Genomic DNA, 95,596 nt, shown 5'->3' with positions numbered 1-95,596 from the left:
CCTCCGGGGGCGCGGGGGTTTCCCGGTGTGGGCCGCCCCGCGCGCGGGGGCGGGGGGGGCGCCCCCCCCCCGGCCCCCCGCCCGGGACAGCACCAGCAGCGGGAGCCCGGTGGCCACCGCGGCTCCGACGTTGGACACGACGAACAGCAGGGATCCGGCGACCAGCGCGCGGCGCCGCCCGAACCGGTCGCTCAGCACGCCGAGGAACGGCGCGCACACGGCGTACACCAGCACGTACGCCGTGACGCTGGAGGCCGCGGCCGCCTCGCTGACGTCGATGTCCTTGGCGATCGTCGGCAGCAGGGGCGAGACGAGGAACGTCTCGGTGCCGAAGAGGAACAGCAGCGCGAACACACCGGCGTAGCGCAGCCGGTCGAGCCGGTCGGGGTCGGCGACGTCCGCCGTGTGGGACGGCGCGTCGGGGAGGCTGCTCAAGCGGATCACAACCGTTCGGTGGGGCGGGAGAGGTGACCGGGCCATCGTCGAACCGTGCGCGGGGAGCAACCAGACAGGCGATCGTGCTGTGACCACAGGTCACAGGCTGACGGGGCGGACATGGCAGTCGTGTTTCAACTCCCCACGCCACGCTGGTTCTCCGGCATCGGCTGTGGTTCTCTCACTGCATGACCGTGCTCGTGACCCGCCGCCACGTCGACTACTTGCGTGTCACCAGCATGGGTTGTTCGGCCGTGAGCTGACGCTCCGCTCCGGCATCCGATCCCCCTCTCTCACCACCGCGCCGCGCCGTACTCCGCCCTGCCCGCTTCCGGTTGGGGCCCCGGCCCCGCGGTCGACGCCCGCACCCCGCACGCCCCGCACAAGGGAGAACCATGAGCCAGCCCATCGACTCCGTCACCGGGGGTCACACACCCGAGGACGAGCCCGCAGGTCCGGACACCTCGGCCTGGTCGTTCGAGACCAAGCAGATCCACGCCGGCGCCGTACCGGACCCCACGACCGGGGCGCGGGCGACGCCGATCTACCAGACCACCTCGTTCGTGTTCCGGGACACCCAGCACGCGGCCGGCCTGTTCGCGCTGGCCGAGCCCGGCAACATCTACACCCGCATCCACAACCCCACCCAGGACGTCTTCGAGCAGCGCGTCGCCGCCCTGGAGGGCGGGGTCGCCGCGGTGGCCCTGGCCTCCGGGCAGGCCGCGGAGACCCTCGCGATCCTGACGCTGGCGTCCGCGGGCGACCATCTGGTCTCCAGCACGTCCCTGTACGGCGGCACGTACAACCTCTTCCGCCACACACTGCCGAAGTTCGGCATCGAGGTGTCCTTCGTCGACGACCCGGACGACCTGGACGCCTGGCGGGCGGCGATCCGCCCGAACACGAAGGCCCTGTTCGCCGAGACCCTCGGCAACCCGCGCGGCAACGTCCTCGACGTGCGCGGGGTCGCCGATGTCGCGCACGAGGCGGGCGTCCCGCTGATCGTGGACAACACCGTGCCGACCCCGTATCTGCTGCGGCCCATCGAGCACGGCGCCGACATCGTCGTCCACTCGGCGACGAAGTTCCTCGGCGGGCACGGGACCACCATCGGCGGTGTCGTGGTCGACGGCGGCACCTTCGACTTCGGCGCGCACGCCGAGCGCTTCCCGGACTTCAGCGAGCCGGACCCCAGCTACCACGGCCTCCAGTACTGGCCGGCGCTCGGTCCGGGCGCCTTCGCCATCAAGCTGCGCGTGCAACTGCTGCGCGACCTCGGTCCGGCGATCTCGCCGCACTCCGCGTTCCTGCTCCTCCAGGGCGTGGAGACACTCAGCCTGCGCATCGAACGCCACTCGTCCAACGCCCAGGCCCTGGCCGAGTGGCTGGAGCAGCGCGACGAGGTGGCGGCCGTCCACTACCCGGGACTCGAGTCCAACAGGTGGTACGAGGCAGGACAGCGCTACCTTCCGCGCGGTGCCGGGGCGGTGCTGGCCTTCGAGCTGCGGGACGGGGTCGAGGCCGGAAAACGGTTCGTGGACGCCGTGGAACTCTTCAGTCATCTCGCCAACATCGGGGACGTACGCAGCCTCATCATCCACCCCGCGTCGACGACCCACAGTCAGTTGGACGAGGCGCAGTTGGCGGCGACCGGCACCTCGCCGGGTCTGGTGCGCCTGTCCGTCGGCATCGAGAACCTCGCCGATCTGAAGGCCGATCTGGAGGCCGGGTTCCGCGCGGCCAAGGGCGCGTCCTGAACGCCGTACCGACTCCGTCCGCGGTCCCCCTTCCGCCGGCCTCCGGGGCCTGGCGGGAGGGGGACCCGCCCGGGCGCCGTCAGTGGCACGTCCGGGAGAAGCCCCTCGCGCTGGAGGCGGGCGGTGAACTGCCCGGCGTACGGCTGGCGTTCGAGACCTGGGGGCACCTGGCACCGGACCGCTCGAACGCCGTACTCGTCCTGCACGCGCTCACCGGCGACAGCCATGTCGCCGGCCCCGCAGGACCCGGTCATCCCACCCCCGGCTGGTGGGACGCGCTGATCGGACCGGGGCGAGCCCTGGACACGGACCGCTGGTTCGTCGTCGCGCCGAATGTGCTCGGGGGCTGCCAGGGCAGTACCGGCCCGTCGTCGCTCCGCCCGGACGGACGGCATTGGGGCGGGGACTTCCCGTTCCTGACGCAGCGCGACCAGGTGGCAGTGGAGGCGGACCTGGCGGACGAACTGGGCGTCCAGCGTTGGGCGTTGGTGCTCGGCGGGTCCATGGGCGGGATGCGCGCGCTGGAGTGGGCCGTCACGTATCCGGAGCGCACGGACGCACTCCTGCTGCTCGCCACCACCGCCTCGGCGAGCGCCGAGCAGATCGCCTGGACCAACATCCAGCTCCACGCCATCCGTTCGGACCCGCACTGGCAGGGCGGCGACTACCACGCCACCGGCCGGGGTCCCCGTGCCGGACTCGGCCTCGCCCGTCGCCTGGCCCATGTCACCTACCGCAGCGAGCCGGAGCTCGCGGTCCGCTTCGGCCGCGCGGCGCAGGGTGCGGAGGATCCGTGGAACGGCGGCCGGTATCAGGTCGAGTCGTATCTCGACCATCACGCGGCCAAGTTGGTGCGCCGGTTCGACGCGGGCAGTTACGTCACGCTGGCGGAGGCGATGAACAGTCACGACATCGGCCGCGACCGGGGTGGCACACGAGCGGCCCTGCGCCGGGTGACCGCGCGGACACTTGTCGCCGGAGTCGACTCCGACCGGCTCTATCCACCGTCCCAGCAGGCGGAGTTGGCGACCGGCATCCCCGGCGCGGACCGTCTCCGCGTGATCGAGTCGCCCTACGGCCACGACGGATTCCTGATCGAGACGGAGCAGGTCGCGGCGCTGGTCCGCGAACTCGTGGGCTAGGTCGTGTCCGTGTCCGCGAGTTGCTGGACGATGCCGAGGCGATCCGCCAGCACGTTGTAGCGGACGATCCGGCCCTCGCGGACGGTCAGCCAGCTGATGCTCTGTCCGGTGAAGGGCTTGCCGGTGGCCGGCACGCCGAAGATGGTGCCGGTGTGCAGCCCCTCGATCGTCCAGAACACGATCACGCGGTCGCCCTCGGCGAGCAGGTCGGAGACGGAGACGTGGACGTCTTCGACGTTCCCCCAGAGCCATTCGGCGTGTTCGCGGAAGTGTTCGCGGGTGCCGGTGCCGCCGGCGCCGACCCGGGTCTCGTCGGTGGCGTCCGCGGCAACGATCTCGTCCAGGACATCCAGCCTGCGTCCGTCGACGAACTCCTCGAAGTAGCGCCGGGCGACCGCCTTGTTGCGTTCGGTCTCGTTCTCGACGGCGTGGTTGTTGTGGGTGCCGGTCACTTGACGCCTGCCTTCTCTCGGCGGATCGGCGGATCGATAGATCGCTGGGTCAGTGGGCTGCGGGTCCGGGCGGCGGGGGCAGGATCCCCCCGTTGGCGCTGAGTCCGCCGTCGACCGGGACGGTCACCCCGGTGATGTACGAGGCGCCGGGTGAGGTCAGGAACCAGATGACCTCGGCCTGCTCCCGGGGCTCGGACCAGCGGTGCGCCGGGATGCGGCCGGTGATGGCGGCGGAGAGGTCGGGGTCGGCGATCTGGCCGGCGGTCAGCGCGGTGGCCGTGCCGCCGGGGGCGATCGCGTTGACCCGGATGTTCTGGGCCGCGTAGTCGATGGCGGTGGCCCGCACCAGGTTGATGACGGCGGCCTTGGTGGCGTTGTAGCCCCAGGTGCCGGCGTCGCCGCGCAGCCCGGAGACGGACGAGGTCGCCACGATCGAGCCGCCGCCCGATGCGCGCAGCGCGGGCGCGGCGGCCCGGATGCCGAGCGCGACGGAGCGCACGTTGACGGCGAAGAGTCGGTCGAACCGCTCGATCGCGCCGGGCGACTCCAGCGGTCCTGCCCCGCCGATGCCCGCGTTCAGCACGGTCGCGTCGAGCCGCCCGAAACGCTCCACCGCCAGCTCCACGGCTGCGGTGTTGGTGGATTCCTCGGAGACGTCACCGACGAGGGTGGCCACGCCGTCCAGGGTTCGGAGCTTGGCGAGTCCCTCCTCCTGTACGTCCACGGCGACCACCCGGTGACCGCGTTCGGCGAAGAGCCGCGCGGTGGCCTCCCCGATTCCGGAGGCGGCACCGGTCACCAGCGTGACGGGCGCGGAACCTGTCGTCATCAGCAACTCCTTTGTCGTGCGGATGAGTTGGCGCTATCGCTCCTGCGGGCTCCGGTCGTCCCGGGGACTCCGCACGGTCGGGAACTCGGGTCGCGGCGAACGGGGTGAGACGGCCACCCGGCGCAGCCGCGCCAGCACCAGCGCGGCGGCGAGCAGGCCCGCGCAGACGCAGGAGGCGAGCGCGTACGCGGTGCGCGGGCCGCTGCCGGACGCCGAGTGCAGATAGACCGCCGACACGGCGCTGAGGCAGACGGCCGCAGCGATGCGCTGGGCCATCTGGAGGATGCCGCCGCCCACTCCGGCGGCCTCGGCCGGGGCGTGTTGCAGGACCTGGGTCTGGTTGGGCGATACGGCGAGGCCGCCTGCCGCGCCGGACAGCAGTTGTGTCGCCGCCAAGACGATCGGCAGTGCGGCGGACGGTACGAAGAGCGCGGCCACCGCCCCGGCCAGGGCGGCGCAGACTCCCAGCGCCAGACCGACGCTCACTGTGCGCAGCCCGATCCGTCGCACCAGCCGCCAGGCGAGGGCCGAGGAGACGCCCATCGCGACGGCCGAGGGGAGCGAGATCGCCGCCGTGAGCAGGGCCGACAGCCCGAGCCCGTCCTGGAGGAAGACGGTGAGCACGAGGGACGCGGCGATCGAGGAGCCGAACTGGGCCATGGCGACGGCCGTGCCCAGCATGTACGGCCTGGACGACGCGAGCGCCGGATGGACCAACGGCACCCGGCCCCTCCGTACCCGTATCCGCTGATGCACGGTAAACGCACAGGCCAGGGCGCACACCCCGGCCGCCCACAGCAGTGCCGCTCCCCCGCTGTCCGGGGTGCGGATGAAGGGCACCATCAGCGTCAGCGTGCAGGCGCAGGCCAGGCCGAGGCCGAGGATGTCCAGCCGGGAGTCATGGGCGGTGCGCCGGGGCGGCGGCAGCCAGCGGGCCGCGATGGTCAGGGTGACCACCGCGCACGGCGTGCTCAGCAGGAGGCAGTAGCGCCAGCCGGTCCCGGGCCCGAGTCCGGCGACGAGGGCGCCGCCGAGCGGCGGTCCGAGTGCGGCGGCCACGCCGGCCGTCACCGCGTACAGACCGAGCGCCCGGCCCCGGTCTCCCCCGTGGAACACGTCCTGAATGGTGCCGATCACCTGGGAGTTGACGAGTCCGGCCGCGGCGCCCTGCACCAGCCGGGCACCGATCACGGTTCCCGGTCCGCTGCCGGTCGCTGCCACCACCCCGGCCAGGAGGAAGACGGCCATGCCTGCGAGGAAGAGCCGCTTGCGTCCGTGCAGATCGCCGAGGCTGCCCCCGGGTACGAGGGCCAGTCCGAAGGCCAGCGAGTAACCGGCCACGATCCACTGGACGTCCGCAGCGCCGGCCCCGAGCGAGTGCCGCATGCTCGGGACGGCGATGTTCAGAACTGCCTGGTCCAGCAAGGTGGTTGCCCGTGCGGCCAGACACACCAGCAGTACGCGGCGAGCGGCGCGGTCTTCTCCCGGGAGCATTCAGGCGTGCCGCTCCGTGACGCCCGCGTCCGGCTCCACACCGAGGACCTTGCGGTAGACGCGCTCGCCGTCGCCGTAGTCGTCGACGGCGTAGTGCCAGGTCGCCCGGTTGTCCCAGAGGACGAAGTCACCGGGCTTCCAGCCGAAGCGGATGGTGTAGTCCGGCGAGGAGGCGTGTCGCAGCAGATGGTCGAGGAGCACCTTGCTCTCCGCCGGTGTGACGCCGGTGAGCTGCTTCGCCGAGCTGCTGATGAAGAGGCCCTTGCGGCCGGTGGTGGGGTGGGTGAGGACGACCGGGTGCTCGACGGGTTCGCCGGGAGCGTCCTTCCTGCTGCCCTGCGCGTAGTTCTCGGCGTTGCCGTTGTAGAGGGCTCCGACCGACTCCAGCAGCACCTTGAACGGCTCCGACAGATCGTCGTACGCGGCCTGGAGGTCCGCCCACAGTGTGTGGCCGCCCAGCTCCGGCACCACCTCGTAGGTCAGGGACTCGATCGCGAACACGGGTTCGCGCCACAGCCCACCGATGTGCCACGTGCTGGCTTTCCCGGTCTGCTTGACGTTGTACGGGTAGACCAGCGGGTTGGCCGGGTGCTTCACGGCGGTCGGATGGTCGAAGGGCCGCGCGAACAGGCTGACGGCGGCGACCTGCTGATCGGGCGTCAGATGCTGGCCGCGGAACACGAGGACCTTGTGCTCCCGGAAGGCGCGGCGCAGTTCCTCGGCGATGCTCTCGTCGACGGACGCGGTCAGGTCGACTCCGGCGACTTCGGCGCCGAAGCGGGGCCCTGCCCTGAGGATGTCGAGACGTGCGACGGTGGTCATGACGTTCTCCTTCTTCTACGGCGGATGCGGGGGTGCGGGTCAGGAGCGCCGGGGTGGCCGGGGCAGCCCGAGGTGGTCGCGGAGCGTGGTGCCGGTGTAGTGGGTTCGGAAGAGACCTCGGCGCCGCAGTTCGGGGATCACCAGGTCGGCGAAGTCGTCCAACGTGCCCGGCAGATAGGGGAAGACGACGTTGAAGCCGTCGGCGGCGCGGCCGTGGAACCACTCCTCGATGTGGTCGGCGATCTGGTCCGGGGTGCCGGTGATGGTCCGGTCGTCGTTGGCGACACGGCGGACGAGGTCGCGGATAGTGAGGTGGTCGCGGCGTGCGTCCTCGTAGATCTGCTGCTGTGCGGTCTGCGACTGGTTGGAGACGGGGAGCTCGGGCAGCGGGCCGTCCAGTGGGTAGGAGCTGAGGTCGAAGCCGCCGAGCCAGTACGAGAGGTCGGCCAACGCGACCTGCGGGGGCAGGAGTTCGGTGAGCCGGGCCAGTTTGTCCCGGGCTTCGGACTCGGTCGGCGCGGTGATCACGGACAGGGCCGGGAGCACTTTGAGGTGGTCGGGGTCGCGGCCGTGGGCGGCGGCGCGTTCCTTGATCTCGGCGTAGAACTCCTGTGCGCGGGCCAGGTCCTTGATGCCGGAGAAGATCAAGTCGGCGATTCGGGAGGCGAGTTGCTTGCCCGCTTCCGAAGCCCCGGCCTGGACGATGACCGGGTGTCCCTGCGGAGGCCGGGCGATGTTGAGCGGTCCGGCGACCTTGAGGTGCTTGCCCTCGTGGTCGAGCGCGTGCAGTTTGGCGGGGTCGAAGTAGACACCGCTCGCCTGGTCGTGGTGGAAGGCGTCGTCCTCGAAGGAGTCCCAGAGGCCCGTCACCACGTCGTGGAACTCTTCGGCGCGGTCGTAGCGGGTGGCGTGGTCGAGGTGGGCGTCGAGGCCGAAGTTCTGGGCCTCGCCGTCGTTGAGGGAGGTCACCACGTTCCAGCCGGCCCTGCCGCCGGAGATGTGGTCGATCGAGGCGAACGTACGGGCCACGTGGTAGGGCTCGTTGTAGCTGGTCGACGCGGTGGCGATCAGGCCGATCCGGGAGGTGCCGGCGGCGAGAGCGGCCAGCAGGGTCGTCGGTTCGAAGGAGTCGTTGACGACGCTGACCCGGCTCAGGACGTCCTCGCTCGCGAACGGCACGCCCACGAGATCGGCGAGGAACACCGCGTCGAAGGCGGCCCGTTCGGCGGTCCGCGCGAAGGAGAGCACCTCGCGGATGTTCACGCCCGCGTCCGCCGCGGTGTCGGGGTGCCGCCAGGCGGCGAGGTACTCACCCGGCGGCTTCAGAAAGGCGTTGAGGTGGAGCTGGTCGGTGCGGCGGCTCATCGGCCGGTCTCCTGGAGGTCTCGGGCGCGGGCGGCCGGGCGCGTCAGGCCGAGGTTCTCGCGCAGGGTGGCGCCCTCGTACTCGGTGCGCAGCAGACCGCGGCGCTGGAGAAGCGGGACCACGTGGTCCACGAAGTCGTCGGCGGGGCCGGGCAGATAGGGGAAGGAGATGTTGAATCCGTCGGCCGCCCGCGCGTGGAACCAGGTCTCGATGTGATCGGCGATCTGCTCGGGGGTACCGGCGACGGCGGAACCCGCGGCGAACCGGTGCGCAAGCTGACGGATCGTCAACTTCTCGTCGTGGGCGAGCTTGAGCAGCAGCTCCCGGCGCGACTTGCTGCGGTTCGTGTCGGGGATGTCCGGCAGCGGACCGTCTACCGGACGGTCCGTCAGATCGAGGTCGCCGATGTTGTCCTGGACCAGGCGGCGGGCCACGTCGTCGTGAATGAGGTCCTGGAGTTCGGCGAGCCGTCGCCGCGCCTCCGTCTCGGTGGCTGCCACGAGCGGGGTGAGGCCCGGCCACACCAGGAGGTCGTCGGGATCGCGGCCGAACCGGGCCGCTCGCGCCTTGACGTCCGTGTAGAAGTCCTGGGCGGCCCCCAGTTCGTGCTGGGTGGTGAACAGGACCTCGCCGTGCCGGGCCACGAACTCCCGTCCCGTGGCGGACGATCCGGCCTGGAAGAGCACCGGATGCCCCTGCGGCGGCCGGGAGATGTTCAGCGGTCCTCGGACGGTGAAGTGCTCGCCCCGGTGGTGCGGGGTGTGCAGGCCGGCCGGGTCGTAGTAGCGGCCGCCCTCCTTGTCCCGTACGACGGCCGTGTCGTCGAAGCTGTCCCAGAGCCCCTTCACGACCTGTACGAACTCGTCGGCACGGCGGTAGCGCAGCTCGTGTTCGAGGTGGCTGTCGCGGCCGAAGTTCGCCGCCTCCAGCGGGACGACCGAGGTGACGACGTTCCAGCCGGCGCGACCGCCGGAGATGTGGTCGAGGGAGGCGAACTTGCGGGCGATGTGGAAGGGATGGTTGTAGGTGGTGGTCGCCTTCGCGGCCAGGCCGATGTGCTCGGTCACCAGGGACAGGGCGGCGAGCAGCGTCAGCGGTTCGAAGTGCTCGGCGCGGCCGGTGCGGGAGAGCGAGTCGAGCTGGTGTCCCCAGATCGCCGCGACGTCGGCGACGAACAGGGCGTCGAAGCGCCCGCGTTCGAGGGTGCGGGCGAGGTCTGCGTGGAAGGCGAAGTCGAGTTGTCCGTCGGGCCGTGCGTCCGGGTGGCGCCAGCCGGCGATGTGTCCGCCGGAGCCGTGGACGAGGGCTCCGAGGGTGAGCCGACGTGGGGTCTGCGTGGTCATGGTGTGCCTCCGGTCATGCGGGCAGCCGGGGTACGGCGGCCAACAAGCGGCGTGTGTACGAGTGTTGGGGATCGGCCAGGACCTGAGCGGCCAGGCCTTGTTCGACGGCGCGGCCGTCCTTCATCACCAGCACGTCGGTACACAGATGCCGTACGACACCGATGTCGTGGGACACGAGCAGCAGCGTCAGTCCGTAGGCCTCGGCGAGGTCGTCCAGGAGGGCGAGGATCTGGGCGCGCACCGACACGTCGAGCGCGCTGAGCGGTTCGTCGCCGACGAGGACCTTCGGGCCGGGTGCGAGGGCGCGGGCGATGGCGATGCGCTGCCGCTGCCCGCCGGAGAACTCGTGCGGGTACCGGCCGCGCACGGAGGGCTCCAGGCCTACGGCACGCAGCAGTTCGTCCACCCGGTCGTCGTGGTCGCCGGGCAGCCGCAGGCATTCCAGCGGCTCGGCGACGATGTCACGGACGGTGGCGCGCGGATCGAGGGAGCCCATCGGGTCCTGGAGCACGACCTGGACCTCACGCCGGAACCAGGTCAACTTCCTTGGTGCGCCCGGCCGTACCTCACGGTCCCGGTAGCGCACCGTCCCCGCGTCGGGCCGGTCCAGGGCCAGCAGGAGCCGGGCGAGGGTGGACTTCCCGGAGCCCGACTCCCCCACGACACCGAGGCTGTTGCCTTCGTTGAGCTCCAACGACACATCCTGAACGGCGAGTCGGTGAGCGGCGGGTGCACGCAATGAGGTGCGGGGCAGCCGGAAAGTGCGGCTGAGACCGTCGGCCTTGAGCAGTGTCGTCATCGGGCGACCTCCGGGGTGTCCCAGCCGGTCGCCCGAGCGGCTGCCACCAGCCTCTGTGTGTACGGGTGTTGGGGCGAACGTATGACGGTTTCGGTGGCGCCTTCCTCGACCAGCCGGCCGTCCTTGAGCACGGCGACCCTGGGGCACAGCCGGGCGACCACCGCGAGGTCGTGGCTGATGAACAGCAGCGCGGTGCCGTGCTGTTGGACCAGGTCGTCCAGGAGCCTGAGCATGTCGGCCTGGACGGTGACGTCGAGGGCGGTGGTGGGTTCGTCGGCGATGAGCAGTGCCGGCCGGGTGGCGAGGGCCATAGCCAGCCCGACGCGCTGGCGTTGGCCGCCGGAGAGCTGGTGCGGCCAGGAACGGACGGAGAGTTCGGGGTCCGGCAGTCCTACCTGGGCGGCGAGTTCGACGGCGGCGGCAGCGGCCTGCCGCCGGTTCAGTCCGCGGTGCAGCCGCAGCGGCTCGGCGAGTTGCCTGCCGATGCGCATGAGCGGGTTGAGGGCGCTCATGGGCTCCTGGAAGACCATGGCCATGCGTTCGCCGCGCAGCCGGGACAGCTCCCGGTCGCCGAGGCCGAGCAGCTGTTCGCCGCCGAGGCGGATGCTGCCGGTGGCCTCGGCGCCGTCGGGCAGCAGTCCCATGACGGCGAGCGCGGTGAGGGACTTGCCCGAGCCGGACTCGCCGATCAGCGCGAGCCGTTCACCGGGGGCCAGCTCCAGGCCGACCTCCTCGACCACGGTCGTACCGCCGATGCGTACGCTCAGGTCGCCGATCTCCAGCAGGCTCATACGGGGGTCACCTCCCGTACCCGCAGGCGCGCGTCCGTGGCCTCGCGCAGACCGTCGCCGAGCAGGTTGAAGCCCAGCACGGAGGCGGCGACGGCGATCCCGGGCCAGATGACGAGCAGGGGGCGGGCGGCGATGTACGCCTGCTGTTCGTACAGCATGCGGCCCCAGGAGACCGCGGGTGCCGGGGTGCCGAATCCGAGGAAGGACAGGGCGGCCTCGGCGAGCACCGCGACGGACAAGACCAGCGAGAGCTGCACGATGAGGGTGGGCGCGATGTTCGGCAGCAGGTGCTTGCGTACGGTGCGCCAGGTGCCGGACCCGGCGGCGTGTGCCGCGAGCACGTAGTCCGTGCCCAGGACCCGCGCCGCCTCGGCGCGGGCGACCCGGGCGAGGTTGACGCCCGCTCCGACGCCGATCGCCGTAATCACGGTCCAGGTGGAGCCGCCGTGGACGGCGGTGAGGATCATCGCGATCAGCAGGACGGGGAACGCGATGAGCACGTCGGTGAGTTGGACGACGGCGGCTCCCGGCCAGCGCGGCAGGAGGACCGCGGCGAGTGCCAGGGCCAGCCCGACCACGGCCGCGACGGCCGCCGCGAGCAGGGCCGTGCTCAGGGTGCTGCGGGCGCCGGTGAGCAGCTGGCTCAGCTCGTCCCGGCCCAGCCGGTCCGTGCCGAGGAGATGCCCGCCGGAGAACGGCAGCAGCCAGCCGTCCTGCGGACGCACGAGCGTCGGGTCGTACGGCGTCCAGACGAGGGAGACCAGGGCGGACAGCACGAGGACACCGACGAGGACGCAGCCGACGAGGCCGCTGCGGCTTCTGAGGAGCGCCCGCAGGGCGAGGGGCACGCTCATACCGCGCTCCGCAGCCTCGGGTCGATCAGCCGATGCACGAGGTCCACGAGGAACCCGATCACCAGTACCGCCCCGGTGAGCAGCAGGATCTCGCTCTGCACCTTGTCCAGGTCGCGGTTGCCGACGTCGGTGATCAGCATCTGGCCGACACCGGGCAGCACGAACACCTGCTCCACGACGACCGCGCCCGCGATCAGCGCGGCGATCTGCAGGCCGAGCACCGACACCACCGGCACGGCCGCGTTGCGCAGTCCGTGCCGCAGCAGCGCGCCGGTGCGGGTACGGCCCTTGGCACGTGCGGTGCGCAGCCAGTCCTGGTGCAGGACGTCGAGCACGGCGGACCGCACGTACCGCAGCAGGACCGCGCCCTCGGACAGCGCCAGCGTCAGCCAGGGCAGCACCAGACTGCGCAGCGCCTGCCCGGGCTCGGCCCAGCTGTCGACGGGAAAGCCCTGCGCGGGCAGCCAGCGGACCTGGACCGCGAACACGAGGACGAGCAGCAGTCCCACCCACAGGGCGGGCAGGGCGATACCGAACTGTCCGAGCGTGTTCACCGCGCCGCCGAGCCAGGAGTCGCGCCGTACGGCGGCGAAGACTCCGAGCGGCACGGCGAAGGCGAGCGCGAGGACCACGGCGCCGAGGGTCAGCGGCCCGGTCACGGCGAACTTCTCGGCGAGCTGCCCGGAGACCGACGTGCCGTCGAGGACCGACCGTCCGAAGTCGCCGGTCACCACTCCCCCGATCCAGCTGCCGTACTGCGCGACGAGCGGCCGGTCGAGCCCCAAGTCCTTGCGTACCGCGGCGACTTGGGCGGGGGTGGCCTTGATGCCGCCGATCGTCTGGGCGACGTCGCCGGGCAGCAGCCGTAGGACGAGGAAGATCAGCACGCTGGCTGCGAACAGGGACACCACCAACAGGGCGGCCCGGCGCAGCAGATAGAGGGTCACGCGGAACTCACCCCTTCCCTCACCTCTTCCCTCACTTCTTCGCCACGGTGAGGTCCGCGAGGTCGTAGCGGCTGCTGGTGAAGTTGCGCGGTACTCCGGTGACTCCGCTGCGGACGACGGTGAGTGTCTGGTTGACGAACAGCCAGTCGGCGGCGGCGTCCTGGGAGACCTGGCGGGCCGCCTTCTTCAGGTACGCGTCGCGCTGCGCGTCGCTGGTGGCGGTGCCCGCGGCGGCGTACCACTTCTGGACGTTCGCGTTGTCGTAGCCGAAGTAGTAGGCGGGGTTGGCGAAGTTGTACAGATCGCGGGCCTCGGCGTGGTCGACGAGGCTGAGCTGGTAGTCGTGCTTGGTGAAGACGGTGTTGAGCCAGGTCTGGAACTCGACCTGCCTGACGGTGAGTTGGATGCCGACCTGCTTCAGGTCGGAGATCAGGTAGTCACCGATCGTGGGCGGGTAGATGTTGGGGACCTGCAAGGTGAGCTTCAGCCCGCTGCCGTAACCGGCCTGCTTGAGCAGCTTCTTGGCGCTCGCCGGGTCGTACGCGTCGATCGGGGTGAGGTCCTCGTACCCGGGGTCGGTGGCCGGGACCGGGCCGCCGACGGCCTTCGCGGCTCCGCCCAGCGTCTTGATGAGGCCGGCGTTGTCGATGGCCTGGCGGATCGCGCGCCGGACACGTACGTCCTTGGTGGGGCCGGAGGCGTTGTTGAAGGCGAGGGTGAACTTGTCGGTGGTGTCGCCGCGCAGCACCGTGTACTTGCCGGTGTCCGAGAACGGCTGGAGCAGATCGGCCTGCGCCGCCGTCTCGATGTCCGTCTGGCCGGTCTGCTGCGCGTTGTTGGCGGCGTTGTCGTCCTTGATGTAGTGGAAGACGACCTTCGCGACCTTGGCCTTCTTGCCCCAGTAGGAGTCGTCGCGGACGAAGGTGATGGACGAACCGCGCTTCCAGCCGGCCAGTTTGAAGGGCCCGGTGCCGTTCTCCTTGCCCGCGAGCGTGGAGAAGTCGGTGCCCTTCTTGAAGACGATCCCGGCCCGTTCGGTCAGGCCCCAGATGAAGTTGGTGTCACGGTGCTTGAGCTTGACGACGACGGTGTGGTCGCCGGACGCCGACACGCTCTTGACGGAGGCGAGCGCCGCCGCGTCGGGGTTCTTCGAACCGGCCGCCGTGACCTGCTGCAACGACCAGACGGCGTCGGCAGCGGTGACCTGGGAGCCGTCGTGGAAGGTGGCGTCCTTCGCAAGGTGGAAGGTGTAGGTGAGCCCGTCCGGGGAGGCCTCGTACGAACTGGCCAGGCTGGGCCGGATCTTGTTGTTCTCGTCGCGGGTCAGCAGGCCCTGGTAGATGTTGTCGAGCAGGATCTGGTCGAGGGCCGCACCCGCCGTGGAGGCGATGTCGAGGCTGGTGGGTTCCAGCACGAGCCGGACGTCGACGGTGGCGTTCTTGTCGATGTCGGCGGACTGGGTCGCCTGCTTGGTCCCTCCAGCGTTCGCGGGGTCGCCGGACGAGCCGGTGCCGCACGCGGTCACGGTCAGGCCGACGAGAGCTGTGGTGGCGGCGAGCCGGAGGGCGGTTCTGCGGCGCATGGCTGATCTGACTCCTTGGCTGTGAGCGGTGGTTCGTGGAGCGCGGGGGCTGTCGGCGCCCGTACGGCGATTACTCATCCGGCGGCTGCTCTCAGTCCGGTCTCCAGGTCGGCGAGGAGATCGTCGACGCCTTCGAGACCTACGGAGAGCCGAACCAGACCCGGGGTGACACCGGCCGCGGCCTGCTGGCCGGCGTCGAGTTGGGCGTGGGTGGTGGAGGCGGGGTGGATGACAAGGCTGCGTATGTCGCCGATGTTCGCGAGGTGGCTGAACAGCCGTACTCCTTCGACGAATCGGCGCCCGGCGTCCAGCCCGTCCGCGAGTTCGAAGGCGAGCACCGCTCCGGCCCCGCGCGGCAGGTACCGCTTGGCCTGGGTCGACCAGAGACTGGATGCGAGGCCCGCGTAGTGGACTCGGCCGACCTGCGGCTGCGACTCCAGCCAGGCGGCCAGTGTCCGGGCGTTCGCGACATGACGCTCGATGCGCAGACTGAGCGTCTCCAGCCCCTGAAGGAGCAGAAAGCTGTTGAAGGGTGAGACGGCCGGTCCCAGATCCCGGACGAGCCGGGTGCGCAGGCGCAGCGCGTAGGCGAGGCCGAGGTCGGAGAAGGAGTCCCAGAACGACAGCCCGTTGTACGTCGGATCGGGTTGGGTCAGGCCCGGCCACCGGTCGGGGTCGGCACCGAAGTCGAAACGGCCGCTGTCGACGACGACTCCGCCGATACCGGTGCCGTGTCCCGACAGGAACTTGGTGGTGGAGTGCACGACGATGTCGGCGCCGTGCTCGAAGGGCCGTAGCAGGTAGGGCGTGAGCACGGTGTTGTCCACGACGAGCGGGACACCGACCTCGTGGGCGATACGGGCGACCGCCTCGATGTCGAGGACGTTCCCGCGCGGGTTGCCGATGGTCTCGCCGAAGAACGCCTTGGTGCCGGGGCGTACGGCCGCGTACCAGGCGCCGATGTCGTCCGGGTCGTCGATGAAGGTGACCGCGATGCCGAAGTCGGCGAAGGTGTGTTCCAGGAGGGTGCGGGTGCCGCCGTAGAGGGAGGACGAGGCGACGATGTGGTCGCCGACGCGGGCCAGGTTCAGCAGGGCGAGGGCAGTGGCGGCCTGGCCGCTCGCCACGGCGACGGCCGCCGATCCGCCTTCCAGGGCCGCGATGCGCTCCTCGGCCACGGCGGTGGTCGGGTTCGACAGCCGGGTATAGGCGTGGGTGGTGAGGTCGGACAGCTCGAACGCCGCGGCGGCGTGCGCGGTGTCGCGGTAGACGTAGCTGGTGGTCTGGTGGATCGGCACGGCACGTGCGCCGGTGGCCGGGTCCGGTACAGCACCGGCGTGCACCTGCCGGGTCTCGAACTCCCAGCCTTCGTACGGTCGTTGAGTGCTGCTCATCGCTCGCTCCCCCGCTTCGCCAGGATGTCGGACCACCAGCGTTCGGCGACCCTCGGGTGCGAGCGGAGCCAGCCGACCACGGCGTTCTCACCGAAGGCGGCGAGCAGGGGGTTGTCGGGGTCGTCGGTGACACCTCGGGTGCGGGCCGCGAGTTCCGCCGGGAGCTGGAGCGGCTTCACGACCGCGTCGAGGCGCGGGCCGAGGAAGAAAGGGATGGAGTACCGGTCCAAGCCCGAGGGACTGATCACCCGGTGCCGGGTGGCCTTCAGATAGCCCTGCGTGGCGATCTCCAGCATCTCGCCGATGTTGAACACGAAGGCGTCCGCCACGGGTACGGCGTCGATCCAGCCGCCGTCCTCGCGCTGGACCTGGAGTCCGCCCACCTCGTCCTGCTGCAACAGCGCGAGATAGCCGTAGTCCTTGTGCGCGCCAACCCCCTGGTCGACGTCCTCCGCGGGGCGCGGCGGATAGTGCACGATCTTCACGTGCACGGCCGCCTCGTCGTCGAACCACTGGTCGAAGTAACCCTCGTCCTGTCCGAGTGCGGCGGCCAGTGCCCGCAGCACCTCCCGGCTCACGCGCAGCGCCTCCGCCTGCCAGCGCAGCACGATGTCACGCAACTCTGGTAGCGCGGAGGGCCATTGGTTCGGCCCGACGAGGCGGAGGTAGTCGGGGTCGTCCGGTCCCACGGCGACGGCCGTGCGCTCGGGGCCGATGTCGATCTGTTCGCGCCAGTCGGCGCTGCCCGCCGTGTACTCGGTTCCGGTGCGTGTGTACCCGCGGAACTGGGGCGAGTTGAGATTCTCGATCTCCAGTCGGTCTTCCTCCGGAAGCGCGAAGAAGGCGCGGGCCGCTTGCAGGACCTCGTCCCGTACGGACGTGGGAACGCCGTGTCCGGTGACGTAGAAGAACCCCACTTCGTGGGCTGCGGACCGGAGTTCGGCCAGGAAGGCGTCACGGTCGGTGCCGGGATCCCGCAGGCGGGAGATGTCGATGACGGGGAGGACGGTGGGCTGTGCCATGGGATTCCTTCGCGGCGGCAGCAGACCCGGACACGGCGGAGCGCGCGGCAACGGCCGTGGAGGAACGGTCAGTTGCCGACAGGGCAGAGGTATCCGCCGGGAGCGGGTCGGGGAAGGGAGGTCGAGAGCGCGGGCCGTGGGCCGACGGTCAACGACAGATCTCGTCGAACTGGTCGGCGCGGCGGCTCACCCAGAACGGGTCGAGCAGCACCGTGTGTGCCTGGCCAGTTGTCTCCATGAGCGGATCAAAGCACACGCTTGCGGGTGCGTCCACCAAGCATCCCGACGGGTGAGACGGCGACCGGGACGGTCACCGGGACGACGGCCTGACGAGACGCCGGCAGCGGGCCTGGTGCGCCGCTGTCCGTCACACCACGCTCACCAGGTGGCGCACCACCGCGTCGAACAGGTAGCCCAGGGTGTTGGGCACGGCGATGTCCGGCTGGGTACGGCCGGCCGTGTCCATGGCGCGGGCCAGCAGGTGGGTGGCGCCAGGCGCGTCCGGCCGCCAGTCCAGGGACCAGCGGGTCCAGGTGTCGGCGCGGGGCCGGTCGTGCAGGCGGGCGGGCCGCCAGTTCGCGCCGTCGTCGGTGCTGACGTCGACCCGGGCGACGGCGCCCTCGCCCGACCACGACCGCCCGTGCAGTACGTGCGTGCCACCAGCCGTGAACGTGGCGCCGCCGGCCAGTTCGAAGGCGCTCTTGGTGACCTGCCGGGTGAGCGGCGCGCTGCCGTCGTCCGGGTGGGCGGAGCCGAACAGCCGGTAGAAGGTGGTGTTCCAGGGCGAGTAGAGCGGCTGCGCGGACACCTCGATGTCGCCGACCCACTTGATCGACGCGATCCCCACCCAGGAGGGCACCAGCACCCGCACCGGATGCCCGTGGTCGTACGGCAGCGGCTCGCCGTTCATCTCGTACGCGAGCAGGACGTCGTCCAGCGCCTTCGCCAGCGGCAGGGGGCGGCGTACCCGGCCCACGTTCTCGCCACCGCTGACGTACTCGGCGTCCAGGCCGCGCGGCTGCACGTCGACGGCGTTCCGGGACAGTCCGGCTCTGCGCAGCACGTCGGCGAGGCGCACACCGCGCCAGCGTGCGACGCCGATCGCGCCCAGGGTCCACGCGGTGCCGGTGACGGTGTCGCCCTGCTGGGTCGTGTAGAAGGAGCGCCCGTTTCCGGCGCACTCGACGAAGGCGGTACGGGTGACGGCGGGCAGGGCGCGCAGATCGTCGTAGCCGAACTCCACCGGCCGGTCCTCGCCGGGGGTGCCGCGCAGCCCGCTCCCCCACAGCCGCAGCCGCCAGTCGTCGGCGTCCAGAACGGGGGTGGCGGTGTGGTTGCGTACGAAGAACAGCTCGTTGGGGGTGTGGTGGCCGGTTCCGCGCAGCGCCTCCCAGCGGGTCTCGGCGTTGGTGCCCCGCTCGATGAACCACTCGGGCGGCAGGGGTTTGACGATTCCGGGGACGGCGGCGCGGGCGGTCCGCGTGCCGCCGAGTGCGGTCCCGGCGGCGGTGGCGGCGAGCAGGGTGAACAGCCGCCGGCGGGTGACCCCGTCCGCCCTGGCCTCACCGGCCAGCCACTGGCGCAGCCTGCGGCGGTCGTAGTCCGTTTCGTCGTGGCGACCGGGAGGGGCAGCGGGTACAGGCATGGCGTGTCCTCGTCATCTCGGAGCGAAAAGTGCGGAGGGGCACGGAAGTTCGCGGGAAGTGCCGACGCGTGCACAACCGGCCTTGCCGGCACGGCTGTTGGCACAAGGGCGAGGAGGTGCGTGATCAGCCGGTCGCCCGACACAGCGCGGCGGCCACCCGGACGAGGTCCACGGCGCGGCGGCGGGTCAGCGGCTGCGACAACGGCATGCCGAGATGCAAGCAGCCGGAAGGAAAGGTGTCAACGAGGCGTCCGCGTCTGCGTGGCAGGACACCTCGGCGGGCGAACGTGCGCCGCGTGTCGGGGAGTTGCTCCCGAGCCGAGTCCGCCGCTCCGCCCGGGTGCACGAGCGGATGCGGGCGGGATCTCCGTGATGGTCGAAGCTCAATTCCGCTCAGTCGCGAGGTCGGGCAGGTCGATGACGATGCGGCCCGGTCGGTCGCTGTCGACCGTTGCCGGACCGGGGTGTCGGCCGGTGCGGCGCAGGGCGACGTTCTCCGGGTAGAGGCGACCGAGCAGCGCCAGCGCCACCAGGTCGTCCTGAGCGGTGGCGTCCACGGTGACCTCGCCGGTCTCCGTCCACACCAGGCCGGGTGCGCGCAGGACGTCCCACAGACCGGCGGTCCGGGCTTCACCGGCCGGAGCGGCCTCCGGGGTGGGGGCCAGGCTGGCGAAGCGGTGACCGCGCAGGGCCTGGCCGAGATCGACGCGGGCAGTGGTGCCGTCGCGGGTCACCTCGATGTGGGCGGTGCGCGTCCCGTCGGCCGCGGGACCGGCGACGACACGGCTTGAGGCCGGCCCCGGCGTTCCGGTGGCAGGCAGCAGTTCCTCGACGAGTGTGCGGGGTGCGGCGTAGTAGTCCTCCGCTTCGGCGACATACGTGGTGGTGTCATCGGCTACTTGACCGGGAGCGGGACGCCAGGTCAGCAGATGCCTGGGCGCGGTGAGGGGCGATCCGTCGACCACGGCGGGCAGGACGGTGCCGCCGCCGTGGTCGAACCCGTAGCCGCTCGGACCCGAGGTGCCGGTGACGACGTGCCGGGCGAAGTCCACGATGCCGCTGTGCCGGATCTGACGGACCAGGAGTTCGGTGAGGAAGGCGTCGCGGGCCGGCTCGGTGTGGCGCAGCCCGGTCTGGGTGACCAGCAGCGGGACGTCTCGCCAGTTGGTGAAGGGCAGCAGGGCGTCGCGCAGCAGGACCATCTGGTGCAGCCACTCGTTGTAGAGCTGTATGGCGACGGGCCCGCCGCGACGGCCCATGAGGAGGTCGGTCGCGGGGTGGGTGAGCAGGTGGCCGTAGCAGTGGCTGCGGACGACCAGTGGGCCGGCGGGCAGCGGTATCCGGTGGGTGAGTACCCCGTCCAATGCCTCAGTCGCCCATGAGGCGATCTCCCGGCCCAGAGCCTCGGCCTGCGAGCCCAGTTCACGGCTTGCCGAACCGCGGTCCGGACCGATGGTCAGGGGCAGGGAGGTCTCGCGGGTGCCGAGGCCGAGCGTCGCGTGGATCTGGTCCTTCAACACCTCGCTGTCGACGCTCTGGAGGGAGTCGACGACCCCTTGCAGCAACGGCACGGTGCCGTTGAAGAACTGACGGGCAGTCATGGTGCCGGTCTCGGGGAAGGTGTTCCATCGGGCGCCGCCGAGAGCGGGCGCGGGCGAGGTCTGTGCGGGGGTCATGGGTCCTCCGGCGCGGTCGAGGAAGTGGTGTGTGGTGGTGCCGACGTCTGGGACGGGAGGAAGAGCGGAGCAGCGGCTTTCTGGATCGATCGATACGGATTACGGACATGGAAAAATCAGTCGAGGACCGCCAGGGCGACCTCCACGAGGGATTCGAGGGCGCGGACGTCCGGGGTGATCTTCGCGGAGACGAGCAGTCCGTTGAGGAAGGTGACGAGGAAGGCGGCGAGGGTCAGCGGGTCGCGGTCCGTCGTGATCTCGCCCCGTTCCACAGCCGTGCTCAGCACCTCCGCGAGCGCCTCCCGGCTTGCCTCCTGCATGTCGCGCACCGTGCGCCGGGTCGCCGCGTCCTTGGGCAGGCGCTCACAGACGCCGTTGACCGCGAGGCAGCCCCGGCCGCCGTGCTCGACCGCGATGCGGATCCGTTCGACGAGCATCGTACGGATCGCGGAGCGGGCGTCCGCGCCCTCGTCGAGGCTCCGCAGGGCGTCCGCCGCGAGAGTGCTGCGGTAGTGCTCCAACGCGGCCCGGTACAGGCCGTCCTTGTCGCCAAACGCCGCGTACAGCGACCCCTGGCCGATCCCGAGATGCCCGGTCAGGTCGCGCACCGAGGTGGCCTCGTAGCCCCGCGTCCAGAACAGGTCCATCGCGCGGCTCACAGCCGCCTCGGTGTCGAATTCCCGGGTCCTTGCCATGCCTCGACAGTAACCTATCTGGAACGCACGCTCAAGAAAGGGTCGTGAAACGGGATCCGAATCCGCTCTCGAGTTAGGACGGGACGGTCGAGCTGTCGCGGGCGGGCAGTTCGAGGCCGAGGTTCTCGCGCAGGGTGAGGCCCGTGTAATCGGGGGCGACGATCTTCCGCCTGCGCAGTTCGTGCAGCAGACCGTTGACGACGAAGTCGTGCTGTCGCGCGTCGGCGAGACCGTGCAGGGAGATCACGTCCAGCACGCCCGCGTTGAACCGTTCCTCGACAGCGTCGGCGAGTTGCTCGGGGGTGCCCGCGGCGGCCCAGTGCCCGGTGTCCTGGGCCGCGACGATCAACTCCCGCAGTGTGTAGCCCTGTCGGGCGTAGCCGGTGAAGATGTCCACCCGGCCGCGACGGCGGTGCACCGAGGTGACGTCGGGCAGCAGGCTCTCCGGCAGCGTCGAGTCGAGCGGCACCTCCGACAGGTCGACTCCGCCGCCGAGCATGTCGGCCACCTGGGCCCGGCCGCGTTCGAAGTCGATCGACTCACGCCTCTCGCGGACAAGTCGCCGCGCCTCCTCCTCCGTGGCGCCGTAGGTGGCGTGGAACGAGCTGAAGATCAGCGGCAGTCCCTCGGCCCGTCCGAACCGCTCGGCCCGACCGCGGATCTTCCGAGTGAATTCCAGCGCGTGGTCGAGGGTCGGGAGCGAGGTGAAGACGATCTCGGCGTAGCGGGCGCCCAGTTCCGTACCCGCCTCCGACTGCCCGGCCTGGATCTGCACCGGGCGGCGCTGCGGCAGCGGCGGAATGTTCAGTGGACCGGTCACTTCGAAGAACTTCCCGGAGTGGTGGATCGGGTGCACCCGGTCCCGGTGCAGGACCGCCTTGCCGTCCGCGCCGACGGTCAGCGCACCGGGCTCCCAGCTGTCCCACAGCGCGTTGACCACCTCCAGCGTCTCGGCGGCGCGCGCATACCGCTCTTCGGGACTGGGCAGGTCGCCGGGGCCGAAGTTCTCCTCGCCGATCGAGGAGGTCACCAGGTTCCAGGCCGCCCGCCCGTTGCTGACGTGGTCGAGGGTGCCGAACAGCCGGGCCAGGTTGAACGGATGGTGGAAGGTCGTGGAGACCGTGGCGATCAGGCCGATCCGCGAGGTCACCTGACTCAGGGCGGACACGAAGACCAGCGGCTCCTGCGAACCGATCGCGCCCTGGGCGTCGAAGCTGAGCAGATCGGCCGTGAACAGTGCGTCGATCCTCGCCTCCTCGGCGAGCCTCGCGACCCGGACGGCCGTGTCCAGCGTGGACCGCGTGGGATCGACAGCCAGGTCATAGGTCTCCGACGTACCGCCGGCTCCGGTGACGGTCTTCAGCGTGCGGGGCTGCTTCGTGCTCATGACTCGTCCAATCTCGTCGCACCGATGCCGGTGTCGTCGCGGCCGGTGTCGTTCGGGGGTGGCGGAGTTCCCCGGGCCTGCCAGGAGAGAGCCGGAGGGACCGGCCAACGACAGAGCGCGGTGTGGGTCCGGCACAGGTCGACGTGCCGGCGCTGACGCGAACACTGGACGGTGCCGCGGCGCGCAGGCGCTTCGGGCTCGTGTCCGGCGCCTGTCGGGCAACGGCATGATTTCCAGCCGCCGTTCGTCCGGCAGCGCGAAGAACGAGCGGGCCGTGGGGAGGAAAGGGCGAGATCGCGATCGTTGCGCGTGGGTCAGCGACAGATCTGGTCGAACTGGTCGGCGCGGCGGCTCACCCAGAACGGGTCGAGCAGCACCGTGTGTGCCTGGCCAGTGGTCTCCATGGTCGGATCAAAGCACACCCGGGAAAGGTGAGTCCACCATGCGTCCCGAGCCGTGAGACACACGGGGACGCCGACCTCTTGTGCGGCCCGAGCCGCCGCTCAGACCCTGCCATCGAGTCGGGCGACGGTGTCCGCGATCAACGCCACTCGGTCGGCCACGTCACCGGCCGGCACCTCCACGAGGTCGTAACCGAAGCCCCGATAGCTCTCTTCGTGGATCCGCTCGAACACCAGCGACTCCTGGAAACTGATCCGGCGGGCGTCCGTGGGTTCGCAGAATCCGATGTTGCGGACGAAGAAGACCTGCGGTTCGTAGATCCGGTCGCGGGTGATCCGGTCGATCTCGGCGAGCAGCGCCGCCGGAGCGGGCCGGCCCAAGTACGTGGTGAGGGCGTGGGTGCAGACCGGGGATCTGTCGTAGATCTGGTGGGTCACGTCTCGCGTCGCGGACCGCAGCTGTCGTCTGCGCTGCAGGTCGACCACCTTCTCGACGAAGGCCTGCCGGGTCCAGGGCTCGGCGTCCCCCGCAGCCTGCTCGCGCGCGATGACCGCGGTGGCCGCCTCATCGACGACGTCGAACCCGTCCGCCCTCAGCCGGCCGAGGATCGTGGTCTTTCCGGCTCCGGGCGCGCCGGTGAGGATGTACCGCTTCATGGTGGGTCCTTGGGTCGTCGTGATGGGGGTGGCGACCGCGAACGGCTCGGCCTGAACCGGCAGACGGCAGGCGGCAGTTCGGTGAGGGATGTGACAGGAACCCCGGTTCGGGCCGGAGTGGCGAAGGCCGCCGCGGAAAACAATGAGCGCATCGCGGCCCGGGGGAGGGCCGACGGTGATTCCGGGCCGGTGCAGCAGCCTAGCCGACACACCGAACACCTACTCTGTGAGGGACGGTGCCGGTGTGGCTGTTGTGACGGCGTCGCCGACTCCGCACCTCTGCCCCGGCATTGACGCACGACGACACCGCTCCATACGATCAACAGCGGCATTGAGTGTCAGCGTCAAATCCTGGCCGAACGACCGGCAACCCCCCGACGCAGTGGGGCGCTCAGGGCAAACGCCCTGCGGGGACGCTGATGGCTCTGCGAACGCGCGACCCCGTGACCGGGGTCCCGGATATGGAGGACGGCGTGCTCAACAGCTACGACCAGAGTGCCTCCTGTCACGACGCCGTCGTTTTCTCCCGGCTCTCGCGTCGGCGCCACATCGACCTGCAGCGCTTCACCAGCTGTCTGTGTAACAGCTGACCTTGTCCGGCCTTCCGGGCCGACGTCTGTCCGGCCTTCGAAGCTGACATCTGTGGTCGCCCGTCTCGTACGGGCCTCTTCCCCCCTTCTCCCACGGGTCGACATGTGCGCGGGTGTGTTCCGCGGCGGTCGGCGCGTTTCCACGCTTCAGGAGTCCCGCCCCCGCCGGGGTCGGCACCGTCCGCGTCCAGCCACGGTCCGCGCAGGTCCGTGTGCACGCGGTGACACGAGTAGGAGCACCTCTCCGTGACAGCACATCCGGTCTCCCGAACCACTCGACGGGCAGCCACGGCCGCCCTTCTGACCACCAGTTTCCTGCTCACCGCCTGCGGATCGGGAGGCGGCAGCTCCGACAGCGGCGGCGGCAAGGCACAGTCCGGTGGCACCCTGACCTTCGCGGTGGGCTCCGACGCCGGCTGCGTGGACCCGCAGCAGGTGGGCAGCAACGACACCATCTACTCGGTACGCCAGCTCGTGGACTCCCTCACCGACCAGGACCCCGCGACCGGCAAGATCGCGCCGTGGCTCGCGAAGAGCTGGGACATCAGCTCCGACGCGACGACGTTCACCTTCCATCTCAGATCGGGCGTCACCTTCAGCGACGGGTCCAAGCTCACCGCGCAGGTGGTCAAGGACAACTTCGACGCGGTGCCGAAGCTCGGCGCGCTGGGCACCCTCGCCGAGGGCTATCTGAGCGGCGTGAAGAGTACGACCGTGGTCGATCCGCTCACCGTCAAGGTGACCTTCCAGCAGCCCAACGCCCAGTTCCTGCAGGCGACTTCGACGCACTCGCTGGGCATCGAGTCGTCGGCGAGCGCGAAGCTGACCCCGCAGGAGAAGTGCAGCAAGGGAGTGGTCGGCTCCGGTCCCTTCGTGCTGAAGCAGTACGTGCAGAACCAGTCGATCACGCTCGCCAAGCGCACCGGGTACGCCTGGGGTTCCTCACGCTGGACCAAGAGCGGCGAGGCCTATCTCGACAAGGTGGTCTTCAAGGTCGTGCCCGAGGCGGGAGTTCGGGCCGGCAGTCTCCAGTCGGGTCAGGTGGACGCGATCAGCAGCGTCGGCAAGGCCAACGAGGCGGCGCTCAAGGGCGGTCAGGTCACTCTTCAGCGGCGGGCCAATCCGGGCGTGGTGTTCGGTCTGGCCTTCAACAACTCGCGGCCTGTGCTGAAGGACGCGCGGGTCCGCCAGGCCATCGGGTTCGCCATCGACCGCAAGCAGATCGCCGACACGGTGTTCCCGACCGGAACCCAGCCCGCGACCAGCGTCCTGGCGCACACCACACCCGACTACGCCGACCTGTCCTCGGAGCTGACGACCGACACGGCCAAGGCGAAGTCCTTGCTGGACGCGGCCGGCTGGAAGGCCGGCGGAGACGGCATCCGCACGAAGGACGGCAAGAAGCTGAGCCTGACGGTCGACTGGATCCCCAACTCGGCGACGAACCAGCCCGCGTTGGAGCTGATCCAGCAGCAGCTCAAGGCCGTCGGCGTCGGTCTGACGCTCAAGCAGCTCCAGGTCACCCAGCTCGCCCCGACCCTTCAGTCGGGTGACTACGACACGGCCTGGGGGAACGTGACCCGTGCCGACCCGGACATCCTGCGCAGCTCCTTCTCCACCAAGCTGGCCAACTTCTACCGTGTCCCGGTGGGTCCGCTGGACACCGCGCTGACCGGCCAGGCGGCGACCACCGGCGCCACGCAGCGCGAACAACTGGTCAAGCAGGCACAGCAGTTGATCGTGCAGAACGCCTACTACGCACCGGTGGTGGAGCTCCAGACCCAGATCGGCGTGGCGAAGAAGGTGCACAATCTGAACTTCGACGCCTCCAGCCGGATCCAGCTGCACGACACCTGGATCGGCTGACACATGCGCCGCTACGCGATCAAACGGCTCGCGCAGGCGGTCGGGGTGCTGTGGGCCGCCTACACGGTGTCCTTCCTGGTCCTCGACTTCCTGCCGGGCGATCCGGTCACGGCGATGGCCAGTGCCGGAATGGACTCCGGGACGGTCGACCCGGCCCAACTCGCCGCACTGCGCCACGAGTACGGCTTCGACAAGCCGGTTCTGGTGCAGTACGCCGACTACCTCGGCCGGGCGGTGCGCGGGGACTTCGGCGACTCGGTGTCCACCGGCCGTCCGGTGTCCTCGACACTGGCCGACGCCCTGCCGCAAACCCTCCAGCTGACCGGTGCCGCGCTACTCCTCGCCGTGCTGCTCGGCGGTGGACTGGCTGTGGTGGCGACCTACACCTCGCGCCGGTGGCTGCGTCAACTGCTGCTGTCCCTGCCGCCGTTGGGGGTGTCGGTCCCGACGTTCTGGGTGGGGCTGCTGCTCGTCGAGTCGTTCTCCTTCCGTCTGCACTGGTTCCCCGCGTTCGGCAACGACGGACTGCGGGGGCTGATCCTGCCGGCCCTGACCCTGGCGATCCCGACCGGCGCGCAGGTGGCACAGGTGCTGGCCAAGAGCCTGCTCACCGCGCTGGACCAGGCCTATGTGGAGACCGCGCGTGCCAAGGGCGCCGGCCGGTGGCGGGTCCATCTGCGGCACGCCCTGCGCAACGCGTCCCTGCCCGCGTTGACCGTGGTCGGCCTGCTGGTGGGGCAGTTGATCGCCGGTTCGGTGGTCGTCGAGACGGTGTTCTCTCGTGACGGCCTCGGCCGGGTCACGGCCGCCGCGGTCACGGCCCAGGACATCCCGCTGGTGCAGGGCGTGGTGGTGTTCGGGGCGCTGATCTTCGTCCTGACGAACCTGCTCGTCGATCTCGTCTATCCGCTGCTCGACCCGCGGATCGTGGTGGCCTCGGGCCGTAAGGCGGTGGCCGCATGAGTCAGGGTCTTGTCGACGACACCGCCGCCGATGCCGCGCCCGGCCTCGCGCGACCGGTCGAACCGGGGGCCGTCCCCGGGCCGGGACACCGTGTCGACACGCGGCGGGTCCTGCGCTTCCTGGTGCGCCGCCCGGGTCTGCTGCTGTCGGTCCTCGTCCTGGTCCTGGTGGTGCTGGGCTCGTTCTGGCCAGGGCTCTTCACCTCCCAGGACCCGCTGACAGGAGTACCGTCGCAGAACTTCCGGGGCCCGAGCGGCGCGCACTGGTTCGGCACGGACGAACTCGGCCGCGACGTGTTCTCCCGAGTGGTCCACGGTGCCCAACTCTCCCTGAAGGCAACCCTCATCGCGGTGGCGGTGGCCTTCGTGGTCGGCAGCCTGATCGGCCTGGTCGCCGGTTTCGTGGGTCGCTGGATCGACGACGTGCTGATGCGCTTCGTCGACGTACTCCTCTCCATCCCGGCGCTGTTCCTCTCCCTGGCCCTGGTCACCGCGCTCGGCTACGGCACGGTCAAGGTGGCGGTCGCGGTCGGCATCGCCAGCGTGGCGAGCTTCGCGCGGGTCACTCGGGCCGAGGTGCTGCGGGTGCGGCAGGCGGTCTTCGTCGAGGCCTCGCGGTCGTGCGGGGCCCGCTGGTACTCGGTGCTGGGCCGGCACGTGCTGCCCAACGCGGCGGGCCCGGTGATCGTCCTGGCCACCCTCGACTTCGGCTCCTCGATCCTCGCCGTGTCGGCCCTGAGCTTCCTCGGCTACGGCGCCCCGCCACCGGCCCCGGAGTGGGGCACGTTGATCTCCGACGGCCGCAACTACCTCGCCAACGCCTGGTGGTTGACGGCGCTGCCCGGGCTTGCGATCGCGGCGACCGTGCTGGCCACCAACCGCATCGCACGCGCGCTGGACGGCGAATGGTCCCGGCAGTCATGAGCGATCGCCCGACGAACGCACCTGGAACGGATGAGGACTTGAGCACGACACCGAGCACCGCCCCGGACCCCGGCCAGGACACCACGCTGGAGATACGTGGCCTGTCCGTGTCGTACCGCACCCGCGGCGGCACCGTAGCGGCCGTGCGGGACGTCGATCTCGACGTACGCCCGGGCGAAGTGACCGCGGTGGTCGGCGAGTCCGGGTCCGGCAAGAGCACCACCGCGCATGCGATCACCCGGCTGCTGGCAGCCAACGCCACGATCGACGCGGGCACGATCCGCTTCGGCCGGCACGACCTCACCACACTGAGCGAGGCGGAACTGCGGACCGTGCGCGGCGCGCAGATCGGCCTGGTGCCCCAGGACCCGTCGGTCTCTCTCAATCCGGTCAAACGCGTCGGTGAACAGGTCGCCGAGGTGCTGCGCATCCACGGTCTCGCGACCCGCCGGTCCGCGCCGGCGGAGGCGATCGACATCCTGCACCGGGCCGGACTGCCCGAGGCGGCCACCCGTGCCCGGCAGTACCCGCACGAACTCTCCGGCGGCATGCGGCAGCGCGCCCTGATCGCCATCGCCATCGCCGCGCGGCCCAGGCTGATCGTCGCCGACGAGCCGACCAGCGCGCTCGACGTCACCGTGCAACGCGTCATCCTCGACCATCTCCAGGGCCTCACCGAGGAGTTGGGCACCGCGATCCTGCTGGTGACCCACGATCTCGGCGTGGCCGCCGACCGGGCACAGCGCCTCGTCGTCATGTCCCAGGGGCGGGTGGTCGAGGCAGGGGCCACCCGTGAGGTCCTGGCCGATCCCCAACACGAGTACACGCGAAGGCTGTTGGCCAGTGCGCCGAGCCTGACGACCGCGATCCCCCGCACCGAGGTCACCGCACCCCCGGCCACCGGCACGACACCGCTGGTCGAACTCCGCAACGCGGTAAAGGAGTTCAGGCTGCCCCGAGCGGACGGCGAATCCCGCACGCTGCGCGCGGTCGACGACGTCAGCCTCTCCCTCCACCGCGGCCGGACCCTCGCCCTGGTGGGTGAGTCCGGCTCGGGCAAGTCCACCACCGCCCGGCTGGTGCTGCGCCTCACCGACGCGAGCGCCGGACACATCCTGTTCGACGGCACCGACGTCACCACCGCCCGGGGCGCACAGGCCAGGCAACTGCGCCGACGCGCCCAACTCGTCTACCAGAACCCGTACGCCTCGCTAGACCCCCGCTTCTCCATCGGCGAGGTGATCACCGAACCGCTGCGCGCCTTCAAGGTGGGCGACCACACGTCCCGGCTCGACCGGGCCCGGGAACTCCTCGACCGGGTCGCCCTGCCCGCCACCACCCTGGACCGCCGCCCGGCGGAACTCTCCGGCGGACAGCGGCAGCGCGTCGCGATCGCGCGGGCCCTCGCCCTCTCCCCCGACCTGGTGGTGTGCGACGAGCCGGTGTCAGCGCTCGACGTCTCCGTGCAGGCCCAAGTCCTCGACCTGCTGGCCGAGTTGCAGGCCGAAACCGGGGTGGCGTACCTGTTCATCTCGCACGACCTGGCCGTCGTCCGTCAGATAGCGCACGAGGTCGCGGTCATGCGGGCGGGCCGCATCGTCGAGACAGGCGCGCCCGACGACCTGTTCACACACCCCCGCCACGAGTACACCCGCGAGCTGCTCGCGGCGATCCCCGGCCGCCGCGATGACCACGACCTGAGGACGCAGACCGCATGACCATCACCTCCCTCGCCTTCCTCACCCCGGGCAACTTCGCCGACGACGACCCCTACACCGGCCTGGAGGAAAGCCTCCAACTCTTCGAGTACGGCGAGCGGTTGGGCTACGACGGTGCCTGGATCCGGCAGCGGCACCTCGAACACGGCGTCGGTTCGGCCGCCGTGTTCCTCGCCGCGGCCGGACAGCGCACGCGGCGCGTCGAGTTGGGGACCGCGGTCATCCCGATCGGCTACGAGAGCCCGTTCCGGCTGGCCGAGGATCTGGCGCTGGCCGACGTGCTGTCCCGCGGCCGGCTCCAGGTCGGCTTCAGCACCGGCATGCCGCACGCCGAACTCCTCGGCGACCTGGTGTACGACGGCGACTGGCGCGCCTTCGACCTGTCGTACGGCAGGGTCGCCCGAGTCGTCGACAACCTGCGCGGCGACTATCTCGGCGGCCCGGACACGGTGATCGAGTCACCGGGCAACACCCAGCGACCGCGTCTGCAACCGCACAACCCCGGTCTGGTGGACCGCATTTGGTACGGCGGCGGGAGCCTGCGCTCGGCCCGGTGGGCCGGTGAGAGCGGCCTCAACCTGCTGTCCGGGAACATCGTCACCGGCGAGCACACCGACGACTTCACAACGGCCCAGTCGAACCTGCTCGCCGAGTACCGGCGCATCCAGCCCACCGCCCGGGTGGCGGTGGGCCGCGTCGTCGTACCGTTCGACAGCGCCGACCGCGCCACCCGCGCCCGCTACCGTACGTACGCCGAGAGCCGTCACGCCCGCACCCTCGCCCCGCAGGGTCCGAGGCGCACCCTGTTCGCACCCGATGTGGTCGGGACGGCGGAACTGATCCTGGAGCAACTGGCCGCGGACCCGGTGGTGTCGGCTGTCTCGGAGCTGCGTCTGGAGCTGCCGTACGAGTTCCGGCGGGAGGAGTACGAACAGATCCTGCACGACGTACTGCACCTGGTCGCACCCGAACTGGGCTGGCACCCCGCGCAGTTGGAGGCGGCGCGATGAGTCCCGTACGGCTGGAGGTCCATGCCCGGGAGCCGTTCGCGGACGGTCATCGCTTCGCCGAGGGCGGGGCGTACGAGGTTCTCACCGCCACGGCCCACTACACCGTGGACCCCGAGGCGCCCGCCCTGCACTCGATCACCGACCTGGACCTCGCACCGCGCGACAGCGACGGCGCGGTGCGCTTCAGCGGGGACGTCGAGATCCTGCGGCCGGTCGACGGCGGACGCCGACGGCTGTTCTTCGACTGGGGAAACCGGGGCAACAAGCGGGCCGTCCAGTACTTCTGCGACGCCCCGCACACGAACCGCCCCCGGACCCTCGCCGACGCGGGCAACGGCTATCTGCTGCGGCGCGGCTACACGGTCGTCTTCGGCGCCTGGCAGGGTGATCTGCTGCCCGGCGACGGACGGCTGCTGCTCGACCTGCCCGTCGCGACGCGCGGCACCGAACCCGTACGCGGCCTGACCACAGCCGAGTTCATCGTCGAGGAACCCACCGCTTCCCTGCCCCTGTCGCGCTGGACGAGTACGAGATCCTCCCCCGTGAGCGCGGCGGGCGAACACACCGCGCGGCTCACCCGGCGGCGGTACCCGCACAGTTCGCCGGAGGAAGTGCCACGGACGGCCTGGCGATTCGCCCGACTGCAAGGCGGGGGCTGTGACTTGAGGTCGCAGGCTGTCGCTGTCGTGGCGAGCCGGAGTGACCTGTACGTCGAGGGCGGACTGCGGCCGGGCTGGATCTACGAACTGACCTACCAGGCCGAGGCACCGCTCGTCCTGGGTCTCGGCCTCATCGCGGTGCGCGACCTGGTCAGTCACCTTCGCCACGACCCGACCCAACCGGTCGGTGAGCTCAACTACGCCTACGGCTGGGGCCGTTCACAGACCGGCCGTGCCATCCGCGACTTCATCCACCGGGGCTTCAACGAGGACGCCGAAGGCCGCAGGGTGTTCGACGGACTGCTGCCGCACGTCTCCGGCGCAGGCCGGCTGGACACCGGGCGGTTCGCCAACCTGACGGTGCCGGGCGGCCAGCAGTTCGAGGACCACCTCAACGCGGCCGACGCGTTCCCGTTCGCGTACGCCGAGACGGTGGACCATCTGACCGGCGCCCACGACGCGATCATGAAGCGCGCGAGTGACCCGAAGGTGCTGCACACGCAGACGTCCACGGAGTACTGGCAGCGCCGGGGCTCGCTGGTCCACACCACAACTGACGGGCGGGACCTGGGATTTCCGCCCAACGTGCGGGGTTACCTGTGGTCGTCGAGCCAGCACGTCGCGAGCCCCGTGCCACAGGCTCCCGGCAGGGGTATCTGCAACTACGTCGAGAACGTCGTCGCCACGTCCGCACTGTTCCGGGGTGTCCTCGACGCGCTCGACGCGTGGGTGAGCGAGGGCGTGGAACCGCCCCCGAGCACGGTGCCCACCGTCGCCGACGGAAGTCTGGTGACGATGGAGGAGTGGTCACGGCAGTTCCCGGCGGTGCCCTCGGCGCTGCGGCCGTACGGCCCCAACGAGCTGTACGCGGTGGACCGTTCGACCGTGCCGCCGGTCGCGGACCGGGCGCGCCGGTACACCGTGCTGGTCCCGGCTGTCGACGCCGACGGCAACGAGACGGCGGGTGTGCGCGCCCCGATGGTGTCCGTGCCGCTCGGCACCTACACCGGCTGGAACACCCGTGCCCCGGGTCAAGGGCACGGCGCGCTCCACGAGTTCAGCGGCTCCACGTTCCCGTTCGCCGCCACCGAGGACGAACGGCTGATCACCGGCGATCCCCGCCCGAGCGTCGAGAAACGGTACGGCGACGCGGCCGGGTACGCCGCCAGGATCAGGGCGGCGGCCGAGGAGCTCGCGGCGCGGCGGCTGCTGCCCGACGAGGACGTGGAGCGCGCGGTGAGCGCCGCCGCCGACTGGTCGGCGCCCCGCCACGACATCGACCTGCCCTGACCTCTGAGTCAGGGCACCTCCCGCACGACGTCTTGGCCGTGGTGGGCGAGCGCGCCGAGGCGGGCCGCCACGGCGCGCTCGTCCTCACCTGGACGTCGAGGATCCGCAGAAGAGCGACGACGGTGCTGGCGCCGGCGGACCGCCGGACCCTGTTCAGACCTTCTGGTCGAGCGCGGACCACAACTCCCGCTCCACGTCCGTCGGCGGGATGTGCGCGGCGAGACACTCCGGGTGCCCGGACGGAGGTCCGTCGTTCGGGCCCGGCGTCCACGCGGGGACCACGGGCAACGGAAGTCCCCCCAGGCAGCAGCCGACCGCGAGCAGCCCCGGCACCCACCGGGCGAACGCGTCGGCCCATCGGCGTTGGCGGCTCACCGCAGCGGAGCCGTCGGCCACAGCGGTTCGGTCGCGCGGTGCTCGGCCTCGCGCAGGACGCGCAGCACGTTGCGGCCGGTCAGGGCCTCCAGGTCGGACCGGGACCAGCCGCGGTCGGCGAGTTCGCGCAGCAACCTCGGGTAGCCGGAGACGTCGGCGAGGCCGGTGGGCTGGTGGTCGACGCCGTCGTAGTCGCCGCCGAGGCCGATGTGGTCCCGGCCGGCCACCTCGCGGGCGTGCTCGACGTGATCGGCGACCTGGGCCACCGTCACCTCGGGCCGGGGGTGTTCCTCTGTCCAGCGCCGCAACCGGTCGTCGGCGGACGCCGCAAAGCCGACCGCGAACTCCTTGGCGACCTGCGCCGGATCCTCGCCCGGCCGCGGTGCGCGCGGCCAGCTCCAGGTCTGCGAAGGCAGCCCGAGATGTTCACGCTCGGCCGCCAACTCCTGTGCCCACTCGGCGACTTCGGCCGAGATGAAGTAGGGGACGAAGGTGAGCTGGATGACTCCGCCGTTGTCCCTCAGCAGCTCCAGGACCGGGTCGGCGACATTGCGCGGGTGGTCGTTGAGGGCGCGTACGGAGGAGTGGCTGAACAGCACCGGGGAGGTCGAGGCGGCGAGTGCCGCCCGCTGGGTGGAGTCGGCGACGTGGGAGAGGTCCACGAGGACACCGGTGCGGTTGAGTTCGGCGACGATCGCGCGGCCGGTGTCGTTCAGGCCGCCGACGCCGGGCTCGTCGGTGGCCGAGTCCGCCCAGGTGGTGTTGTCGTTGTGGGTGAGGGTCACATAGCGGACGCCGAGCCGGGCGTACGACCGCAGGACGCCCGGTGACTCGGCGAGACTGTGGCCGCCCTCGATGCCGAGCAGGGAGGCGATCCGTCCGTCGGCGATCGCCCGCTCGACGTCGCCGGCGGTGTAGGCGATGCGCAAGGTGTCCGGGTAGCGGGCGACGAGCCGGTACACGGCGTCGATCTGCTCGAACGTGGCCACCACGGCCTCGGGTTCCGGGAGTCGGGACGAGACGTACACCGACCAGAACTGTGCGCCGACCCCGCCGGCGCGCAGCCGGGGCAGGTCGGTGTGGAGGTCGGCACGGCCCTCGTCGAGCCCCTCGACGCTGTAGCCGGAGCGGGCGCGCAGCGCCACGGGCAGGTCGTTGTGGCCGTCGAAGACGGGGGTGCTGCTCAGTACCTGTTCGACGAGGTCCAGCGCGCTGTCGGTCATGTGCTTGCCACTCCTTCGTCGAGGGCGTGCCGGCGGCGGCCCTGGCGTACCGGGTCGGCGACGGGCAGGGAGGCGACCAGCCGTCGCGTGTAGTCGTCCTGCGGGTTGCCGAGCACGTCGGCGGTGGATCCGGACGCGGCGATCCGGCCGCGGTGCAGTACGACGACGCGGTCGGCGACCTGCTCGACCACCGCGAGGTCATGGCTGATGAACAGCGCCGCGAAGCCCAACTCCCTCTGCAGTTCGGTGAAGAGGTCGAGCACCTTGGCCTGGACCGATACGTCGAGGGCCGAGGTCGGCTCGTCCGCGATGATCAGCGGGGGCCGCAGGGCGAGCGCCCGGGCCAGGGCCGCGCGCTGACGCTGTCCGCCGCTGAGTTCGTGCGGATAGCGGTCGGCGTAACTCCGGGGCAGATGAACGGAGTTCAGCAGCGCCTCGGCCTCGGCGCGGATCGCCGTGGCCCCGAGTTCGCGCCGGTGGACGGTCAATGGCTCCGCGATGCTGTCGGCGATGGTGAGCAGCGGATTGAAACTGGCCGCCGGGTCCTGGAAGACGTAGCCGATGTGGCCGGCCCTGCCGCGCGTGCGCCGTCTCGCCGTCAACGGATCGCCGAACACGGTGAGTTCTCCGCCGGTGGCGGCCGTCAGACCGGCGACCACCCGGCCGATGGTGGTCTTGCCGCTGCCGCTCTCCCCCACCAGCCCGAGCACCTCGCCCGGCCGGATCTCGAAGCTCACGCCGTCGATCGCGCGGAAGCCCTTCCTGCCAAGTCGCCCGGGGTAGTCCACGACCAGCCCGGCGGCCCGTACGACGGGCTGCTCGTCGCCCGTAGTGGAGGACTGTGTCCGGCTCTGCTCCCCGAAGACCGGTACGGCGGCCAGGAGTCCGCGGGTGTACGGGTGGGCGGGCGCAGCGAACAGCTCGCGGACCGGGGCCTGTTCGACCACTTCGCCCTCGCTCATCACCGCCACCCGGTCCGCGAGGTCGGCGACGACGCCCATGTTGTGGGTGATGAGGAGCACGGCGGTGCCGAAGTCGGTGCGGCAGCGGTGCAGGAGTTCGAGGATCTCCGCCTGGACGGTGACGTCGAGCGCCGTGGTGGGCTCGTCGGCCACGATGAGCCGGGTGCCGAGGGCGAGGGCCATGGCGATGACGGCGCGCTGCTTCTGCCCGCCGGAGAGTTGGTGGGGGTAGTGGTTGACGCGCGTGGCGGGGTCAGGGATGCCGACCTTGTCGAGCCATTCGACGGCCAGTGCCCGGCGTTCGGCCTTGCTGCCGACGTGGCCGTGGGCGCGCAGGCCTTCGGTGAGCTGCCAGCCGATGGTGAAGACGGGGTTCAGCGCGGTGGAGGGCTCCTGGAAGACCATCGCGGCGTGGGTGCCGCGCAGGGCGCGCAGCCGGGCGGGGGACGCGGTGAGGACGTCCTCGTCCGGGTCGGCGGTGCCGTCGCCGAGCAGGACCCGGCCGCGGGCGGCGGCGGTGGCGGGCAGCAGCCCCAGGACCGACTTGGCGGTGACGGTCTTGCCGCTGCCGCTCTCGCCGACCAGGGCCAGTACCTCGCCGGGGGCGACGGACAGGCTCACCCCTTTCACTGCGGGGGCGGTGCCGGCGTCGGTGGCGAAGGTGACGTGCAGGTCCTCGATGCGCAGGAGGTCAGTCATCGTCCGCGCCTCCGTCCGTTCCGGTGGCGGTCGCCTTCGTGGTCGTGCCGCCGCGTCGGCGCAGTCGCGGGTCGGCGAGGTCGGTGAGGCTCTCGCCGAGCAGGGTCGTGCCGAGCACGGTGAGGACGATGGCCAGGCCTGGCGGGATCGCGGTCCACCACAGGCCCGAAGTGACGTCCGCGACCGAGCGGTTGAGGTCGTAGCCCCATTCGGCGGCCGAGTTGGGTTCGATGCCGAAGCCGAGGAAGCCGAGTCCGGCGAGGGTGAGGATGGCCTCGGAGGCGTTGATGGTGAAGATCAGCGGGAGGGTGCGGACCGAGTTGCGCAGCACGTGCCGGAACATGATCCGCCAGGTGCCGGTGCCGATCACCCGGGCCGCGTCGACGAAGGGCTCGGCCTTCACCCGGGTCACCTCGGCCCGTACGACACGGAAGTACTGCGGTACGAACGCGACGGCGACCGAGCAGGCCGCGGCGCCGAGGCCGCCGACGAGGCTGGACTGTCCGCCGCTGATCACGATCGACATGACGATGGCGAGCAGCAGCGGCGGGAACGCGTAGAGCGCGTCGGCAAGCCCCACCAGCAGCCGGTCGAGGCGCCCGCCGAGATAGCCGGAGGCCAGCCCGAGCACGGTACCGGGGACAACCGAGAGCAGCAGCGCGGCGAGGATGATCTCCAGCGCGGTCCTGGCGCCCCACACCGTGCGGGACAGCACGTCGTATCCGGCGATGGTGGTGCCCAGCGGGTGGGCGCCGCTGGGATGCTGCTGCGAGCCGAACAGCCGCCCTCCGTCCTGGAGTTGGGCGTATCCGTACGGTGCGAGGAACGGTCCGAGGAGGGCGGTGAGGACGAACAGCACAGTGAGGACGGCGCCGGTGAGGAGCATGGCGCGCTGCACCGGGCCGCCGGTGCGCAGGCGCGCGCGGAGGCGGTCCGGCAGCAAGGTGGGCCGTCGCACGAGGAGTTGGGCCACGGCTCAGTACCTCACTCGGGGATCGATGAGGGCCGCGACGACGTCGACGAGGAAGTTCGTCACCGCCACGACGACGGCGAACAGGGCCACGATCCCCTGCACCGCCGGGAAGTCACGGACCGTCAGATAGTGGGCGAGTTCGTAGCCGAGGCCCTTCCACTCGAAGGTGGTCTCCGTCAGCACCGCGCCTCCGAGCAGCCCGGCGACCTGGAGTCCCAGGACGGTGACGACGGGGATCAGGGCAGGTCGGGTCGCGTGTCGTGTCACCAGGCGGACGGGCGCCACGCCGCGGGAGCGGGCCGCCTCGACGTAGTCGGCGCCGAGGGTGCCGATCAGGTTCGTGCGCACCAGCCGCAGGAGGATGCCGGCGACGAGCAGGCCCAGCGCCACCCCGGGCAGTACGGCGTGCTTCAGCACGTCGGTGACGGCGGCCCCGTCGCCGCTGCGCAGGGCGTCCACGAGGTAGAAGCCGGTCGTGCTGGTCTGGTTCTGGAGGAAGAGCTGGACGTCGGTGCTCGCCCGGCCGGACGCGGGCAGCCAGCCGAGCTGGATCGCGAAGACGAGCTTCAGCAAGAGGCCCACGAAGAACACGGGGGTGGCGTAGGTCAGGACGGCGAACAGCCGCAGTACCGCGTCGGGCGCCCGGTCCCGGTACGAGGCCGCCACCATGCCCAGCGGCACGCCGACGGCGAGGGCCACGAGGAGGGCGTAGCCGGCGAGTTCGACGGTGGCGGCGCCGTAGGTGCCCAGGACGTGGGTGACCGGTTCGTTGTCGGTGACGGTGCGGCCGAAGTCGCCGGTCGCCAGGGAGTTCAGGTAGTCCAGGTACTGGGTGAGCAAGGGCCGGTCGTAGCCCGCCTGGTGGAGTTTCGCGTGGAGCTGGTCGGGGGTGAGCCGGTCGCCGAAGGCGGCGCTGATCGGGTCGCCGGTGGCGCGCATCAGGAAGAAGACCAGGCTGACCAGGATGAACACGGTGGGGATGATGAGGAGGAAGCGGACCATCAGATAGCGGGCGAGTCCGTACCCGGCGGCGCCGTCGGCCGGGGTGGCGACGGCGCCGGGGGTGTCCTGCGTCAGGGCACTCACTTCTTCGCGAGTCCTGCCCAGCGGAAGGTGTACGCGCTGGTCAGCGCGTCCGGCACACCGCTGACGTCGGTACGGGTGACGATCGCGGTCGACCCCTGGAGCAGCGGCAGCACCGGGACCTGCGCGGCGGCCTTGTCCTGTACCTCCTTGAGGAGTTCGGTGCGCTTGGCCGCGTCGGTCTCCGTCTCCTCCTTCAGGATCAGCGAGCGTACGGCGGGGTCGTCGTAGCCGTTGGCGACCCAGCTGTTGGCCGAGTAGAAGGGCGAGAGGTAGTTGTCGGCGTCCAAGTAGTCGGCGTACCAGCCGAGTTGGTAGAGCGGGTAGAGGTGCTTGACCCGGTCCTTGCCGTACTGGGTCCACTCGGTGGACTGGAGGTTCACCTTGAACAGGCCGGTGGCTTCGAGCTGGGTCTTGACGAGGGCGTACTCGTCGGCCGAGGACGAGCCGTAGTGGTCGCTGTTGTACTGGAGGTTGAGAGTGACGGGAGTGGTCACCTTCGCCGCCTTGAGCCGTGCGGCGGCGGCCGCCTTGTCGGGGCCGCCCTTCTTGTCGCCGTAGAGGGACTTGAAGGAGTCGGTGGCGCCGGTGAGTCCGTCGGGGACCGAGCTGTACAGCGGCTGGTAGCTGTTCTTGTAGACCTGCTGGGCGAGTTGGGCCCGGTCGACGGAGTCGGCGACGGCCTGGCGGACGGCGAGCGCCTTGGCGTTGTCGGCGTTCTTTGTCTTGGTGCCGTAGGGCTGGGTGGCGAAGTCGAAGACGATGTAGCGGATGCCGTTGCCCGAGCCGGTGTGGACCTTGATGTCCTTCTTCTTGGCCAGGTCGTCGAGGTCGACTGTGGTGAGGGTGCGGTAGACGGCGTCGACCGTGCCCTGCTGGACGTCGAGCTTCAGGTTGCTGGCGTCGGTGTAGTACTTGAGCTGGATGTTCTTGGTCTTCGGTGTGCCCAACTGGCCGCCGTAGTCGCCGTTTTCGGTGAAGGAGACCAGCGAGTTCTTGTCGTAGCTCGTGACGCCGTACGGGCCGTTCCACGGTTTGGCCGCGACGATGGCCTTGTCGTCGAGGATCTTGTCGGCGGGGAAGGTCTGTTCGTCGACGATGTAGCCGGCCGCGGTCGACAACACCTGGGGGAACAGGGTGTCGTTGGCGGACTTGAGGGTGAAGACGACCGTGGTCGGTGTCGGGGCGGTGACCGAGGCGAGGTTGTACAGGAGCGACGAGGGGCCGTTCTCGTCGGCGATCTTCAGAGTGCGGTCGAAGCTGAACTTGACGTCGGAGGAGGTGAGTTGGTGGCCGTTCGCGAACTTCAGGCCCTTCCTCAGCGTCACCGTGTACTCCTTGGGCCCCGTCAGCTTGATGCCGGTGGCCAGGTCCGGGGAGACCTCGGTGGCGCCGTTCTTCACGCTGAGGAGGGTCGCGTAGACCTCGCTCTCGATGGTGCCGGAGCCCGCGTCCCAGGCGCCCGCCGGGTCGAGGCTGGTCACCTGGTCGGTGGTGCCGACGGTGATCGTCGTACCGCCGGAGCCGGTGGACGTCTTGCTGCTGGTGCAGCCGGTGAGGGCGACCAGGAACGCCGTGCCGAGGGAAATGGCGCCGAGGGATCGAAAGGGTCTGACGGTGCTGGTGTGTGCCATGGCCGGTCTCTGTCTCCGCATGGGTGGGTGCGCGAAAGGGGTGCGGCAGGCAGGACATGCCGAGCGCGCGCTGTCGCGTGAAAGGTGGGAGTGGAGGTGCTGCGTGTGGAGCGGGTCAGCCGTGACAGAGACAGCTGGAGACCAGCAGCAGATCCACATGACGCCGGGAGCACAGCACGAGGCCGGTTGCCACGTCGTCCTCCTAGGGGTGTCGCCGGCAACCAAGGCCGGTGGGAACGCACTTGCAGAACAGGAACATCCGCCGAGCCGTCACCTGGAGCACCCCACTGCGTCGGGGGTTGCCGTCCGGCCAGCCAGGGCTTGATCACCGGAACTCGTAGCTCGCGCTCACCGTAGATCGACTGTTCTCTCGGCGTCAAGAGTTTCCTGGTCGAAGTGAATCGAGTTGCTGGAGAAGGTAGTTGAGCGACTCCTGCGGCACGGCTCCAGCGGTGTCGAGGGTGATGTGATCACGGTTCCAGGGCTCGTACTCGCGTCGGCGGACCTGCTCCCAGTCCGGAAGCGGCAGACCGGGGACGTCGACCGAGCGGGAGGTCAGTCGGTGCCGGTGCTCGGCCGCATCCGAGCAGACGACCTCCACCTCTGCGGTCGGCACGCCCGCCCGTACGCCCACGTCTCGCCAGCTGTCCCGGGTGACGGCCAGCGGATTCACCGACTCCGCGATCACCGCGAGCCCTTGGCGGAGATGCTCCTCGGCCAGGTCGTACCCGACGACATAGCCGGCCGGCCCGACTGGGTGGCGCGCCAGTCCGGAGCGGACGAGCGCCTGCTCGATGGTGTCGACGCGCAGGTGCACCGCCCCGATGCGTGCGGCCAGGAGTCGGGACAGCGTGGTCTTCCCGGTGCCGGGGAGTCCGCCGACGACGACGAGCACGGCATTCGACAACACCCCAATCACCTCAGCCGGGGCAGGAGTTGGTCTCCGATGCGGATGATCTCCTGCTGGTAGGGCGTGTCGGAGAGGACGAAGTGCGTGATGCCGAGCCCGCGGTAGTTGTCCAGCGCGGTGGCCACGTCGGCGGCGGAGCCGGCCAGCCAGGTCGTCGCCGCTCCCCCGCCGCCGACCGTCCCCGGCGTGGTGTACAGGCAGGTGTCCAGCATCTCGCCCCGGGCGGCGAGGTCGTAGAGCCGCTGCTGTCCGACGGCCGTCTTCCGGTTCCCCGTCCAGGTCAACTCGTCGCTCGGACCGGCCGCCATGCGCGCGACCCTCTCCTCGGCCGCCCGCCATGCCTCTTCCGTCGTCCCGCGCACCACGGTGGTGATCCGCAGGCCGAACTCCAGCGGCCGGTGCCGGCGGCCAACCTGGTCGCTCAACTTCCGCAGCCGGTCTATGCGTTCGGCGAGAGCGGCGAGCGGTTCGCCCCAGAAGAGCTGCACGTCCGCCTCGGCCGCCGACACCCGCTCGGCGGCCTCGGACGCGCCGCCGAAGTACAGCGTCGGATGAGCTCTGCCGGCCGTCGTCCAGGGGCGGGGCGCCGCCGTGGACCCGCTCACCTGGAAGTGCTCACCGGCGAAGGCCACGTCCTCCTCGGTCCACAGCCGTCGTACGAGACGCAGAAACTCCTGGGTGCGCGCGTACCGTTGGGCCGGATCGCCGCGGGTGTCGCCGTAGGCGGCCAGGTTGTCGAGGCCGCTGACGATGTTGACCAGGACCCGGCCGCGGCTGAGCTGGTCCAAGGTGGCTGCCGCGACGGCGAACTGGGCCGGCTGCCAGTAGCCGGGACGGACAGCGATCAGCGGCTTGAAGGTGGTGGTCCTGGCGGCCGGCGCGGTGGCGACGGTGAAGGTGTCGGGGCGTCCCCACCCGGTGCCCAGGAGCGCACCGCCCCAGCCGTGCCGCTCCGCGGTGCGGGCGAGGTCGGTGGAGTATTCGATGGAGCCCCAGCCGTCCGTCGTGTCGTCGCCGCGGTGGCCGGGCTCGACGGTGTTGGGGATGTACCAGAGGAATTCCGGGCTCATCGTGGGTCCGATCGCGGCTTGACCGAGGGCGGTGCGAGGGGTGTCCGGGCGGGAGCGAGAAACGCTGTGTGGATCGGTGATCAGGGGATCAACACAGTGCGCTGGACACGCGAGCCAGGTCGACGGTGCGCTCTCTGGTGAGCAGCAGGACCTCGGTCATGTGATCGAGTCTCCGAGGCGCCGAGCCGCTTGTCAACGCACCCCGGACACCGGAACGACTCCCCTACCCAGGGAATGTGGCAGGCCGCCCCGTCCCCGGCGAGCAGGATGTGCGACGGCTGCGCGGCCGCTCACGCACCGGCCGGACTGCGCACATACCGGTACGGCGGAGACCTCGGTGGGGTCTCCGCCGTACCGGTTGAGGACGCGCATGCGAACTAGGGGCGCCCGCCCCGGCAGTCCGCGAGCCGGCGGACCGCCGCGATCAGCGTGTCCACCTCGGCGTGCGTGTTGTAGAAGGCGAACGACGGCCGGACGGTGGCCTCCAGGCCGTACCGGCGCAGGATCGGCTGTGCGCAGTGGTGGCCCGAACGGACCGCGATCCCTTCCTCGTTGAGCGCCGTGCCCACCTCGGCCGGCTCGTAGCCGTCCAGGACGAACGACACGATGCTCGCCTTGTTCGGTGCCGTGCCGACCAGCCGCAGCCCGGGCACGCACCGCAGACCTTCGGTGGCGTGCTCGACCAGGGTGTGTTCGTAGGCGGCGATGTTCGGCAGTCCGATGCGCTCGACGTAGTCGATGGCGGCGGCCAGCCCCACCGCGTCGGCGATGTTGCCGGTGCCGGCCTCGAAACGGCCCGGCGGCGGCTGGAAGCTGGACTTCTCGAAGGTGACGTCGGTGATCATGTTGCCGCCGCCCTCCCACGGAGGCATGTCCTCCAGGACCTCCCGCTTGCCATAGAGCACGCCGATTCCGGTCGGCCCGAACAGCTTGTGCCCGGAGAAGACCAGGAAGTCGGCGTCCAACTCCCTTACGTCGATGGGGAGATGCGGGACCGACTGGGCCGCGTCGACCAGGACGCGTGCCCCGGCCCGGTGCCCGATCTCGATGATCTGCTCGACCGGTACGACGGTGCCGAGCGCGTTGGACATCTGGGTGACCGCGACGAGCTTGGTGCGGTCCGACAGAAGCGCGGTGTACCGGTCGAGCAGCAGCTGGCCGCTGTCGTCGACCGGGATCACCTTGATCACCGCACCGGTCTGCTCCGCCAGCATCTGCCAGGGCACGATGTTGGCGTGGTGCTCCAGGTGGGAGAGCACGATCTCGTCGCCCGCGCGGATGTTGGCGGGACCCCATGCCTTGGCGACCAGGTTGATCGCCTCGGTGGTGCCCCGCACGAACACGATCTCCTCGGCGGAACCGGCCCCGATGAACCGGGCGACGGTCTTCCTGGCGCCCTCGTAGGCGTCCGTCGCCCGGGCGGCCAACTCGTGCGCCGCGCGGTGGATGTTGGAGTTCTCCCGCGAGTAGAACTCCACCAGCCGGTCGATCACCGCCTGCGGCTTCTGCGTGGTCGCGGCGTTGTCCAGCCAGATCAGCGGACGCCCGTTCACCAGCTCGGACAGGATCGGGAAGTCCCGGCGCACCGCCTGTACGTCGAAGGCCGGGTGCGGGTCGAGCGACAGTCCCGACGGCGCGCCGGATACGTCGGGTTCCTGGACGAAGTAGTACGGCGCGGTCGTCGCCGTAGGCGCCATCACCTCGGGCAGCGGCGGCAGCCCGAGATGCCCGAAGCCGGGGAGCTCCGGTGCCTGGGCGGGGTACCCGGCGGCCTCGGTGAGGAAGTAGTACGGCCCGGGGTCCGGGAGGTGGGCCGGTGCGGCGGGCGACGGGACGGGCGGTGGCCCGGGGGCCACCGGCGGGGCCGGTGGCTGCGGGGTGGCGGCGCCGGGCGCACCCACCGCATAGGGGCTCGCCATGAAGGTGGCGGGGGCGCTGGTCGGTGGCGGCCCTGACGGCGGGCTCATGCCGGCGGTCGGTGCCGGGGGCGGCGGGTCCATGGACGGGATGCCGGTGGGCATCGGAGGGGCCGGGTTCGCGGCGGGCGTGGCGGTCGGCACCGGCGGCGAGGGGGCTGCGGCCGGCAGGCCCGCGGAGGCCGGCGGAGAGGATTCCACCGTGGGGACCGGGGCGGACGGGTCCGCCGGTGGCAGACCCGTCGGCGTAGGCCACTGCGTCGGACCGTCGAGGACCGGCGCCTCCGGGCCCGTCGGCTGCCCGGGGAGTGCTCGGAAGAACTCCCCGGCCATCCGGCTCAGCGTCTCCTCGTCCGGCAGCCACGCCGGGGCGGCTTCGTTACCGGTGGTTGGGGGCGTGGTCATGGCTACCGGTAACTCGGGGCGTAGTCATGGAACTTGTCGACCTCGACGTCGTCGAGGACGGCGAGCGCGTCGTCGGTGAGGACCGCGAGCGAGCAGTACAGCGAGATCAGGTAGGAGGCGATCGCGCTGCGGTCGATCTGCATGAAGCGCACCGACAGACCCATGCCCTGCTCGCCGGAGAGCCCGGGCTGGAACAGTCCGACCACGCCCTGGCGCGACTCGCCCGTGCGCAGCAGGATGAACTTGGTCTTGCCGTTCTCCAGCGGGACCTTGTCCGACGGAACGAGCGGCAGGCCGCGCCAGGTCAGGAACTGCGAGCCGAACATGCTGACCGTGGCCGGCGGTACGCCTCGCCGGGTGCACTCCCGGCCGAACGCGGCGATCCCCTCGGGGTGGGTGAGGAAGAAGGCGGGCTGCTTCCACACCTTCGTGATGAGGGCGTCGAGGTCGTCCGGGGTCGGCGGGCCCGCCATCGTGGAGATCCGCTGGGTGTCCGCCACGCTGGCCAGCATCCCGTACTCCGGGCTGTTGATCAGCTCGCCCTCCTGGTGTTCCTTCACCGCCTCGATGGTCAGCCGCAGTTGCTGTGCGGTCTGGTTGTGCGGGCTGGAGTACAGGTCGGAGATCCGGGTGTGCAGGTCCAGGACGGTCTGGACGGCCTTGAGCCGGTACTCGCGGGGCTCGCGTTCGTAGTCGACGAAGGTGTCCGGCAGCGGCGACTCGTCGTAGTTGTCGCACTCGATGCGCACCGACTCGGGGTGAACGACCTTGTTCACCCGGTAGATGCCGGCCTCGACCGGGACCCAGGACATCAGATGCACCAGCCAGCGAGGCGTGATGGAGGCCATCTGGGGAACGGTCTTGGTGGCGTTCGCGAGGGTCCGCGCCGCGCTGTCGCTCACCGACATCGATCGCGACGGTGGATTCACAGCCGTGGTCATGCGCCATCTCCTTTCGGCACCCGGGATCCGGGCAGGCGTGAGGGGTGAGATCGCCGACGGGACAGGTACGGCCGAGATCTCTCGCACCCACTATCGATTCACCGTCGCAGTGAGCGCGGTAATGGTCCAATGCGTGTTTTCGAGGCTGTCATCGACGCGGTCTATGATTCGCAAATGATCGACTTGAGTCGGTTGCGCGTCCTGGTAGCCGTCGCCCGCGAGGGTTCGATCACGGCAGCCGCCGAGGCGCTGCACTACGCCCAGCCGTCGGTGAGTCATCAACTCGCCAAGCTGGAGGCCGAGGTCGGGGTGCCGCTGCTGCAGCGGATGGGGCGCGGTATCCGGTTCACGGAAGCCGGGCGACTGCTGGTGGACCGGGCCGAGTCGATCCTCGCGCAGGTCGAGTCGGTGCACGCGGAACTGGACGAGCTGGCCGGGCTGCGCACCGGCCGGGTCCGGCTGGCCGCGTTTCCCTCGGCGTTGGCGACCCTGGTGCCGCTCGCCGCCGCGCGCGTGTCCGCCGAGCATCCCGCGATCGACCTGACCCTGCGGGAGGCCGAACCGCCCGACGCGCTCAACGCCCTGCGCAACAACGACGTGGACGTGGCGCTGATCTTCGAGCACGGCGATCCGCCGCAACGCGATCGCCGCGACACGACCATGACACCGCTGCTGGACGAGCCGTTGTACGTGGTCACCCCGGCGAACCGGTGCTGGGACGGCCCCCGTGCGGAGCTGGCCACCTATGCCGACGCGCGCTGGATCGCCGGGTGCGAACGCTGCCGCGAACATCTCGTCGCGGCCTGCGGGCGGGCCGGATTCGAGCCGGTCGTCGAGTTCGAGACCGACGACTACGTCGCCGTACAGGCCCTCGTCGCGGCCGGGCTCGGCGTGAGCCTGCTGCCAGGACTCACCCTCCTCGCCAACCGGCACCCCGGGGTCAGCCTCCACCGCATCCCCGGAATGCGCCGCCAGGTCGTGGCCGCCGTCTACGGCAAGCCGCCCGCGTCGCAGCCCGCCCAGGTACTCCTCGACGCACTCACCGCGACGGTCACCGAACCGGAATGGCCGTCCTGACCGGCTGATCACAGGCGATCCAGTCGGTCACCTGACGTACGTACTCCCCGTATCCGGACCGCGCGGCATCCACGATCGCGGGGACCTTCTCGGGTTCCGTGTCCAGACACAACTGCACGAGGACGTGATGCGGGCCGTCCGCCGGAGCGAGGGCCCCGACCAGTTCGGCGTCGATCATTCCGGCCTTCACAGCCGCGCCGAACGAGGCTGCTGGTGTGCTCGGTTGTCGGCCCGGTACCGCGGCCCGGTTGATGGCAGCGGCCAGGTCGTGCAGGAGCGCCAGAATGCGTTCGATCACGAGCCCGGCTCCCGGATCGGCGGCCAGGCGTGCGCTGTCCAGTGCGCCGAGCGAGTCGAGCTGGCCGACCGACTTGCGCATGGTGATGAGCCGGTGCTCGATCGAGGCCCGGTCCACGGGCAGTTGAGCCGCTCCCGCGCTGGATGTGGTCATCGCCGCATGGTGCCACTCGGGGTTCGGGTCGGCGCCGCCGATTCCGTCTGGTGGGACATCCGTTGGACGGCCTCGGACGGCGGGTGGACAGTCGATGCCCGTGGTCAACCGGGCCAGCCAGAGCAGGGGGTGCCGAGTGCGGTCATTGAGTGACCTCTTCCGTAATTTCATGCAGCTCGGATATGTGACGGACGACATCGACGCGGCGGCCACGTTCCTCGAGTCGAGGCTGGGGACCGTGCGGTGCGTGAAGCACTTCAAGTCGTCGCTGGGCGGCGGCCTGCCGCCGGTGAGTGCCGGCGCCCCGCGAGCCCCCTTCGTGGTCGTGGACGGTGCGCCCGCCGACGAGTGGGTCATCGACGTGGCCCTGGTCAACGCCGGGCCGACCAACCTGGAGATCATCCGTCCGGTCGGCGGCGCGGTCGACCTCTACCGCGGAGCCGTCCGGTCCGGGGAACCGGCGACGCTGCATCATCTCGGTTTCCGTGTCGACGACTTCGACGAGGCGTCCGCGATCGTCGCCGCGAGCGGCAGGACGTGGAAGCAGTTCGGGGACAGCGGAGCAATCCGCTTCGGGTACCTCGACATGACGGCCGAACTGGGCCACTTCGTCGAGGTCATGGAGCTGGACGAGGAAGCCGCGCAGGGATTCGCGCACCTTGAGGCCAAGTCGAACGCGGGCCGGTGACAAGGGCATTCGGGAGAGGAAACGTCATGAGCGACGAAGGCACAGCCGATTCCTACGACGTCATCGTCGTCGGCTCGGGCGCGGGGCTCGTCGGCGCGTACGCGGCGGCCTCCCGTGGGCTCCGTACGCTGGTCATCGAGAAGACGGAGTACGTCGGCGGGACCACGGCCTATTCGGGCGCCGGAATCTGGCTTCCCGGCAACGCGGCCGAGCAGCGCGCCGGTGTCGAGGACGGTCCCGATGTCGCACGCCCCTATCTCGACGCGATCGTCGGCGACGACTCGCCGGCCTCGCTGCGAGAGGCCTTCCTGCGCGCGGGACCCGTCCTGATCGAGGAGTTGGAGCGGAATCCGCGGTTCGGCCAGTTCGTCTGGCAGGGCGTGCCCGACTACTTCGCCGGACGGCCGGGGAGCCTGCCGCGGGGCCGCACCATCTTCCCTCCGGACCTGGACCGGTCCGAACTCGGTGAGCTGGAACCGCTGGTGCGCAGGCCGTTGTGGACGGAACGCTGGGGTGTCGAGGTCGGCCCGAGGATGATCGGCGGCCAGGCCCTGATCGGCCGGGCGCTGCTCGCGTTCATGGAGACCGGCAACGGCACCGTACGCACGAACACCGGGCTGACGCGCCTCCTCGTCGAGGACGGCACGGTCGTCGGTGTCGAGGCCCTGAGCGAGGGCGAGTCGGTGGAGTTCCGCGCCCGCCGGGGCGTACTTCTCGCCGCCGGTGGCTATGAGCGGAACGGCGAGCTGCGTGAACGGTTCCAGCCCGGAGTCGGCGACGAGTGGACCCAGGGCTGCCCGGGCAACACCGGCGACGCCCTCGTCGCGGGCATGGACATCGGCGCCGCGACCGACCTGCTCGACGAGTCATGGTTCGCGCCGGGCCTCGTCGTGCCCGACACGCGCCCGGTGTTCTACACGTCGGTGTGGAGCGGCATTTGGGTCAACGCGGCGGGGCAGCGCTACATGAACGAGCGGCTCCCCTACGACCGCGCCGGTCACGAGATGCTCAAGGCGCACAGGTCGTCGGGCGTGTCGCACCTGCCGACGCACTGGGTGTTCGACCAGCGCCAGCTCGACAACAGGAGGGCGTTCGCCGGGCTGCCGGTCGCGCCGCAGGTTCCGGGCTGGTTCGACGTCGAGAAGTTCCTCGCCGCCGGTGTGCTGAAGCGGGCCGACTCGCTGGAGGAGCTGGCGAAGCTGATCGATGTGCCTCCGGGTGCGCTCACCGAGAGCGTCGAACGGTTCAACAGCTATGCGCGTGGCGGCAAGGACGAGGAGTTCGGTCGCGGCGAGGACCCCTGGGACCTGATGATCACGCAGATCGCGGGCTCCCACACCGACGGCCCGAACCCCTGTCTCGGGGTGATCGACAAGCCACCGTTCTACGCGGCCTCGATCGTGCTGTCCGACCTGGGCACCAAGGGTGGTCTCAAGACGGACGACCACGCGCGCGTGCTGCGGCCCGACGGCTCGGTGATCACCGGTCTGTACGCCTCGGGGAACACGATGGCGCCGATGTCGGGCCGGATCTACCCGGGCGCGGGCGGTCCGGTGGGTTCGTCGATGGCGTTCTCGTACATCGCCGCCGTCGACATGGCGGATGAAAGCCGGTAGGCACGAGTAACGCGCTCAACTCTCTTTCGAAGACGGTCTCTTCGAAAGAGAGTTGAGCGCGTTCAGGCGGACTCGGTGGAGTGTCCGGGGAACAAGGACAGCGCGGGGTCCAAGGCAACGGCGGCATTGTTGACGGCGGTCGCGACCTCCCCGAAGCCGACCGACATCAGGCGGACCTTGCCGGGGTACGCGGTGACGTCACCGGCCGCGTAGATCCGTGCGACCGTGGTGCGCATCCTGGTGTCGACGACGATGGTGCGCCGCTCCAGCTGCACGCCCCAGTCGGCCAGTGGCCCGAGGTTGCTGATGAAGCCGAGCGCGGCCACGACCGCGTCCACCTTCAGCACCCGGGGCTCGGTCTCCCCGTCGACCTTCAAGTGCGCCCGGCGCAGTCGGTCGTCGCCGGCCAGGGTCTCCACCTGGGCGTTGGTGACGATGCCCACCCCGCGGGCGTGCAGTTCGCGGACGCTCGCCGCGTGGGCCCGGAACGTGCCGCGCCGGTGCACGAGGGTCACCGAGCGCGCGATGGGGTGCAGGGCGAGGGCCCAGTCGACGGCGCTGTCCCCGCCGCCGACGACAAGGACGTCACGGTCGGCGTGCTCGGCCGGGTCCGGCACGAAGTAGGTCAGTCCACGCCCGAGGAACTCCTCGCCGGCCGGGAGGGTGCGCGGGGTGAACGTGCCGATCCCGGCGGTCAGTACGACCGCTCCGGCGTCGACCGTGACGCCGTCGGAGAGGGTGACCTGCGGGCGCCCGTCGGGCGAGTGGGCGAGGCCGACCGCCTGGCGGCCCAGGAGATACATCGGGTCGAACGCGTCGGCCTGGTCCTTGAGGGCGGTGACGACGTCGCGGCCACGGGTGCCGGGGACCGCGGCGATGTCGCGGATCTCCTTCTCCGGGTAGACCGCGGTGATCTGCCCGCCGCACTGCGGCAGCGCGTCGACCAGGACGGTCCGCAGCCCGCGGAAGCCCGCGCAGTAGGCGCCGTAGAGCCCGATCGGGCCGGCGCCGACGATGAGGATGTCGGTGGTCACGGTATCGGCCACGGGCCGGCCTCCTGGGCGTGGTGGGCGGGGAGTGGGCGGCTGTCGCGCGTCGCCCCGCGTCGGCCGGTCGAGTGTAGGAGGCGCCCGACCAGGGGCGTCGGTGGTGGTCCCGGTTGATGGGACGGTCGGTGGACGGTCCGGGGCGCCGCGTGGAGAGTCGTTCACACCGCCACCGCGACGACGGGCGAAGGGGTCCGTACGCCCTGTGGTGCTCGGAGCTTTCCGTGGACGAGGAGGCGAGGCTCGTGAGCGATGAGGTGCGGGTGTGGATCGATCAGAAACTGTGCACGGGTGACGGTCTGTGCACCCAGTACGCCCCCGATGTCTTCGAGTTCGGCGACGACGGGCTGGCCTACGTCAAGGACACCCCCGACGGTGAGCTGCTGACGCCCGAGGGCGCGCAGGCCGATGTGTCGGAGCGGCTGCGCCTGGACGTGATCGACGCCGCCGACGAGTGCCCGGGCAACTGCATCCATGTGGTGCGGCGCGCCGACGGAACCGAGGTCGCCGGGCCCGACGCCGGCTGACATCAGCTTGCGGCCGCCTGGAGCCGTACACGCACGTCGAGTTGAGGAGTGGTGATCGGTGTCTGCCGTAGTCGAACCCCGAGTGGACCGTCGCGTCCCCTGGTTCGAGGGTGATGTGCCCGCCGAGAAGGTCCCGGAAAAATACCGGCTTTCCCGTGCATTCGTGCCCAAGAGCCGTTATCTGGACCCCGAGTTCCTCAAGCTGGAACTGGAGAAGGTGTTCACCCGGACCTGGCTGATGGCCTGCCGGCTGGAGGAGCTGCCGGGTGTGGGTTGTTTCGTCGAGTACGAGATCGGTGGTCATTCGATCCTGATCGTGCGGGAGGGCAAGGAGTCGGTCCGCGCGTATTTCAACGCGTGCCGGCATCGTGGTACGCGACTGGCGCGGGGCCGGGGTCGCGTCGGTTCCCTCATCTGCCCGTTCCACGGCTGGCGTTGGAACCTGGACGGCTCGATCAGGCTGGTGCTCGACCGCGAGGAGTTCGTGCCGCGCTCGGACGACGACCTCGGTCTGGTGCGGGTGCGGGCGGAGCAGTGGGGCGGGTTCGTGTTCATCAACATGGACCCCGACGCGAGGCCGCTGCTCGAATACCTGGACCCGATTCCGAGGATCTTCGCGCCGTTCCAGTTCGAGCACATGCGGTACCGGTGGCACAAGTCCGTGCCGCTGCCGTGCAATTGGAAGACCGCGCTGGACGGATTCCTCGAGGCCTATCACGTGGCGGGGACGCATCCGCAGCTGTACCGCTTCGACAAGTCGAACACCAACATCGCCTCGATGAAGGAACTCGAGAACCGGATGTGGGCGCCGACGACCGTGTACGAGCGGCACGCGCACTATTCGAGTGTCGGCCCGAAGAAGAAGGACACCGGCAAGGACCCGGCCAACCGGGGCACGGGGGGCGTGACCGACGAACGGCTGAGCGTCGCGCTGAGCGTGCAGTACATCGCCGACGACATGCGCGGCCTGGAGAACGAGCGGAGTTGGCGTGCCGCCGAGGCGCTGAAGACGGCGGACGTGCCGGAGGGGATGACGGCCGGCCAGTACTACATGCAGCTGTACAAAGAGCTGTCGCTCGCCGAGGGCTACGACTGGCCGGACATCACGCCCCAGCAGTGGGCGGAGGCCGGTACGGCGTGGAACGTGTTCCCCAACACGATCCTGCTGCCCAACCAGGGTTCGGTGTTCGGCTACCGGGCGCGGCCCGACGGACTGGACCCGGACCGCTGCCTGTTCGAGATCTTCAGCCTGGACCAGGTCCCCGTCGCCGACTACGACAAGAAGCGGGACTTCCAGCCGCAGTTCTTCGAGGACTTCCGCGAGGCCGACCTCGGCGAGATCTTCACCCAGGACCTGCTGAACGCCAAGGAGGTCACGGTGGGCATGCACTCCCCCAGCTTCGACGGCCACCGGCTGAGCGAGGAGCAGGAGATGACCATCTACAACCACCACCGGGTCGCCGACCGTTTCCTCTGGACGGACTGACCCGCCCGATCCGTGGTCCCGGCCCTCGGCGGCCGGGACACGATCAGGTGGAAGACCTACCGCCGGACCCAGCCGACGTCGTGCCAGTACGTCTCCAGGTGCTTCAGCGGCTTCGGCCAGGTCTCGATGTACGTGACACCCTCGGCCCCCGCCGTCATCGTGTACGGCGTGCCGGCCCGGCTGAGGAAGACCTCGCCCGGCCCCACTCGCACGGTCCGCGGCTCGCCCGACTCGTAGTGCTCGATGTGGTACTCGCCGGCGAAGACGAAGAGCATCTCGTCCACGTTGTGATGGTGCCGGGGCACCGTGAAGTGCGGACGCACGCGCAGGGGGTTGCGGTTGAAGCGCGGGATGTCGATCGGCTTCGTGGACACCCACATCGCGCCGTCGAACGTCGCCGCGAAGTCCACGGGCGCGTCCCGCAGCAGACCGCCGTCGTTCCAGAAGTACTTCGGATGCCCTTGCTGGTCCAGGCCCATGGGAACCCAGTCCGCGTCCGCCACCAGATCACCGAAAGTAAGAGTCACGCGGCGACCGTACGCGCGGCCGGGCGGTGTGTCGTCGAGGGGTTCCGCTCATCGGGACCCCTCTGCCGGGCGTCCGCAACTCCGGTCCCGGCCAACGGGATTCACGTATGACACGCCCCACCCCGCTGCCCAGTATCGGTTCATGGGAATCGAGAGTTTCAACCTGCTGGCGGACGAGGGCTGGATCGAGTTGCCGGTCGACCAGTCCGCCCCCACGTATCTGTGGCACGGAGGCGGTCTCCTGGCCGACGCGCCGGTCGACATGGAGCAGACCTTCAAGGGCAACATGTGGTGGTCGACCAAGGTGGACCCGTCGTTCAACATCAACGGGCTGCGCTGCGCCCCGAACTTCGCGGTGCCCCGGCACCACCACAACCTCGATGAGTTGATCATCGTCTTCGGCGGGCAGTTCCACGTCGCCTGGGGCAAGGACGGCGAGGAAGGCAGCCGCACGGTCGGTCCCGGCGAGTTCTGGATCAGCGAGGCCGGAACTCCCTATCTGATGACGGCCGGTCCCGACGGCGTCACCTACGCCGAGACCTGGCCGGAGCCGATGGAGAACCTGGAGACGTACTGGCACGACGCGGGCTGGGTCCACCGCGACCACTGACCAGCCATCGACATTTCGTCTCCTCATTACACGCCCGAAGCAGACCGAGAGGCGAACAGCCACAACAGATCCCGCACGACCCATTCCGGCCGACTGCAATTACGTATACTCTTCTTGCTCGCGGGCCGGTTCTGCGGGGAGCCGCGTGGGAGCAGGTCCGCCTCGTCGCCGGTCGTGACGTCCACGCCACGCCGGCCGACATGGTCTGCCGCGGCACCCGGCCCTCGCGCCGTTCGACATCCGCTCGCGGCTCTCTCTTCACTTTCTCGGACGGCGAAGGCGCCGCGCGGTGCCGCCGTCCGCTGATCGCTGCGAGTGCCGGGCACTCGCCGACACGTTGGGAAGCGGACATGATCGAGTCGGTCGGACGAGCCCTCTCCACACCCCGGTCGCGCGTGTCACTCGCGCTGGTGTCGACCACGGTGCTGCTCGCCGGATGCGGTGGCGGTGCCAGCGGTGCCACCACGGCGGACAGCACGAAGATTCCGGCCGCGCTGGCGAGCGCGTTCCCGGGCCACAAGGCCACCGGCAAACCGGTCAGGATCGGTCTCATCACCAATGAGGGCGGCTCGGCGATCAGTCAGCCCGAGACCCGGGAGGCCGCCGAGGCGGCGACGAAGTACGCCAATGCCGACCTCGGCGGTATCGCGGGCAGGCCCATCGCGCTCACGGTCTGCAAGACGAAGGAGGAGCCCGCGACGGCGCGGGACTGCGCGAACCAGATGGTCGAGCAGAAGGTCGACGCGGTGGTCCTGACCAGCAGCGGTCTGGGCGACTCCATGGTGCCGATCGTGACGAAGGCCGGCATTCCCTGGGCGACCGCCATCGCCGCCAGCAACTCCGAGGGCACCACCGCCAACGCCTTCTCCTGGACGGGTGGCTTCCCGACGACCATGACGTCGATGGCCGCGTACGCGAAGGAGAAGGGGTACAAGAAGGTCGCCGCGTTCGTGATCGACGCACCGGCCGCCGTCAGCGGGATCGAGGCCATCGGCAAGCCGGTCTTCGCCAGGGCGGGCATCGGCCTCCAGGTCGTGACAGTGGCCGCGGGCACCCCGGACGCGTCTCCACAGGTGAGCGCCGCGCTGCGGAACAAGCCCGATGCCGTCGCCGTCGTGGCGGACCCGACCGTGTGCACCTCCGTGCTCCAGGCCATGGGCACACTCGGCGCCGGCGTCGCCCGGATGACGGTCCAGTCGTGCGTGTCCCCCGAGGTCGTCCAGGCGGTGGGCGCGGGCATGGACGGCGTCCAGGTCTTCAGCAGTTTCGACGTCGCCAGCAACGACCCGGAGGCCCAGCTCTTCCGGCAGGTGATGAAGGAGTACAGCCCCGACACCCCGACCCAGGGGTACGCGGCGATCGGCTACCAGGGCGTGCTCGGCCTGGTCCGCGCCCTGCACGGACTGACCGGCACGGTCTCGTCGAAGACGATCACGGCGGCCCTGCGCACGGCGAAGGACGTCGTGCTGCCGGCCGGGCACGGCATCACGTTCAGCTGCGACTCCAAGACGGTGCCGGGGCTGCCCGCGGCCTGCTCGGCGAAGGAGGTCACTGGCACGGTGTCGTCCGACGGCAAGTTGGGGCAGCTGCGGGTCGTCGATCCCAGTGCGCTGTTCGCGCGGTAATCGAGGCAGCGGTCGGAGCAACCGGGAGGGACGGTCTCGCCGATGAGCCAGTACGTCGTGTTTCTGTTGCTGGGGCTGGGCAGTGGGGCGGTGTTCGGCGCGCTCGCGCTGGCCCTGGTGCTCACCTACCGCGGTTCCGGGGTGGTCAACTTCGCCACCGGGGCGATCGCGTTGTACAGCGCGTACACCTACGCGTTCCTGCGCCAGGGTGAGTTGCTGGTGCCGCTGCCGGGTGTGCCGAAGAAGGTCGGGCTCGGCGGAGCGCTCGGACTCTTCCCGGCGGTGGTCATCTCCCTTGTGCTGGCAGCCCTGTTGGGGGTGGTGCTGTACGGGCTGGTCTTCCGGCCGCTGCGGACCGCGCCGCCGGTGGCGAAGGCCGTCGCCTCGATCGGGGTGATGCTGGTGATCCAGGCCGTACTGGCAGCGGGCGTGGGCACGGGCGCGGTGTCGGTCAAGGCGATCCTGCCCAACGACCCGGTGTCCTGGGGCGGTTCGCTGATCCCGGGCGACCGGCTGTGGTTCGCGGCCGTCATCGTCGTACTGACCGTCGTGCTCGCGCTCTTGTTCCGGCTGACGCGGTTCGGTCTGGCGGCGCGGGCGGCGGCGGAGTCGGAGAAGGGCGCCCTGGTCAGCGGGTTGTCGCCGGAGCGCATCGCGGTGGCGAACTGGGCGCTCAGCTCGGCCATCGCCGGTCTGTCCGGCATCCTGATCGCGCCGATCGTGCCGCTGGTCCCGGTGTCGTACACGCTGTTCATCGTGCCGGCCCTCGCGGCGGCGCTGGTCGGCAACTTCACCGCGCTGATCCCGGCCGTGGGAGCAGGGCTGGTCATCGGGATGCTCCAGTCGGAGGTGCAGTTCCTCCAGGGGAAGTGGTCGTGGCTGCCCCAGACCGGCCTGGCCCAACTGGTGCCGCTGGCGGTCATCCTGGCCTACCTGGTGGTGCGCGGGCGTCCGCTGCCCACCCGCGGTTCGCTGATCCAGCAGGCGCTCGGCCGGGCACCGCGCCCGGACCGCGTGCTGGTCCCGGCCGTCGTGAGTACGGCCCTGGGTGTCGTCGTGCTCCTGGCCACCCACGGCAGTATTCGCGCCGCCGTGATCACCTCGCTGACTCTGGCGGTGATCTCGCTGTCGCTGGTGGTCGTCACCGGGTTCGCCGGGCAGATCTCGCTGGCGCAGCTGACCCTGGCCGGAGTCGGCGCGTTCAGCCTGAGCAAGCTGAGCGCGGGATGGGGTATACCCTTTCCGCTCGCCCCGCTGCTGGCGGCCCTGGCGGCGATGGTGATCGGGGTCGTGATCGGGCTTCCCGCGCTGCGGATCCGCGGTCTGCCCGCGGCGGTGGTCACGGTCGCGCTGGCGGTGGCGCTGGAGGCCTTCTGGTTCCGCAACCCCGAACTCAACGGCGGCCTCGGCGGCTCCAAGGTCCCCGCGCCGCACCTCTTCGGGCTCGACCTGGGCATCGGCTCCGGCGAGGACTATCCGCGCCTGCCGTTCGCGCTGCTGTGTCTGGTGGTGCTGTTGCTGGTGGGCCTCGGCGTGGCGTGGCTGCGGCGCAGCCGGCTCGGTGCCGCGATGCTCGCCGTGCGCGCCAACGAACGGTCGGCCGCGGCGGCGGGCATCGACGTCGCCCGCACGAAGATCGTCGCCTTCGCGATCGGCGCGTTCGTCGCCGGGCTCGGCGGAGCCCTCCTCGGCTATCAACAGACCGTCGCGGACGCCGAGATGTTCACCGCGATCGGTGGCCTGGGCCTGTTCGCCACCGCGTACCTGGCGGGTGTCACCGCCCTCTCCGGCGGGATCGTGGCCGGGGTGATGGGAGCGGGTGGCCTGCTGCCCGTACTCCTGGACCGGGCCCTGTCCCTCGGCGAGTGGTACGACGTGATCATGGGCGTCGGACTCGTCCTCACCGTGATCACCAACCCCGAGGGCATCGTCGGCCCGGCACACGAACTGGCGGCGCGGCTCCGGCGCGGGCGCCGCCCCGCCACCGTCGACAACACGGAAACCGATGGCCTCACCGAGGCGGCACCCGCCTCCCGCCCACCGGTCCCCGATCCGGGCGAGGTGGTCCTCTCCGTCCGCGACGTCGGCGTTCGCTACGGCGGTGTGGTGGCCGTCGACTCCGTCTCCTTCGAGGTGCGCTCGGGCGAGATCGTCGGCGTGATCGGACCGAACGGTGCCGGGAAGACCACCCTGCTCGACGCGATCAGCGGCTATCACCGCAGCACGGGAACAGTGGAGTTCGACGGCCGGGAGATCTCGTCCCTGAAGCCGCATCAGCGGGGCCGGGCGGGCCTCGGCCGCACCTTCCAGGGCATCGAGCTCTACGAGGATCTCAGCGTCGAGGAGAACGTCCTGGTCGGGGAGGCCGCGGCACGGCACGGCGGCGACCATGTCGGTTCCGTGCAGGGGCCGGAGCTGCGGAACCGGCTGTTCGAGACGCTGCACCTGAGCCGGTTCCGGGACCAGCCTGCCCGTGAACTGTCCCAGGGCAGACGGCAGTTGGTGTCCATCGCGCGCGCCCTGGCGGGCCGCCCCCGGATGCTGCTGCTGGACGAGCCGGCCGCCGGTCTGGACAGTTCCGAGAGCCGCTGGCTGGGCGACCGGCTGCGGGCCGTGCGGGCCGACGGCGTGACCGTGCTGCTGATCGACCACGACATGGGGCTGGTGCTCGACGTGTGCGACCGGATCGTAGTGCTGGACATCGGAAAGGTGATCGCGGACGGAACTCCCGCCGAGATCAAGGCGGATCCACGCGTCGCCACCGCCTACCTCGGCGCGACGCACAGCGATACGGACGAGGTGCGGGGGGAGGTCGTCCAGTGACCGGGCCGGAGCTGCTGACGTGCGAGAGCGTGGACGCGGGTTACACGAAGGGTCGGCCGGTGGTGCGCGGTTTCGGCCTGAGGCTGCTGCCCGGTGAGGTCGTGGCCCTGCTGGGTCCCAACGGGGCGGGAAAGACAACCCTGTTGACGACGCTCGCCGGTCTGCTGCCGCGCCTGGGCGGGACGGTGGCTCTCGACGGCCGGGAGATCCGTGGCGGCCGGGCGCGCGAGGCAGCCCGGCGGGGACTGGTCCTGGTGCCCGACGACCGATCCCTGTTCACGCAGTTGACCGTACGGGACAACCTGACACTCGCCCGGCGGCGACAGGGCAGCACCGTGGACCAGGTGCTCGACTTCTTTCCGGCACTGGGGAAACGGCTGAAGGTCGCGGCAGGCCAACTCTCCGGCGGGGAACAGCAGATGCTGGCCCTGGGCCGGGCCATGATCCAGGATCCACGCGTTCTGCTCATCGACGAACTGAGCATGGGGCTGGCACCGGTGATCGTCGAGGAACTGCTGCCGGTCGTACGGCGGATCGCCGAGGACACCGGCGCGGCCGTCGTGCTGGTGGAACAACACGTCCGGCTGGCCCTCGACGTGGCGGACCGGGCGATGGTCCTGGTACACGGCGAAACCGTCCTCAGCGACTCCGCCGACCGGCTCGCGGCCGACCCCGGTCTGCTGGAGCGCGCGTATCTCGGCGAGCGGGCACCGGATCCGGTCCTCTGAGCGGATCAGGCCGTACTCGCCTACGCGTCGAGGGTGAGCCCACGGGCGCGGTAGTTCGGTGAGTACGGCCGCGACCACTTCGGTGCGCGAGCGCGGACCGACGGCAAGGTCGAACGCTTCAACCGCACCCTGCTCGACGAACGGGCCTGCTTCATGCACTGACCGTTCCGGGACGATCAGGCCGCGTTCTGCAACGAGATCGGGTCACCCACCCGAACCGTGCCCGCCTCCAGGACGTCCAGGTACACGCCGAGGCACGAGAGTCGGCCCAGGTCGAAAACAGGGACGCGGTGTTCCCGGGCGACCGCGCGCATGATGCCGGGGTCCGGCGGCAGTTCGTCGTGGCCGAGAGTGGGGACCACGCAGCGGGGTGTCGGCACCAGGACCCGGAACAGGGCCTCCCCCACCCGCAGGCACGAACCCACCCAGGCGTCCTCCGGGAATCCGGGTATCCCGAGCGTGTCGACGACCAGGTTCGGCCGGAAGCGGCGGGCGTCGAAGTCCCCCGCCGGGTGGACGGCACGCATGCGGTCCAGGGCCGATGTGGTGACGAGATGGACCCGGCCGAAGTCGAAGAACGTCCCCGGGGCGACACCGCCTGTCGTGATGCTCTCCCCGGTGACGTCGACGGTCGCCGACTCGCGCACGGAGTCCGGGACGCCACCCTCGTACTCCGGCACCGCGCGCTCCAGCCTGCTGTCCTCCGGAACGACGGCCGACAGGAAGACCTGTCGGCCCAGCAGTTTGGACAACTCCCCGTCCAGGTCCGGGTCCTCGACCGGGAGGGCGGTGCCGTCCGGCAGTACGACCCGCACCACGCCGGAGTCGTCGAGGCGGCCGCGGCAGCGCAGCAACTCGCCCCACTTGCGCGGGTGTTTGGCGCTGCCCACCGTGCCCGTCCCGTCGAGGACGGCGTAGACCCGGTCCCCGGAGAACCCGCGCTCCGTGACCGCCACGGCGATCACGGCCTCGCCCACCATCGACTTCACCGGATAGCGGTACAGCGCCGCGACAGTCCCCATGGAGCAATCCCCGTCAGAGAGTGAGCAGTTCCTCGTGGAAGCCGCCGAACTGTCTTTCCCTGTCGATGAGATGGATCTCCAGGATCCAGTGACAGGCACGCCCGGCCTTGTCGGTGCGGCGCATGGGCGTGACGTTCTCCGGAGTGACGTACGACTCGACGTGCGCGCCCTCGATCGTCTCGTGCGGGAACTCGCCGACCAGGTGTCCCGCGTGCCAGCCGCCCAGCTCCCAGCCCGACTTCTCGGCCAGCCGGACGACCTCCGCGTAGAGGCGCTCGCCGGTGATGTCCGGGGTGTTCTCGAAGAAGCTCCGGCCGGCCGCGAACACCTTGGGCAGGTCGTCGCGCAGCCGGTGCTTGACCGGGTCGTCGCCGAGGACGAAGGTGCGGCCGAAGTCGGCCTCGTACTCCTCGAAGATCGGCCCGAAGTCGGCGAACACGATGTCGTCGGCGCCGATCACCCGGTCCGGCGGGTTCTCCTTGTACGGCTTGAGGGTGTTCGGTCCCGAGCGCACGATCCGCTTGTGCCAGTGCCGGGTGGTGCCGAACATCTCGTTCGCGAGGTCGCGGATCCGGTCGCTGACCGCGCGCTCCCCCTCGCCGGGCGCGACGAGCCCGCGCTCCTCGATCTCCGCGAAGAGCAGTGCGGCCTTGGCCTGGGCATCGATCAGGCGTGCGGCCCGCGTGGGTTCGTCGTCAGCCATGGGCCGAACCTAGCCAGCCCGATCATCGTCGGCAACGGGATTCCGCATGCCGGGCTCGCCGCACCCCGTGGCGCGGGACGGCGCGTTCATCCGGCGACGCGGGTCGCGCGGGCCAGGAAGTGGTGCGGGGCGTCCTCGTGGCGGGACAGCTCCCAGCCCGCCGTGCGCAGCGCGGTGCGCAGATGGTGCTCGGCGAGGGGGTCGTCCGGGTCGAGGGAGCGGCCGTGGCAGGCGGCGCGTTCGGCGCGGCCGGAGGGGTGGTGGAGCAGGAGGGTGCCGTCGGGTGCGGTGACGCGGGCCCATTCGCGCAGGGCGGTCGCGGGGTCGGGTACGTGGTTGACCAGGCCCGCGCTGAAGACGGCGTCCAGTGCGGCGGTCGGCAGCGGCAGTCGGCAGGCGTCTGCCAGCAGGAGGTGACCGTCCTTGTCCCGGCCCTCACGCAGGGCGGCGGTGAGCATCGCGGGCGTGAGGTCGATGCCGAGGACGAGGCCCGCGTCGCCCAGGTGTGTGCGCAGTGCGGGCCCCCGCGCCCGGCCGGATCCAGATGGTGGAGCACGCACCGTACGAAGGCCTACGGGCGACCACCTCCCGCACGACCGCACCCCGACGATGACCGAGACCAAACGCGGATTCGGAACGAAGAGCCCACCCCACCTCGCAATTGCCAGGGCATTTCGCCCATCGCCCAGCCATGGGCGAACAGCCTCGCCGCAGCGGCGGGATTCCGGCGTCCACCCTGCCGTTCGCGGGTTCCTCCGATTTGCCAGGACCGAGAAAACTCCCAGGTGGCGGATGCGACGGGGTCCCTGACGGGCGCGTCCGGAGCCGCTAGCTTGTGGACGCACAGTCGGTGATAAATCCGGCAATCCAGAACTTTTCTCTGTGAGGCGTTCCGTCATGACCCTGAGCATCCGCAACCAGATTCCCGGCACCGTCACGGCCGTCACGCCGGGCGCGGTGATGGCGACCGTGAAGGTACGCCTCGACGGCGGCCAGGACCTCACGGCGGCGATCACGCTGGAGGCCGTGAAGGACCTGGGGCTCGCCGAGGGTACGGCCGTACGCGCCATGATGAAGTCCACCGAGGTCGCGCTCGCCACGGGCCGGGTTGAGGGGCTGTCCATCCGCAACCAGCTGGCCGGCACGGTCAGCGACGTCGCCACCGGCGGGGCGATGGCCGTCGTCAAGATCACGGTCGACGGGGGCGAGCTGACCGCGGCGATCACCAAGGACGCGGTCGGCGAGCTCGGTCTGGCGGCCGGTTCACCCGTCGTCGCGCTGATCAAGTCGACCGAGGTGTCCCTGGCGACCGTCTGACCCGCTCGGGCCGTGCCGGTCAGACGCTGATCCGCGGCCGGTACCCCGGAGAGCGGCGACGCTTGCAGGCGCACCCGGACCCGGCCTCGGTCGCGTCGGCCGGGAGCGCCTACGCTGCTCGGGAGAGGTAGCCGTAACCAGGTCACCGGCGTAGAAGGGACGTCCCGCGTGGCACGCGACCGACAGGACACGGCCGAGGCCGACGCGGACCGCCGTGTCCCGCCCGGCCAGCGCCATGTGCACGGTTGGCCGGTCTCGCACTACGGGCCCGTCCCCCGCTTCCGCCCCGACCGCTGGAACCTGCGGGTCCACGGCGCCACCGCCGACGGCACCGAGCACAGCTGGACCTTCGACCAGCTGGCGCCCCTGCCGCATGTCACGGTCGTCGCCGACCTGCACTGCGCGTCCGGCCCGACCTCCACCGACCATGAGTGGTACGGCATCCCCGCCACCGTGCTCCTCGACCTGGTCCCGCCCGCGCCGGAGGTCACGCACGTGATGGCCTGGGCGGAGTACGGCTATTCCGCCAACCTCCGCCTGGCCGACTTCCGAGCAGCGCAGACCCTGCTGGCCACCCACCACAACGGCGAGCCCCTCACCGCCGAACACGGCTTCCCGCTGCGCCTGGTCGTGCCGCACCTGTACGGCTACAAGAGCCCCAAGTGGCTGCGCGCCGTCGAGTACCTCACCGAGGACCGCCGCGGTTTCTGGGAGGAACGCGGCTACCACAACATCGCCGACCCGTGGAAAGAGCAGCGGTACTCCTACCAGGAGCAGGACGAGGACGGCTCGGGCCCGAACAACTGAAGGTCCGAGATCTCTCTCCCCGAGGTCCAAAACCCGCCCTGCCGCCCGATGATCACGGCACGTACGCTCGTTCCCATGGTTGCGCATCGCATGGTTGACGTGAACGGCATTCGGCTGCACATCGCCGAGCAGGGCGAAGGCCCCCTGGTGGTTCTCCTGCACGGCTTCCCCGAGTCCTGGCACTCCTGGCACCGCCAGTTCGGCCCCCTGGTCGACGCGGGCTTCCGCGTGGTCGCCCCCGACCAGCGCGGATACGGCGGCAGTGACCATCCCGACGACGTCGACGCGTACACCATCCTCCACCTGGTCGGCGATGTCGTCGGCCTGATCAAGGAGTTGGGCGAGGAGAAGGCGTATGTCGTCGGCCACGACTGGGGCGCGCCGGTCGCCTGGCACACCGCGCTGCTGCGGCCGGACATGGTGCTCGGGGTGGCCGGTCTGAGCGTGCCGCCGCCGTTCCGGGGGCCGCACCGTCCGTTGGCCATGATGCGGGAACTGTTCGGGGGGCGGTTCTACTGGAACTACTTCGAGCGTCCCGGTGTCGCCGACGCGGAGTTCGCCAAGGACACCCGTGCCACGCTCCGCAAGTTCTTCTACTACGCGTCCGCTTCGGCGTCCCCCTCCGGTGGGATCGCCCAGCCGATGGTCGACCCCGAGCGTGGCTGGCTCGCGGACATGAAGGACCCCGAGGTGCTGCCGGAGTGGCTCACCGAGGACGATCTGGACGCGCTCACCGAGAGTTTCTCCGGGGGCTTCACCGGCGCCCTGAACTGGTACCGCAACCTCGACCGCAACTGGGAACTGACCGCGCCGTGGGACAACGCCGTGGTCACCCGGCCCTCCCTGTACATCTACGGCGACCGCGACCTCGTCCCCGCCTTCCCCGGCGCCCGCGACCTCATCGAGCAGCTGCCCGCCCTCATGCCCAGCTTGCACCGCAAGCCCGTCGAACTGGCCGACTGCGGGCACTGGACCCAGCAGGAACGGCCCGCCGAGGTGAACGCGGCACTCATCGACTTCCTCACGGCCTGAGCCATGGAGTTCCTCTGCTACCACCGCGACCGGCCCAACTCCCTGGCCCTGCGCCACGAGTTGCTGCAGGAGCACTGGTCCTACATGGACCGGTACGCGAAGGAGATGATCGCCCGGGGCCCGACCTTCTCCGACGACGACGTCCTCACGGGCAGCGTGCACATCCTCGACCTGCCCTCTCCGGCCGCCGCCCGCGCGTTCGCCTTCGACGAGCCGAACTACCAGGCCGGCGCCTACCGCGACGTGCTGCTGCGCCGCTGGCGGAACGCGCTGGGGCGCACCATGTGGGACTTCCCCGGCGGCCGGACCGGCGGCGACCGCTACCTGGTGATCGGCCTCGGCACCGGCCCGGCGGCGGACCTCACGGTACCGCCCGACCGGGACGAACTGATCGCGTACGGACCGCTGCTGTCCGACGACGGCACCCACTGGCTGGGCACGGCGGCACTGCTCCGCGCACCGGACGCGAAGGCGGCGCGCGCCGTGCTGACCCAGGACCGGTACGCGGACATCGAGGTGCACAACTGGCAGTTCGGCGGACGACCGTCCTGAACTGCCTCCGCAGAACATGAGACTTGCCGGGTGCCGGAGTGCCGCGTGAACCGACCCGTCCCGGGTAGTAAACGGGGTCGGACGTGGCCGGGCAGACGGTCGCTACTTGTACGTACGAAGGGAACGGTGCGGAGATGGCGTTGGAGCAGGCCTCCGAGGAGCTGGTGGACGCGGTCGTCGTGAACGACGGGCAGTTGCTGCTGGTGGATGTGCAGGGCGGTTGGGGTCTGCCGTCCGGTGTCCCCGAGGAGGCCGAGACGGCACAGGCCACAGCCGCGCGCGTGGTCTATGAACTCACGGGCTATCTCGTGGACGGGTCGAGTCTCCTGCAACCCGAGCCGGGAGCCGCAGCGGACGGACCCACCGCCGTGGTGTGTCATCTGCTGAGCCAGGATCCGTCCGGAGAGGCCCAGCTCACCGCCGGGCAGCTCCGCTGGGTGCCCTTCGCCGAAGCCGCCGACATCGACGGCGGGCTGCCCGCATCCGTGCGCACCTACTTGGAGGGCCATACGCCCGTGTAGGAAATCCCGGCCCGCCCGCGTGGTACCACTGGTACCGTGAACGTCATGCCGAACACGCCGAAAGCCATGAACCTCCGCTTCCGAGACCCCCGGCAGCGCGCGGCCATCGAGGCGGCGGCCAGGCAGGCCGGCGTCAGCCTGCAGGAGTACATCCTCTCGGCCGCCTACGCGCGGGCGACGGCCGTGGAGGATCGGTTCCTCGCGGGATTCAAGGAGTCCATGGCGCGCAGTGGCGCGGCGTTCGCGGCCGAGCCGGGCACCGCGGACCCCAGTGCGGAGCAGCGGGCGGCCGAGGCCGACGCGCTGCGTGAACTCGAGCGCCGGGAGCAGGGGCACGCCGCGTGACCCAACCCGAACCACCGCACCCGCTGGACGTCACGTTCCTGCTGCACGCCGCCGAACTGCTCGACGGTGATCCCCAGGTCGACGACTACGGCCCCCTCTACGCCGCCGCCGCGCGCGCCGACGCCCGCGCGATGGAACGCGACATCTACGGCTCCCTGCACCTCAAGGCGGCGGCGCTGCTCCAGACCCTGGCGAAGCTGCCCTGCCTGGAGCACTCCAACGAGGCCTTCGCCTGGCACGCCACCGAGGCCTACCTGATCCTCAACGAGCGCCGCCTCGACTACCCGCCGAAGGCGGCCGTGGCGCTCGTGCGCGACACGGCTTCCGGGGAGCTGGGCCTGCCCCGGATCGCCCGCCAACTGCGCGAGTGGACCACCGGCTGAGTCTCCCGGACCGGCCTCAGGAAGTCGCCTTCCGGATGCACCCGAGCAGGGCCCGCAGCTGTGCTCGATCCTCCGCGTCCAGTTCGGCCGTCGCCTCCGCGAGCGCGAGGCCGTCGATCTCCTCGGCCTCGCGATGGCACTCCCCGCCCTTGTCGGTAAGGCGCAGAAGGAACGCGCGCCGGTCGTGCGGATGACGTACGCGCTCCACCAGCCCGTCGCGCTCCAGGCTGTCGACGATGCTGGTCGTGGTGCGGGCCGCGACGCCCGTCATCGCGCTCAAGTCCCGCATGCGCAGCGGCTGTTCGGCATGGGCGAGCATCCGCAGGGCGCGCAGCCGGGCGACCGAGGCACCGTTGGCGCGCAGCCGGGTCTCCACGAACTGCCGTAGCCGGTGGGTCGTCTCGTAGAGCTCGTCGATCAGGATGTCGCTGCTGCCGTGCACTGCCATGACGTTCCCCGTTCCCCGATTTCGCGGTGAGGACCGATTCTACGTTCCTCGACCGCTACCTATGAGCACTCACATAGTGAGTATGCTCAGCATGTGCTGCTGTTCCGACGCCGTCCCGCCTCCTCCGCTTCCCCCGTCCCCCTCGCCTCCCGAATACGCCTCCGTCCGCGCCCGGGCCAGCGCCTGGTCGTGCCCGTCATGTGCGTCTGCGTGACGTTCATCGCGATCGTCGACGGAGCGATCACGACCGTGGCGCTCCCCTCCATCGCCCGCTCGTTCCAACTGACCACGGCCGCCCTGGACGGTGTGGTCGTTGTCTACCCGGTCTGTCTGGCCATGGCCATCCCCGCCTCGGCCTGGCTGGTGGAGCGGTTCGGCGCCAAGCGCGTGCTGCTCACCGCTCTCGGCGCCTTCCTCGGCTCGTCACTGCTGTGCGGCGCGGCGGCCGACCTCGCCCAGCTCGTCGCCTTCCGCGCGGTGCAGGGTCTCTCCGCCGGACTGCTCTTCCCCGCCGCGTCCTCGCTCCTCTACAGCACCTTCAACTCCTGGGAGCAGGTGCGGATTTCGCGGTACATGATCGTGCCGCAGCAGATGGCCCCGGCCGTCGCGCCGATCCTCGGCGGCCTGCTGGTGGACCATCTGTCCTGGCGCTGGGTGTTCTACGTCAACCTGCCGCTGGGCGTTCCGGCCATGGTGTTCGGAGCGGTCTTCCTGGCCGAGCACCGCGGTCATCGGCCAGGCCGGTTCGACCTCCCCGGACTGCTGCTGAGCGCGGCGGCTCTGGGTTCGGTGATGTTCGGGGTCTGCGAGGGTCCCAACCGCGGCTGGTCCTCCCCCGCCGTCGTCACCGCCCTCGTACTCGGGGCGTTCCTGCTCGCCGCCGCCGTCCTCTTCGAACTCCGCACCGCCGAACCGCTGTTGAGGCTCCGGCTCTTCGCGGACCGGCTCTTCCGCGACACCAACCTCATCAATCTGGTGGGCCTGGTGCCGATCCTGGGCGCGATGTACCTCGGTCCGCTCTTCCTCCAGCAGGGGCAGGGCCGTTCGGCGCTGGAGTCCGGGACCAGCACCTTCCCCGAGGCCTTCGGTGTGCTGCTGACCGTCCAGATCGTCGGAGTCCTGTACTCCAGGGTCGGCCCCCGGATCATCATCGGCTCCGGCCTGGCCATGGTGAGCGGGGTCCTGCTGCTCTTCGCCACCTGCGACCAGGACACCGGCCTGTGGACGTTCCGTACGTACATGTTCCTGCTCGGTATCGGCATGGGCGGCGTCTTCATGCCGACCACGGTGGCCTCGCTGGCGACCGTCTCCCGCAAGGACCTGGCGCAGGCGTCGACACTCAACACGGTCGTACGGCAGACCGGCGGTGCCTTCGCCCCGGCGGCGGTGACCACGGCCCTGGTACTGAGCACACCCACGGCAGCCGCGGCGGATCCGCCCATCACCGCCTACCAGCACGCCTATCTCGCCCTGGCCGCCCTCGCCGCGGCAACCTCCCTCTTCGCCTTCACCCTCCCCGACGGCCCGGCCCGCGCCGCCGCCCGCAGGACCACCGCGTCGGGCGGGACGGCTCGGCAAGGACGTCGGCACGAAGAGGCGCACTAGCAACAGCCACCCCGCGATCTCAGGGGCTCACCGGTGAAACCGACCAGGATTCCCGGGAGTTGAGCACGGTGGTCGTACACCCGGCCAGCTGTTTGTATCCCTGGGAGACGGCCGTCGCTTGCTCCTCGGGCACCGGGATCCCGGCTTCCTCGGTCAGGACGATGATCTTCTCCGGGCCCAACTCACGGTTGGCCACGACGGAGGCACACACCCAACTCGCCGACGCGCTCGACACCTTCGAACGGCTCGGGGCCCGCCCCTGGACGGCCCGGGCGGGCAACGAACTGCGGGCGACCGGCCTGTCCGTCGGAGCCTCCGGCGTCACCGGCCCGGCGTCACTGACACCGCAGCAAGGGGAGATCGCCCTCCTGGCGGCGGCCGGCCTCACCAACAAACAGATCGCCGAACGCCTCTTCCTCTCCCCGCGCACAGTCGCCGCCCACCTGCGCCGACTGTTCCCGAAGCTGGGCGCGGCCTCCCGCGCCGCACTGCGCGACGCGCTGGCCGACCTGCCGCCCGACTGATCAGAAGATCCCCTGACCCGGTACCAGGATCCCCTTCGGGTCGTACGTCTTTCTGGCCTCGGCGAACCGGCTCCACACCGGTCCGAAGTGCCGTCTCCAGTCGGCGTGTTGGAAGGGGATCGAGCCGACCGGGTACTGCGTGCCGCCGGCCGCGCCGACCGTGTCGTAGGCGGAACGGTTGGCGCTCAGCAACCGCTGCACCGTGGCGGTGTCCTCGGGCGGTGTGGTGCGCAGGACGGCGAAAAGGTACGGCACCGGGTCGTCGGGCATCCGCAGCAGCGGGGTGTGGAGGCGCTCGCGCAGCAGCGGGTAGAGGAGTACGACGCCCGGTCCCAGGTCGGCCGGGGTGAGCGCGTCGAGGAGGGTGGCGGCGAGGTCGGCGGTGCTGCGGCCGGGCATCAGGAGGTTGAGCCAGGGGTGGGCGTAGGCCCACAGGCCCGCTTCCTTCAGCGCGGCGACGGAGGGGGCGAGCCGGTCGAGGAAGTCGTAGTAGCCGAGGTCGGTGATCTGGACGCCGGACGCGGTGTGGCGCAGCCCTCGCAGGAGCTTGGCGTCGTCGGGGGTGTCCCCCACGGGCGGTCCGTAGGCGACGGCCTCGATGGTGAACTGGTCGAAGGCTCCGGCGGAGTCCGCGCCGACCTGGCCCTCGACATAGGCGAACCGGCCCTCGGTGGCGAGGAGGCGCTGGTCGTCGAGGAAGATCTTCAGGTCGGCGTAGGGCAGGAGGTAGTGCCGTACGGTCTCCGGGGCGCGCACCAGGCGCAGGGTGGCGGCGACGATCACGGCGCACTGCCCGAGTCCGGCGAGCACGGCGTGGAACAGGTCGGGGTGCCGGGTGGGGGAACAGCGGACCGACTCCCCCGCGCCGGTGACGACTTCGAGTTCCAGGACGTTGTCGACCTGCGCTCCGTGCCGGTGGGTCTGGCCGCCCAGGCCGCCGACGGACAGGGTGCCGCCGACGGAGAGTTCGAGGTAGTCGGTGAAGACGGGCGGGGTCAGACCGTGGGCGAGGGAGGCCTTGGCGACGTCGCTCCACTTCGCGCCCGCCCCGACCGTGACCCGTGAACTGCCCGCCTGCACAGCCCCGATGGAGGCGAGCGGCCCGGTCTCGATGATGAGCCCGCCCTCGACCTGCGCCTGCCCGTTCGTGCCGTGCCCCTGTCCGCGCGGGGCCACGCGAAGTCCGTGCAGATTGCAGAACCGCACCATCGCGACGACGTCCCGAACCGAGCCGGGCCGCAGCACCGCGGCCGGTCTGCGGTGCACGATGTGCCCGAAGTCGTCGGCGTCGGCGGTGAGCGAGGCGTCGTCGGTGAGGAGCGTTCCGTCCAGGTGCGGGATGCCGCTGAGCGGTCCGCCGGAGTCGGTCACCGCCCAACTCCGGGTGAAGGGATCAAACCCGACGACAACAGCCGAGGCACCAACCAGGCCGCGCAAAGCAGTACGTCGAGACGGCGTGCGGGTCATACGGTCCTCCCGAGACCGGCCGGATGTGACGATCAACGGCGGCTCAGTCTAGGCATGTTGGGGTGCGGGACGAGGTTGCGACGCGGCGGGCTCAGGACTGGTGATCCAGTCCGAGGCGCATGCGCACGTAGTCACCGCCGCCCGGCCCGGGACGCCGGTGCTCGTCCGGCTGCCGGCCGTGCCGGGCGTAGAAGGCCTGGGCCCGGCTGTTGCTCTCCCATGCTTCCAGCACACCGGTGGCCAGTGAGGCATCGCGGAGAAACTGCACGTAGGCCGCGTGGAGCCGGCTGCCGAGGCCCTCGCCCCAGCGGCCGGGGCGGACATGGATCTGGTAGAGCTGGCCCGTGGTCGTGGCGTCGACGTCCGCTTCGTAGGGCGGACCCATCGCGAGGATGCCCACCAGTTCGCCTTCCCGTTCCGCGCACAGGACTGTCCGGTCGCCGGATCGCACGGCACGTGTCCAGCTCTCCTTTCGGCGGACGCGTGCGTCGGAAGAGGCGAGTTCCGCTTCCGGCACTCCGCCCGCGCTGTAGTACGCCGTGCGGGCCAGGGTGTGGAGGTCGGTGATCTCGTCCACGTCGTCGAGGTGCGCGGTGCGCAGGAGCGCCTGAGAAGTCGTCACGATCACGTGACGCGGTCACCCCGAACCCCGGTTCCCCATCCACGCCCGGGTGCCGAACGACCCGCACGCCCGTGAAGCGACCGCGGCCGCCGCGGTCAGTGCGGCTACGAAGTCCTCCGCCGCCGGGTGGCCGGCCCCTAGTGCAAGGTGATAGGCGAGGGCACCGTGCAGGACGTCACCCGCGCCCAGGGTGTCCGCCACCCGGACCGGGGGCACGTCCACTGTGCCTTCGGCGTCCGGGGTCGCCCAGGTGATGGGGGTCGCTCCTCCGGTGACCGCCGACCGGGCGACCCCGTGTTCCCGTAGGAAGCGCAGGGTGTCCGTCGGGGTGAGTGTGCCGGGTGGGTGGAAGTCGGACGAGCAGACGGCGACGTCGAGCAGGGGCAGCAGGTCCTCCGTTCCGGGCTTCCAACTGCCGCCGTCGAAAAGGGTCTTGCGGCCAACGGCACGCGCCGAACGGGCCGCGGCGATGGCGAGTTCCATGTGGTGGCCGTCGAACTCGACGATGTCGCAGGCCGCCACCAGCGCGTCGAGATCGTCGGGCGGGGTGAGCCGGTGGCGGGTCGCGTTGGTGGAGGCTACGGCGCGTTCACCAGTGGACGCGGTCACCAGGACGGAGGACACGGCGGGCGGTTGCGTCGAGTCGGCGGCTAGGTCGGTCACTGCAACACCCAGTGCGTGCAGGTCTGTCGTCGCCCCAACTCCCAACGGATGGCGGCCGATTGCCGTCAGCAGCGTCGCCGTGCCGCCGAGGTGGGCGAATGTCACGGCCGCGTTCGCCGCCGGGCCGCCCGCGGCGACGACTTGGTCGCGGGCGGTGAGTTTCTCGTTGGCTTCCGGCGCGTGGTCCACGAGCTGGATGACATCCAGGGTGCACAGTCCGACGAACAGTCCTGCGGGACGTTCTCCCACCATCAGCGACCTCCTCGCGCCTTTTACTAACAACTGGTTGAGCAGTTCAGACTGATAAACCTAGTGTTAGTAACCATGAAAGTGGACAGCCCCAACGACACCGCCCTGCTCGCGTCCGATCTACGGCTCGCGGTCGGGCGGGTGACCCGGCGGCTGCGTCAGGCGCACGCAGTCGGGGACGTGTCGCTCTCCGGAGTCTCGGTGCTGGCCCGGCTCGCGCGTGACGGCTCGGAGTCGCCGACGTCCCTCGCCGAGCTGGAGCGGGTACGCCCGCAGGCGATGGCGAGCACGCTCGCGCTGCTCGAACAGCGCGGGCTCGTCCGCCGCAGCCCCGATGCCGCGGACCGGCGGCGGAGCATCGTGGCGATCACGGACGAGGGACGCGCGATGCTGGCCGAGCGGCGCTCGGAGTCGGTGCAGCGCCTCGCCGTCGTCCTCGACGGGTTCACCGAGGCGGAGCGGATGGCGCTGGCGTCCGCCCTCCCCCTCCTCGACCGACTAGCGGAGCGACTGTGACGGACAGCGCGCAGATACCCGCCGGCGGACAAGGGGGCGGTCCCCGGCCACTGCTCGGTACCGTGCGCCCGGGGCGTCGTAAGGACACTCCCCCGGGGCCGAACTACAAGTGGGTCGCGCTGTCGAACACGACACTCGGGGTGCTGATCGCCACGATGGACGCCTCCATCGTGATCATCTCGCTGCCCGCGATCTTCCGGGGCATCGGCCTCGACCCGCTCGCGCCGGGCAACATCGGCTACCTGCTGTGGATGATCCTGGGCTATCTGCTGGTGTCGGCCGTGCTGGTCGTCGTGCTCGGGCGGCTCGGTGACATGTTCGGCCGGGTGAAGATCTACAACATCGGCTTCCTGATCTTCGCGTGTGCGTCCGTCGCCCTGTCCCTGGACCCGTTCCGCGCGGGGGCGGGCGCGATGTGGCTGATCCTCTGGCGGATCGTGCAGGCCTTCGGCGGCTCGATGCTCACCGCCAACTCGGCCGCCATCCTCACCGACGCGTTCCCGGCGCGGCAGCGCGGAATGGCCCTCGGCGTCAACCAGATCACCGCCCTCGCCGGCCAGTTCCTCGGCCTGCTCGCCGGTGGGCTGCTGGCCGTCGTCGACTGGCGCGCGGTGTTCTGGGTGAGCGTGCCGATCAGCGTCACCGGCACGATCTGGTCGTATCTGAGCCTGCGCGAGACCTCGGCGGGCCGACCCGGCCGTATCGACTGGCTCGGCAACCTCACCTTCGCGGCAGGCGCCGGAATCCTCCTCGCGGGCATCACCTACGGCATCCAGCCCTACGGCGGCAGCGCCACCGGCTGGGGGAACCCTTGGGTGCTCGGCGGTCTGATCAGCGGCGTCGTACTGCTGCTGGTCTTCTGCTACATCGAGACGCACATCGCCGAACCGATGTTCAACCTGGCCCTGTTCAAGGTGCGTGCCTTCGCCGCGGGCAACCTGGCCGCGCTGCTGACGGCCATCGCGCGCGGCGGGCTGCAGTTCATGCTGATCATCTGGCTGCAGGGCATCTGGCTGCCCTTGCACGGCTACGACTACGAGGACACCCCGCTGTGGGCGGGCATCTTCATGCTGCCGCTCACGATCGGGTTCCTCATCGCGGGGCCCGTTTCCGGATACCTGTCGGACCGGTTCGGCGCCCGGATGTTCTCGACGGTCGGGCTGGTCGTCGTGGCGCTCTCCTTCGTCGGTCTGCTGGCGCTGCCCATCGACTTCGACTACGGGATGTTCGCGGCGCTGCTGCTGCTCAACGGGCTGGGGCAGGGCATGTTCTCCGCGCCGAACACGTCCTCGATCATGGGCAGTGTGCCGAGCGAGTACCGGGGTGTCGCCTCGGGCATGCGCTCCACCTTCCAGAACTCGGGCACCGCCCTGTCCATCGGCGTGTTCTTCTCCCTGATGGTCTCCGGGCTCGCCTCCTCACTGCCCGGCACGCTGAGCACGGGGCTACAGGCGCACGGCGTACCGGCGGGCGCCGCAGAGCAGGCCGCGTCGCTGCCACCGGTGAGCACCCTGTTCGCCACCTTCCTCGGCAACAACCCCATCCAGCACCTGCTCGCGTCGAACGGCGTGCTCGACCAGCTCTCGGCGGCCCAGCGCGCCGTCCTGACCGGCCACTCCTTCTTCCCCCGCCTGGTCTCCGGCCCGTTCCACCACGGCCTGACCATCGTCTTCGGCGTGGCGGCGGGCATGGCCCTGGTCTCCGCGACCGCCTCGGCCCTGCGCGGCGGCCACCAGTCCGAACCGGCACCGGCCGGTCTGCCGCCCGCCCCCGCCGAAACACCCGAGACCACGCAGGCGGGGCCGAACGGGTCGTCTTAGAAAGCAAGTTGTGGGGAGACCACTCACACGGCGCGCTCCATGCACACCAGTTGATCGCGATCGTCCCACGACTCGGTGACGGTGAAGCCGAACCGTTCGTACAGGGCGATGGCCCCGGTCCGCCATTGCCACACCGACAGCCGCACGGTGCCCGCGCCGCTCTCCGCGGCATGCGCGAGTGCGGCGCGAAGCAGGTCCGACGCGATGCCCCGGCCCCGGAACTCCGGGGCAGTCCAGAGCCTCTTGATCTCCGACCGTCCGTCGACGGTGGCGGTCACGACCAGACATCCCGCCGGGGTGCTTCCGCTCAGCGCCAGCAGCACCACATCGTCGGCGAACGCGGTCCGCGGGTCCGAGATCTCCGTGCGGTAGCGGTCCGGCAGACCGTCCGCATCGGCGACGGCACGGCCCTTCTCGGCCTCTGTGCGCAGATGGTAGGCCGTCAGCAGTGCGGCCGTGCCGTCCTCGGCGGAGAGATCTCCGGCCGGCCGGCGGACGATGGAAACCTGGTCCTGAGCAGTCATGACGTCAGCATCACACGGCACCGAGCCGGGCTCCGTCCGAGCCCCTACGGGGTGCCGTTGTGGGCGAACGTCCACACGGCCCGACTGCCGGGGCCGACGGTGAGGGTCGAGTGGCCGATCTGCTCCACATGCCGGTCCTTCACGGGCCGGTTGAGTGCGAAGTCGACCCGCTGCATGCCCGCGTTCTCGCGCGGTACGACATCGAGGCGGATCGTGGTGCCGCCGCCCGCCGCGACGACGCCACCGCCCGCCACGGTCAGGACGGTGAACCCGCCGGCCCGCAGCAGTGGGACGGTGTCGGCGAGGTCGCCGGCGGTGACCGCGATGCGGACGGAGGTCACGTCACGCATCAGGTGGGTGCGGTAGTCGTCGGAGAGGTATCGCTCCCGGCCCACGTCACCGGGGTAGCTCGGCGGTTCGGTGTTGCCGCGGGGGTCGGCGAAGTACTCCGGCCGGTACTCCATCGCCCAGGCGCCGAAGGCGTCGTACTCGGTGGTGGTGAGGATGGCGTCGAACCACGGCACGGGTACACCGTCACCGAAGTCCCGGGTCTGGAGGAACGCGATCGGGTCGGCGACCCCTTCGTCCTTCAGCCGTGCGGTGACCGTCGCGAGGTCGCCCGCCCGCTCGGTCGAGAGGCCCAGCCCGGCGGAGCCGAGAGTGCCGTCCTGGCCGGCGACGTCACCGACTCCGAACAGTTCCAGGTAGGTCTGACGGCCCATCAGGTAGCGGCCGGTCCAGGTCTGTCCGCCGGCGCCGGTCGTGGTGCGGACCTGGAAGTTGGCGAAGTCCCGCAGGTAGTCGGAGTGTTCGATGGCATCGGCGGTCTCCCGGTCGAAGACGCCGTAGGAGTGGTTGTAGAACAGCAACTGCCGGTCGTGCGAGGACCGGGCGCCTTCGGCCTGTGCCGTCCCGACAGCACCCCCGATCGCTCCGGCCAGGGCCACGGCGAGCACGATGATCAACCGAAATGTCCGTCGCATCAGCATGCGCGCGATCGTAGGACGGCGGGGGGGACGGCTGCCGTGCTCTGTGAACGAGGTCGAAATGCTTGACACACGGCGGCGGCCTCCGCCAGGGGTCAACTCCCTCTCCGGTCGTGGCAGATGTACACCCTCGGTGCTCCTCCCTCGTCGGGTACGGGATCCCCTGCCGTGGCGCGTACGCCCTCGCGGACTGTGGCGCCGGTACGAGGGTCTACGACGCGGTAGGGAAGCGGGACGTTCTGCGGGTCGGTGATGATCAGTGGGCCGCCTTCCTCCGCGTAGCGGAGATTCAGCTCGCCGGGGACGGACAGGCCCCGGGGCGCCAGGGTGGAGCGCCAGTCCGGGCGCATGTCGGTGAGGGGGAGGCCGTCGAGGATGCGGGAGACACGGCCGACGTGGAGCGAGCCCTCGGTGCGCGGTACACGACACCCACATCCGGATCGAGGGCGGAAGATACGTCGAGCCTCGGTCTCCGGTTCCCGAGTCCCCGCCGAGCAGGGGAAGTCGGTGGGCACGCCGGCCGGGGACGGCGATGCCGCGGCGGCCGTACGACCGTTGCTCGTGCCGGTGTGCCAGGAGACGTTCGGCTGCGGTGCGGTGCCGGGCGCCCTGCTCATGAAGTTCTCGGTGAACCTGTTCCTGATCACGCTGGTCACCGGGCTCACGGAGGCGTTCCACTTCGCCGACCGGCACGGGCTCGACCAGCGCCTGCTGCGCGAGGTCCTGGACGCGGGGCCGATGGCCGGTTCCGTCTCCCCGTCTCCCGGATGAAGGCGCCCAAGCTGGTGAACCGCGACTTCGGTGTGCAGGCGGCGGCCGCGGACGTACTGAAGAACAACCGCCTGATCGCGGAGGCCGCCCGCAAGGCCGGACTGGCCTCCCCGCTCCTCGACGTCTGCCACGCCCTCTACGACGAGACCCGTGGCTCGGGGTCACGGCGGCGAGGACATGGTGGCCGTGGTGCGCGCGCTGGAGGCCAGGACCGGGGGCGCGGCACCGTCCGGAGCCCGCACTCCCCCTGCGGAGAACGGCGTGTGAGCGCGGACGGTCGTGTGTGCTTGAGGTGCCGCCGTCAGTTCACCAGGAGGCGGTGTGCTGCGACTGCTGTGCCTGCTGCTGTGCCGGGAACACGGAGTCGCCGCCGAACAGCGGCGCGGGGGCGGGCGCCTGAGCGCTCGGCTCGTCGTCGCCGAGCATCATGTCCGGGTCGAACATGACGATGACCGCGGCGATCAGCAGGACGATGAGCGGACCGGCGAGCATGACCAGGAGGAACGCGACCAGGTCGGCCGAGGACTGCGCGGACGCGGCCTGGTGGGTGAGGTGCACGGAGACCGCTGCCATGCCGGTGTAGTGCATGCCGGTCACGGCCACACCCATGACCAGGCTCGCGCCGAGGCTCGCCCACAGCGCGTGGATGGAGACCGCCGCCCACAGCGCCGCGGTGGCCGCGCCCACGGCGATCACCACGGACAGCACGACGGTCAGCGGGTCGTAGTGAAGGCTGCCGTTCGTCTCGATCGCGGCCATCCCGAGGTAGTGCATGGCCGCCACGCCGAGTCCGGTGACCGTGCCCGCGACGGCGAGGTTGAGCGGTGAGCCGCCCCGGTAGCCGACCAGGAACACTCCTACGGCGACCACCACGATCGCCACGAGGAGGCTCAGCAGCGTCTTCGTCGTGTCGTAGTTGACCAGCGCGCCCTGGACGCTGAAGCCGATCATGGCGATGAAGTGCATGGTCCATATGCCGCAGCCGATGGACACCGCGCCCATGGCCAGCCACCGGGCTCTGTGCTGCGGGCGGCGCAGCGAACGGGTCGTGCAGCGCAGTCCGAGGGCCGCGCCCAGGCAGGCCATCAGGTAGGCGGCGACAGGTGTCACTGCGCCGTAGTAGAAGTCGGAGACGGTGGCTGTCATCGAGAGTTCCCTTCACGTGCGTGCAGGCAGGCGGCACCGCAGTCGCGGTGTGCCGGCACGGTGACGTGCGCACGCTCCCGTCCGGCGGGCCTCGGAGACCGCGGGGCCGCGCCGGGCGCGGGCCTCCGGTCGGGAGGCGCGCGGGGACACAGGATGCGCAACGGCAGGGGCGCGCACGGATCGACCACTCCCGCCCCTGCCGCACGTTCGTACCGGCTCGGCCGGGCGGACATGCACGAACGTGCGGAAATCCTGCGAACGGAGACAGGACACGGGGAACCGAACGATCGACTTCAAGCCACCAGGCCGAGTTGTGCATGATTCAATCACGCCGCTCACACATTACCTACACAATCTGGATAGGCGTTAGCCGAATCGATACTTCGTCACTAGTGCCACAAATCCCACCGGGGGCAAGGAGATTGCCGTCGACCCGGGCAAGTGGGGCCGGGTGACCTTCAGCACATCGGAGGTCTCCTCCCGCGCGAGCCGTTTCACCCGGAATTTGTTGCGCATCGCGCACTGTTCCCGCAGTACGGCCGCATGTCACCCGAGATCTGACGATGCGTCACATCACTGTCGGGAAACAGGAGAACGGCCGATCGCTCACTGCCGGGCGCTTGCAGACGACTGCCAGAACTGACCTCGTCCGTCCCTCCAGCCTCTACTCTGTCTCCGAACCCTGTCCGGGCCTCCCCCCATACACAGCGGGCCGGACACCTGCCCGGCCCGCACCGAGAACAGGTGGCTGAGGGCATGAAGCCATTGCGCCCAGAAGATCCCGAGCGACTGGGGTCCTATCGTCTCGTGGCCCGGCTCGGCGCGGGCGGTATGGGCCGGGTCTACCTGGCCACTTCACCGGCCCACGGCAAGCTTGCGATCAAAGTGATCCGCCCCGAGATGGCGGAGGACAAGAACTTCCGCATCCGGTTCCGGCGCGAGGTCGCAGCCGCCGCGGCAGTCGGCGGCCCCTACACGGCACCCGTGGTGGACGCGGCGCCGGACGCCGAGACGCCATGGCTCGCCACCACCTACATACCCGGCCCCACCCTGTCCGAGGCAGTCGCCGAACACGGGCCTCTGCCGGTGGAGACGGTCCTCGCCCTCGGCGCGGGAATTGCCGAGGCGCTGATCGCGGTGCACGCCGCGGGACTGGTGCACCGCGACCTCAAGCCGTCAAACGTGCTGCTCGCCGCGGACGGCCCGCGTGTCATCGACTTCGGCATCGTCCGTGCCCGTGACGGCTATCAACTCACCAGCTCCGGGACCCTGTTCGGCTCCCTCGAGTACATGTGTCCCGAACAGGCCACCGGCGATCCGATGGGGCCGGAGGGGGACATGTTCTGCCTCGGCTCGGTCCTCGCCTTCGCCGCGTCCGGGCAACCACCGTTCAGCGGCGGCGCGGCGGCCGCCCTCCTCTACCAGGTGGTCCACGGCTCACCCGACCTGAGTCTGGTACCCGAGCCGCTCGACAAGATCATCAGCCTGTGTCTCGCCAAGGACCCGGCTCTCCGCATCGACCCCCACCGCCTCTCCGCGGCCTGCGCACCCGGCGGTGCCGAACAGTTGCCGGCTGAGGGCTGGTTGCCCGCGCGCGTGACCGCCACCATCGACCGGCACCGGGCGGCCGCCGCGGATCTCGACCTCTCACCCCGCCCGGCCCCTCCGGCCCCGGCTTCCGGCTCGGCGCCGCGGCCCTCCGACCGCCGCGGGTCGGCCTTTGCCGCGGTCGCGCCGCCGGCGGACGAGAACACGACCATCGACGACGGCCCGGACGGCGCCAACGGAGCCGGGACCACCGCCATACCACCGGACGCGAAGCCCTTCCCCCTTCCGAAGGGGCCAACCTCAGAGCGTTCCCTCAAACCCACGCACCGGCACGCCTCCGTACGCTCCGGTGTGTCCCGCCGCACGATCCTCACCGCGACAGCAGGCACGGCCCTGGTCGGAGGCGCGGCTCTCCTGGTCACCCGAAGAAGAACGAGCGGCCGGTCCGGGCACCCGCTCGGCCCGGCCCCCGAGCCGACCTGGGTCTACCGCGGCGGCCCACTGCTGCAGACCCCGGCCGTCTTCAACGACGGTACGGCCCTGTTGAAGGCCCGCCCGGGGAACATGATCTGCCTCGACCTCGACAACGGCACCCGGCCGAAGTGGATCTACCGGGGTATCAGCCTGTCCCCCACCCCCGTCCTGCTGACCTACGGTGCCGCGATCGCCCTCGGCACCGGCTCCACCGTGATCGGCGTCAACCCGACCGACGGCACCGAGCAGTTCACCCTCGACTTCGGCCAGAGCTTCCAGTTCGACCAACTGCTCGGCACCTATAACAGCTACGCCGTCTCCGTCCTCGGCGCCAGCCTGCACCGCCAGTCGACGGACCAGGGCGTCGCGACCTCCACCAGCGCAGTCTTCGGCGTCGACCTCGAAGCCCGCCAGGCAGTCGTCATACCCGTCAGCCCGGAAGACGTCGGCGTACCCCTGCAACCCGTCGTCACCGCCAACTACTTCGTGTACGCCGACGGGCTGCGCAACATCTCCGTCCGCAACACCCTCGACGGCGGCACCCTTCGCTGGCGCCACCCGGTCGGCTACGACCTCCGACCGGGACTCGCGGTGCTCGGCCAGACCGTCTTCGCCGTCGGCTCGGAGCTCATCGCCCTGGACCTGCCCACCGGAAAACTCCGCTGGCGGGCCACGGCCGAACGCGGCCTCTTCGCCTCCCTCGGCGCCGCGGGCGACACCGTCTACGCCACCGGCACCAGCCCCTACGGCGTCTACGCCTTCAACGCCGCGAACGGCACCCGGCGCTGGTTCTGCCGCACCCCGCGCCTCAACGTCGACAACTCGATCGCCGTGGGAGCGCACGCCGTCTACGTCCCCGCCTTCGAGAACAAGAACGGCTTCTACGCGATCGACACCACCGCCGGCCACCTGCTGTGGAACTTCACCGACGGTCGCGAAACCGGCGTCAACGACTGGCAGATCTCCTCCGACGGAGCCGGCCACCTCGTGGCCCAGCACTTCGACCGAACCTACGGACTGCCGACCGCCTGAAGAACGTCTTCCTGCCGCCCGACATGCCGTCAGGGCCCGGTTCTCGCACCGAATACGGCATCAACTTCCTTGCACGTGAGGGCAGTTCCCGCCAGTCAACCGATCCCGTCGTACCGTAGTCCGATCGTCACGGGTCAGTCCGGAAGGCATTCTCCCGGCGTCATGGTGGACAGCGTCCTCACCAGGCCCGCCGGCAAGGAGGACAAGGCGATGATCGCCGTCAACCCCACCCTCCCTACCGACGTAGTCGTCCTGCTGGCCGCCGACCCGGATCCGGGGATACGGGGCCTGATCGCGCACCGCGCAGACCTCGGACCCGCCGAACGCCGCGCGCTCACGACCGACCCGCACCCCGACGTCCGGCTGGCCGTGTCCCTCCACCCCGCCTTGAGCGAGGAGGAGCGGGCCCGGATCGACTACCAGGTCCCCATGGACCATCCCTTCGTCTTCCACCCTGCGCCCGAGGTGCCCCGGGATCCCCGGACCGTCCGCCGAAAGGCACTCTCCAACCACCCGCTGCTGCGCCGGCAGGCAGCCGGCGACCACCTGCTGCCACCGGATCTCGTCGCCCGCCTGGCCGCCGACGACGACCTCGGTGTACGCGTCCTGCTGGCCCAGAACCATCCAGCTGCCCCCGCGCCGCTTCTGCTGCGCAGCTTCCTCGAGTACACCGGCCCCGGGCGCAGCCACCTCACCACCCGGCCCGGCTTCCCGACAGGCGGACTGGCCGTCTTCGCCGACCATCAGGACCCAGAGGTCCGGGCCTTGGCCGTACGCGACCCCGAAACCGCGCCGGCAGTCGTGGAGCGGCTCACCCAGGACCGGGAACATGCCGTGAGAACTGCGGCGACGCGCCATCCGAACCTTCCGCAGTCCCGGCTGGAAGCACTCCTCGACGACGAGGAACTGGCCCACGCCGCGGCTGCCAACCCGGCGCTGAACCCGGACACGATCCGCCGGCTGGTGAAGACGGACAGCCGACGGGCAGGGCCGTCGGCCTAGCGTCAGGACTCGAGTTCAGTGCCAGTTGCTGATCCTGACGTCGTGTGGTGCCGGTTCACCCTTGCCGGTTTCGACCAGCTTCTTGAGGCTCATCAGGAAGGTCGCCCACTTGGTGCTGCAGTGGTACATGAACTCCACCGGCTCCTTCCAGCCCTCGTGCCGGAAGAGCACGATCGTGAAGCCGTCCTCCTGCTTCAGCTCGAAGCGGACCTTCGTTCCGATCCACTCCTCGGGACCCTCGGCGACCTCCCAGAGGACGGACTCGGCCGGCCGGGCCTCCAGGACCCTCATGTCGAACCCACCGGGCTCGAAGCGGAACCGGATCACTCCCCCGACCTCGCTGTCGCCGTCCGTGTCCTGCGTCCACCAGCCCGCCAGTCCCTCGACCGTGGTCAGGGCTGCGTAGACGTCGTCGGGTGACGACGTGACTCCGATCCTGTGCAGGATGTCCGCCATGTCGATGCCTCTTTCCCTGATGTCCCGTGCGGGTGCGCGAGAAGCGTGCGCGGTCAGCTCTCGCGGCCGCGCTGGATGGCTTCGGCGATCGTCTTGATGCGATGCAGCCGGGCGTCCCAGGCCGCCCCGACCGACGACAACTGTGCGATCGCGCGGGCCAGTTGGGCCTCGTCCACTTCGTAGAGGCGCTCACGTCCGGACGGCCTGGCATGGACCAGCCCGACCCGGTCAAGCACACCGAGGTGTTTGGCGACCGCCTGCCGGGTGACCGGCAGCCGCTCGCTGAGCCTGGTCGCCGTACCGCCGCCGTCGGCCAACAGCAGGTCGAGCATCCGCCGCCGGATGGGGTCCCCCACCGCCGACCAGAGTTCGTCGTCGACCACGACATTCATCGCGCCGACACCACCCGGGCGACATACGGGGCGAGGCGGGGCAGGAAGTGGTCCCAGCCGTTGACGTGGTCGCGGTACTGCTCCTCCAGTACGGCCGCCTCCCAGCCCTTCTCCCGGAACCCCGTCTCGGTGAAGCGCAGCAGCGTGCCCGCGCCGGACGGAACGAGGTCGAAGGTCACCAGCAGTGAGTTGGCCGGCGTCGCGGCCTCGCCCTCGTCGTACACCCATCGGAAGGAGAACCGCCGGGGCGGGTCGGCCTCCATCACGGTGAGTGCCACGACGTGCGCCTGCGGTGTGGTGCTGTCGCCGAACGTGATGACTCCGGTGGCGCCCGGCACGGGCTTCAGCTCCGCCTCGTCCGGCCACCACTCCCGCAGGTGTTCGGGGGCGCTGACGACCTCGTAGACCACGGCCGGCGTGGCGTCGATGTGGATCTCCCGCTCGATGCTGCCGTATTCCATCCCACTCCTCCATCATCTCGCAACCTTTGGTTGCACATGACTTTAGAGGCTTCTTTCGTCATGCGCAACCATCGGTTGCGTGATGGGGGGCGCGCATCCGGCTCAGGCGCCCACGTACGCCGCCAGATGCTCCCCCGTGAGCGTCGACCGCGCGTCGACCAGGTCCGCCGGCGTCCCCTCGAAAACGATCTTGCCGCCGTCGTGTCCGGCGCCGGGGCCGAGGTCGATGATCCAGTCGGCGTGGGCCATGACGGCCTGGTGGTGTTCGACGACGATGACGGACTTGCCGGAGTCGACCAACCGGTCCAGCAGGCCGAGGAGTTGCTCGACGTCGGCGAGGTGGAGGCCGGCGGTGGGCTCGTCGAGGACGTAGACGCCGCCCTTCTCGGACATGTGGGTGGCGAGCTTGAGGCGCTGGCGTTCGCCCCCGGAGAGGGTGGTGAGCGGCTGGCCGAGGCTGAGGTAGCCGAGGCCCACGTCGGCGAGGCGGGTAAGGATCTTGTGCGCGGCCGGAGTTGCCGCCTCGCCCGTGCCGAAGAACTCCTCGGCCTCGGTCACCGACATCGCGAGCACCTCGCTGATGTCCCGCCCGCCGAAGTGGTATTCGAGCACCGACGCGTCGAACCGCTTTCCTTCGCACTCCTCGCACGTCGTGGCCACGCCCGCCATCATCGCCAGGTCGGTGTAGATGACGCCGGCGCCGTTGCAAGTGGGGCAGGCGCCCTCGGAGTTGGCGCTGAACAGGGCCGGCTTCACGCCGTTGGCCTTGGCGAAGGCCTTGCGGATCGGTTCGAGGAGTCCGGTGTACGTCGCCGGGTTGCTGCGACGTGAGCCCCGGATGGCGCCCTGGTCGACCGACACCACGTTCTCGCCGGGCGGGATCGATCCGTGCACCAGCGAGCTCTTGCCGGAGCCCGCGACTCCCGTGATGACGGCGAGGACGCCGAGCGGGATGTCGACGTCGACGTCCTGGAGGTTGTTGGCACTGGCGCCCCGGATCTCCAGTGTGCCGGTGGGCTTGCGGGTCGACTCCTTGAGCTTGGCCCGGTCGTCGAAGTGCCGGCCGGTGATGGTGCCGCCGGTGCGCAGCTCCTCGACGGTGCCCTCGAAGCAGACGGCGCCGCCGGCCGTACCGGCGCCCGGGCCGAGGTCCACGACGTGGTCGGCGATCGCGATGGTCTCCGGCTTGTGCTCGACGACGAGCACCGTGTTGCCCTTGTCGCGCAGGCGCAGCAGCAGGTCGTTCATGCGCTGGATGTCGTGCGGGTGCAGACCGATGGTCGGCTCGTCGAAGACGTACGTGACGTCGGTGAGGGAGGAGCCGAGGTGGCGGATCATCTTGACGCGCTGCGCCTCACCGCCCGACAGCGTGCCCGCCGGCCGGTTGAGGGACAGGTAGCCGAGGCCGATCTCGACGAACGAGTCGAGGGCCTGCCGCAGCGCGGTGAGCAGCGGGGCGACCGACGGCTCGTCGAGGCCGCGCACCCACTCGGCCAGGTCGCTGATCTGCATCGCGCAGGCGTCGGCGATGCTGACGCCCTTGATCTTCGACGAGCGGGCGCCCTCGTTGAGGCGGGTGCCGTCGCAGTCGGGGCAGGTGGTGAAGGTGACGGCCCGGTCCACGAACTCGCGGATGTGCGGCTGCATACCCTCCCGGTCCTTGGCGAGCATCGACTTCTGGATGCGCGGGATCAGACCCTCGTAGGTCATGTTGATGCCCGCGATCTTCATCCGGGTCGGCTCGCGGTGGAGGAAGTCCTGGAGTTCCTTCTTCGTGAACTTGCTGATGGGCTTGTCGGGGTCGAAGAAGCCCGACTCGATGTACAGGCGCGAGTTCCAGCCGCCCCCCGTGTAGCCGGGCACGGTGATCGCGCCCTCCGCAAGGGACTTGGAGTCGTCGAAGAGCTGGGTCAGGTCGAGGTCGGTGACCGAGCCGCGGCCCTCGCAGCGCGGGCACATGCCGCCGGTGATGCTGAAGCTGCGGCGCTCCTTGACCTTCTGTCCGCCGCGTTCCATGGTGACCGCGCCCGCGCCGCTGATCGAGGCGACGTTGAAGGAGAAGGCCTTGGGCGAGCCGAGATACGGCTTGCCGAGACGGCTGAAGAGGATGCGCAGCATCGCGTTGGCGTCGGTGGCGGTGCCGACCGTGGAGCGGGGGTCGGCGCCCAGCCGCTGCTGGTCGACGATGATCGCGGTGGTCAGTCCGTCGAGGACGTCGACCTCGGGACGGGCCAGCGTCGGCATGAAGCCCTGCACGAAGGCGCTGTACGTCTCGTTGATCAGCCGCTGCGACTCCGCGGCGATCGTGTCGAACACGAGTGAGCTCTTGCCCGAACCGGAGACACCGGTGAACACCGTCAGCCGGCGCTTCGGGATCTCGATGCTGACGTCCTTGAGGTTGTTCTCGCGCGCCCCGTGCACACGGATCAGATCGTGGCTGTCGGCAGCGTGCAGCCCGGACGACTGCGTATCCGTTCTCGTGGCCTTGCTCATCGTGCGTTCCCTCCGTTTGCGCCAGGCCGCCGAGAGTCGCTCGGCGGACATCGCCTGGCCCGATCCAACCAGGCTTCGAGCGGTACGTCCGCTTCCGGTGTGCCGCACCTGGCAGTCACGCTAGGGGGAAGGCGTGGCCTCGCGCTTCTCGAATCCTGACCGGTCCGCTTGCCTCGCACCGCGCTGCGCACGGCGTACGTGGTGCAGATGCCGGCCCAGCGCCACCACGGCCAGGGCGGCGGCCAGTCCCGTCACACCCCGCCAGCCGAACCGGTCGTATGTGCGCACCCCCAGCCAGGAACCGGCGCTGCCGCCGAGGAACGCGCAGGTCATGTACGCGGTGTTGATACGGGCCCGGGCCTCGGGTCGTAGCGCGAAGATGCGGGCCTGGTTGGCGACCTGGCCGGACTGGACGGCGACGTCGAGCAGCAGCATGCCCGCGGCCAGGGTCAGCAGGCCGGCCGTGCCGCCTCCGGCGGCGGGCACGAGGAGCGCGGCCGAGGCGATCGTGCCGAGCATGGCGAGGAGGCTGACCGTGTCGGGGCCTCTGCGGTCGGCCAGCCGCCCGGCGAGGGGGGTGCTGAACATGCTGGCCGCGCCGACCAGTCCGAGGATGCCCACCGCCTGGGCGCCCATGTTGTACGTCGGTCCGGTGACGAGCAGGGTCAGCGTGGTCCAGGCGGCGCTGAAGCCGCCGAAGACCATGGCTTGGTAGAGGCAGGAGCGGCGGAGGTCCGGTTCGGTGCGCAGCAGGCGCAGCGGGGCGGCTATCAGGGCCGGGTAGCCGTGCTGGGTGGAGGGTGTGGTCGGCGGGACGGCGCGGGAGAGTACCGCCGCCAGCACCAGGACGACGACCGCCGCCACGAGGTACGGCGCCCGCCAGCCGAACCGTTCGCCGAGGGTGCCGCTGAAGGTGCGGGCCAGGAGTATGCCGCCGATCAGGCCGCTGAGCAGGGTGCCGGTGACGGCTCCGCGGCGTTCGGCGGGGACGAGTCCGGCGGCCATCGGGATGATGATCTGGGGCACGACGGTCGTCACGCCGGTGACCGCGCTCGCGGCGACGAGCAGCGGGAGCGAGGGCGCGGCACTCGCGGCGAGCAGTCCGGCGGCGGTGAGCACGAGCAGGGTGACGATCAGGGGGCGGTGCGGCAGCCGGTCGCCGAGCGGGACGAGGAGGAAGATCCCGGCGGCGTAGCCGAATTGGGCCGCGGTGACGACGAGGGCGGCCGAGGCGGCGGAGACGCCCAGGTCGGCGGCGACGAGCGAGCTGATCGCCTGCGGGAAGTAGATGGTCGAGACGCCCACACCGCAGGCGAGGGACAGGACGAGGATCACCCAGCGGGGCACGGACACACCTCACGTGAGAACCGGTTTGACTGGTTCGGGTGACGGTAGCAGGAGAGGCGCCCTCCTGGCACCACTTAAACCGGTTCCCCGGGAGTAGGGTGGGCCCGTGTCATCGACTCCGCGCTTCCGCCAGGGCGCCGGGCGCCTCTGCCTGGACTTCATCCGCACCCTGCGCCACCGTGGTTCGCCCGACGTCGTGGAGGAACTCCCCGACGCCGAGGCCCTGTCGGCATGGGTCCGGCAGTGCGGCCCCTGCACGGCAGGCGGATACGCCGACGCGGCCGGGGCACGCGATCTGCGCGAGGCCGTCCACACGCTGATCACCTCCGTCCGGGCGGGCCGGATGCCCGACGCGCACTCGCTCGCCCTGGTCAACGAGGCCGCCGCGCACCCCGTGCCTGTGCCGCGCCTGAACCGCACGGGACGGCTCGACTGGCAGGCCGAGGATCCCGTCCGGGCCACCCTCGCCCTCGTCGCCCGTGACGCCCTCGACCTCGCGACCTCCCCGTCCCTCACCCGCGTCCGCGACTGCGCGGGCCCGACCTGCGGCGCCCTGTTCCTCGACACCTCACGCCCGGGGAACCGCCGTTGGTGCTCGATGGGCACCTGCGGAAACCGGGCCAAGAAGGAGACACTGCGCGGCAGGACGGCCTGATCGGCGCGCCGGAGAGAACTTGTTCACCTCTCGGCAACCGCCTTTGGGATCCACATACTTAGAGTGTGGATCCCATCCAGAACCTGATCCCGATCCCCCGAACACAGCCCCTCGCGCCCCCGGAACGGATCACGCATGCGCCTCCCATCTCACCCGCACATCCCATGACACGCCACGGCGTACGAAGTATCGTGCCCCTGCTGCTGGGCTGGGAGGAACTCCCCAAGTCCGTCTCCGTGCACGGCGCCCCCTACGAGGAACGGCTGCGTGAACCCGTACCGGCGGTCCTCCTGGAGTGCGACGGCGGCTGGCTGCTGCTCGACACGGGCTTCAACACGGCACTGATCCGGGACCCGGCCCTGCGCCGGCGCTTCTACGGCTCCCCCAACTACCGGCCGATCCTGCCCGGTCCGGGCGAACCCCTGGAGGAGGCCCTCGACGCGGCCGGTATCGCGATGGACGCGATCCACGCGGTGGCCGTCAGTCATCTGCACGCCGACCACGCGGGCGGGCTCAAGCACTTCGCGGGCCGGGTGCCGGTGCACGTCCAGCGCGGGGAACTGGTCTACGGCCTGTCCGGGCAGCCCGAGGTCGAGCGGCACTCCATCTTCCGCGTCGACTTCGACGACCCGCGCATCGACTGGCGACAGGCCGACGGGGACGCGGAGATCGCGCCCGGTGTGACCGCCGTACTGACCGCCGGGCACACCCCCGGACATCAGAGCTTCGTCGTGGACCTCGCGGACGGCGGCGGTTTCGTGTTCGCCTTCGACGCGGCCGACCTCACCGAGAACATCGAGCTCGAGCGTCCGATCGGCGCCTCGATCGGTGTCGAACCGGAGAGCACGGTGGAGCCCATCCGCCGGCTCAAGCGCATCGCCGCCGAACGCGGCTACGAACTCATTCCCGGTCATGACCCCGTGGTCTGGCCCGAGTTGATCCGCCGCCGGGGCACGCCGGGCGCGTAGCCGACACTGGCCGGATCGCGTCCACAGGCCGATTCACACGGCTTTAACACCCGGGACACGAGAGGGACTCTGTGGCCCGTGAACATGTTATTGGATCCAATCTTGACACTTTGAGATCCATAATCCGAGGATCGGTGCCCAAGGAGGCCCACATGCCGGACCAGTCAGCTGGATCGTCCTCACCCGGCTCCACCCCGTCGACGGCGTCGCGCCGCACCATGCTCCGGGGGGCGGGACTCCTCGGAGTGGGCGTCGGCTTCGGGCTGCCCGCCCTGCTCAGTGCCTGCGGTGCGGCGGCCGACGACGCGAAGGGGAGCAGCAAGGGCGGCACGCTGACCCTCGCGATCGACGCGACGAGCGCGGTCAACGACCCGTCGTTCTACACCTCGTTGGGCGACTGGATGGCCGTCGACTGCATCTGTCGCGGCCTGACGTTCATCTCCTTCGAGACCAACGAGCCCACACCCGACCTGGCCAAGAGCTGGACGATCTCCGACGACCAGCTCACGTACACCTTCGCGCTGCGCGAGGGCGTCAAGTTCCACGACGGCACCACGCTGACGTCGGCGGACGTACTGGCCAGCCTGGGGCGGCAGTTCGACGAGAAGGACAAGACGCTCCCCAAGGGCGCCACCCGCCCGCTGTCCGACCTCGGCGCGAACGTCGCCTCGCTCACCGCTCCCGACGACCTGACCGTCAAGATGGTCCTCAAGAAGCCGGACCGCACGACCCTCGGCCAGCTGTCCGACATCGGTGGCCGCATCATCTCCAAAGCCGCGCTGGAGAAGTACGGCGCGGACATCGGCAAACACCTCGTCGGCACCGGCCCCTTCGCCTTCTCCGCCGCCACCTCCGGCCAGTCGATCACCCTCACGGCCTTCGACGACTTCCGCCTCGGCAGACCACCCGTCGACCGGCTGGTGCTGCGCCAGGTCCAGGACCCGTCGACGATCGTCAGTTCGCTGCTCAGCGGTGACATCTCGGCGACCCAGTTCACCCCGTACTCGGCCGCCGCGCAGCTGCGCAAGGACGACTCGGTGACGGTCTACAAGACGCCGTACAACGCCAACGCGATCCTGATGATCGACGCCCGCCGGGTCCCCGAGCTCAAGGTCCGCCAGGCGATCAACCTCGCCATCGACCGCAAGGCCATCCTGGACCAAGCCTTCTACGGCGTCGGCGCGCTGCCCGGCGGCTACGCCATCCCGCCCGCGCAGAGCGGCTACGACACCAGCCTCGCCGACCTCAGCACGCAGGACACGGCGAAGGCGAAGCAGCTCGTCGCCGAGGCCGGTGCCGGTGGCCGGCGTATCCGGCTGATGGCGGCCAGCGACTCCTGGCACCCGAAGGCCGCGCAGATCGTCGCCCAGAACCTGACCGACGTCGGCTTCAAGGTGGTCACGACCTCGGTCGACCCGGCCACCTACTTCACCCGGCTCCTCGACGGCAAGGACGACTACCACGACCTGATGATCTGGGAACGCAACACCTACGTCCCGGACGCCAACGACATGGTCGGCGCCATGGCCAGCCCCACCGGACTCTACGGCGCGACGATCACCGGGATGGACACGCTCAAGGGAGCCTCCTCTCTCGCCGCGGACCTGGAGACGGCCAAGAACCTGCCCCTCGGCGCGCAGCTTACGGCCGCCTACACGAAGATCCAACGCCGTTGGGCGGAGGACTACATGGTCCTGTCGATGCTGGCCTGCTTCGCCAACCTGGTGGTCAGCGGCTCCCACGTGAAGCACATGAACACGGCGGCGCTGGCCAACCACCGCTGTTACATGGAGAAGGCCAGTGTCTGACACCACGACCGCTCCACCAGCCGTGGCGACCGTACAGCCCCCGTCGTCGCCCTTCACCGGGCGGACGGTCCTCGCCGTATGGCGTCGGCGCCGGTTGGCACGGTCCTGGCCGGCCGTGCTGTCGTGGCTGGTACTGGTCGCGCTGGTCCTGGTGGCCCTCGTGGGGCCGCTGCTGGTCCAGGCGGACCCGCTGCGTCAGACGTCCTCGGCGCTGCTGCCCATGGGCTCGTCCGGCCATCTGTTCGGCACGGACGACCTGGGCCGTGACGAGCTGGCCCGACTGGTGCACGGCGCAAGGCCGTTGCTGCTGGTGGCGTTCGCGGCGACGGCACTGGCGGCCGTCGTGGGAACCGGCATCGGACTCGTCGCCGGGTACGCGGGCGGTGTCGTCGAGCAGGTCCTGATGCGGATCGTCGACCTCGCTCTCGCCTTCCCCTCCATCCTGCTCGTCATCCTCCTCGTGGCGGCCGCGGGACCGGGCACGGTCAGTCTCGTCTTCGGCATCGGGGTGTCCCTGGCACCCGGTCTGGCCCGCCTCGCCCGGGCCCTGACCGCGCGCGAAGCGGCCCATGACTACGTCGTCGCCGCCAAGTTGGGCGGCACCCGCACCTCGCGCATCCTCGCCCGCGAACTCCTCCCGAACATCGCCGGACCGATGCTCGCCCAGGTCGTGATGACGCTCTCGATCGCGGCGGGCTTCGCCGCCGGCCTCTCCTACCTCGGCCTCGGCATCCAACCCCCGCAGCCCGACTGGGGCTACATGGTCCAGGCGGGCCAGGAGTTCCTCTACACGGCACCCCGTCTGGTCGTCCTGCCCGCGACGTTCACGCTTCTCTTCGTCGTCGCCTGCAACTTCGTGGGCGACGACCTGCGCGACGCGCTCGACGTGAAGGGGCCCGCGTGACCACCGCACTGCTCCCCCTTCGCAGGCCCAAGTGGGCAGCGGGACCAACCCTGTTGGTCCTGCGACGGCTCGCGGTCATCCCCGTCGTCCTGTTCGCGCTGGCCAGCCTGGTGTTCCTCGCGATGCGGCTGCTGCCCGGCTCACCGGCGACCTCGCTCGCGGCCGGCGGCAACACCCTGTCCGCGTCCGACCTGGCGGCGAACGAGGCGCGCGTCAACAAGGCCCTCGGCCTCGACCGACCACTGATCGTCCAATACGGCAGCTTCCTCAACGACTTGGTGCACCTGCGGCTCGGTACGTCGTTCTACGGCTCCAACAGCGTTCTCGGTCTGCTCGGCGACGCGCTCCCCGCCACGATCGAGCTGACGCTCGCGGCGATGACGATCGCGGTGCTGCTCGGTGTCGTCACCGGTGTCATCGCAGCTCTGCGCAAAGGGAGTTGGATCGACCACTCGACGCGGGCCGTCGCCACGGTCAGCTTCTCCCTGCCGTGGTTCGCTCTCGGCGTCCTCGGCATCGTCGTGTTCGGGGTGTGGCTGCGCTGGCTCCCGGTCCTCGGCCGGCTGCCCAGTTCGCTGGACTACAACCCGACCACCAACTTCGTTCTCCTGGACGCGATTCTGCAGAACCGCCCCGAGCTGGTGTGGCCGTGGATCCAGCATCTGATCCTGCCCGCCGTGACGTTGGCGCTGTCGATGGCCGGGTTCATCACCCGCATCGTGCGCGCCTCGGTGCTGGAGGTCCTCGACGACGACTTCGTACGGACCGCCCGTATGAAGGGCCTCAGCGAGAGCGTGGTGATCCGCCACCACGTGCTGCGCAACTCCTGGCTGCCCATCGTGACCGTCCTGGGGCTTCAATTCGGTTCCCTGCTTGGCGGTTCGGTGATCACCGAGACGGTCTTCTCCTACGCCGGTGTCGGCCGCCTGCTCGTGCAGGGCGTCCTGCAACGCGACTACCCCGTCGTGCAGGGCGCCGCCCTCGCCATCGCGCTCCTCTTCACCCTGGTCAACCACGCGGTGGACGTGCTCTACACGGTCCTCGATCCGCGGCTACGGAAAGGATGACCCGCATGGACATCGTGCTCGTCCACGGCGCCGGCGGACGGCCGACGACCTGGTCGGCCGTCCAGCCCCTGCTGGCCGCTCGCGGTCACCGGCTGTTCGTCGTCACCAACCCGATGACCTCCCTGGGGGACGACATCGCCAACACGGCGGCCGTGCTGGCGGAGACGACGGGCCCGGTGCTGCTCGCCGGGCACTCCTACGGCGGCGCGGTCATCAGCAATGTCGGGCGCGATCCGAGGGTCAAGGGGCTTGTCTACATAGCCGCCTTCGGGCCGGACGAGGGCGAGACGGTCAACGAGATCGTCGAGCGCTACGAGGAGGCCGAGATCTCCAAGTACATGCGGCGCGGCCCCAACGGCGAGTGGAAGTCCGAGACGAGCGAGGCGTTCTGGGCGGAGATAGGTCCTGATCTCTCCCCCGAGCAGCGGGCCGTGGTGGAGGCGGAAGGACGCAAGGCGGAGAACCTCATCTTCACCCAGCCGACCGGCACACCGGCCTGGCGAACCCTGCCCAGTTGGTACCTGGTCGCCGACGACGACCGCACACTGCGCCCCGAGATCCAGAACGACATGGCGGCCCGGATGAAGGCCACCGTCGAGCACGTGCCGGGCAGCCACTACACGACCCTGGTGTGGCCGGAGCGCGTCGCCGACCTGATCCACACGGCGGCCGTGGCCGTGGCCGTGGGCGAGGGCTCATGACGTCCGCGCCCGTGCTCGAAGTGCGGGACCTGCGCGTCCAGTTCGACGTCCCGGCGGGCCGGCTGCCCGCCGTGGACGGAGTGGACCTCACCCTCCGGCAGGGCGAAGTCCTCGCGCTCGTGGGCGAGTCGGGGTCGGGGAAGTCCGCCCTGTCGATGAGCCTGGTCGGCCTGAACCGCGGTCCGCGCACCCACATCAGCGGTGAGGCGGCCTTCAAGGGCCGTGACCTGATCTCCGCGTCGGAACGTGAGTTGCGGGGCGTGCGCGGCAAGGACATCGCGGTCGTCTTCCAGGACGCGCTGGCCGCACTCAACCCGCTGCACCGTGCGGGCGCCCAGGTCTCCGAGATGATCCGCGCCCACCGTGATATGACACGGGGTCAGGCGACCTCCCGGGCCGTGGAGTTGCTCGGCGAGGTCGGCATCGCGGGCCCCGACCGCACGGCACGCGCCTACCCGCACCAGCTCTCCGGCGGTATGCGCCAACGCGTGATGATCGCGATGGGCCTGGCCAACGACCCAGCCGTACTGATCGCGGACGAGCCCACCACGGCACTCGACGTCACCATCCAGGCCCAGGTGCTGGCCGTACTCAAACGCGTCCAGCGCGACCACGGCACCTCCGTCCTGCTGATCACCCATGACCTGGGTGTCGTGGCCGAGGTCGCGGACCGGGTGGCGGTGATGTACGCGGGCCGCATCGTGGAGCAGGGGCTGCGCGAGGAGGTGCTGTTCCACCCCCAACACCCGTACACGATGGGTTTGTTGGGATCAGTCCCGCCGATCGACGGTCCTGTCGTACGACGGCTGCCGACCATCGCGGGCAGCCCGCTGACCGGGGTGGACCGACCGTCCGGCTGCGCGTTCGCGCCCCGCTGCCCCTTCGTCCACGACGCGTGTGCCGAGCGGCCGGTGCTGCGGCAGCGGCACGGCGATGACGGGCACCTCGACGCCTGCGTGCTGCCCTCCCCCGCCCGCGCCACGGCCCGTTCCCAGGGAGGCCTCGCATGACCGCCGCGCTTATCCGGGCCCGCGAGCTGCGGGTCGAGTACCCGGGCCGGGCGAGCGGCCGGATCAGGGCGCTGCGGGACGTCGACCTCGACATCCTCCAGGGCGAGACCCTCGGCCTGGTCGGCGAATCGGGCTGCGGGAAGTCGACGCTCGGCCGGGCCCTGTTGCGCGTGATCGAACCCGCCTCGGGCCGCATCGAGTTCGACGGCACCGACCTCACCCGGCTGCGCGGGCGCCAACTGCGGCGTACGCGCGCCGAGTTGCAGATGGTCTTCCAGGACCCGTTCGGTTCGCTCAACCCGCGCCGGAGGATCGCCGACATCGTCGCCGAACCCCTGCTGCGGGCACGCGGCGCCACCCGCGCCGAGGCCACGAAGACGGTGTCCGAGCTGCTCGACCTGGTCGGGCTCGGCGCGGAGGCCGGCGGGCGCAGGCCGCACGAGTTCTCCGGCGGTCAGCGTCAACGCATCGGCATCGCCAGGGCGTTGGCCTCGTCACCGCAGTTCGTGGTGGCCGACGAGGCGGTCTCGGCGCTGGACGTGTCGATCCAGGCCCAGGTACTGAACCTACTGTCCGACCTGGTCCGCGACCGGGGCCTGACAATGCTGTTCATCTCGCACGACCTGGGCGTCGTACGGCACATCGCCGACCGGATCGCGGTCATGTACCTCGGCCAGATCATCGAGATCGCCTCCCGCGACGCCTTCTTCGCCGCCCCCGCGCACCCCTACAGCCGCGCGCTGTTGTCCTCCGTGCCGGTGCTGCGTCCCGGGGACAAGCGTGAACAGGAGGTGCTGGAGGGCGAGTTGCCCGATCCGGCGAATCCGCCCGAGGGCTGTCTGTTCCGCACCCGGTGCCCCATCGCCACGGAGCAGTGCCGCACCAGCGCGCCCGAGCTGCGCGAGATCGCGCCGGGCCGCAGTGTGCGCTGCCATCTTCCCCTGGTCACCAGCGAGTAGCTAGTAAGGACGTACCGCCTTGATCATCGACGCGTACAACACCACCCAGGACGTCCGCGGCCGTTCCGACTACCTCACCGGCGCCCGTAAGGGCCAGGCCCCGCCGCCGTACAAACCCTTCGAGCCGCGCCGCATCCTCGACCGGATGGACGCGGCCGGGGTGGACATGGCGATGGTGTGCTCGCTCGCGCAGCGCATCGAGAACGACTTCATCGCCTCGCTGGTGGCCACGTACCCGGACCGGTTCTTCGGCTTCGGGCAGGTGATGCCGCAGGCCGACGACGCGCTGGACCAGATCGACCGGATGGCCGACGCGGGGCTGGTCGGACTGAAGCTGCACCCGAGCCTGCACGGATACCACGTCGCCGACCACGGCCTCCTCGACCCGGTCTTCGAGGCGTGCGCACAGCACGGACTACTCGTCCTCGTCAACGCTCTCGACGACGCGTTCTGCGCGCCGCTGGCCATCGAGGAGATCGCCCGGGACCACCCCCAAGTCCCCACGATCATCGCCCACATGGGGGCGGTGTGGAACGTTCCGGAGGCGATCATCGTGGCCGAGCGACAGCCGCATGTGTACCTGGAGACGTCGGCGACGCTGATGAGCGACGTCAAGCGTGCCTACGCGCGGCTCGGGCCGGAGAAGATCCTGATGGGCAGTGAGTGGCCCGGCTCCGACTTCGACCTGGAACGCATGAAGATCGCCAAGGCGGTCGAGGACGAGAAGGACCGGGCGCTGGTCGAAGGCGGCAACATGGCCCGGCTGTTGGGGCTGACGGTATGAGCGCCGTGAACGTGCGGCCGGTGGCCGTACCGCCGTCGATGCACGAGGACGATGTCGAACTCCTCGCCACCGCACAGCACTTGCTGTCCCGAGTGTGGCAGTCGGGCCGGCACGAGGTGGCGACCGCTTTGCGCACGGCGGACGGCCGGGTGCACACCGGGGTCCATGTGGAGGGTTCCTGCCGGCGGAGTTCGATCTGTGCCGAGGGGGTGGCCATGGGTACCGCCCGGGGCGCGCTGCCCGCCGGGGCGGAGTTGAGCATCACGTCGGTGGTGTCGGTGCAGATCAAGCCGGCGGGCTGGTTCAGGATCATCGCCCCGTGCGGGGTCTGCCGCGAGCTGATCAGCGACTACTGCCCGGACGCCACCGTGTGGGTCACCACGGTCGACGGGGACGAGCCCGTCCCGCTGCGCGCCCTGGACCTGCTGCCCGAGAAGAGCCGACGCCGATGGTGAGCACCAACGACCCCGAGGAGAGGAGAGCCATGTCGTCCGTCTTCGTCACCGGCCCGTCCGGACGGACCGTCCCCACCGGGCTCGATGTCCCCGAACTCGCCGCGCAGTTGGGCGGATCCGGGACGCCGGTGCTGTGGGAGGAGCTGACCTGGCCGGAGGCCGAGTCCACGGCCGCGGTCCAGGACGCCGTCATCATCCCCGTGGGCGCCACCGAACAGCACGGCCCCCACCTTCCGCTCGCCGTGGACACCCGGATCTGCGAGGCGGTCGCCCTCGGCGTCTCCGCCCTGACCGGCGTGCCCGTCGTACCGCCACTGAGCTTCGGCGTGTCGGCGTCCCACGGCGACTTCGCGGGGACGGTCGCGCTGCGGCCGGAGACGATGATCGCCGTCGTCGAGGACGTCATCGACTCGCTCCACGCCTCCGGAGTACGGCAGTTCGTGCTCCTCAACGGGCACATCTGGAACAACGGCGCGCTCGACGTGTCGGCCGAGAAACTGAGGGTCCGTCACTGGGACGCGCGGGTACGGGCGTTGGGGTACGTGACGATGTACCCGGGGCCCGAGGTGGACGGACACGTCACCTACGGGCGGGCGTTGATGCACGCCAACTTCTTCGAGACATCGGTGATGCTGCACCTCGCTCCGGAACTGGTGCGGATGGAGCGGGCCACCTCCCATGTCGACGTCGACTCGTTCTGGGACTACCGCATGGACCAGGTCAGCGAGACCGGGGTGTGGGGCCGGGACGTTACCGACGCCAACTCCAAGCACGGCGAGGCCGAGTTCGACCGCTGCGTCCTGACCACAGCCCGGGCGGTGTCCACGGCGGTCCGTGAACCGTGGCCCGACCCCACTCACCGTCCCGGACGCCAGGCGTGAAGGAGAACCATGTGGACCCCAGCATCGTGATCCCCCGGCTGCCGGACTGCGAGCCCATGCTCATCGGCGGCGAGTGGACCACCGGCACCGCGACGGAGCGCATCCCGGTGCTCGATCCCGCCACGCGCGAGCAGCTCACCACGGTCGCCCAGGCGGGACCGGCCGAGGGGGGGGGGGGGGGGGGCGGGCCCGCCCCCCCCCCCCCCGCGCCCCCCCCGCGCGGGGGGGGGGCGCGCCCCCGGGCCGAGGGAGGAAAAACACATGCCGGAGAGG

The 95,596-nt window shown here is 70.4% G+C and carries 91 protein-coding genes, 1 pseudogene and 1 riboswitch; of the genes and pseudogenes, 43 read left to right on the top strand and 49 right to left on the bottom strand.

The genetic code is table 11. The features are described 5' to 3' along the window. A partial coding sequence (locus ACFXC1_RS09295) for an MFS transporter (protein ID WP_381240913.1) occupies positions 1-435 on the bottom strand: 435 nt, incomplete at its 3' end. A 395-nt stretch (positions 436-830) separates the two neighbouring features. Between ACFXC1_RS09295 and ACFXC1_RS09290 the strand changes: the two genes are divergently transcribed. Further along, positions 831-2,192 (top strand): bifunctional o-acetylhomoserine/o-acetylserine sulfhydrylase, encoded by a 1,362-nt coding sequence (locus tag ACFXC1_RS09290; RefSeq protein WP_381240911.1) that lies wholly within the window; start codon positions 831-833, stop codon positions 2,190-2,192. Then, positions 2,189-3,334: a homoserine O-acetyltransferase MetX gene (metX, locus tag ACFXC1_RS09285; RefSeq protein ID WP_381241143.1), complete on the top strand. Its 1,146-nt coding sequence runs from the start codon at positions 2,189-2,191 to the stop codon at positions 3,332-3,334. Before ACFXC1_RS09290 ends, metX begins: the two co-directional genes overlap by 4 nt. Here the strand turns inward: metX and ACFXC1_RS09280 are convergent. The 18 genes from ACFXC1_RS09280 to ACFXC1_RS09195 all read right to left on the bottom strand — a co-directional run bounded on the left by ACFXC1_RS09280 (position 3,331) and on the right by ACFXC1_RS09195 (position 23,489). After that, positions 3,331-3,786, bottom strand: coding sequence for an ester cyclase (locus ACFXC1_RS09280; RefSeq protein WP_381240908.1), 456 nt, complete (start codon positions 3,784-3,786; stop codon positions 3,331-3,333). The two genes, metX and ACFXC1_RS09280, sit on opposite strands and share 4 nt — an antisense overlap. A gap of 49 nt (positions 3,787-3,835) precedes the next feature. Next, positions 3,836-4,615, bottom strand: coding sequence for an SDR family NAD(P)-dependent oxidoreductase (locus ACFXC1_RS09275; RefSeq protein WP_381240905.1), 780 nt, complete (start codon positions 4,613-4,615; stop codon positions 3,836-3,838). 33 nt (positions 4,616-4,648) lie between these two features. Beyond that, entirely contained in the window at positions 4,649-6,109 is a 1,461-nt protein-coding gene (locus tag ACFXC1_RS09270; protein ID WP_381240903.1) for an MFS transporter, read from the bottom strand. Continuing rightward, entirely contained in the window at positions 6,110-6,931 is an 822-nt protein-coding gene (locus ACFXC1_RS09265; RefSeq protein ID WP_381240901.1) for a TauD/TfdA dioxygenase family protein, read from the bottom strand. 39 nt (positions 6,932-6,970) lie between these two features. After that, positions 6,971-8,296, bottom strand: coding sequence for an LLM class flavin-dependent oxidoreductase (locus ACFXC1_RS09260; RefSeq protein ID WP_381240899.1), 1,326 nt, complete (start codon positions 8,294-8,296; stop codon positions 6,971-6,973). Continuing rightward, the gene (locus tag ACFXC1_RS09255) at positions 8,293-9,639 is read right to left on the bottom strand and encodes an LLM class flavin-dependent oxidoreductase (RefSeq protein ID WP_381240896.1); all 1,347 of its coding nucleotides are present in this window, start codon (positions 9,637-9,639) and stop codon (positions 8,293-8,295) included. Before ACFXC1_RS09255 ends, ACFXC1_RS09260 begins: the two co-directional genes overlap by 4 nt. Positions 9,640-9,652: 13 nt before the next feature. Then, complete coding sequence (locus tag ACFXC1_RS09250; RefSeq protein ID WP_381240893.1) at positions 9,653-10,438, bottom strand: ATP-binding cassette domain-containing protein; 786 nt, start codon at positions 10,436-10,438, stop codon at positions 9,653-9,655. Further along, positions 10,435-11,229 carry an ATP-binding cassette domain-containing protein gene (locus tag ACFXC1_RS09245; protein ID WP_381240890.1) on the bottom strand — a complete coding sequence of 265 codons (795 nt, stop codon included), beginning with the start codon at positions 11,227-11,229 and terminating at the stop codon, positions 10,435-10,437. Before ACFXC1_RS09245 ends, ACFXC1_RS09250 begins: the two co-directional genes overlap by 4 nt. Next, on the bottom strand, positions 11,226-12,083 hold the full coding sequence (locus ACFXC1_RS09240) for an ABC transporter permease (protein WP_381240887.1): 858 nt from the start codon (positions 12,081-12,083) through the stop codon (positions 11,226-11,228). Before ACFXC1_RS09240 ends, ACFXC1_RS09245 begins: the two co-directional genes overlap by 4 nt. Continuing rightward, a complete protein-coding gene (locus ACFXC1_RS09235) occupies positions 12,080-13,030 on the bottom strand; it encodes an ABC transporter permease (RefSeq protein WP_381240885.1) in 951 nt (316 codons plus the stop codon). The genes ACFXC1_RS09240 and ACFXC1_RS09235 overlap by 4 nt, the downstream gene beginning before the upstream one ends. A gap of 31 nt (positions 13,031-13,061) precedes the next feature. Further along, entirely contained in the window at positions 13,062-14,612 is a 1,551-nt protein-coding gene (locus ACFXC1_RS09230) for an ABC transporter substrate-binding protein (RefSeq protein WP_381240883.1), read from the bottom strand. 74 nt (positions 14,613-14,686) lie between these two features. Further along, on the bottom strand, positions 14,687-16,006 hold the full coding sequence (locus tag ACFXC1_RS09225; protein WP_381240880.1) for an O-acetylhomoserine aminocarboxypropyltransferase/cysteine synthase family protein: 1,320 nt from the start codon (positions 16,004-16,006) through the stop codon (positions 14,687-14,689). Then, positions 16,003-17,028 carry an isopenicillin N synthase family dioxygenase gene (locus ACFXC1_RS09220; RefSeq protein WP_381240878.1) on the bottom strand — a complete coding sequence of 342 codons (1,026 nt, stop codon included), beginning with the start codon at positions 17,026-17,028 and terminating at the stop codon, positions 16,003-16,005. Before ACFXC1_RS09220 ends, ACFXC1_RS09225 begins: the two co-directional genes overlap by 4 nt. Positions 17,029-17,395: 367 nt before the next feature. Further along, positions 17,396-18,673, bottom strand: coding sequence for a sulfite oxidase (locus ACFXC1_RS09215; RefSeq protein ID WP_381240875.1), 1,278 nt, complete (start codon positions 18,671-18,673; stop codon positions 17,396-17,398). Between the two features lie 383 nt (positions 18,674-19,056). Then, positions 19,057-20,349, bottom strand: coding sequence for a hypothetical protein (locus tag ACFXC1_RS09210; RefSeq protein ID WP_381240872.1), 1,293 nt, complete (start codon positions 20,347-20,349; stop codon positions 19,057-19,059). 116 nt (positions 20,350-20,465) lie between these two features. Further along, positions 20,466-21,044 (bottom strand): TetR/AcrR family transcriptional regulator, encoded by a 579-nt coding sequence (locus ACFXC1_RS09205; RefSeq protein ID WP_381240870.1) that lies wholly within the window; start codon positions 21,042-21,044, stop codon positions 20,466-20,468. Between the two features lie 73 nt (positions 21,045-21,117). Next, positions 21,118-22,431 carry an NtaA/DmoA family FMN-dependent monooxygenase gene (locus ACFXC1_RS09200; protein WP_381240867.1) on the bottom strand — a complete coding sequence of 438 codons (1,314 nt, stop codon included), beginning with the start codon at positions 22,429-22,431 and terminating at the stop codon, positions 21,118-21,120. A gap of 503 nt (positions 22,432-22,934) precedes the next feature. Then, positions 22,935-23,489, bottom strand: coding sequence for an AAA family ATPase (locus ACFXC1_RS09195; protein WP_381240864.1), 555 nt, complete (start codon positions 23,487-23,489; stop codon positions 22,935-22,937). Positions 23,490-23,908: 419 nt separating this feature from the next. On the opposite strand from ACFXC1_RS09195, the gene ACFXC1_RS09190 reads away from it, so the two are divergent. The 7 genes from ACFXC1_RS09190 to ACFXC1_RS09160 all read left to right on the top strand — a co-directional run bounded on the left by ACFXC1_RS09190 (position 23,909) and on the right by ACFXC1_RS09160 (position 32,508). After that, positions 23,909-24,079 (top strand): putative leader peptide, encoded by a 171-nt coding sequence (locus tag ACFXC1_RS09190; RefSeq protein ID WP_381240862.1) that lies wholly within the window; start codon positions 23,909-23,911, stop codon positions 24,077-24,079. A 246-nt stretch (positions 24,080-24,325) separates the two neighbouring features. After that, the gene (locus tag ACFXC1_RS09185) at positions 24,326-25,945 is read left to right on the top strand and encodes an ABC transporter substrate-binding protein (protein WP_381240859.1); all 1,620 of its coding nucleotides are present in this window, start codon (positions 24,326-24,328) and stop codon (positions 25,943-25,945) included. 3 nt (positions 25,946-25,948) lie between these two features. Beyond that, the gene (locus ACFXC1_RS09180) at positions 25,949-26,908 is read left to right on the top strand and encodes an ABC transporter permease (protein WP_381240856.1); all 960 of its coding nucleotides are present in this window, start codon (positions 25,949-25,951) and stop codon (positions 26,906-26,908) included. After that, positions 26,905-27,831 carry an ABC transporter permease gene (locus ACFXC1_RS09175; protein WP_381240853.1) on the top strand — a complete coding sequence of 309 codons (927 nt, stop codon included), beginning with the start codon at positions 26,905-26,907 and terminating at the stop codon, positions 27,829-27,831. The genes ACFXC1_RS09180 and ACFXC1_RS09175 overlap by 4 nt, the downstream gene beginning before the upstream one ends. Then, positions 27,813-29,549, top strand: a complete 1,737-nt coding sequence (locus ACFXC1_RS09170) for a dipeptide ABC transporter ATP-binding protein (RefSeq protein ID WP_381240850.1) — start codon at positions 27,813-27,815, stop codon at positions 29,547-29,549. The genes ACFXC1_RS09175 and ACFXC1_RS09170 overlap by 19 nt, the downstream gene beginning before the upstream one ends. Then, positions 29,546-30,559 carry an LLM class flavin-dependent oxidoreductase gene (locus tag ACFXC1_RS09165; protein WP_381240847.1) on the top strand — a complete coding sequence of 338 codons (1,014 nt, stop codon included), beginning with the start codon at positions 29,546-29,548 and terminating at the stop codon, positions 30,557-30,559. Before ACFXC1_RS09170 ends, ACFXC1_RS09165 begins: the two co-directional genes overlap by 4 nt. Beyond that, positions 30,556-32,508 (top strand): alpha/beta hydrolase domain-containing protein, encoded by a 1,953-nt coding sequence (locus tag ACFXC1_RS09160; RefSeq protein ID WP_381240844.1) that lies wholly within the window; start codon positions 30,556-30,558, stop codon positions 32,506-32,508. Before ACFXC1_RS09165 ends, ACFXC1_RS09160 begins: the two co-directional genes overlap by 4 nt. Before the next feature lie 153 nt (positions 32,509-32,661). On the opposite strand, the gene ACFXC1_RS09155 is transcribed toward ACFXC1_RS09160, so the two are convergent. The 10 genes from ACFXC1_RS09155 to ACFXC1_RS09110 all read right to left on the bottom strand — a co-directional run bounded on the left by ACFXC1_RS09155 (position 32,662) and on the right by ACFXC1_RS09110 (position 44,699). Continuing rightward, entirely contained in the window at positions 32,662-32,904 is a 243-nt protein-coding gene (locus ACFXC1_RS09155) for a DUF6059 family protein (protein ID WP_381240842.1), read from the bottom strand. After that, entirely contained in the window at positions 32,880-34,106 is a 1,227-nt protein-coding gene (locus tag ACFXC1_RS09150; RefSeq protein ID WP_381240839.1) for a dipeptidase, read from the bottom strand. The genes ACFXC1_RS09155 and ACFXC1_RS09150 overlap by 25 nt, the downstream gene beginning before the upstream one ends. After that, positions 34,103-35,767, bottom strand: coding sequence for a dipeptide ABC transporter ATP-binding protein (locus tag ACFXC1_RS09145; protein ID WP_381240836.1), 1,665 nt, complete (start codon positions 35,765-35,767; stop codon positions 34,103-34,105). Before ACFXC1_RS09145 ends, ACFXC1_RS09150 begins: the two co-directional genes overlap by 4 nt. After that, positions 35,760-36,740, bottom strand: coding sequence for an ABC transporter permease (locus ACFXC1_RS09140; protein WP_381240834.1), 981 nt, complete (start codon positions 36,738-36,740; stop codon positions 35,760-35,762). Before ACFXC1_RS09140 ends, ACFXC1_RS09145 begins: the two co-directional genes overlap by 8 nt. Before the next feature lie 3 nt (positions 36,741-36,743). Beyond that, the gene (locus ACFXC1_RS09135; RefSeq protein ID WP_381240831.1) at positions 36,744-37,826 is read right to left on the bottom strand and encodes an ABC transporter permease; all 1,083 of its coding nucleotides are present in this window, start codon (positions 37,824-37,826) and stop codon (positions 36,744-36,746) included. Next, positions 37,823-39,457 (bottom strand): ABC transporter substrate-binding protein, encoded by a 1,635-nt coding sequence (locus ACFXC1_RS09130; RefSeq protein ID WP_381240829.1) that lies wholly within the window; start codon positions 39,455-39,457, stop codon positions 37,823-37,825. Before ACFXC1_RS09130 ends, ACFXC1_RS09135 begins: the two co-directional genes overlap by 4 nt. Before the next feature lie 233 nt (positions 39,458-39,690). Then, positions 39,691-39,800: riboswitch (SAM riboswitch) on the bottom strand. Between the two features lie 33 nt (positions 39,801-39,833). Beyond that, positions 39,834-40,352, bottom strand: a complete 519-nt coding sequence (locus tag ACFXC1_RS09125) for a P-loop nucleotide/nucleoside kinase family protein (protein WP_381241142.1) — start codon at positions 40,350-40,352, stop codon at positions 39,834-39,836. Positions 40,353-40,372: 20 nt separating this feature from the next. After that, entirely contained in the window at positions 40,373-41,437 is a 1,065-nt protein-coding gene (locus tag ACFXC1_RS09120; protein WP_381240826.1) for an LLM class flavin-dependent oxidoreductase, read from the bottom strand. Positions 41,438-41,814: 377 nt separating this feature from the next. Next, positions 41,815-43,758, bottom strand: coding sequence for a family 2A encapsulin nanocompartment cargo protein cysteine desulfurase (locus ACFXC1_RS09115; protein ID WP_381240824.1), 1,944 nt, complete (start codon positions 43,756-43,758; stop codon positions 41,815-41,817). A gap of 2 nt (positions 43,759-43,760) precedes the next feature. Beyond that, positions 43,761-44,699 (bottom strand): family 2A encapsulin nanocompartment shell protein, encoded by a 939-nt coding sequence (locus tag ACFXC1_RS09110; RefSeq protein WP_381240821.1) that lies wholly within the window; start codon positions 44,697-44,699, stop codon positions 43,761-43,763. 174 nt (positions 44,700-44,873) lie between these two features. Between ACFXC1_RS09110 and ACFXC1_RS09105 the strand changes: the two genes are divergently transcribed. After that, a complete protein-coding gene (locus tag ACFXC1_RS09105) occupies positions 44,874-45,776 on the top strand; it encodes a LysR family transcriptional regulator (protein ID WP_381240819.1) in 903 nt (300 codons plus the stop codon). On the opposite strand, the gene ACFXC1_RS09100 is transcribed toward ACFXC1_RS09105, so the two are convergent. Further along, complete coding sequence (locus tag ACFXC1_RS09100) at positions 45,751-46,227, bottom strand: hypothetical protein (protein ID WP_381240817.1); 477 nt, start codon at positions 46,225-46,227, stop codon at positions 45,751-45,753. The two genes, ACFXC1_RS09105 and ACFXC1_RS09100, sit on opposite strands and share 26 nt — an antisense overlap. Before the next feature lie 169 nt (positions 46,228-46,396). Between ACFXC1_RS09100 and ACFXC1_RS09095 the strand changes: the two genes are divergently transcribed. Together ACFXC1_RS09095 and ACFXC1_RS09090 are read left to right on the top strand one after the other, a co-directional pair. After that, positions 46,397-46,915: a VOC family protein gene (locus ACFXC1_RS09095; RefSeq protein ID WP_381240815.1), complete on the top strand. Its 519-nt coding sequence runs from the start codon at positions 46,397-46,399 to the stop codon at positions 46,913-46,915. A 26-nt stretch (positions 46,916-46,941) separates the two neighbouring features. Further along, the gene (locus ACFXC1_RS09090) at positions 46,942-48,531 is read left to right on the top strand and encodes an FAD-dependent oxidoreductase (protein WP_381240814.1); all 1,590 of its coding nucleotides are present in this window, start codon (positions 46,942-46,944) and stop codon (positions 48,529-48,531) included. Positions 48,532-48,593: 62 nt separating this feature from the next. On the opposite strand, the gene ACFXC1_RS09085 is transcribed toward ACFXC1_RS09090, so the two are convergent. Beyond that, positions 48,594-49,577: an NAD(P)/FAD-dependent oxidoreductase gene (locus ACFXC1_RS09085; RefSeq protein WP_381240811.1), complete on the bottom strand. Its 984-nt coding sequence runs from the start codon at positions 49,575-49,577 to the stop codon at positions 48,594-48,596. Positions 49,578-49,801: 224 nt separating this feature from the next. Here ACFXC1_RS09085 and ACFXC1_RS09080 point away from each other — a divergent pair, with 224 nt between their 5' ends. Beyond that, positions 49,802-50,104 carry a ferredoxin gene (locus ACFXC1_RS09080; RefSeq protein ID WP_381240809.1) on the top strand — a complete coding sequence of 101 codons (303 nt, stop codon included), beginning with the start codon at positions 49,802-49,804 and terminating at the stop codon, positions 50,102-50,104. Positions 50,105-50,267: 163 nt separating this feature from the next. Further along, entirely contained in the window at positions 50,268-51,590 is a 1,323-nt protein-coding gene (locus tag ACFXC1_RS09075) for an aromatic ring-hydroxylating oxygenase subunit alpha (protein ID WP_381240806.1), read from the top strand. Positions 51,591-51,646: 56 nt separating this feature from the next. Here ACFXC1_RS09075 and ACFXC1_RS09070 read toward each other — a convergent pair whose 3' ends face one another. After that, positions 51,647-52,117, bottom strand: a complete 471-nt coding sequence (locus ACFXC1_RS09070; protein ID WP_381240803.1) for a hypothetical protein — start codon at positions 52,115-52,117, stop codon at positions 51,647-51,649. Between the two features lie 142 nt (positions 52,118-52,259). Here ACFXC1_RS09070 and ACFXC1_RS09065 point away from each other — a divergent pair, with 142 nt between their 5' ends. The 4 genes from ACFXC1_RS09065 (at position 52,260) to ACFXC1_RS09050 (ending at position 57,903) form a co-directional block, all read left to right on the top strand. Continuing rightward, positions 52,260-52,727, top strand: coding sequence for a cupin domain-containing protein (locus ACFXC1_RS09065; protein WP_381240800.1), 468 nt, complete (start codon positions 52,260-52,262; stop codon positions 52,725-52,727). A 350-nt stretch (positions 52,728-53,077) separates the two neighbouring features. Further along, the gene (locus tag ACFXC1_RS09060; RefSeq protein WP_381240798.1) at positions 53,078-54,352 is read left to right on the top strand and encodes an ABC transporter substrate-binding protein; all 1,275 of its coding nucleotides are present in this window, start codon (positions 53,078-53,080) and stop codon (positions 54,350-54,352) included. Between the two features lie 42 nt (positions 54,353-54,394). Then, complete coding sequence (locus ACFXC1_RS09055; RefSeq protein ID WP_381240796.1) at positions 54,395-57,175, top strand: ABC transporter permease subunit; 2,781 nt, start codon at positions 54,395-54,397, stop codon at positions 57,173-57,175. Continuing rightward, entirely contained in the window at positions 57,172-57,903 is a 732-nt protein-coding gene (locus tag ACFXC1_RS09050) for an ABC transporter ATP-binding protein (RefSeq protein WP_381240794.1), read from the top strand. Before ACFXC1_RS09055 ends, ACFXC1_RS09050 begins: the two co-directional genes overlap by 4 nt. Positions 57,904-58,079: 176 nt before the next feature. Here ACFXC1_RS09050 and ACFXC1_RS09045 read toward each other — a convergent pair whose 3' ends face one another. The 3 genes from ACFXC1_RS09045 to ACFXC1_RS09035 form a co-directional block, all read right to left on the bottom strand. Beyond that, the gene (locus ACFXC1_RS09045) at positions 58,080-58,925 is read right to left on the bottom strand and encodes an MOSC domain-containing protein (RefSeq protein ID WP_381240792.1); all 846 of its coding nucleotides are present in this window, start codon (positions 58,923-58,925) and stop codon (positions 58,080-58,082) included. Between the two features lie 13 nt (positions 58,926-58,938). Further along, positions 58,939-59,628: a M24 family metallopeptidase gene (locus ACFXC1_RS09040; RefSeq protein WP_381240789.1), complete on the bottom strand. Its 690-nt coding sequence runs from the start codon at positions 59,626-59,628 to the stop codon at positions 58,939-58,941. A gap of 86 nt (positions 59,629-59,714) precedes the next feature. Continuing rightward, a complete protein-coding gene (locus ACFXC1_RS09035) occupies positions 59,715-60,188 on the bottom strand; it encodes a class I SAM-dependent methyltransferase (RefSeq protein ID WP_381240787.1) in 474 nt (157 codons plus the stop codon). Between the two features lie 337 nt (positions 60,189-60,525). Between ACFXC1_RS09035 and ACFXC1_RS09030 the strand changes: the two genes are divergently transcribed. From ACFXC1_RS09030 to ACFXC1_RS09000, 7 genes are all read left to right on the top strand, one after another. Beyond that, on the top strand, positions 60,526-60,945 hold the full coding sequence (locus ACFXC1_RS09030) for a TOBE domain-containing protein (protein WP_381240785.1): 420 nt from the start codon (positions 60,526-60,528) through the stop codon (positions 60,943-60,945). Positions 60,946-61,113: 168 nt separating this feature from the next. Continuing rightward, a complete protein-coding gene (locus ACFXC1_RS09025; RefSeq protein ID WP_381240782.1) occupies positions 61,114-61,752 on the top strand; it encodes a molybdopterin-dependent oxidoreductase in 639 nt (212 codons plus the stop codon). A gap of 90 nt (positions 61,753-61,842) precedes the next feature. After that, positions 61,843-62,784 (top strand): alpha/beta fold hydrolase, encoded by a 942-nt coding sequence (locus ACFXC1_RS09020; protein ID WP_381241140.1) that lies wholly within the window; start codon positions 61,843-61,845, stop codon positions 62,782-62,784. 3 nt (positions 62,785-62,787) lie between these two features. Further along, a complete protein-coding gene (locus ACFXC1_RS09015; protein WP_381240780.1) occupies positions 62,788-63,336 on the top strand; it encodes a YciI family protein in 549 nt (182 codons plus the stop codon). A 134-nt stretch (positions 63,337-63,470) separates the two neighbouring features. After that, entirely contained in the window at positions 63,471-63,857 is a 387-nt protein-coding gene (locus ACFXC1_RS09010; protein ID WP_381240778.1) for an NUDIX domain-containing protein, read from the top strand. 66 nt (positions 63,858-63,923) lie between these two features. Next, complete coding sequence (locus ACFXC1_RS09005) at positions 63,924-64,202, top strand: type II toxin -antitoxin system TacA 1-like antitoxin (protein WP_381241138.1); 279 nt, start codon at positions 63,924-63,926, stop codon at positions 64,200-64,202. Further along, positions 64,199-64,585, top strand: a complete 387-nt coding sequence (locus ACFXC1_RS09000) for a fic family toxin-antitoxin system, toxin component (RefSeq protein WP_381240775.1) — start codon at positions 64,199-64,201, stop codon at positions 64,583-64,585. Before ACFXC1_RS09005 ends, ACFXC1_RS09000 begins: the two co-directional genes overlap by 4 nt. Positions 64,586-64,601: 16 nt before the next feature. Here the strand turns inward: ACFXC1_RS09000 and ACFXC1_RS08995 are convergent, their stop codons facing one another. Beyond that, positions 64,602-65,033, bottom strand: a complete 432-nt coding sequence (locus ACFXC1_RS08995) for a MarR family winged helix-turn-helix transcriptional regulator (protein WP_381240773.1) — start codon at positions 65,031-65,033, stop codon at positions 64,602-64,604. 198 nt (positions 65,034-65,231) lie between these two features. Here ACFXC1_RS08995 and ACFXC1_RS08990 point away from each other — a divergent pair, with 198 nt between their 5' ends. Next, the gene (locus tag ACFXC1_RS08990) at positions 65,232-66,638 is read left to right on the top strand and encodes a DHA2 family efflux MFS transporter permease subunit (RefSeq protein ID WP_381241136.1); all 1,407 of its coding nucleotides are present in this window, start codon (positions 65,232-65,234) and stop codon (positions 66,636-66,638) included. A gap of 19 nt (positions 66,639-66,657) precedes the next feature. On the opposite strand, the gene ACFXC1_RS08985 is transcribed toward ACFXC1_RS08990, so the two are convergent. Next, complete coding sequence (locus ACFXC1_RS08985; RefSeq protein ID WP_381240772.1) at positions 66,658-66,834, bottom strand: hypothetical protein; 177 nt, start codon at positions 66,832-66,834, stop codon at positions 66,658-66,660. Here ACFXC1_RS08985 and ACFXC1_RS08980 point away from each other — a divergent pair. Continuing rightward, positions 66,827-67,162 carry a helix-turn-helix domain-containing protein gene (locus ACFXC1_RS08980; protein WP_381240770.1) on the top strand — a complete coding sequence of 112 codons (336 nt, stop codon included), beginning with the start codon at positions 66,827-66,829 and terminating at the stop codon, positions 67,160-67,162. The two genes, ACFXC1_RS08985 and ACFXC1_RS08980, sit on opposite strands and share 8 nt — an antisense overlap. Here the strand turns inward: ACFXC1_RS08980 and ACFXC1_RS08975 are convergent, their stop codons facing one another. The 3 genes from ACFXC1_RS08975 to ACFXC1_RS08965 form a co-directional block, all read right to left on the bottom strand. Further along, positions 67,163-68,533 (bottom strand): FAD-binding protein, encoded by a 1,371-nt coding sequence (locus tag ACFXC1_RS08975; protein ID WP_381240767.1) that lies wholly within the window; start codon positions 68,531-68,533, stop codon positions 67,163-67,165. A gap of 187 nt (positions 68,534-68,720) precedes the next feature. Then, positions 68,721-69,251: a GNAT family N-acetyltransferase gene (locus ACFXC1_RS08970; protein ID WP_381240765.1), complete on the bottom strand. Its 531-nt coding sequence runs from the start codon at positions 69,249-69,251 to the stop codon at positions 68,721-68,723. 15 nt (positions 69,252-69,266) lie between these two features. Then, entirely contained in the window at positions 69,267-70,166 is a 900-nt protein-coding gene (locus ACFXC1_RS08965; RefSeq protein ID WP_381240763.1) for a PfkB family carbohydrate kinase, read from the bottom strand. A gap of 72 nt (positions 70,167-70,238) precedes the next feature. On the opposite strand from ACFXC1_RS08965, the gene ACFXC1_RS08960 reads away from it, so the two are divergent. Both ACFXC1_RS08960 and ACFXC1_RS08955 read left to right on the top strand, forming a co-directional pair. Next, complete coding sequence (locus ACFXC1_RS08960) at positions 70,239-70,679, top strand: MarR family winged helix-turn-helix transcriptional regulator (RefSeq protein ID WP_381240761.1); 441 nt, start codon at positions 70,239-70,241, stop codon at positions 70,677-70,679. Between the two features lie 155 nt (positions 70,680-70,834). Then, on the top strand, positions 70,835-72,499 hold the full coding sequence (locus ACFXC1_RS08955) for an MFS transporter (RefSeq protein ID WP_381241135.1): 1,665 nt from the start codon (positions 70,835-70,837) through the stop codon (positions 72,497-72,499). Positions 72,500-72,522: 23 nt separating this feature from the next. On the opposite strand, the gene ACFXC1_RS08950 is transcribed toward ACFXC1_RS08955, so the two are convergent. The 3 genes from ACFXC1_RS08950 to ACFXC1_RS08940 all read right to left on the bottom strand — a co-directional run bounded on the left by ACFXC1_RS08950 (position 72,523) and on the right by ACFXC1_RS08940 (position 74,359). Then, a complete protein-coding gene (locus ACFXC1_RS08950) occupies positions 72,523-73,023 on the bottom strand; it encodes a GNAT family N-acetyltransferase (RefSeq protein ID WP_381240759.1) in 501 nt (166 codons plus the stop codon). 44 nt (positions 73,024-73,067) lie between these two features. Beyond that, positions 73,068-73,988, bottom strand: a complete 921-nt coding sequence (locus ACFXC1_RS08945; RefSeq protein ID WP_381241134.1) for a DUF5829 family protein — start codon at positions 73,986-73,988, stop codon at positions 73,068-73,070. A 116-nt stretch (positions 73,989-74,104) separates the two neighbouring features. Then, a complete protein-coding gene (locus ACFXC1_RS08940; protein ID WP_381240757.1) occupies positions 74,105-74,359 on the bottom strand; it encodes a hypothetical protein in 255 nt (84 codons plus the stop codon). An 83-nt stretch (positions 74,360-74,442) separates the two neighbouring features. On the opposite strand from ACFXC1_RS08940, the pseudogene ACFXC1_RS08935 reads away from it, so the two are divergent. Next, a pseudogene (locus ACFXC1_RS08935) lies at positions 74,443-75,047 on the top strand (NAD-binding protein); the annotation flags it as partial. A gap of 39 nt (positions 75,048-75,086) precedes the next feature. Here the strand turns inward: ACFXC1_RS08935 and ACFXC1_RS08930 are convergent. After that, a complete protein-coding gene (locus tag ACFXC1_RS08930) occupies positions 75,087-75,926 on the bottom strand; it encodes an MHYT domain-containing protein (RefSeq protein WP_381240756.1) in 840 nt (279 codons plus the stop codon). Positions 75,927-76,733: 807 nt separating this feature from the next. On the opposite strand from ACFXC1_RS08930, the gene ACFXC1_RS08925 reads away from it, so the two are divergent. Both ACFXC1_RS08925 and ACFXC1_RS08920 read left to right on the top strand, forming a co-directional pair. Beyond that, positions 76,734-78,980: a protein kinase domain-containing protein gene (locus tag ACFXC1_RS08925; RefSeq protein ID WP_381240754.1), complete on the top strand. Its 2,247-nt coding sequence runs from the start codon at positions 76,734-76,736 to the stop codon at positions 78,978-78,980. Between the two features lie 162 nt (positions 78,981-79,142). Beyond that, positions 79,143-79,982 (top strand): hypothetical protein, encoded by an 840-nt coding sequence (locus tag ACFXC1_RS08920; RefSeq protein WP_381240752.1) that lies wholly within the window; start codon positions 79,143-79,145, stop codon positions 79,980-79,982. Positions 79,983-79,997: 15 nt separating this feature from the next. On the opposite strand, the gene ACFXC1_RS08915 is transcribed toward ACFXC1_RS08920, so the two are convergent. From ACFXC1_RS08915 to ACFXC1_RS08895, 5 genes are all read right to left on the bottom strand, one after another. After that, on the bottom strand, positions 79,998-80,438 hold the full coding sequence (locus tag ACFXC1_RS08915; RefSeq protein WP_381240749.1) for an SRPBCC family protein: 441 nt from the start codon (positions 80,436-80,438) through the stop codon (positions 79,998-80,000). A gap of 53 nt (positions 80,439-80,491) precedes the next feature. After that, positions 80,492-80,830: an ArsR/SmtB family transcription factor gene (locus ACFXC1_RS08910; RefSeq protein WP_381240747.1), complete on the bottom strand. Its 339-nt coding sequence runs from the start codon at positions 80,828-80,830 to the stop codon at positions 80,492-80,494. Next, positions 80,827-81,291, bottom strand: coding sequence for an SRPBCC family protein (locus ACFXC1_RS08905; RefSeq protein ID WP_381240744.1), 465 nt, complete (start codon positions 81,289-81,291; stop codon positions 80,827-80,829). Before ACFXC1_RS08905 ends, ACFXC1_RS08910 begins: the two co-directional genes overlap by 4 nt. 102 nt (positions 81,292-81,393) lie before the next feature. Next, positions 81,394-83,784, bottom strand: a complete 2,391-nt coding sequence (locus ACFXC1_RS08900) for an ATP-binding cassette domain-containing protein (protein ID WP_381240740.1) — start codon at positions 83,782-83,784, stop codon at positions 81,394-81,396. Positions 83,785-83,904: 120 nt separating this feature from the next. Next, a complete protein-coding gene (locus tag ACFXC1_RS08895) occupies positions 83,905-85,137 on the bottom strand; it encodes an MFS transporter (RefSeq protein ID WP_381240737.1) in 1,233 nt (410 codons plus the stop codon). 100 nt (positions 85,138-85,237) lie between these two features. On the opposite strand from ACFXC1_RS08895, the gene ACFXC1_RS08890 reads away from it, so the two are divergent. The 11 genes from ACFXC1_RS08890 (at position 85,238) to ACFXC1_RS08840 (ending at position 95,323) form a co-directional block, all read left to right on the top strand. Next, positions 85,238-85,786: a CGNR zinc finger domain-containing protein gene (locus ACFXC1_RS08890; RefSeq protein ID WP_381240735.1), complete on the top strand. Its 549-nt coding sequence runs from the start codon at positions 85,238-85,240 to the stop codon at positions 85,784-85,786. 191 nt (positions 85,787-85,977) lie between these two features. Further along, positions 85,978-86,754: an N-acyl homoserine lactonase family protein gene (locus ACFXC1_RS08885; RefSeq protein ID WP_381240734.1), complete on the top strand. Its 777-nt coding sequence runs from the start codon at positions 85,978-85,980 to the stop codon at positions 86,752-86,754. A gap of 152 nt (positions 86,755-86,906) precedes the next feature. Next, a complete protein-coding gene (locus ACFXC1_RS08880; protein WP_381240731.1) occupies positions 86,907-88,562 on the top strand; it encodes an ABC transporter substrate-binding protein in 1,656 nt (551 codons plus the stop codon). After that, a complete protein-coding gene (locus tag ACFXC1_RS08875; protein ID WP_381240729.1) occupies positions 88,555-89,466 on the top strand; it encodes an ABC transporter permease in 912 nt (303 codons plus the stop codon). The genes ACFXC1_RS08880 and ACFXC1_RS08875 overlap by 8 nt, the downstream gene beginning before the upstream one ends. After that, entirely contained in the window at positions 89,463-90,533 is a 1,071-nt protein-coding gene (locus ACFXC1_RS08870; protein WP_381240726.1) for an ABC transporter permease, read from the top strand. The genes ACFXC1_RS08875 and ACFXC1_RS08870 overlap by 4 nt, the downstream gene beginning before the upstream one ends. A 5-nt stretch (positions 90,534-90,538) precedes the next feature. After that, the gene (locus ACFXC1_RS08865; protein WP_381240723.1) at positions 90,539-91,234 is read left to right on the top strand and encodes an alpha/beta hydrolase; all 696 of its coding nucleotides are present in this window, start codon (positions 90,539-90,541) and stop codon (positions 91,232-91,234) included. Further along, positions 91,231-92,244 carry an ABC transporter ATP-binding protein gene (locus ACFXC1_RS08860; RefSeq protein ID WP_381240720.1) on the top strand — a complete coding sequence of 338 codons (1,014 nt, stop codon included), beginning with the start codon at positions 91,231-91,233 and terminating at the stop codon, positions 92,242-92,244. The genes ACFXC1_RS08865 and ACFXC1_RS08860 overlap by 4 nt, the downstream gene beginning before the upstream one ends. Beyond that, on the top strand, positions 92,241-93,203 hold the full coding sequence (locus ACFXC1_RS08855; RefSeq protein WP_381240718.1) for an ABC transporter ATP-binding protein: 963 nt from the start codon (positions 92,241-92,243) through the stop codon (positions 93,201-93,203). Before ACFXC1_RS08860 ends, ACFXC1_RS08855 begins: the two co-directional genes overlap by 4 nt. 19 nt (positions 93,204-93,222) lie before the next feature. Continuing rightward, entirely contained in the window at positions 93,223-93,987 is a 765-nt protein-coding gene (locus ACFXC1_RS08850) for an amidohydrolase family protein (protein ID WP_381240716.1), read from the top strand. Continuing rightward, positions 93,984-94,442 carry a cytidine/deoxycytidylate deaminase family protein gene (locus ACFXC1_RS08845; RefSeq protein ID WP_381240713.1) on the top strand — a complete coding sequence of 153 codons (459 nt, stop codon included), beginning with the start codon at positions 93,984-93,986 and terminating at the stop codon, positions 94,440-94,442. Before ACFXC1_RS08850 ends, ACFXC1_RS08845 begins: the two co-directional genes overlap by 4 nt. Next, the gene (locus ACFXC1_RS08840) at positions 94,436-95,323 is read left to right on the top strand and encodes a creatininase family protein (RefSeq protein ID WP_381240710.1); all 888 of its coding nucleotides are present in this window, start codon (positions 94,436-94,438) and stop codon (positions 95,321-95,323) included. The genes ACFXC1_RS08845 and ACFXC1_RS08840 overlap by 7 nt, the downstream gene beginning before the upstream one ends. Positions 95,324-95,596 lie beyond the last annotated feature (273 nt).

It is taken from the genome of Streptomyces hokutonensis, assembly GCF_042751305.1.
GTDB lineage: Bacteria > Actinomycetota > Actinomycetes > Streptomycetales > Streptomycetaceae > Streptomyces > Streptomyces hokutonensis_A.
The sequence above is the reverse complement of the archived record's forward strand: the minus strand, read 5'-3'. Positions and strand labels throughout refer to the sequence as shown.

Bases quoted from the DNA above. Each gene is read 5' to 3' on its own strand.
- ACFXC1_RS09250 (WP_381240893.1), bottom strand. From the start codon at position 10,438: ATGACGACACTGCTCAAGGCCGACGGTCTCAGCCGCACTTTCCGGCTG.
- ACFXC1_RS08965 (WP_381240763.1), bottom strand. From the start codon at position 70,166: ATGGTGGGAGAACGTCCCGCAGGACTGTTCGTCGGACTGTGCACCCTG.
- ACFXC1_RS08845 (WP_381240713.1), top strand. From the start codon at position 93,984: ATGAGCGCCGTGAACGTGCGGCCGGTGGCCGTACCGCCGTCGATGCAC.
- ACFXC1_RS09260 (WP_381240899.1), bottom strand. From the start codon at position 8,296: ATGAGCCGCCGCACCGACCAGCTCCACCTCAACGCCTTTCTGAAGCCG.
- ACFXC1_RS08990 (WP_381241136.1), top strand. From the start codon at position 65,232: ATGTGCGTCTGCGTGACGTTCATCGCGATCGTCGACGGAGCGATCACG.
- ACFXC1_RS09145 (WP_381240836.1), bottom strand. From the start codon at position 35,767: ATGACTGACCTCCTGCGCATCGAGGACCTGCACGTCACCTTCGCCACC.
- ACFXC1_RS08995 (WP_381240773.1), bottom strand. From the start codon at position 65,033: ATGGCAGTGCACGGCAGCAGCGACATCCTGATCGACGAGCTCTACGAG.
- ACFXC1_RS08960 (WP_381240761.1), top strand. From the start codon at position 70,239: ATGAAAGTGGACAGCCCCAACGACACCGCCCTGCTCGCGTCCGATCTA.
- ACFXC1_RS09230 (WP_381240883.1), bottom strand. From the start codon at position 14,612: ATGCGCCGCAGAACCGCCCTCCGGCTCGCCGCCACCACAGCTCTCGTC.
- ACFXC1_RS09120 (WP_381240826.1), bottom strand. From the start codon at position 41,437: ATGAGCCCGGAATTCCTCTGGTACATCCCCAACACCGTCGAGCCCGGC.
- ACFXC1_RS08915 (WP_381240749.1), bottom strand. From the start codon at position 80,438: ATGGCGGACATCCTGCACAGGATCGGAGTCACGTCGTCACCCGACGAC.
- ACFXC1_RS09040 (WP_381240789.1), bottom strand. From the start codon at position 59,628: ATGGCTGACGACGAACCCACGCGGGCCGCACGCCTGATCGATGCCCAG.
- ACFXC1_RS09010 (WP_381240778.1), top strand. From the start codon at position 63,471: ATGGCGTTGGAGCAGGCCTCCGAGGAGCTGGTGGACGCGGTCGTCGTG.
- ACFXC1_RS09150 (WP_381240839.1), bottom strand. From the start codon at position 34,106: ATGACCGACAGCGCGCTGGACCTCGTCGAACAGGTACTGAGCAGCACC.
- ACFXC1_RS09210 (WP_381240872.1), bottom strand. From the start codon at position 20,349: ATGACCCCCGCACAGACCTCGCCCGCGCCCGCTCTCGGCGGCGCCCGA.
- ACFXC1_RS08950 (WP_381240759.1), bottom strand. From the start codon at position 73,023: ATGACTGCTCAGGACCAGGTTTCCATCGTCCGCCGGCCGGCCGGAGAT.
- ACFXC1_RS09115 (WP_381240824.1), bottom strand. From the start codon at position 43,758: ATGACCACGCCCCCAACCACCGGTAACGAAGCCGCCCCGGCGTGGCTG.
- ACFXC1_RS09110 (WP_381240821.1), bottom strand. From the start codon at position 44,699: ATGACCACGGCTGTGAATCCACCGTCGCGATCGATGTCGGTGAGCGAC.
- ACFXC1_RS09065 (WP_381240800.1), top strand. From the start codon at position 52,260: ATGGGAATCGAGAGTTTCAACCTGCTGGCGGACGAGGGCTGGATCGAG.
- ACFXC1_RS09195 (WP_381240864.1), bottom strand. From the start codon at position 23,489: ATGAAGCGGTACATCCTCACCGGCGCGCCCGGAGCCGGAAAGACCACG.
- ACFXC1_RS09245 (WP_381240890.1), bottom strand. From the start codon at position 11,229: ATGAGCCTGCTGGAGATCGGCGACCTGAGCGTACGCATCGGCGGTACG.
- ACFXC1_RS08840 (WP_381240710.1), top strand. From the start codon at position 94,436: ATGGTGAGCACCAACGACCCCGAGGAGAGGAGAGCCATGTCGTCCGTC.
- ACFXC1_RS08855 (WP_381240718.1), top strand. From the start codon at position 92,241: ATGACCGCCGCGCTTATCCGGGCCCGCGAGCTGCGGGTCGAGTACCCG.
- ACFXC1_RS09045 (WP_381240792.1), bottom strand. From the start codon at position 58,925: ATGGGGACTGTCGCGGCGCTGTACCGCTATCCGGTGAAGTCGATGGTG.
- ACFXC1_RS08955 (WP_381241135.1), top strand. From the start codon at position 70,835: ATGGACGCCTCCATCGTGATCATCTCGCTGCCCGCGATCTTCCGGGGC.
- ACFXC1_RS09215 (WP_381240875.1), bottom strand. From the start codon at position 18,673: ATGCCTGTACCCGCTGCCCCTCCCGGTCGCCACGACGAAACGGACTAC.
- ACFXC1_RS08930 (WP_381240756.1), bottom strand. From the start codon at position 75,926: ATGACAGCCACCGTCTCCGACTTCTACTACGGCGCAGTGACACCTGTC.
- ACFXC1_RS08910 (WP_381240747.1), bottom strand. From the start codon at position 80,830: ATGAATGTCGTGGTCGACGACGAACTCTGGTCGGCGGTGGGGGACCCC.
- ACFXC1_RS09055 (WP_381240796.1), top strand. From the start codon at position 54,395: ATGAGCCAGTACGTCGTGTTTCTGTTGCTGGGGCTGGGCAGTGGGGCG.
- ACFXC1_RS09015 (WP_381240780.1), top strand. From the start codon at position 62,788: ATGGAGTTCCTCTGCTACCACCGCGACCGGCCCAACTCCCTGGCCCTG.
- ACFXC1_RS08880 (WP_381240731.1), top strand. From the start codon at position 86,907: ATGCCGGACCAGTCAGCTGGATCGTCCTCACCCGGCTCCACCCCGTCG.
- ACFXC1_RS09265 (WP_381240901.1), bottom strand. From the start codon at position 6,931: ATGACCACCGTCGCACGTCTCGACATCCTCAGGGCAGGGCCCCGCTTC.
- ACFXC1_RS08860 (WP_381240720.1), top strand. From the start codon at position 91,231: ATGACGTCCGCGCCCGTGCTCGAAGTGCGGGACCTGCGCGTCCAGTTC.
- ACFXC1_RS09165 (WP_381240847.1), top strand. From the start codon at position 29,546: ATGACCATCACCTCCCTCGCCTTCCTCACCCCGGGCAACTTCGCCGAC.
- ACFXC1_RS09255 (WP_381240896.1), bottom strand. From the start codon at position 9,639: ATGACCACGCAGACCCCACGTCGGCTCACCCTCGGAGCCCTCGTCCAC.
- ACFXC1_RS09005 (WP_381241138.1), top strand. From the start codon at position 63,924: ATGAACCTCCGCTTCCGAGACCCCCGGCAGCGCGCGGCCATCGAGGCG.
- ACFXC1_RS09240 (WP_381240887.1), bottom strand. From the start codon at position 12,083: ATGAGCGTGCCCCTCGCCCTGCGGGCGCTCCTCAGAAGCCGCAGCGGC.
- ACFXC1_RS09105 (WP_381240819.1), top strand. From the start codon at position 44,874: ATGATCGACTTGAGTCGGTTGCGCGTCCTGGTAGCCGTCGCCCGCGAG.
- ACFXC1_RS09220 (WP_381240878.1), bottom strand. From the start codon at position 17,028: ATGGCACAGCCCACCGTCCTCCCCGTCATCGACATCTCCCGCCTGCGG.
- ACFXC1_RS09030 (WP_381240785.1), top strand. From the start codon at position 60,526: ATGACCCTGAGCATCCGCAACCAGATTCCCGGCACCGTCACGGCCGTC.
- ACFXC1_RS09170 (WP_381240850.1), top strand. From the start codon at position 27,813: ATGGTCCCGGCAGTCATGAGCGATCGCCCGACGAACGCACCTGGAACG.
- ACFXC1_RS09290 (WP_381240911.1), top strand. From the start codon at position 831: ATGAGCCAGCCCATCGACTCCGTCACCGGGGGTCACACACCCGAGGAC.
- ACFXC1_RS08905 (WP_381240744.1), bottom strand. From the start codon at position 81,291: ATGGAATACGGCAGCATCGAGCGGGAGATCCACATCGACGCCACGCCG.
- ACFXC1_RS09130 (WP_381240829.1), bottom strand. From the start codon at position 39,457: ATGGCACACACCAGCACCGTCAGACCCTTTCGATCCCTCGGCGCCATT.
- ACFXC1_RS09180 (WP_381240856.1), top strand. From the start codon at position 25,949: ATGCGCCGCTACGCGATCAAACGGCTCGCGCAGGCGGTCGGGGTGCTG.
- ACFXC1_RS09205 (WP_381240870.1), bottom strand. From the start codon at position 21,044: ATGGCAAGGACCCGGGAATTCGACACCGAGGCGGCTGTGAGCCGCGCG.
- ACFXC1_RS08865 (WP_381240723.1), top strand. From the start codon at position 90,539: ATGGACATCGTGCTCGTCCACGGCGCCGGCGGACGGCCGACGACCTGG.
- ACFXC1_RS09160 (WP_381240844.1), top strand. From the start codon at position 30,556: ATGAGTCCCGTACGGCTGGAGGTCCATGCCCGGGAGCCGTTCGCGGAC.
- ACFXC1_RS09200 (WP_381240867.1), bottom strand. From the start codon at position 22,431: ATGAGCACGAAGCAGCCCCGCACGCTGAAGACCGTCACCGGAGCCGGC.
- ACFXC1_RS09095 (WP_381240815.1), top strand. From the start codon at position 46,397: ATGCAGCTCGGATATGTGACGGACGACATCGACGCGGCGGCCACGTTC.
- ACFXC1_RS08900 (WP_381240740.1), bottom strand. From the start codon at position 83,784: ATGAGCAAGGCCACGAGAACGGATACGCAGTCGTCCGGGCTGCACGCT.
- ACFXC1_RS09225 (WP_381240880.1), bottom strand. From the start codon at position 16,006: ATGAGCAGCACTCAACGACCGTACGAAGGCTGGGAGTTCGAGACCCGG.
- ACFXC1_RS09190 (WP_381240862.1), top strand. From the start codon at position 23,909: ATGGCTCTGCGAACGCGCGACCCCGTGACCGGGGTCCCGGATATGGAG.
- ACFXC1_RS08920 (WP_381240752.1), top strand. From the start codon at position 79,143: ATGGTGGACAGCGTCCTCACCAGGCCCGCCGGCAAGGAGGACAAGGCG.
- ACFXC1_RS09090 (WP_381240814.1), top strand. From the start codon at position 46,942: ATGAGCGACGAAGGCACAGCCGATTCCTACGACGTCATCGTCGTCGGC.
- ACFXC1_RS09060 (WP_381240798.1), top strand. From the start codon at position 53,078: ATGATCGAGTCGGTCGGACGAGCCCTCTCCACACCCCGGTCGCGCGTG.
- ACFXC1_RS08940 (WP_381240757.1), bottom strand. From the start codon at position 74,359: ATGCGCCCGGACTGGCGCTCCACCCTGGCGCCCCGGGGCCTGTCCGTC.
- ACFXC1_RS09100 (WP_381240817.1), bottom strand. From the start codon at position 46,227: ATGACCACATCCAGCGCGGGAGCGGCTCAACTGCCCGTGGACCGGGCC.
- ACFXC1_RS09270 (WP_381240903.1), bottom strand. From the start codon at position 6,109: ATGCTCCCGGGAGAAGACCGCGCCGCTCGCCGCGTACTGCTGGTGTGT.
- ACFXC1_RS09275 (WP_381240905.1), bottom strand. From the start codon at position 4,615: ATGACGACAGGTTCCGCGCCCGTCACGCTGGTGACCGGTGCCGCCTCC.
- ACFXC1_RS09020 (WP_381241140.1), top strand. From the start codon at position 61,843: ATGGTTGACGTGAACGGCATTCGGCTGCACATCGCCGAGCAGGGCGAA.
- ACFXC1_RS09175 (WP_381240853.1), top strand. From the start codon at position 26,905: ATGAGTCAGGGTCTTGTCGACGACACCGCCGCCGATGCCGCGCCCGGC.